Raw genomic sequence first — 114893 nt, forward strand, 5'->3', positions numbered from 1 at the left:
GGACCGGGACAGGGCCGGGGGTGTAGCTCGGCGGGACCGGGCGGAGCTGGGCGGGACCGGGCGGAGCTGGGCGGGACCGGGCGGAGCTGGGCGGGACCGGGAGTCGATCTGGGCGGCCGGGGACGAGGGCAAGCCGGGCCTGGGACGAGTTGTGGGCTGGGCTGGGCTGGGTTTGCCGGGCAGGCCGTGCCCAATCTCTCTTGTATCGGGGAGACTGGGGTGGCCGTAGGCTGGCGCAGGTGACGAGCACCGATGTCGACCCGCTGGTGGCCCGGATGCGGCCGTTCGGCACGACGATCTTCGCTGAGATGTCCGCTCTCGCCGTGCGTACCGGGGCAGTCAATCTGGGCCAGGGCTTCCCGGACACCGACGGCCCACCGGAGATGCTGGCCGCCGCTGCTGAGGCGCTCCGCACCGGGCAGAACCAGTACCCGCCCGGTCCGGGAATCCCCGCCCTCCGTGCGGCGGTCGCGGCCCACCAGCGGCGGTTCCACGATCTGGAGTACGACCCCGACGGCGAGATCGTGATCACGGCGGGCGCGACGGAGGCGGTGGCGGCGAGCATCCTCGCTCTCTGCGAGCCGGGCGACGAGGTGGTGTGCTTCGAGCCGTACTACGACTCGTACGCCGCATCGATCGCCCTGGCCGGCGCGGTCCGGCGGCCGGTCACGTTGCGTCCCGTCGACGGCGGCCGGTACGCCTTCGACCCGGCGGCGCTGCGCGCGGCGTTCGGCCCGCGCACCCGCCTCGTGCTGCTCAACTCGCCGCACAACCCGACCGGCAAGGTGTTCACGCCGGCCGAGCTGGCGCTTGTCGCCGAGCTGTGCCAGGAGTTCGACGCGTACGCGGTCACCGACGAGGTGTACGAGCACCTGGTGTTCAGCGACGCGTCGAGCGCACACGTGCCGCTGGCCACCCTGCCGGGGATGCGCGAGCGGACGTTGCGGATCTCCTCGGCCGGCAAGACCTTCTCCTGCACGGGCTGGAAGGTCGGCTGGGCCAGTGGTCCGGCCGCCCTCGTGTCGGCCGTGCTGCGGGTGAAGCAGTTCCTCACCTTCGTGAACGCCTCCCCGCTGCAACCGGCCGTCGCCGTGGCCCTGGCGCTTCCGGACGACTACTTCACCGGCTTCCGCGACGGGCTCCAACAGCAACGTGACCAACTCGTGGGTGGCCTGACCGACGCCGGGTTCGAGGTGCTGGTGCCGGAGGGGACGTACTTCGTCACCGCCGACATCACGCCGCTCGGCGGCTCGGACGGGGTGGAGTTCTGCCGATCGCTGCCGGAGCGCTGTGGCGTGGTGGCGGTGCCGACGCAGGTCTTCTACGACGACGTCGAGGCAGGCCGGCGGCTGGTGCGGTTCGCCTTCTGCAAGCGTCCGGAGGTGCTGACCGAGGCGGTCAACCGGCTACGCGCGCTGACCCCGGCCCGCTGACCCGAACCAGCTCGGCCAGCCCTGAATCAGCCCAGCCAGGCCGAACCAGCCGGCCAGCCCAGGCCGAGCCAGCCCAGGCCGAGCCAGGCCAGGCCAGGCCGAGCCAGGCCGAGCCAGGCCAGGCCAGGCCGAGCCAGCCCAGGCCGAGCCAGCCCAGGCCGAGCCAGCCCAGGCCGAGCCAGCCCAGGCCGAGCCAGCCCAGGCCGAGCCAGCCCAGGCCGAGAACGGGCCGGCCGGGGCACGGCCGTGGGTGCGCTCCTAGCTAGCGGGGCTGGCGGTGCGGACGAGATCCGCGATGCGCTCGGCCACGGACCGCGCCGTCGCCTCGGTGGCCGCCTCGACCATGACGCGGACCAGCGGCTCGGTGCCCGAGGGGCGCAGCAGCACCCGACCGGTCTCGCCCAGCTGCGCCTCGGCCCGTTCGACCTCGGCGCGGACGGCCGGCGCGTTGGCGCCGACGGTCCGGTCGCCGACGGGCACGTTGATGAGCACCTGGGGCAGCTTGGTGATCACGGACGCCAGTTCGGCAAGGGACTGGCCGGTGGCTGCCATGCGGGCCATCAGGTGCAGACCGGTGAGGACGCCGTCGCCCGTGGTGGCGTGCGCGGGCATGACGATGTGCCCGCTCTGCTCGCCGCCGAGCGCCAGGCCGGAGGCGCGTAGCTCCTCCAGGACGTACCGGTCGCCGACCTTGGTCTCGATCAGCCGGATGCCCTGCGCGGACATCGCGAGTCGCAGGCCGAGGTTGCTCATCACGGTGGCCACCAGGGTGTCCTGGGTGAGCGTGCCGGCCTCCCGCATGGCAAGCGCGAGGATCGCCATCACCTGGTCGCCGTCGACCTCGTCACCGTCGGCGGTGACCGCCAGGCAGCGGTCGGCGTCGCCGTCGTGGGCGATGCCCAGGTGGGCGCCGTGCTCGACAACGGCTTCGCGCAGCGCCTCGATGTGGTTGGAGCCGCAGTCGTCGTTGATGTTGAGCCCGTCGGGCTCGGCGTGGATGGCGATGACCTCGGCGCCGGCCTCCCGGTAGGCGACGGGGGCGACCTCGGCGGCGGCGCCGTTTGCGCAGTCGACGACGACCTTGATCCCGTCGAGCCGGTGCGGCAGGGTGCCGACCAGGTGTTGGACGTAGTGGTCCGCTCCGTCGAGCAGGTCGTGCACGCGACCGACGCCGGCGCCTGTCGGCCGGTCCCAGGCGGTGGTGGCGTTCGTCTCGACGGCCGCCTCGATCCGCATCTCGATCTCGTCGGGCAACTTGTGGCCACCGGCGGCGAAGAGCTTGATGCCGTTGTCCGGCATCGGGTTGTGTGACGCGGACAGCATCACCCCGAGGTCGGCCTTGGCCTCGGCGGTGAGGAACGCCACGGCCGGGGTGGGCAGCACGCCCACCCGCACCACGTTCGCGCCGGCACTGGTGAGCCCTGCCACGACGGCGGCTTCCAGCATCTCGCCGCTGGCCCGGGTGTCGCGGCCGACGACGGCGAGCGGCGGATGGCTGCGATCCGTCTCGGCGAGCGTGTGCGCAGCGGCCACGGCGAGCGCGAGCGCCAACTCGGGTGTGAGATCCGCGTTCGCCCGCCCGCGTACGCCGTCCGTGCCGAACAACCGACCCATACCCGCCAACCTCCGATGAGCACTGCTGATGAGGAGAAAGCGGAACGGCCGGTCCACCTCCCCCGTTTCGAGGGGAGGCGGACCGGCCGTCCGTCAGAAGTACAACGCGCTGGGAAAGATCAGCGCTTCGAGTACTGGGGAGCCTTACGGGCCTTCTTGAGGCCGTACTTCTTGCTCTCCTTGACCCGGGCGTCCCGGGTGAGGAAGCCGGCCTTCTTGAGGGCCGGGCGGTCGTCGGGCTCGTTGATGATCAACGCGCGGGCGATGCCCAGCCGGAGCGCACCGGCCTGGCCGGTGGTGCCGCCGCCACGCAGGTTGGCGATGACGTCGAACTGCTCGAGCTTCTCGGCGGTGACCAGCGGGTCCTTGATGAGCTGCTGGTGCACCTTGCTCGGGAAGTACGCCTCGAGGTCCTGGCCGTTGCACGTGATCTTGCCGGTGCCCGGGACGATACGGACCCGGACGATGGCCTCCTTGCGGCGGCCCACGGTCTGGATCGGCCGGTCACCACGAGGCGCGCGGGCGACGGGCGCCGGCGCCTCGGTGGCCTCAGGGGCTTCCGGGGCGACCTCGGTCTCGGTGATGTCGGTCATGCTGCTTCCTTCGCCCGCGCTCACTGCGCGATCTGCTTGATCTCGAACGGCACCGGCTGCTGCGCGAGGTGCGGGTGCTCGGCACCGGCGTAGACCTTCAGCTTCTTGATCAGCTGACGGCCGAGCTTGTTGTGCGGGAGCATTCCCTTCACAGCGAGCTCGATGGCCCGCTCCGGGCGCTTGGTCAGCAGCTCGTCGTAGCCGATCTGCTTCAGGCCACCCGGGTAACCGGAGTGGCGGTAAGCGACCTTGGTCTGGCGCTTGTTGCCGGTCAGCGCAACCTTGCCCGCGTTCACGATGACGACGAAGTCGCCCGTGTCGACGTGCGGCGCGAAAGTCGGCTTGTGCTTACCACGCAGCAACGTGGCGGCGTGGGTGGCCAGGCGGCCCAGCACGACATCAGAGGCGTCGATGACGTGCCACTGACGCTCGATCTCACCCGGCTTCGGGCTGTACGTACGCACAGGTCTACCTTGTCTCGTCGTCGGTCTGGGGTCGCGCGCCGAGGTGACCAGATCTTGCAGGCCGGACCAGCGCGCACGAACGACCAAGCGTACCTGATAGGGCACGCCTCTGGATGTCGTACAACAGCAGGCAACGATACCCGGCGCCCCGTCCGCAGGTCAAAACGGGGGTGCGGTCCCGCGCGCCGACGCGCCGGCCGTGGTTCAGCTCACACTCCGGCGAGCTGCCCGGCACGTGGACGACGGTAGACGACCCAGGTGACTGCGAAACAGAGCGCGTACCAGCCGATGAAGACCAGGTAGGCGGCGTCGGCGTTGCCGGAGCCGAGGAACGACTGGCGGAACGAGATGTTGACGAGCACCCCACCGGAGGCGCCGACGGCACCGGCGATGCCGATCAGCGAGCCGGTCATCCGCCGCGCCCACCGTGCCGCGGCCTCCGGGTCGCGCCCGGCTACCACCGCGTCCGCAGCCCGGGCCCGGAAGATCGCCGGGATCATCTTGTAGGTGGAGCCGTTGCCGATGCCGGAGAACACGAAGAGGGCGATGAACCCGGTCAGGTAGAGCCCGAAGGAGCGTTCCCGGGCCGCGTACAGCACGGTGCTGGCGCCGGCTGCCATCGCCACGAAGTTCCAGAAGGTCACCCGAGCGCCGCCCAACCGGTCGGCGAGGTGCCCGCCCAGTGGCCGGATCAGCGAACCCACGAGCGGGCCGAGGAAGGTCAGCCAGGCCGCGTCGACGGGCGTGGGGAACCGCTCGGCGAACTGGAGTTGCAGCACCTGACCGAAGGCGAAGCCGAATCCGATGAACGAGCCGAACGTGCCGACGTACAGCAGGGACATGACCCAGGTGTGCGGATCGCGCGCGGCCTCGCGCAGCGCGCCGGGCTCGTTGCGCGCGCCGGGCACGGTGTCCAACCAGCGGGCCGCCGCCAGCGCGGCCAGCACGATCAGCGGCAGGTAGACCGCCGGGACCAGCCGGGGGTACGCGGCACCGGCGGTCGCGAGGACCGCGAGCCCGACCAACTGCACAGCGGGTACGCCCAGGTTGCCGCCGCCCGCGTTGAGCCCGAGGGCCCGCCCCTTGAGCCGGGACGGGTAGAACAGGTTGATGTTCGCCATCGAGGAGGCGAAGTTGCCGCCGCCGACCCCGGTGAGGCAGGCGAGCACCATGAGCGTGCCGTAGGACACCCCGGGTTCCAGCAGCACCGCCATCGGCACCGTCGGTACGAGCAGCAGCAGTGCGCTGATGATCGTCCAGCGCCGGCCGCCGAAGCGGGCAACCGCCAGCGTGTACGGAAGCCGGAGCACCGCGCCCAGCGCGGCGGGTACGGCGGTGAGCAGGAACTTGCCGGCCGGGTCGATGCCGTACGCGGGGCCGAGGAAGAGCACTGTCACCGACCAGAGGCTCCACACGGAGAAACCGACGTGCTCGGCGAAGATCGACACCCAGAGGTTCCGTCGGGCGATCGGCGCGCCAGTGGTCCGCCAGAATTCGGGGTCCTCGGGTCTCCAGTCGTCGAGCCGGTGCCGGGTCGCGGTGGCGGCCGGTGCGCCGGCGGTGACTGCGGTGCTGGTGAGCGTGCTCACGGCGGCTCCTCCTCGTCGATGTGACAGGGAGGAACGCTAGGAACACCGGATTACCCGGCAGTGCCCGTCGCGGGTCGGCCGGGATACGGGGACCGCACCACGGGGCGACGACGATGGTGAGCGCGGTCAGAGTTGCTGGAGGATGCGCAGCGCGCGGCCGACCCGCAGCATGGTGTCGGTGTCGGCGACGTCCACGCAACTGGTGAACCACTTCTTCATGGGTGACGAGATCCGGTCGGGCATCACCACGTACCGGCCCATGGAGACGGCGAGCGGGGAATCCCGCAGCAGCGACTCCTCGACAACCTCGACGACGATCACGATGGGCACGTCGGTGGAGTTGTAGACGTCTGAGCTGATCACCAGGCCGAGGCGTTCCCGGGCGCCCTCGATGCGCCAGACCTCACCCCTACGCAGCACGCGGCCGTCCGTCGGCGAGGAGGTCGTTGACCATGCCTGCCTCGCGGGCGTCGGCGAGGGCTGCGGACTCCAGGTCGAGGCTGGCGCGGCCCACTGCGGCGGCGTGCGCGGTGAAGACCTCGCGCAGCGCCTTTTCCCGGGCGGCCTGGTCCATCCACGCCGAGAGCGACAGCCCTTCACGCTTGGCGAAGCGTCGAGCGTCCTCGATTGTCTCGTCCGTGAACGACAACGTCACCTTGGCAGTCATGCCGATGAGACTACCCAGCGGTATGACCATCAGTCATCCGCACAACCGGCGGCTTGCCACTGGCGGCCGAAAGGCGCAATTCACCGGGCCCGGCCGCCGAACACAGCGAAGCGCCACTCCTTGAAGAAACAGTCGACGTCGACCAGACCCGCCTCTTCGAGCCACCGGCACTGGTCGGCGGCGGTGGCGGGCCGGTCGTGCCGCATCCGCTCCCGGGAGCCGGCGATCTCGTCGGGAGACGAGCCCAGCTCGGTGATCCGCGCCGTCCACACCTCGTCGTAGCGCCGGTCCAGGGCGGGGGTCGGCCCGGCCACCTGCTCGGCGTTGACGAAGACCCCGCCGGGTGCCAGCGCGGCGGCAGCCCGCCGGTAGAGCCCGCGCTTGCCGTCGTCGTCCAGGTGGTGGATCGCCAGCGCGCTGACCACGGCGTCGTACCGTCCGGCCGGCAGTTCGTCGGCCAGGTCGGCCCGGACGGTCCGGTGCGGCACTGCGCGGGCGCGCAACTGGTCGGCGGCGCGGGACAGCATTGCCGGCGCGGCGTCCACCAGGGTCAGCCGCACTCCCGGCACCGCGGCGGCGAGCAGGAGCGAGAGCAGGCCGGTGCCGGCGCCCAGGTCCAACACCTCTGGGGTACGGCCGGCGGCCAGCGCGGCGCGCAATGGTGGCGCGGCCACCTGGACGGCGGTGCCGTAGAAGGCATCGAAGCAGGGCACCAGCCTGCGGCGCGCCTCGTCGTAGGTGCCGGCCACCGCGTCGAACGCTTCTGCCACACTCATCGCGTCTCCCAGCTTTTGAGACAACTTTCCCAAATAATAGGCTTCCCGAGGTCGGTTCGCGTACCCATTACCGCAACGTGGGACACCCGCCGAACACCTTCCGTGGGGCGGCCGGCAGGTCGGCGGTCAGGACCCAGCCGTCACGTCCGATGCCCCCGTGCGGTGTGAGCCGTACTTGACAGGACCGAAACAGAAGGGACGCCGACGCGAAACCGCCCGGCGGCACGCTTTCCCGACATGACAGACGGTGCATGGTCGGCAACTCGACCGGGGCGGACGCCCCGGGAGGCAGCCACACACTGCCCGTACTGCGCACTCCAGTGTGGGATGACACTGCAGGAGGACGACGACGGAGTGACGGTGCTCCCCCGCCAGTTCCCCACCAACCGGGGCGGCCTCTGCCAGAAGGGCTGGACCGCCGCCGAGCTGCTCGACCATCCGGAGCGGCTGACCAGTCCGCTGCTACGCGACCCGGCCACCGGCGACCTGCGCCCCGCGAGCTGGGACGACGCGCTGGGCCGGATCGTCACCGGCATCCGCGCCATCCAGGCCAGCGCCGGCCGGGACGCCGTCGCCGTCTTCGGCGGCGGTGGGCTCACCAACGAGAAGGCGTACGCGCTGGGAAAGTTCGCCCGCGTCGCGCTGCGCACGCGGCACATCGACTACAACGGACGGTTCTGCATGTCCTCGGCGGCGGCGGCCGGGATGCGCGCCTTCGGCGTGGACAGAGGGCTGCCCTTTCCGCTGGCCGACCTCGGCCGCGCCGACACCCTGCTGCTGGTCGGCGCGAACCCGGCGGAGACCATGCCGCCGCTGATGCGCTGGCTGACCGAGCAGCGACGCGGCGGCGGCCGGCTGATCGTCGTCGACCCCCGGCTCACCGCCACCGCCCGTCAGGCCGACCTGCACCTGCAACCACTGCCCGGCACCGATCTCGCGGTTGCCAACTCGCTGCTGCACATCGTGCTCACCGAGGGCTGGGTCGACAAGGCGTACGTCGCCGACCGCACGGCCGGCTTCGACGCGGTTCGCCGCAGCGTCGCCGCCTGGTGGCCGGCCCGCGCCGAACAACTCTCCGGTGTTCCGGTGGCCGACCTGGAGGCCACCGCCCGCGCGTTGGGCACCGGCGGACGGGTGATCATCCTGACCGCTCGCGGTGCCGAACAGCATGCCAAGGGCGTCGACACTGTCACCGCGTACGTCAATCTGGCCCTCGCCCTCGGTCTGCCCGGCCGGGAGGGCTCCGGGTACGGCTGCCTCACCGGCCAGGGCAACGGCCAGGGCGGGCGTGAGCACGGGCAGAAGGCCGACCAGCTCCCCGGCTACCGGCGGATCGACGACCCGGCGGCCCGGGAGCACGTGGCGGGGGTCTGGGGCGTACCGGCCGACGACCTGCCCGGTCCCGGCGTGCCGGCCCTGCAACTGCTCGACTCCCTCGGTACTCCCGGCGGCCCCCGGGCGCTGCTGGTGTTCGGCTCGAACCCGGTGGTCTCCGCTCCCCGCGCGAGCAGGATCGAGGGCCGACTGCGCGACCTCGACCTGCTTGTCGTCGCCGACCTGCTGCTCTCCGAGACGGCCGCGCTGGCCGACGTGGTGCTGCCCACCGCGCAGTGGGCCGAGGAGGACGGCACCATGACCAACCTGGAGGGTCGGGTCCTGCGCCGGCGCGCGCTGCGTCCACCCCCGCCGGACGTCCGCACCGACCTGGCCATCATCGCCGACCTCGCGGCCCGGCTGTCAGCTGCGGAGGAAACGGGCACCGGCCCGACCGCCGCGGCGACGCGGTTTCCGAGCGACCCGGCCGCCGTGTTCGCCGAGTTACGCCGCGCCTCGGCGGGCGGAACCGCCGACTACGCCGGTATCAGTTGGGAACGGATCGACGCCGCCGACGGCGTCTTCTGGCCCTGCCCCACCGAGGACGGGCCGGACACGCCGCGACTCTTCGCCGACCGGTTCGGCACCCCGGACGGCCGTGCCCGCTTCCATCCCGTGGACCACCGGCCGGCCGCCGAGGAGGTCTGCGACGCGTACCCGCTGCACTTCACCACCGGTCGGGTGCTGGCGCAGTATCAGTCCGGCACCCAGACCCGCAGGGTCGACGCGCTGCGCCGGGCCGCCGGTGAGGCTTTCGTCGAGCTGCACCCCGACCTGGCCGCCCGGTTGGGCATCGACGACGGCGACAGAGTGCGGGTGACCTCGCGCCGAGGTGAGCTGCACGCCCCGGCCCGGCTCAGCCCGGGGATCCGGCCGGACACTGTCTTCGCGCCGTTCCACTGGCCCGGTGCGGCCCGGGCCAACTCGGTGACAAACGACGCGGTGGACCCGATCTCCGGGATGCCCGAGTTCAAGATCTGCGCGGTCCGGGTGGAGAAGGCATGAGCGGCCGCGTCGTGATCGTCGGCAACGGGATGGCCGGTGCCCGTCTCGCGAGCGAACTGCACACCCGTGCGGGCGACCGGAAGGTCACGGTGCTCGGGGCGGAACCGCATCGTGCGTACAACCGGATCATGCTCTCCACCCTGCTGGCGGGTCGGATCGGCGAGCCGGACGTGGAGTTGACCGAGGCCGCCGGGCACGGCATCGACAGGCGTACCGGCGTGCGGGTGACCGCTGTGGACCGGTCGGGCCGCGAGGTCCAGACCGCCGACGGCGAACGCATCTCCTACGACCATCTGGTGCTTGCCACCGGCAGCCGGCCGGTGCTGCCGGCGCTGCCCGGCCTCGACCCGGCCCACCTGCCGGACCGTGTGGTCCCGTTCCGGACCCTTGACGACTGCCGCCGGATCCTCGCCGTGGCCGACGGCGCCGGCACCGCAATCGTGCTCGGCGGTGGGCTGCTCGGCCTGGAGGCCGCCCGAGGGCTCGCCACCCGAGGGTTGGTCACCACAGTGGTGCACCCGAGAGAGCACCTGATGGAACGGCAACTCGACACGGCGGCCAGCGCGGTGCTCGCCGGCACGCTCGCAGGGCTCGGCGTCACAGTCGAGCTCGCGGTGCCGGCGACCGGGGTCGAAGCGGACGCCGACCATGTCCGCCTCGACCTGGCCGACGGCCGGACGCTCACCGCCGACCTGCTGGTGCTCTGCTGCGGTGTACGCCCCGACACCGCCCTCGCGACGGCCGCCGGGCTGACAGTGCGACGCGGCGTGGTGGTGGACGACAGGCTGCGCACCAACGACCGGCGCGTCTCGGCGATCGGCGACTGCGCCGAGCACGACGGTGTACTCACCGGGCTCGTCGCACCCGCCTGGTCGCAGGCCCGGGTGCTCGCCGACGTGCTGACCGGAACCGACCCGCTGGCCCGCTACCGGCCCCGGCCGGTGGTGACCCGACTCAAGGCGGCCGGGATCGACCTGGCGGCCATGGGTGACCCGGTGGGCGTCGGGCCGGGCGAGGTGCTGACCTTCGCCGATCCGGCCCGGGGCACGTACGCGCGGCTGCGGATCCACGACGAGCGGCTTACCGGCGCGATCCTGCTGGGCGACAACCCGGCAGTCGGCACGGTGATCCAGCTCTTCGACCGTGGCCACCCGGTGCCGGCCGACCGGCGGGCGCTGCTGCTGGGCCGAGCGCTCGGCGGCGGCGCCACGGCTCCGGCCGCAACACCTGCGCTCATGCCGGACGCCGCAGTCGTCTGCCAGTGCAACGCCGTCACCAAGGGAACGCTTGTGCGGTGCTGGCGGGCCGGTGCGCGAACTGTCGACGCGGTGGTGGCGTCCACCCGCGCCGGCACCGGATGCGGGGGGTGCCGGGACGCCGTCGCCGGCATCGTCGACTGGCTGTCCCAAGCGGAATCGGTGGAGGTGACGCGATGAGCGGCGGTGACCTGGTCGTCATCGGCAACGGCATGGTGGGGCAACGGTTCGTCGACGCGCTTCGCGCCCGCGATCCCCGGGGGCGCTGGCGGGTGACAGTGCTGGCCGAGGAGCGGCGTCCGGCGTACGACAGGGTGCGGCTCTCGGCGTTCTTCGACGGGGTGGGCGAGGACGAACTCAACGTGCACACCCCGCACGACGGGGTACGGCTGCGTCTCGGCGAGCCGGCCACCGCCATCGACCGTGACCGGCGGGTGGTGACCACCGTCGACGGCGAGTACCCCTATGACGCGCTGGTGCTGGCCACCGGTTCGTACCCGTTCGTGCCTCCGGTGCCCGGCGCCGACCTGCCCGGGGTCTTCGTCTACCGCACCCTTGACGACCTGGCGGCGATCCGGGCGTACGCGCAGGGCCGGCGGGTCGGCGCGGTGATCGGCGGTGGGCTGCTCGGGCTGGAGGCGGCGAACGCCCTGCGACTGCTGGGCCTGAGCACCGACGTTGTCGAGTTCGCGCCCCGCCTCATGCCGGTGCAGGTCGACCAGGCCGGCGCGGCGATGCTCCGCCGGTACGTCGAGGAGTTGGGTGTGCGTACCCACCTCGGGGTGGGCACCACGGCGATCCGGGCCGGGGCGGACGGCGCTGTCGCCGCCCTGGAGCTCTCCGACGGCCGTACTGTCGACGCCGACCTGGTGGTGGTGGCCGCCGGCATCCGACCGCGTGACGAGCTGGCGCGGGCCGCCGACCTGCCACGCGGCCCGCGCGGCGGGGTGCTCGTCGACGCGACCTGCCGCAGCGCCGACGAGCGGATCTGGGCTGTCGGTGAGTGCGCGGCGGTCGACGGCACCTGTCACGGTCTTGTCGCCCCCGGGTACGCGACGGCCGAGGTGGTGGCCGACCGGCTGGTCGGTGGCGCGGCGACATTCCCGGGCGCGGACACCGCCACGAAGCTGAAGCTGCTCGGCGTGGACGTGGCCTCGTTCGGCGACGCGCACGGCACCACCGAGGGCTGCCTGGACGTCACGTTCACCGATCCGGCCACCCGGGTCTACGCGAAGCTGGTCCTGTCCGACGACGCGCACACCCTGCTGGGCGGGGTGCTTGTGGGTGACGCCAGCGCGTACCCGACGTTGCGGGCCAGTGTGGGCGGCCCGCTGCCGGCCGCGCCGCTTGCGTTGCTCGCACCGGACGGCGGCGGCGCGGACGCCGGAGCGCTGCCCGCCACCGCGCAGGTCTGCTCCTGCAACGCGGTGACCCGTGGCGACGTGGACGCCGCAATCGCCGACGGCTGCGCGGACGTGCCAGCGTTGAAGGCGTGCACCAGAGCCGGCACGAGCTGCGGGTCCTGCGTGCCGATGCTCAAGCAACTGCTGGACGCGGCCGGGGTGGCGCAGTCCGCCGCGTTGTGCGAGCACTTCGACGTCGGCCGGCGGGACCTGTTCGAGATCGTTCGGGTACGCGGCATCCGCACGTTCTCCCGGCTGGTCGCCGAGCACGGCCGGGGGCGCGGCTGCGACATCTGCAAGCCGGTGGTGGCGTCGATCCTCGCCTCGCTGGGCAACGGGCACGTGCTCGACGGTGAGCAGGCGTCGTTGCAGGACACGAACGACCACTTCCTTGCCAACCTGCAACGCGACGGCAGCTACTCGGTGGTGCCCCGGATCCCCGGCGGCGAGATCACCCCGGAGAAGCTGATCGTGATCGGTGAGGTCGCCCGGGACTTCCAGCTCTACACGAAGATCACCGGCGGGCAGCGGATCGACCTGTTCGGCGCACGGGTGGAGCAGTTGCCGCTGATCTGGCGGCGACTTGTGGACGCCGGCTTCGAGTCCGGCCACGCGTACGGCAAGGCGCTGCGCACAGTGAAGTCCTGCGTCGGTGAAACCTGGTGCCGGTACGGGGTGCAGGACTCGGTGGGCCTGGCCGTGGCACTGGAGTTGCGTTACCGCGGGCTGCGCGCCCCGCACAAACTCAAGTCGGCGGTGTCCGGCTGCGCCCGCGAGTGCGCCGAGGCGCGCAGCAAGGACTTCGGCATCATCGCCACCGAGACCGGCTGGAACCTCTACGTCGGTGGCAACGGCGGTTTCCGGCCCCGGCACGCCGACCTGTTCGCCACCGACCTGTCGACCGATGAGCTGATCACCCTCATCGACAGGTTCCTCATCTACTACATCCGTACCGCCGACCGGCTGCAACGCACCGCCGGCTGGATCGAGTCGATGGACGGCGGCCTCGACCACCTGCGCTCGGTGATCGTCGACGACTCCCTGGGCCTGTGCGCCGACCTCGACGCGGCGATGGCCCGGCACGTGACCACGTACTCCGACGAGTGGCGCGACGTGCTGAACGACCCGGACCGGCTGCGCCGCTACACCTCCTTCGTCAACGCGCCCGACGTGCCCGACCCGTCGATCACCTTCACGCAGGAACGCGGCCAACCGGTGCCGGCGCACGGTCAGCGCCGGCAGCCGGTGACGCTCGGCCTTCCGGAGGTACGGCGATGAGCCAGCACAGCACACTGGAGTGGACAGTGGTCTGCCCCCTCGACCGGCTGGACCCCGACCGGGGCGTGGCCGCCCTTGTCGACGGCGTTCAGGTCGCCCTCTTCCGCACCGCCGACGGGCTGTTCGCGATCGACAACCGCGATCCGGTGTCCGGCGCGTACGTGCTGTCCCGGGGCATCGTGGGCAGCCGCGCCGGGGTGCCGACTGTCGCCTCGCCGCTGCACAAGCAGGTGTACGACCTGCGCAGCGGCGCCTGCCTCGATCTGCCCGGGGTGGCCGTGACCCGGCACGACGCTCGCTGCCGTGACGGGCTGGTCGAGGTGCGGCTGCGACGGGAGGACTGATGCGGGAGGAACTGGCCGGCTTCACGATCGGAGTGACCGCCGACCGGCGGCGCGACGAGTTGGCCGCGCTGCTCGAACGTCGGGGCGCCCGGGTGGTGCTCGCCCCGGCGCTGCGGATCGTTCCGCTGTCCGACGACACCGAGTTGCGCGAGGCGACGCGCGCCTGCCTGGACCAGCCGCCGGACATCCTGATGGCCAACACCGGGATCGGCATGCGCGGGTGGTTGGAGGCGGCCGAAGGTTGGGGGCTGGCGGAGCCGCTGCGCTCGGTGCTGGGCCGCTCGTACGTGGTGGCGCGGGGCCCGAAGGCACGTGGCGCGATCCGGGCGGCAGGGCTGCACGACCAGTGGTCACCGGATTCGGAGAGCTGCGACGAGGTGGTCGACCACCTGCGTCGGCGCGGTGTGGCCGGGCAGGTGATCGCCATGCAGTTGCACGGGGAGCGCCAGCCGGAGTGCACACTCGCGCTGGAGGCGGCCGGCGCCACTGTGATCGAGGTTCCGGTCTACCGCTGGGCGCCGCCCACCGACCTGGCGCCGCTGCACCGGCTCATCGACCTGATCGCCGGCCGGCTTGTGGACGCGGTGACGTTCACTTCGGCGCCTGCGGCCGAGGCGCTGCTGCGGGCGGCCGGCGACCGTACCGACGCGGTGGTGTCCGCGTTCCGCAGCGACGTGCTCGCCAGCTGCGTCGGCGCGGTGACCGCCGAACCCCTGCTGCGGCACGGGGTGCCGGTGAGCGCGCCGGGACGGGCCCGGCTGGGCGCGCTGGTGCGGACAATCGTCGACGAGCTGCCCCGCCGGACCGTCACGTTCAAGGCCGGCGGTCACCTGCTCACCCTGCGCGGGCACGCAGCGGTGATCGACGGCGAGCTGCGTCCCCTGGCGCCCGCGCCGATGGCGGTGCTGCGGGCGCTGGCCCAGTCCCCCGGACGGGTGCTGTCGCGTACGGCGCTGCTGCGGACCCTGCCCCGGGGCGCGGACGAGCACGCCGTGGAGATGGCGGTGGCCCGGCTGCGGGCCGGCCTGCGCGCGCCACGTGTGGTGCAGACAGTGGTCAAACGCGGCTACCGGCTCCGGGTCGACTGAGCTGTCCGGCCGGCCGGTGTACGCCGGCCGGCCGGGACTTCTCAGCCGACCGGCGTGGGGAACCCGCGGCCGTGCTCGGCCTGCAACCGGAGCATGGCGTGCTCGACAACGGTCACCAGCACCTGCTTGACCGAGTCCCGGTGCCGGGCGTCGGTCATCACCAGCGGCACCTGCGGCGAGATGGCCAACGCCTCGCGGACCTCGTCCAGCTCGTACTGGGGAGCGCCGTCGAAGTGGTTGAGCGCCACCACGTACGGCAGGTTGCGGTTCTCGAAGTAGTCGAGCGGGGCGAACGCGTCGGTGATCCGCCGGGTGTCCACGAGCACCGCGGCACCCACCGCACCCCGGATGATCTCGTCCCACATGAACCAGAAGCGGGTCTGACCCGGTGTACCGAAGAGGTACAGGATCAGGTCCTGGGCCATCGTGATACGGCCGAAGTCCATGGCGACCGTTGTGGTCTCCTTGCCCGGCACCTTGGACGGATCGTCGATGCCGACACCGGCCGCGGTCATCACCGCCTCGGTCGTCAGCGGTTGGATCTCGGAGATCGAACCGACAAGGGTCGTCTTACCGACGCCGAACCCGCCCGCGACAACGATCTTCGCGGAGACGATTCCCCGGCCCGGCCGCCCCCCAGCGGGGTCATAGCCTGCGAAGTCCACTTAGCACCCTTCCAAGCAGTTCCATCCGCTCCTCGAACCCCTCGGCGGGAGCAGCAGTGTGTAACGTCAGCAGGCTCTCGGCCACCATGTCGGCGACCAGCACCCGGGCGACGCCGAGCGGCATCCGGGTGTACGCGGCGATCTCCGCCAGCGACTGCGCCCGGCCCTCGCAGACCGTGGCGATGCGGTGCTTGTCGTGCCCCGCGAAGCGGGACTCGGCAACCTGGGTGGGAGAGGCCGTGAGGACCGCCTCGAGGGCGATGTCCTGCCGGGGCTCGGTACGACCACGGGTGACCGCGTACGGACGTACCAGAGCGCCGCGCGGGTCAGCGCGTCGTTGGTCCATCCCCGATCACCTCCTCGTCGTCGCGGAGTCGGCGCACACCGCCTCCCATCCCTGTTCCGGCACGCGGTCCGCGTCCGGTATCGGCGCTACGAGCGCACCGCGTCTCGCGGCAGCGGCACCAGCGCGGCACCCACCCGCTCCACCAGCAGCGCCATCTCGTAGCCCACCTGGCCCACGTCGCAACTGCGCGCCGCGAGCACGGCCATCGACGAGCCGTCGCTGATCGACATGAGGAACAGGTAGCCGCTGTCCATCTCGATGACGGTCTGCAACACCCCGCCCGCGCTGAACATCCGCGCCGCGCCCTCGGTCAGGCTCACCACGCCGGAGGTGATGGCGGCGAGCTGGTCCGCCCGGTCTCCCGGCAGGTCCCGGGAGGAGGCGAGCAGCAGCCCGTCGGCGGACACCGCCACCACGTGGGCGATCCCCGCCACGCTGTCGGCGAAGTTGGTGAGCAGCCAACCCATGTCCTGCATGGCAGCTGGCCTGTTCATCGGCTCTCCTTGGTCGAGGTGCTGTTCAGGTCCGTGCCGGCCGACCGGCCGCGCTGCACGCCGCGGTGGTAGGCCGACAGCAGGCCGCGTACTTCATCGGGGGTCCGCCGGCTGCGGTCCCGGCCGCCCTTGGGTTCGATGCCGCCCGGCACGAGCTGCGCCTGCGGCACCCGCTTGGGCAGACCCGAGCGGGTGGTGCCCGCCGGCGCCGGCTCGGCGGCCCGGCTGGCGCGGGACCAACCCTCGTCCGCCGCGGTCCGCCAGGCGTCCGGGTCGGGGGCGGGGGGCGGGGGCGGAGGGGTGGCCGCTGCCGGCACCGGCCGGGCGGCCGGCGGCGGCGTGTACGACGGTGGTGGCGTCGACGGCGCGGCGTCGCGGCCGCTGTTGCTTCCGCTGCCGAACCCGTCCATGCTCCCCCCGCCTACCGTTCCGGTGCCGTCGCCGGAGCTACCCGGGGTACGCGTCGGCAGCGGCGGCCGGGCCGGTGTCACCGTCGGCGCGGACGCGGCGGCCGACTGGCCTGCGGTGCTCGCACGCATCCCGGCGTTGGCCAGGCTGGCGTCGGCGGGTGCCGGCGGCGTGTCGAACTGCGGCCGGGTGAAGATCGCGGTGGCGTCGTCCCCGTGTGACCGGAACCAGACCGCCTCCATCTCCCGGAAGATCGGTGCCTCGGCCGGGAAGTCGGGCCGGTTGGTCACCGGGGCGGGTGGCGTCGGCGGCGCGACCGGCGGAGCTGGTGGGGCGGCGGGCGGCGCGACGGCACCGGGGCCGGCAACCGGTCCGACCGGCAGCACCGGCGCGTTCCGACCGTCGGCGGGGTCGGCCGTCGCGCTGCGCCGGGGCAGCGGGGCGATGGTCGGGTACGCCACTGTCGGGCTGCCCATCGAGGCGCCCGCGCCATTGCTGTACGCGGGCCGGGCCGGCGGAAGCGGGGCGGCGGGCGGTGCTGCGGGCGGTGCCGTCGGGCGTGCTCCGGCGTAGCCACCGGCCTGCACGGCAGGAGTGGTGTCCCGCGTGTCGAGCGGAGACTGCCACTGTGCCGGTGCCGGCGCGCTGGTCCGCCACTGGTCGGGCAACGTCGGGGCCGAGGTGGTGGCTCCGGCGTACGACTCGGCGTGGCCCACAGGGGTGAGCGGCGTCTGCTCGACTGCCATCGGCTGGCGCGGCCGGGTGAGCACCTGATCGCGGCCCCGGTTGGTGGGCAGCACCACTGTTGCGGCGGGCAGGGTCACCTGGGCGACGGTGCCGCCCTCGACGTTGCGGCGCAGCTCCACCCGGATGCTGTAGCGGGCGGCGAGCCGGCTCACCACGGCGAGACCCATCAGGCGGAACGCGGCGACGTCCACGCTCGGTGGCGCGGCCAACCGCCGGTTGAGCGATTCGAGCTGCTCGTCACTGAGGCCGAGACCACGGTCCTCGATCTGGATCAGCACATAGTCGCGGATGCGGCGACCGTCGGCGACGACAGTGGTGTTCGGCGGCGAGAACCGGGTGGCGTTGTCGAGCAGTTCGGCGACGAGCCGTACCACGTCGTTGACGGCGTGCGCGGCCACCGAGATGTCGGTGTCGACGGTGCCGAACTCGATGCGGTTGTACAGCTCCACCTCGGACTGGGCGGCGCGCAGGACGTCCACGACAAGCGCGTCGTCGCGGCGCGGTACGGCGGAGTCCGCGCCGGCCAGGACCAGCAGGTTCTCGTCGTTGCGGCGCATTCGGGTGGCCAGGTGGTCCAGCTCGAAGAGCTGCGCCAGCCGCTTCGGGTCCTCCTCGCCGCGCTCGATCGCGTCCAGCTCGCCGATCATCCGGTCGACGAGGGTCTGACTGCGGCGGGCCAGGTTGAGGAACATCGCCGAGACGCTGGTACGCAGCGCTGCCTGCTCGGCCGCGACCCGTACCGCCTCACGGTGGACGACGTTGAAGGCCAACGCCACCTGGCCGACCTCGTCACGGGTGTTGAGCTGGATGGGGTCCCGGACCTGCCGGACGATCTCCTCCACCCCGCCGTCACCGACGCTGCCCATGTTCTGCAGGCGCTGCACGGCGTCGGGCAGGTCGTGGTTGGCCACCGAGAGCGCACCTTCGCGGAGGCGGCGCAGCGAGTGGTTGAGCGAGCGGGCCAGCACCACGGCCAGCGAGACGGCGATGATGAGGGTGAGCAGCACCAGGATCGACTCGACCACTGCCTGCCGGATGACTGCCGCACGCGCCTCGTCGGCCTGCGCGAGCAGTCGGTCCTGAAGTTGGATCTCGGCCCAGCGCATCAGGTCGTTCACGGCGCCGATGGCGGCGGTGGCGTCCTGGGCGCTCACCAGTGGGCGCTGCCCGACCGAGCGGGTGATGTCGCTCGCCACCCGATCGGCCAGGCCGACCGCGTCACCGGAGACGGTGTTGTTGACAAGGGCCCGCTGCGTGGGGTCGGCGGCGAGCGAGAAGGCGACAAGGGCCTCCTGCTGGCTGGTCAACGTTGCCACGAAGGACGAGAACTGCTCCGGGTCGAGCTGGCCGGCGGTAAGCGCCGAGAAGGCGACCGCCTCCTCCTCGGCGACGGCCGCCTTGGCGCGGGCAAACGCGGCGACCGCCCGGCGGCTGTCCGAGAGGCCTTCGTCGCCGGGCAGCTGAGCCAGCCCGTCACCGTAGGCGACCAGGTCGGTGAGGATGACGCCGTAGCGCAGCACCGCCTCGGCGACCGCCATCTGCCGGCGGTCCAACACCTCCTGGCGGGTGCCGTCCAATGTGGACAGGTGGTCGTCGATGGCCTTGAGCCGGCCCTGCAGCGCCGCCGGCACCTCGCCGATCCGGGCGCGCTCGGCGCGGTACTCGTCCGCCCGCTGCTGCGTCTGCCGCACCCGCAGGTTGTAGGCGTCGGCCGGCTGCTGCGGAGCGGCCAGGTAGGCGGCTGCGGCCATCCGCTCGGCGTGGAGGTCCTGGGTCAGCGCGCTGACGTCGATGGAGAGCGCGGTGAGCGACCGCGCCCGGGTGGCGTCGAAGGCGCCCTCGCCCACCGAGATGAGCCGGACGGTGGCCAGCGCGATCACCGCGGCCACCGGAACGACCAGGATCAGCGCCAGTTTGGACCGGATCCGGGCGTCCCGCAGTCTCGGCAGCCTCCGGCGCGTACGCCCAGCGGCGTCGCCGGGCGCGGGCAGGGTCGTCGGTCCGGTGCTCACGACATCGCCTCCGTCGTTTCTTCCCCGCTTGACCCGCCGAACCATGCCGTAAGCGGAGGGGACCACGCGCGGCACGGCCGCGATTTCATCAGAGAAGATCCTGTTTGGGAAGCCGCAGGGCGGTAGGAAAGGGTCGGACGGCGCGGAACCCGTGATCCGGTCAACTGATACCTTCATTTCCGCAAGCCCCTGAACAGGGCATGTAACTCCAGAGTGGTCACGCGTGTATGCAAAGTGAGCTTTTGCAAACATTGCGCTACCCCAGCATGTGGGATGGCCGTCCCGAAAATGCGACCGGGGTCCGCGCTTGACCACAGCGCCAGCCATTGGCAAGGTTTTGCACGCTTCGCGCACACACCGTACGGCAGAGGAGATCCCGTCCTCCACTGAGGACGGATTAGCGGCGGTGACCGGGCAGCGCCCGCGCCCGCACCTGGAGGACTGAGTTGAGCCCCATCCGCTCCGCGACCATCGCGGCGCTCGCATCGGCCGTAGTGGCCACCACGCTCACCGGCTGCCAGTTCGGCGGAGCGGAGCGGGACACGAGTCCGATCGTGATCGCCGCCGACCTCGAACTGTCCGGCGCCGCCGCACCCGTCGGCCGGGCATACCAGCGCGCACTGGAACTCAAGAGAGACCAGTTGAACTCCTCCGGAGCACTGAATGACCGGAAGATCGAGCTGAAGGTGAAGGACAACCGTTCCGACGCCGCCGAGTCACTGCGCAACATCGCCGACTTCAGCAGCGATTCCCGGGTCAGCGCCATCATCATGGGTGGCTGCAACGAATGCGCTGTCGGCGCGGTCGGCGTCATCAACGAGAAGCGGATTCCCACCATTGCGCTAGCCGCTTCCGGGGCGATCGCCAGCCCGGTCGCCCAGCGACGTTACGTGTTCAAGCTCGGCCCGAACGCCGCCGACAGCGCCGCCGCGCTCACCTCCGAACTGCGCCGCAAGAACATCCGCAAGGTCGGCCTGCTCTACAGCGACGACGATTACGGCCGGGAGGGCGTGGTCGCGCTGCGCCGCGAACTGACAAAGGCCAACATCAAGGCCGCCGGTGAGGAGTCGGTGAAGACCACCGACACGGAGGTCGGCCAGCAGGTCGGCAAGCTCAACCGGCTCAAGCCCGACGCCCTGATCGTCTGGACGCCGCCGGAGCAGGCAGCCCTCACCGCCACCAGCGCCCAGCAGGTCGGCTTCCGGGGGGCGCTCTTCTTCGACGCCGCAGCGGCCGGCGACCTCTTCCTCGGCGCGGCGGCCCGGGCCACCGAACGAGCCACGTTGATCTTCACCCAGACCATGGTGATCGACGACGTGATCGCCACCACACCGGCGAAGGCGGCCCGACGCCAGTGGTTCCAGGACTACACGGCGCGCTTCGGCGGATACAACGGATCCTCGTCCTTCGCCGCCGACGCGATCCAGCTCATCGCTGACGCCGAACAGCGTGCCGGCGGCCCGATCGGCCAGGTCGACCGCGACGGCATCCGTGACGTGCTGGAGACGTCCCAGATGGACGGCCTGTCCGGCCCCATCAGGATGACGCCCGACAACCACTCCGGCCTGATGCCGCAGGCGCTCACCACGCTTGTCGCCCGCAACGGCCGCTGGCGGTTGGCGGGGTAGGCGCTTCGGGCCTCCTTGGTTCTTGTCGTCCGGCTTTGCTCTCGTCGTGTGCCGGGTGGGGTGTGGCCTACCGTGCCCGGCTCCGGGCGGTCAGGCTTGATCCCTGCGCCGGGCACGGTAGGCCACACCTGCTTGCGCGGCAGCGGTCGAACGGAAGGGCCGGCCCCCTGGTTGGGGCCGGCCCTTCGCGTTATCAGATATTGATCTTGCGTCCGCGTCAGTGGCTGCTTGTTGTTTCGCGGACCCAGGGCAGGGCGATCCGCTCGACGAGCAGCAGCGCCGAGTAGAGCAGGATGCTCACCAGCGCCACCAGCATGATCGCCGCCCAGGCCGTGGCGGTGTCGCCGACACCCGCGTACTGGAGGATCACGTAGCCCAGGCCGTCCTCGCCGGCCTGGAACTCACCGATCACCGCGCCGATCGCGGCCAGCGGCATTGCCACCTTGAGCCCGACGAAGATCTGCGGCAGCGCGGCCGGGAACCGTACCTTGCGGAACGCCTGCCAGCGGGAGGCGTTCCAGGAGCGGACCAGCTCGGCCAGGTCGGCAGGCGTGGTGGTCAGCCCGGTCGCCGTGGAGAGCACGATCGGAAAGAAGCAGAGCAGGAACACCATGGTCAGGATCGGCTTCTGACCCCACCCGAGCGCCACCACAAGCAGCGGACCCAACGTGATCTTGGGTACGGCGTTCACCGCGACAAGCAGCGGCGTGAACATCTGCTCCACGGTGCGGGAGCTGGCCAGGGAGAGTCCGATCAGGACACCGGCCACCGCCGAGAGGGCGAAGCCGATCAGGATCTCCAGCAACGTGGCCCAGGTGTGCTCCAGCATCTGGGCGGGCTTGTCGACGAACGCGGTGAGCACGTCCCCCGGCGGCGGCAGCGCGGCCGGGTGCACCAGCTCCAGCCGGGCGATCAGCCACCACACCGCCAGGGCGATCAGGAGGCCGGCCACGGGCAGCAACGCCGCTCCGGTCCCGGCACGTAGGCCGGAGCCCCGACCCGTCGACCCAGCCACCGGCCCGGTGCCCGGGGATGGGGCCGCCGTCACCGCCGGCTCCGCTGACCGGACGTCGGCCATCTTTCCTCCTCGATATTCGAAGGCCCGTGGGGCCGACGAGCGACGGGGGTACGTCGCACCGAAGCCGGCGCGACGTACCCCCTGGTGACGACCGAACGATCAGGCCTTCGGCGCGAGGCTGAAGTCGATGATCTGCTCGGGGGTGATGTTCTGCTTGAGCGCGCCGGCGCCCTGCAGGATCGCGATGCTCTTCGCGACGCGGCCGCTGTCCAGCGTGCCGATCGCGGTGCCGGAGTTGCCCGAGCGGACGTAGGCGGCCATCAGGTCCAGCTCCGCGGCGGCGGCGGCCGGGTTGGCGGCGTCGACGTTCTTCTTCAGGATCTCGCCGGCCTCCTTGGAGTTCGCCAGGCTGTACTCCAGGCCCTTGAGCAGCGCCGCGGTGAAGCGCTTCACCATGTCGGGCTTCTCCTTGGCGATCTTCGAGGAGGTGATCAGCACGTTGCCGTAGAGGTCCTGCATCACGTTGCTGTACGGCAGCATGACGGCCTTCTTCTTGGACACCGCCTCGATGGTCGGCTGGCCGACGACGAACTGGCCGATGCCGTCCACCGAACCGTTGGCAAGCGTGCCGATCAGCGCCTGCGCCTCACCGTTGACCCAGGTCACCTTGTTGACGTCCACACCGGCGAGCCGGGCGTACGTCGGGAACAGGTTGCGGACCACCGAGCCGGGCGTGTCGGCAAGCTTCTTGCCCTCGAGGTCCTTCGGAGAGTTGATGTTCTTGCCCTCGACGGTGGCGATGGCGGCCATCGTGCGCTGCTGGATCGCGGCCACCGCCACGAAGTCCTTCGCCTGCCCGTTGCCGAGCTGGAGCAGACCGCCGGTGAGGTCGATCGGCCCGAAGTCGGCCTGGCCGCCGACGACGGTCTGGATCACGCCGCCGGTGCCCTGACCAGCCTTGATCTCGACGTCGAACCCGGCGTCCTTGAAGAAGCCCTTCTCCTTCGCCACCCAGGCGTAGGAGTCGCGGCCGAAGTTGCCGAAGGAGGTGAGGTAGGTCACCTTCTCCAGCGTCCCGCCGTTGCCGCCCTTGGCGTCGTCCGACGAGTCCGACCCGCTACTGCAGGCGGAGACGAGGGCGAGGGCAGTGGCCAACGCGGCCGTAGCGACCGTACGGGTCAGCCTTCTCATCAGTAGCACCATGTCCTTTCCGACCGGGGCCGCAGGCCACGGAGGGGTTGTCGCGACGGAACCGGCAGGAGGGGTAGAAGCCGGGCACCGCCATCGTGAGGGGACTCTTCGCGGGCACAGCGTACGAGAAACCCACAGTTGCGACGCCAGGCATATCGGGTTGCGGAACGGAAACAACATGACGACCACCCCGGACGGTGCGATACCAAGACGCGACCGCTAGCCTTTGTCGGATTCCTGACCGTCCACTCAGCGGAGGTCCGCCGGAGATGATCCGACTGTCCGGGGTGTCGCGTACCTTCGAGGGCCGGTCCGGCCGTGTGGAGGCGCTGCGCGGCATCGACCTCGACGTCGCCGAGGGTGAGTTCGTCGCCATCCTCGGGCGCTCCGGCTGCGGCAAGTCCACGCTGCTGCGGCTGATCGCCGGGCTGCTCCCGCTGACCGCCGGCGAGATCACAGTGGCCGGTACGCCGATCACCAGGCCCCGCCGCGACATCGCCATGCTGTTCCAGAAGCCAGCCCTGCTGCCCTGGCGCTCAGTGCTCGACAACGTCCTGCTGCCGGTGGAGATCTTCGGCTGGAGCCGCGCCAAGCACCGCGAGCGGGCCCAGCAACTGCTCGACGTGGCCGGGCTGGCCGGGTTCGAGAAGCGGCTGCCGCACGAGCTTTCCGGCGGCATGCAGCAGCGGGTGTCGCTGTGCCGGTCGCTGATCGGCGACCCCCGGGTGATGCTGATGGACGAGCCGTTCTCGGCGCTTGACGCGCTCACCCGCGAGGAACTCTCCGGAGAGCTCCAGCGCGTGCACATGGAGAACAAGCCCACGATCGTCTTCGTCACCCACTCGATCGACGAAGCGGTCCTGCTCGCCGACCGGGTGGTCGTGCTGAGCCCTCGCCCCGGACGGATCCGCAAGATCGTCGAGGTGAACATCCCCCGACCCCGCACCCTGGGCCGCAACGCCCACCTCGCCGACGTGGCCCAGGTCAGCGCAGACCTGCACGAACTGTTGATGGAACGCGACCAGCCGGCCGCAGCCGGCGCGGAAGGACGATGACAATGCGGGTGTCGGTGTTCACCGAGCCGCACCGGGGCGCCAGCTACGACGACCAACTGCGGTTCGCCCGCCTCGTCGAGGCCGCCGGCTACGAGGGTTTCCTCCGCGCCGACCACTACCAGGCGATGGGCGACGACCCGGGTCTGCCCGGCCCCACGGACGCCTGGCTGACCCTCGCCGCGCTGGCCCGCGAGACCGAGCGGATCCGCCTCGGCACCCTTGTGACGTCGGCGACGTTCCGCCTGCCCGGCCCGCTGGCGGTGATGGTCGCGCAGGTCGACCAGATGAGCGGTGGCCGGATCGAGCTGGGCATCGGCGCCGGCTGGTACGCCCGCGAACACACCTCGTACGGCATCCCGTTCCCGGCCGTCGGCGAGCGCTTCGACCGGCTTGCCGAGCAGCTTGAGGTGCTCACCGGCCTGTGGTCCACCCCGCTGGGCGAGACGTACAGCTTCACCGGCGACCACTACCAGCTGGTCGACGCGCCCGCCCTGCCCAAGCCCGTGCAGGTGCCCGGCCCGCCGATCATCGTGGGCGGACGCGGCCCCAAGCGCACCCCCGACCTGGCCGCCCGCTACGCGACCGAGTTCAACATGCCCTTCAAGTCCGTGGCGGAGACCTCCGGCGCGTACGACCGCGTACGCGAGGCGTGCGCTCGTACCGCCCGTGCCGAGTCGGGGCGTCCGCCGCTGGTGCTGTCGGCAGGGATCGTGGTGGCCATCGGGCGTACCGACGCGGAGGCACAGCGGCGGGCCGCGCCACTGCACGAGAAGAGCGCGCTGCCGCCGGAGGACCCGGTGGTCGGCTCGCCCGCACAGCTCGTGCAGCGGATCGGTGAGTTCGCCGAGATCGGCACCACCCGGGTGCACCTGCGCATGACCGACCTCTCTGACCTCGACCACCTCGAGCTGATCGCCGCCGAGGTGCTCCCGCAACTGGACGGTGCACGATGAGCGAAACGATCGACGCAACCGAGCTCGGGCCGGTGGGCCAGGAGATCGTGTACGAGAACGACAGGGTCCGGGTGTGGCACATCCGGCTCGAACCGGGCGAGCGGCAGCCCCTGCACCGGCACGACCACCCCTACCTGGTGATCGCCGTCCAGGGCGCCAAGAACATCGTGCAGACCATCGACGGCACCCGGATCGACGCGGACGAACCCACCGGCGGAGTCGTCTACCGCGACCCCGGAGCGGTGCATATGCTCACCAATGTCGGGGACACGACATACCTGGCTCGGCTGGTCGAACTCAAGTAGACCCGCCGTGGCGCGCCTCGGCGCGCCGCGCGGCGCGCCGGTGGCGATCGGGTGTACCGGGTGCGTAACGTGCCCGACATGGCCTATCGGACCTGGGGCAAGCTCCTGCTCACGGCGCTCGGGGTGAGCGTGCTGGCCGGAGCGGGCCAGCTCGGCGTCGCGTACGGCTTCGGCATCGTCCGACTCACCGGCGCGTTCACCGGCACGACCGTCAACCAGTGGCCGGCCCAGCTCGTGTGGGTCGGCTGGTTCGCCGCGAACGCGGCAGTTGCCGGCGCCGTCCTGACCGGTCGCCTGGCCCGCCGGGACGCCCCGGCAGCCAGCACCGGCCGGCAACTGGCCACCGGTGGTGCCGCCGCCCTCGGCGCCACGGTGGTCGCCCCGCTCTGCATGCAGCCCGCACGGGCCGCCGAGCTGATCTCCGTCGACCCGGTCTGGGCGGTCGGCATCTGCGCCGTGCTCGGCGCGGTGATCGGAGCCGGTGCGGCGATCGCCGTCCTGCTCCGGCCCGAACTGGGCTGGAACATGGCGGCCGTGGCCGGTGCGGTCTGGCTCCTGGCGCTGATCTCCGTCCTGCCGTCACTCGGCACTGTCGGCCCGCTGCCAACGGTCCGACTCGGCGTACTCGAACCGAGCTGGCTGGACGACGCCGCAGCGCAACGGCTGGCGCTCCTCCTGCTGCCCATCGTGGCGCTGCTCGCGGGAGCGGCGACAGCCGCTCTCGCTCGCTCTCGCGGCCAGGTCCCGCTGGTCAGCGGCGCGACAGGGGTGGCCGGTCCGGTCCTCGTGGCGTTCGCCTACCTGACCGCCGGCCCCGGCGACGCCGTGGACCGCTACCAGGCAACCCCCTACTACGGCGCGTTGATCGCGGTCCTAGCCGGCGCGCTCGGAGCCGCTGCCGCCGCCCTGTTGCGCTGGCCCAGCGCTGCCGGCAGCGCCACCGGTCGACAGGCGATCGAGCCCACCGACATCCTGCGCCCGCTCGCCGTCGGCCCGGCGCTGCCGGGCACCACGCCGGCGACATCGGCAGATCCGGCAGGCGACGGCGACACCACAGCACCCACCGGCCCGACCACCGTCGGCGCCGAGCTGGCCGGAGCCCCTCCGGGCCCGCGCGTCACCGACGACATCGCCGCCGTACGCACCGTCCCCGCCCACTGGGACTGGCCGACGACCACGGCCAGCGGTCAGTACGGGCCAGCCACCACCAACCCGGAGCGGACGGGCGTGTCGACCGAGGTTTCCCCACCAACCGGTACGGCAGGCGACGACCTCCCCGAGCCGGCCGGAACGGCCACCACCGAGATCATCGGCTCGACCGGCACCACCTCGACGTCCAGCGTCCCGGCCGGCCGTATCAGCGCCACAGGCCGCATCGAAGACACGATCCGCACTGGAGACGCGGGCCCAGTGGACGGCATGGCCGATGGCGGCGGCCTCACCGCCAGCCCGGCGACGGCCACGAGGGACGCGGCCCAGTCGACCGGCGACCGGGCGCTGACAGGCGGCCGGACCACTGGCAGCGCAGGTGCCGAAACAGGCACTGGCACAGGTACGGCGGGCGTGGGCGCGGTCTCGACGAGCGCGGGCACAGCCGGCACGGATGCGACGGGTGCGAGCGCGACCACCGGGAGTGCGGGCGACGGGCCGGCCCCCAAGCCGCGTCGGACCCGCAAGCCGAAGGTCGCCGCGACAAGCACCACCGAGGCCGCCGCTTCCGGCACCGAGGTCGCGACGTCCGGCACCCCGAAGGCCGCAGCGCCCGACGCCACCGACGGCAGTGCCGCCGCTGGCCCGGCCGGCGGCAGCGCGTCGGACTCGACCGTGCGGGCGTCCCGCTCCCGAGCCTCGGACGATGTCCCATCTGCTTCCGATGAGCCGGGGGCGGGCGTCACCGAGAGCGCCACGCAGGACGGACCGGCTGTCGCGGCGGCACCGGCTGCCAGCCGCGCCCGCAGGTCCGCCCGGTCCGCCAAGGTGACCGAGAGCATCAGCGCCGACGCCCTGGCCGAGGAAGGCAACGCTCGCCCCGGCGAAGAGGCCGACGCTCGCCCGGCCGGCGAGAGCCAGGCCACGCCGACCCACGACAAGGCGGGCCGGGCCAGCACGACCGGCCGGAAGGGTCAGCGGGCCATGACCGTTTCCACCACCAGTGCTACCGCAGGCACCTCCGCCACAGGGACGGCAGCGCAGCCGGACGCCGCAGCCGGGCCGACGAGCGAGCCCGCGATCGCCGACGCGTCCAACGTGGGCCGCGCCGACCAGCCCGCGACCGAAGCTGCTGCCGGCGGCTCGCTGTTCGGCACGCCGGCCGCCGCAGATCCGGAGGCCGACCGCTGGACGCCGGCTCCGCCGGCCTGGCCGGTGACCTCCGCGTGGACAACGTCACATCAGGTCGGTGACACCGCAACGCCTGCTCCAAGCACGTCGGGAACCCCCGAGGAGTCGACCGGGTGGACGCCCCGGCCCCGGCACCGGGCACCGCTGCCGGACCTGAGCCGGGTCAGCAGCTGGGACGCCTTCAAAACGGCCCGCCGCACCGGCCCGACGGATTCACAGTCCGGCCCGGCGGATTCGCAGCCTGGTTCGACGGCAGTCCCCCGGACTCCCGGCCAGGCCGCAAGGGTCACTGACGACTCCGACCGGGACACCGCCTTCGAGACGACAGCCTCGGCCGGACCAGGCGCGGCCGCTGCGGTGCCGGAGCAGCCCGGCACCACGGACGGGCCGACAATCGGCGACGCCCGGACGTCCAACGGCGACGCGGAGCAGCCCAGCCGGCGCGAACGGCTCGGCAGCCTGTTCCGGCGCGGCCGGTCCCGGGCCGAGGCGGAGAAGCGGCCCGGGACGGCTGCGGCGGACCCGCTGCCCACGCAGGACGAGGAGTTTGTCGACTGGGTCGCCGGTCTCGGCAAGCCCGTCGCGGACAACGACCCGGAGCAGGAGGACGGCCGGCGCTCCCTGCGCTCCACCGGCCGCCACCACCGCGACTGAGCCGATCAGGCCAATGGGAGGTACACCCGCCCACCGCCGGAGACGAACTCCTCCGACTTGTCCTTCATGCCGCGTGCCGCGTACTCCTTGAGTTCCTGGGTGATCTTCATGGAGCAGAACTTCGGGCCGCACATTGAGCAGAAGTGCGCCGTCTTCGCCGGCTCGGCGGGCAGCGTCGCGTCGTGGTACGAGCGCGCCGTCTCCGGGTCCAGTGAGAGGTTGAACTGGTCCTCCCAGCGGAACTCGAACCGCGCCTTCGACAGCGCGTCGTCCCACGCCTGCGCGCCCGGGTGGCCCTTGGCCAGGTCCGCCGCGTGGGCCGCGATCTTGTACGCGATCACGCCGGCCTTGACGTCGTCCCGGTCGGGCAGACCGAGGTGCTCCTTCGGGGTGACGTAGCAGAGCATCGCGGTGCCGAACATGCCGATCATGGCGGCGCCGATGGCCGAGGTGATGTGGTCGTACGCGGGCGCGATGTCAGTGGTCAGCGGGCCGAGCGTGTAGAACGGCGCCTCGTGGCACCACTCCTGCTGGAGATCCACGTTCTCCTTGATCTTGTGCATGGGTACGTGCCCCGGACCCTCGATCATCACCTGTACGTCGCGTTCCCAGGCGACGGTCGTCAGCTCGCCGAGGGTACGCAGCTCGGCGAACTGCGCCTCGTCGTTGGCGTCGGCGATCGAGCCCGGGCGCAACCCGTCACCGAGGGAGAACGTCACGTCGTAGCGCGCCAGGATCTGGCACAGCTCGGCGAAGTTCGTGTAGAGGAAGTTCTCCTCGTGGTGGGCCAGGCACCACGCCGCCATGATCGAGCCGCCCCGGGAGACGATCCCGGTGACCCGGTCCACGGCCAACGGCACGTACGGCAGCAGCACGCCCGCGTGCACTGTCATGTAGTCCACGCCCTGCTCGGCCTGCTCGATGACGGTCTCACGGAAGACCTCCCAGCTCAGCTTCACCGGGTCGCCGCCGACCTTCTCCAGCGCCTGGTAGATCGGAACAGTGCCGATCGGCACCGGCGAGTTCCGCACGATCGCCTCGCGGGTCTCGTGGATCCGCTTGCCGGTGGACAGGTCCATCACTGTGTCCGCGCCCCAGCGGGTGGCCCAGGTGAGCTTCTCCACCTCCTCGGCCACCGACGAGCTGACCGCCGAGGTGCCGATGTTGGCGTTCACCTTCACCAGGAACGCCTTGCCGATGATCGCCGGCTCGCACTCCGGGTGGTTGACGTTCAGCGGCAGCACCGCCCGGCCTGCGGCGATCTCGGCGCGGACCAGTTCCGCGTCGACGTTCTCCCGGATCGCCACGAACTCCATCTCCGGCGTCACCACCCCGGCCCGCGCGTACGCGAGCTGGGTGGGCCGGCGACCGTCCGCCCCGGCGAGCGGCGTGCCCGCGCCCCGCACCGGCGCCACGTCACCGCGCTCGGCGATCCACGGCCCGCGCAGCGGCGGAAGCCCCACCTCCGGGTCGGAACCGGGGCCGGACGTGTCGTAGAGGCGCACCGGCGGGTGATCACCGGTAAGCGTCACCTCGGCGAACGGCACCCGGACATCGGGGCGTGCCCCTTCGACGTACACCTTGCCTCGTGCCTGCATGACAGCCTCCCGTGTGATCAAGCGGACCAGCCGAAGTGATCAAGCGGCCCGCGGCCAGCACCCAGCTCCCAACCCCGCCCGCCGGTCAGCGCGCGGAGCACGTACTCCTTTGCGGTCCCGACCGCCGCCGGCACCGGATCGCCGAATGCGAGCCGCACGGCGATCGCCGCCGAGAACGAGCACCCGGTGCCGTGGGTGTGCCGGGTGTCCACCCGCGGCCCGCGCAGCACTGTGGTGACGCCACCGCCGCACAGCACGTCGACCGCCTCGTCGCCGTCCAGGTCGCCGCCGGTGACGACGACGTGTTCCGGGCCGCCGGCCGCGAGGGCCTCGGCCGCCACGACCATCGCGGCCACGTCGTCCACAGGGCGTCCGGTGATCGCCGCGGCCTCCGCGCAGTTAGGCGTCGCCACCCTGGCGTACGGCAGCAGCCGCTCCACCGCCTCCACCACGCCGAGCCGGTGGCCACTCGTGGCGACGAGCACCGGATCGACGACGAGCTGTGGCAACCGGCCGTCGCGGGCAGCCTGCGCCACCGCGTCGGCGACGGCGGGTGTGCCGAGCATTCCCGTCTTGACAGCGCTCACCGTGAAGTCGGCGAGCACGCTGTCCATCTGCTCGGTGATCGTGCGCGGTGGCAGCGGCAGTACGGCGTCGACACCCTGGGTGTTCTGCGCGGTGACCGCCGTGAGGACGCTTGTGCCGTACGCGCCGAGCGCCGCGAAGACCTTGAGGTCGGCCTGGATGCCGGCGCCGCCGCCCGAGTCGGAGCCGGCGATGGTGAGGACTGTGCGCGGGGTCATCTCGCCTCTTCGGTCGCTGTTGAGAGCCGCGTGGGGACCGGGCCTGGCGTGACCGCCTCGTTGAAGGCCCTGGTCAGGGTCGCGGCTGTTCCGGTGGGGTCATCTGCTCGCATGAGCGCGCCCAGCACCGCCACTCCGGCGGCTCCCGCCCGAACGCACGCGGCCACCTGGTCCGGGGTCTCCACTCCCCCCAGCGCCAACACGGGCACGGGACTGGCCTGGATCAGATCCCGCAGCCCTGCGATACCGAGCGGCGGGCCGTAGCCCGGCTTCGTCCTGGTCGGATGGACGGGCGAGACGGTGGCGTAGTGCTCGGTGGTCAGCCGGGCCAGTTCGGCACAGTCGTGGCAGGAGCGGCCGACGAGGGTGTGGGTCGGTGGCGGGTACGGGCCGGCGGCGGGCAGGTGGACGGCGTCACCGTCGAGCGGGTCGGGACCGGCCACGATGAGGGTTCCGCCGACGTCGGCGAGGATCGCGCGCAGGTCGCCGGCGAGGGCGACGCGCTCGACGCGAGGCAGGTCCTTCTCCCGCAGGACGACCCACCGCACTCCCCCGGCCACCGCCCGAGCGACAACAAGGTCGAGTGGTCCCGACGCGACAAGCCGATCGGTGAGCAGCACGACACCCGACGGCAGGCTCCCCGCCGAGATCTTGGAAGGATTCGGCCCCTTGAGGGGCAGTTCGCTTCCAAGATCTACACGTGGGTGATCAGCGGCGAGCGGGTGGGGGGTCACAGGTCGGGTCTTCCCTCGTCCGAGGTGGAGGGCAGGGCGTGCAGGCGGCGGGCTATCCGGCCCGCTCCGGCGGCAAGGCGGCCCGCCTCGACCGCGTACCGCATCGCCGTCGCCATCGCCACCGGGTCGGCGGCCCGGGTGACAGCGCTGGCCAGCAGGACACCGTCGCAGCCCAGCTCCATGGCCAGGGCCGCGTCGGACGCGGTGCCGATGCCGGCGTCGAGGATGACGGGCACGTCCACGCTCTGCCGGATCAGCCGGATGTGGTGCGGGTTTCCGATGCCGAGCCCGGACCCGATCGGCGAGCCGGCGGGCATCACTGCGGCGCAGCCCACGTCGGCGAGCCGGCGGGCGAGCACCGGGTCGTCGCTCGTGTACGGCAGCACTGTGAAGCCGTCGGCGACGAGTTCCTCGGCGGCGCGGAGCAACTCCACCCCGTCGGGCAACAGGGTCCGCTCGTCGCCGATCACCTCAAGCTTGATCCAGTCGGTGTCGAAAGCGTCCCGGGCCAGCCGGGCCACCTTCACCGCCTCGGTAGCGGTGTAGCAGCCGGCGGTGTTCGGCAGCAGGCGTACGTCGCACCGCTCCAACAGGTCCAGCAGCCCACCGGCGGTGCCCGGTGCGGTGTCCACGCGGCGCAACGCCACTGTGACCAGCTCGGTGCCGGAGGCCCGGATCGCCTGCTCCAGCACGTGCAGGTTCGCGGCGCCGCCGGTGCCGAGGATCAACCGCGAGGTGAACGTGACCCCGCCCAGTTCGAACGGCACGCCGCTCACCCGCCCTGCGCGGCGGTGAGCACCTCGACGCGGTCGCCGTCGCGCAGCTCCGTCGCCGGCCAGCCGGTCCGGGGCACCACCTCGCCGTTGACAGCCACCGCCACCCCGCGGTGCTGCCCGGCGATGTCGCCGACGAGGTCGGCCACCGACGTACCGCCGGCCACGCTGCGGCCGGCCCCGTTCACCGTCAACTCCACCGGTCCTCCTCCATCGTCGGTTCGAATCCGCCCACCGCGCCCACACCGACCGCTCCGGCGGGAACGCGCACCCCGCCGGCAACGCGTCCTCGGCGGTCCGGGGTGTCGAACCGGTCCGCTCCGAAGGGCGCGAGCAGCGGGTCGGGCACACCGGTGACCACCAGGTCGGCGATCAGGTCGGCGGTGATCGGGGTGAGCACGATGCCGTGCCGGTGGTGACCGGTGGCGGCGAGCACGTCGGGCCGTCCGGGCAGCGGCCCGAGGATCGGCGCGTTGTCAGGGGTGCCGGGGCGCAGGCCGGCGACGGCCTCGACGAGGTCGTACTCGGCCAGCTCGGGCAGCAGGTCGACCCCGGCGCGCAGCAGCCGCTGCACGGCACCGGCGGTGACGCCCGTGTCGGAGCGCTCCTCGACTGTCGCGCCGAGCACCACCTCACCGTCGGTGCGGGGCACCAGGTAGACGGGCTCCCCGTCGGCGTACCCCCGGATCACGTGCCGGAAGCCCGGCGCGACGCCGCCGGGCGCGCGTAGCCGGAGGATCTGGCCCTTCACCGGCCGCACGGGCAGGCCGGTGAGTGCGGCGGAGCCGCAGCCGGCGGCGACCACGACGAGGTCGGCGTCCACGTCGGACAGACTGTCGACGGCGCGCGGCACGAGGGCCACGCCGGCCCGCTGCGCGGCCGTCCGCAGCGCCGGCACCAGCATCCGTGGGTCGACCTGGTGGTCGGTGGGCGCGAGCGCGCCGCCGCGCACCCGTGGCGCGAGCGCCGGCTCGTGGTGACGCAGCTCGGTGGGGCGCAGCGCTGTCACCGGCAACCCCAACCCCTGTTGGTACGCCCACAGCCGGCGTGCCTCGGCCAGGTCGTCGCCGGTCAACCCGACAAGCAGTGTGCCGTCGGTCCGATAGCCGAGGTCGGCGCCTGTCGCCTCGGTCAGCTCGGCGGCGAACGCGGGCCAGCGGGCGGCGGAGGCCACCAGCAGGTCGGTGAGCTGCCGCTCGCCGAAGTACGCCTCGGAGACCGGGGCGAGCATCCCGGCGGCCACCGCGGATGCGCCCGACCCGGGTGCCGGGTCGTGCAGCGCCACCCGCAGGCCGCGCACGGCGCACCGCCAGGCGATCGCCAACCCGATCGGCCCGGCGCCGATCACCGCCACGTCCGGCCGGGCCCGCTCGACGGATTCCGTTGACGGGGACCGGCCGGTCAGCACGTCAGCGCCCGCAGCAGCTCGGCGGTGGCCTGAGCGGGATCGGCGGCTGCGGAGACCGCGCCGACGACAGCCACCCCGTACGCCCCGGCGTCCCGCAGTGCCGGCACCCGGGCGGCGGTCACCCCGCCGATCGCGATGACGGGTACGTCGACGGCGTCGACGACGGCGCGTACCCCTGCGGGGCCGATCGGGTCCGGCAGCCCGGTCTTGGTGGTGGTGGCGTGGCACGGGCCGACGCCCAGGTAGTCGGCGCCCGCCGCGATGGCCGCGGTCGCTGTTTCCGGTGCCCGGGCGGTGGCGCCCAGCACGCCTGTGGGGCCGAGCACCCGGCGTCCGGCGGCGACCGGCAGGTCGTCGGCACCGACGTGACCACCGGCGGCTCCCACCGCGAGCGCCACGTGCAGGCGGTCGTTCACCAGGCACGTCGCCTGGTACGGCGCGCAGAGCGCGAGGACCCGGCGGGCCAGGTCGTACGCCTCACGGTCGGTGGCGGAGTCCTCCACGCGCACCTGGACGACCAGGTCGGCGCGGGCCGCGGTGAGGGCGGCGTGGACCACTGTGAGGGGGTCCTGCCCGGGGCGGGTGTCGGTGATCAGATGCAGTCGACCGAGGGACGGCACGGCAACTCTCCTCCCTGCGCCGGCATTACCCGGATCAGGTTCGACGGTCGGGGGCTTCAGCCCCCCTCTCAGCCCGGTACACCGGGCTCCCGTGGGTTACTTGCACATCACCGTACGACAGTTCTGTGGACGTGCCAAGGGCGGGATGCCCCGGCTCAGATGGCGGGATCCGTCGGGCGCTTCATCCCGGTCCTGCCAGGAATGTCGCCCGCCGTTGCAGAACCGTTACCCGCCGGCATCTTGCCCGACATAGATCCAACGGAATTAATTTGTTCAGCGATTCGACAAAAATGCCGGCGCGGGCACCCTGGCACGGTGCCCCACCCGGCTCCATCTGGGACGGTCTTCGGCGAGCCGCCCCCCGCAATTCCTGTCCACCGCGACATAGGAGGCGGCGTGTCACGATCTCGTCGTGCCCGCGTACCACTAACCGCAACCCTGCTCTCCCTGGCCCTCGTCTCGACGACTCTGTTCTCCCTGCCCGCACAGGCAGCCAAGGCCCCCGCGCAGGTCCCCCCGAACGACGCGCAGGCAGTCACACCCGTCAGCCAGGTGGTGCCGAAGGCACCGAAGGCCGCCGCCGCCGATCCCTTCTCGGTCCTGGTCTTCTCCAAGACCGCCGGATTCCGGCACGACTCCATCCCCACCGGCGTCGCCGCCATCCAGCAGCTCGGCGCGACGAACGGGTTCACGGTGGACACCACTGAGGACGGCGCGGCGTTCAACGACGCCAACCTCGCCAAGTACAAGGCGGTGATCTGGCTCTCCACCACCGGCGACGTCCTCAACGCCGAACAGCAGGCGGCGTTCGAGCGGTACGTGCAGGCCGGCGGCGGATACGTCGGCATCCACGCCGCCTCGGACACCGAGTACAGCTGGGCCTGGTACGGCGACCTGGTCGGCGCGTACTTCGCCAACCACCCGGCGAACCAGCAGGCCACCGTCAAGGTGGAGGACCACGCCCACCCGTCCACCGCGGAGCTGCCGGACCGCTGGTCCCGCTTCGACGAGTGGTACAACTTCCAGACCAACCCCCGGCCGGACGTGCACGTGCTGGCCAGCCTGGACGAGAAGAGCTACAACCCGGGCGCCGGCGCGATGGGCGCCGACCACCCGACGGCCTGGTGTCAGGACTTCGACGGCGGCCGTTCCTGGTACACCGGGGGCGGGCACACGCGTGAGTCGTTCGCCGAGCCGGAGTTCCTCAGCCACCTGCTCGGTGGCATCCAGACGGCTGCCGGCGTCGTCGACGCCGACTGCGGCGCCTCGAAGACCTCCAACTTCGAGAAGATCACGCTCGACAGCAACACCAGCAACCCGATGGAGCTGGACATCGCCCCGGACGGGCGGGTCTTCTACATCGAGCGCGACGGTCGGGTCCAGATCATCAAGCCGGACACCGGCAACACCGTCACCGCCATCGACCTCGACGTCTTCACCGGCAACGAGGACGGCCTGATCGGCATCCGGCTCGACCCGGACTTCGCCACAAACAACTGGGTGTATCTCTACTACGCCCCGAACGACAACGTCACCCGCAACCTGCTGTCCCGGTTCACTGTGACCGGCGACACCATCAACCCGGCCAGCGAGAAGCAGGTGCTGCGGGTCGACACGCAGCGCAACACCTGCTGCCACGCGGGCGGCAGCATGACCTTCGACGGTGACGGCAACCTGTACCTGGCCACCGGTGACAACACCAACCCGTTCGAGTCGAGCGCGTACACGCCTATCGACGAGCGGCCGGGCCGTCAGGACTACGACGCGCAGCGCACCTCCGGCAACACCAACGACCTGCGCGGCAAGGTGATCCGGATCCACCCGGAGGACGACGGGACGTACACCATCCCGGCCGGCAACCTCTTCGCACCGGGCACCGAGAAGACCCGCCCGGAGATCTACGCGATGGGCTTCCGCAACCCGTTCCGGATCGGCACCGACCCCAAGACCAACACGCTGTACGTGGCGGACTACGGGCCGGACGCCAACGCGGACAACCCGAACCGTGGCCCCCGTGGTCTGGTCGAGTGGAACGTCGTCACCCCCGGCAACTACGGCTGGCCGTACTGCACGGGTACGAACGAGGCGTACAACGACTACACGTTCCCGTCCGGCCCGAGCGGAGCGAAGTTCGACTGCGCGGCGCCGGTGAACAACTCGCCGAACAACACAGGCCTGACCAACCTCCCGCCTGTCGTTCCGGCCACCGTCGACTACGGCTACGCCGGTGACTCGCGGTACCCGGAGATCGGCGGCGGCGGCGCCCCGATGGGCGGCCCGGTCTACCGGTACGACGCGGACCTCAACTCGACGCGGAAGTGGCCGGCGTACTACGACGGCAAGGCGCTGCTCGGCGAGTGGAACCAGAACAAGATGTACACGATGCAGATGAGCGCCGACGGCAAGTCGTTGGTGGACATCAACCAGTTGCTCACCGGCATGAGCATGATCCGGCCGATGGACTTCGAGTTCGGTCCGGACGGCGCGCTGTACCTGATCGAGTGGGGCAGCGGTTTCGGTGGCAACAACGACAACTCCGGCGTCTACCGGATCGACTACACCGCCGGGGACCGCGCACCCATCGCGGCGGCGTCGGCCACCCCGACCTCGGGTCCGGCACCGCTGACCGTCACCTTCTCCAGCGCCGGGTCCCGCGACCCGGACGGCGGCACGCTCACCTACGCCTGGGCCTTCGGCGACGGGCAGACCTCCACCGAGGCGAACCCGACGCACACGTACGCGACGGCTGGCGACTACACCGCCCAGCTCACAGTGACCAACCCGAAGGGCCGTACCGCGGTGGCCAACGTGCCGGTCACCGTGGGCAACACCGCTCCGACGGTGACCATCGAGTTCCCGCCGGACGGCGGCTTCTTCGACTGGGGTGACCAGGTCCGCTACACGATCAAGGTCACGGACCCGGAGGACGGGCAGATCGACTGCGACGAGGTGCAGTTGCAGGTGCTGCTCGGTCACGACGAGCACGCCCACCCGTTGGAGCAGCACACCGGCTGCACCGGCACCGTCCAGACGTCGCTCGCCTCCGGGCACGGCGCCGAGGCGAACGTCTTCGCGGTCTTCGAGGCCACCTACACCGACAAGGGCGGCAACGGCGGCTCCGGCGCGCTCACCGGCCGGGCGATCGAGATCCTCCAGCCGAAGCGCAAGCAGGCCGAGTACTTCACCGCGACCGGCCGCGCGCCGGTGAGCACGGGCGGCGGAGACGCCGGCGTGCAGCGGGAGACCGGCTCCGACACCGCCGGTGGCGGTCAGAACATCGGGTTCATCGAGGACGGCGACTGGTGGTCGGTGGCCCCGGCGGACCTGACGAACATCAGCGAAATCCGGTTCCGGGCCGCGTCGGCCGCCGCTGGCGGTCGGATCGAGGTCCGTGCGGGCGCTGTCGACGGACCGGTGGTCGCCACTGCCACAGTGCCGGCGACCGGCGCGTGGCAGACGTACACGGACGTGAGCGCGCCGGTCACCGGTGCCGCGAGCGGCTCGCTGTTCTTCCTTGCCCGCGACCCGAACGGCGGGACGGGCTCGCTGTTCAACGTCAACTGGATGGACTTCGTCGGGCGCGGCGTCACCGAGAACGCGCCGCCGGTGGTCACCGCCACCGCCACCCCGGCGACCGGCACCGCGCCGGTCACCGTCGCCTTCGACGGCACGGCGACCGATGCCGAGGGCGACACCCCGCTGACGTACGCCTGGGACTTCGGTGACGGCGGATCGGCGTCCACCCTGGACGCCAGCCACACCTACACCAGCCCTGGCACGTTCACGGCCACCCTCACGGTGACCGACAGCAAGGGTGCCAAGTCCTACGCCACGGTGCCGGTGCGGGTGGACGCTCCGGACACGTCCTGCTTCGGGGCGCGTTCGGACGACTTCAACGGCACCAGCCTCGACAAGGACCGCTGGACCGTGGTCCGGGAGAACCAGCTCTACTCGGTCAGCGGCGGCGCGCTGCGGCTGCCGACCGGCGTGGGCGACCTCTACGGCGCCCGCAACGACGCCACGAACCTGGTGCTCCAGGCGGCGCCGACCGGTGCCTGGGAGATGACCACCAAGGTCACCTTGCCGGTGACTGCCAACTACCAGCAGGCCGGCCTGCTGGTCTACGGCGACGACGACAACTACGCCAAGGTGGACCTGCTCTACAACGGCAGCCGTCGGGTGGAGTTCATCCGGGAGACGGCCGGCACGCCTCGCAACGAGTCTGCCGACAGCGCCGCAGCGCCGGCGGGTGACACCGTGTACCTGCGGATCACCAGTGACGGGACGAACCTGACCGCCGCCGCCTCGGCTGACGGGCAGACGTTCACCCCGGTCGGCCGGTCGGCCGACCTGGCCGGGATCACCAACCCGCGGATCGGGGTCTTCGCGCTCAACGGTGGCACCGAGGCACCTGTGGTCGACGCGGCCTTCGATTCGTTCCAGGTCACGCCGGACGCCCCGGCTGGGCCGGTCGACCCGTCGGACGAGTTCACCGGCAGCACGCTGGACAAGTGCCGCTGGGACGCGATCCTGCGGGAAGACCCGGCGGGTTACCGGGTGACCGGTGGCGCGCTGCGGATCGACGTGCCGAACGGTGACATCTACGGCACCGACAACACCGGGCCGAAGAACTTCATCCTCCAGACCGCGCCCTCGGGCGACTGGACCCTGGAGACGAAGGTCGACGGCAGCCTGCTGAACGAGCAGTACCAGCAGGCCGGTCTGATCGTGCAGGCGGACGACGACAACTACCTGAAGTTCGACTTCATCGCGGACAACCAGGCCGGCCAGGCGGTGACGCGGCGGATCGAGTTCCGCAGCGAGATCGGTGGGACGGTCCAGAACCCGCAGCCGGAGGCGGGCAACCTGACCGATGCCGTGTGGCACCTGCGGCTGGCCCGCAGCGGCGACACGTTCACGGCGTCGTACTCGGCCGACGGGACGACCTGGACGGCGTTGGAGTCGTTGACGAACAGCGCGGTCGGGGCCACCCCGAAGGTCGGTCTGTTCACCCTCGGCGCCAACCAGACGGCGTCGAAGACGGCCTCGTTCGACTACTTCCGGCTCAGCACCAGGGCGGTCGACGAGACCGCCCCGGTGACGACGGCGGCGGTGTCGGGCACTCCCACCGAGGGGTGGTACACCGGCCCGGTGACGGTCACGCTGACCGCCGCCGACGAGGCCGGTGGCAGCGGCCTGGCCGGTACGTCGTACCAGCTGGACGGTGCCACCGCGTGGACGCCCTACACCGAGCCGGTGACGGTAAGCGGTGACGGCGAGCACGAGCTGCGGTTCCGCTCGACGGACCAGGCGGGCAACGTGGAGTCGGCCAAGACCGTTGCGGTCAAGATCGACGCCACGGCACCGGTGACCTCGGCGACGTTCGCTCCGGCGAACGACGAAGGCTGGCACAACGGGACCATCCCGGTCGTGCTGACCTCGACCGACGCCGGTTCCGGGGTCAAGTCGGTGGAGTGGTCGCTCGACGGTGGCGCGTGGACGCCGTACTCGGAGCCGATCGAGGTGACCGGTGACGGGCAGCACGAGCTGCTGTTCCGCTCGACCGACAAGGCTGGCAACGCCGAGACGCTGAAGTCGGCGGTGCTGCGCATCGACGGCACCAAGCCGACGCTGCTGGTGTCCGGCATCGCCGACGGTCAGCTCTACGGGGACAGCCAGGACGTACGGGTGTCCTGGCAGGCCGTCGACCCGACCTCGGGCATCGCGTCCGTGGTCGGCACGCTGGACGGCAAGGCGTACGCCAGCGGCACCTTGCAGGCCATGTACGAGCTGCCGCTCGGCCTGCACGAGCTGACCGTCACCGCGACCGACAAGGCGGGCAACAAGACCACCTCAGCGGTCCGGTTCTTCGTCACCACCTCGTTCCGGGACATGCAGAACCTGCTGGACCGGTTCAAGGCGACGGGGCGGCTCTCGGCCAAGGCCCACAAGGATCTGACGAAGAAGCTCGACGCCGTCCGCAAGGCTGAGGCGGCCGGCAACGACAACAAGGCGCTCAAGGAGCTTGACGCCTTCCGGAAGCTCGCCGCGGACACCAAGTTGGTGACCGAGGCGGAGATCCGGGACGTGCTGGTCCGCGACGCCGATGCCATGACGGTGCGGCTGGGCGGAACGCCGGCCAGCAACGCCGGGGTCAAGGCGAACAAGGGCAAGCCCGTAAAGGGTGCCGGGCGACTGGGTGACGACGTCACGCGGCTCGCTCCGGGTCGCCAGCTCTGATCCATCCGAGGCCCCTTCCCGACACCTCGGTGTCGGGGAGGGGCCTCCTCAGCTCAGTGAGGAGACGTCCGTGACTCGTATCCGTGCGGTGTTCACCGCCGTGGTCGTCGGGTTGGTCCTGGCGCTGCTCTCCACCGCCCCTGCGGCGGCGCACACCGGCAAGCTGAAGCTTGAGGTCGCCGGTGACGGCGCCGAAGGGGTGACCATCCAGGCCACCTACAGCGACGGGCACCGGCTGGACAAGCCGGTGCGGTTGGTCCTCACCGGCACTGGTCCGGACGGGCAGCGGATCGGCCCGGTGCAACTGGAGCCGGCACCCGAGGGGCAGGGCTTCTACAGCAGCGGCCCTCTGCTCTCCCCCGGTAAGTGGCGGGTGACGGTGACCGCTCCGGCACCGAATCCCGGCAAGGCGACCGCCGACATCCAGGCGAAGGTGGCACAGACCGCGCCGGCTCCCGCGCCGGTGGCCGTGACGGCGGACACGAACCGTGCCGCCGGCAGTGGGGCGGGTGGCGGTTGGTGGCCGATCGCGGCTGCCGGCCTGGTGCTCACCGCCGCCGCGATGGGTGTGGCGATGCTGTTCGGTCGCCGCCGCACCGGCACCCAGAACGACTGATCGGCCAAGTCGGGGTGTTCCGGCCCCGGACCACCCCGACTTCAGGGAACGCGAGTCATGCCGCGTTCGGACGTTCGGGATCAGCCGATGGCGCGCAGCGCCGCCAGGTCCTCGTCGCTGGGCTCCCACGTGCCGGCCGCGGCGTTGGCGTGCACCTGCTCGGGCGTGGTGGCACCGGCGATCACAGAGGTCACCGCCGGCTGGGCGGCCAGCCCGCCGATCGCCACCTGGAGCATCGTCAGACCCCGCTCGGCGGCGTACGCCTCAAGCGCCTCGATGGTGTCCCAGTTGGCCGCGGCGAGGCGCTCGGCGTACCGGCCACCGCCGGAGAGCCGACTGCCCGCAGGAGGCTGCTCACTGCGCTTGTACTTGCCGGTGAGCAGGCCGTTGGCGAGCGGGAAGAACGGCAGCATGCCGAGGCCGAACCGCTCGCAGGCGGGGATCACCTCGGCCTCGACCGAGCGCTCCAGCAGGTTGTAGTGGTTCTGCGCGCTGATGAAGCGGGACCGACCGTTGGACGAGGCCACCCAGTCGGCGTCGGCGATCTGCCACCCGGAGAAGTTGGAGTTGCCCAGGTAGCGCACCTTGCCGTCGCGGACCAGGTCGTCGAGAGCGGCGAGGGTCTCGTCGATCGGGGTGCCCGGGTCGGGCTCGTGCATCTGGTAGAGGTCGATGTGGTCGGTGCCGAGCCGGCGCAGCGACGCCTCCACTGCGCGGGCGATGTAGCGCCGCGCGCCCCGGGCACCGAAGTCCGGCCCGTTGAGGCCGTTCATGTCCATGCCGAACTTGGTGGCCACCACGACGTCGTCGCGACGACCCTTGAGGGCCTGCCCGAGCAGTTCCTCGGAGCTGCCCTGCGGCTCGCCGTAGATGTCGGCGGTGTCGAAAAGGGTGATCCCGGCGTCCAGGGCGGCGTCCACCACCGCGCGGGTGCCGTCGAGGTCGAGCTTGCGGCCGAAGTTGTTGCAGCCGATGCCGACGACGGACACCACGAGCCCGGAGTCGCCCAGCCGGCGATAGGTCATCTCAGTCACGAGATCCACCCTATGCCCAGCGAAGGAAGGGCCCCTTACTAACGCCTGGCGTTAGTAAGGGGCCCTTCCTTCGCTCTCAGCCCACGTCCCAGACCGGCTCCGGGGTCTCCACCACCTCGCTGTCGCCCCGGAACAGCACGAACCGGTCGAACGAGCGGGTGAACCAGCGGTCGTGGGTGACGGCCACCACCGTCCCCTCAAAGGCGTTCAGGCCCGCCTCCAGTGCCTCCGCGCTGGCCAGGTCGAGGTTGTCGGTGGGTTCGTCGAGCAGCAGCAGGGTCGCCCCGGACAGCTCCAGCAGCAGCACCAGGAATCGGGCCTGCTGCCCGCCGGAGAGAGTGCCGAAGCGCTGATCGCCCTGCGCGGCCAGTTCGTAGCGGCTGAGCACCCCCATCGCCGCGTGCCGGTCCATCCCGGTGCGGTGCTCGTCGCCCCGCCACAGGATCTCGACAAGCGTCCTGTCCGTCAGCTCCGGCCGGTCGTGTGTCTGGGAGAAGTGCCCGGGGCGGACCCGGGCACCCAGCCGGGCAGTGCCCTCGTGCGCCACCGGGGCGAGCGCGCCCGCACCGTCGACCGGCCCGTTGGCCGGGTCGGGATCGGTGCCGCCCCGGGCCAGCAGCCGCAGGAAGTGCGACTTGCCGGTGCCGTTGGCACCGAGCACCGCCACCCGATCGCCGTACCAGATCTCCAGGTCGAAGGGGAACGTCAGGCCGTCGAGCTCCAGTTGGTCGCAGATGACCGCGCGCTTGCCGGTCCGTCCGCCGGTCAGCCGCATCCGGATGTCCTGGTCCTTCGGGGGTACGGGCGGCGGCCCGGCCTCCTCGAACTTGCGCAACCGGGTCTGCGCGGCCTGGTAGCGCGAGGCCAACCCGTCGTTGTACGCCGCCTTCTGCTTGTACATCAGCATCAGCTCGCGCAGCTTCTGGTGTTCCTCGTCCCAGCGTCGACGCAGCTCGTCGAGGCGTGCGTGCCGGTTCGTCCGGGCCTCGTGCCAGCTGGCGAAGCCGCCCGGGTGCACCCAGGCGCTGCCACCCTCCACGGCGACCACCCGGTCGGCGGTCTGTGCCAGCAGTTCCCGGTCGTGCGAGACGTAGAGCACCGATTTGACCGACTCGCGCAGCCGCGCCTCCAGCCAGCGTTTGCCGGGTACGTCGAGGAAGTTGTCCGGTTCGTCGAGCAGCAGCACCTCGTCCGGGCCGCGCAGCAGCAACTCCAACGCGAAGCGCTTCTGCTGCCCGCCGGAGAGGGTGCGCACCGGCCGGTCCCGGACTGCGTCCCAGGGCTTGTCGAGCACGATGGTGGCGACGGTGTCGAAGAGCACCTCGGCGTCGTAGCCGCCGGCTTCGCCCCAGGCGCCCAGCGCGTCGGCGTACGCCAACTGTGCCTTGCCTGCGGCGCTGCTGAACTTGCCGCGGACCTCGGCCGCCCGCATGGCCTCCTCGGTCTCGGCGAGCCGGCGGCCGGCGTCGCGCAGCAGTGGCGGGGCGAGCGACAGCGCCAGGTCGGCGAGTGTCGTCTCGTCGCCGATCATGCCGATGAACTGGCGCATCACGCCCAGCCCGCCGGCGCGCGCGACGGCGCCGGTACGCACCGGCAGGTCACCGGCGACCATCCTCAGCAGCGTCGTCTTTCCCGCGCCGTTCGGCCCGACAAGGGCGACCTTGCTGCCCTCACCGACCCGGAACGACACGTCGGCGAAGAGTTCCCGACCGTCGGGCAGGATGTGCCCGACCGCTGCCACGTCCACGTATCCCACGCCGGGATACTGCCCCAGCGCGGGCCGGGGGGACATCCAATTACCGGGCGACCCGCAGCACCCGGAACCCCTTCTGGCTGGCGTACCGCTCGACCTGCCAGCCCTCGTCGGTGAGCCAGCGGTGCAGCGAGTCGCCGCCGAGGTGGCGGGCGACGACAAGCCAGCCGACGCCGTCCGGAGCGAGCCGGGGAAGCCAGCGCCGCAACAACTCGTGCAGGTCGTCCTTGCCGATCCGGATGGGTGGGTTGGACCAGAGCTGGGCGAATCGAACCTCCGCCGGCACGTCGTCCGGCGCGCGGACCAGGACCCGGTCGGCGGCGTTAACCCGGGCCGCGTTGGCTTCGGTGAGTTCGCGGGCGCGGGCGTTGACGTCGACCGCCCAGACGGTGCTCGCCGGTGCCAGGTCGGCGAGCACGCAGGCGATCGGGCCGAACCCGCAGCCGAGGTCGAGCAGGTCACCTGTGGTGTCGGCGGCGGGAAGGTCTGCCTTGCGCAGGAGTACGGCGGTGCCGGGGTCGAGGCGGCTGGCGGAGAAGACCCCGCCGGCCGAGCCGAGCCGGTAGTCGCGGTCGGCGACGGTGAACTCGACCTCGCGCGCCGGGGCTTCGCTTGCGGGTTGAGCGCTGAAGTAGTGGTCACCGGTCACGTCGGCAATTCTCGCACCGGCTCGGCATGCTCACGACACGGCCCACATGCACATTCCCCATTATTGCCCCTAAAGGGACAATGGCTCCTACTCTGGGCAACATGGTGTATCGGTACGAGTCCGATGAGGACGCATTCGAGGAGTACCCGGAGCCCGGGTCCGACCTGCCCGCGCTCGGTGCCGGGCCACCGCCGGCGGCCGGGCCTTCCCCGTCGCGCTTTCCGGCCCCGTCGCTGCCCCGGCCGAACCAGTTGATGCTGCCCTCGACGCAACCACCACCGGCCGCCCGCGCCGCCACCCCGGCCAGCCCGCCGCTCGGTCAGGTCTACACCTCCGCCCAGCCGGTGGATCCGTCCACCCGACGCAGCGGCGGACGACTCTGGCAGGCGGTCGTCGGCGGTGCCGCCGTCCTGGTCCTGCTCGCCCTCTGCGGCCTGGGCGCCGCCGCTCTGCTGGCGGACCGCAACCAGGAGCCCCAGACCACCCCGACGCTCCAGCCGAACGCCGCCGCGCCCACCCCCGCCCAGCGACAGGACCTCGACTCCCGGGACACCGACCAGGCCCCGCTCACCGCCAAGGAACTCTTTCCCGGCAAGGAGCTGAAGCTCGCCGACGGCCAGACCGCCTACCAGGTGCTCAAGACGCAGTCCAGCGGCAGTTGCGCCGTCGCCGCCACCGGCGAGGTGGCCGACCTGCTGGTCCGCCTCGGCTGCAACCAGGTCGTACGGGCCACCTTGCGATCCCCGAGCGGCGACCACCTGGTCACCACGGGCCTGTTCAACCTCACCGACAAGGTCAGCGCGGAACGGACCCGCGACCGGCTCCGGCAACTGCTCGACGAACGGCAGGGCCGCTTCCGGGGTCTGACCACCGGCGACGACGACGGCACCGACGCGCTGACAAGCGCACCGGCGCGGGTCGGTTGGCAGGTCCGCGGGCACTACCTGGCGTACGCCCTGGTGGTCCGCGCCGACGGGGCCGCCGTGAAGTCCGGCGACGCCAAGATCCGGGAGGTGCTGTTCGACATGATCGAGGTGCACCTCAGCCGGGGCGTGCTGCAACGCCGGGCCGACACCGCGATGGCCGTACAGCCGACGCCGGCGCCCACCGAGGGCAGCGGCAGCCAGAGCGGCGACGACGACGAGTTGCCGGGCGACTGACGCGAGCCCGTTTGACGGGTGTGCCGCCGACCGGTGGCACACCCGTCGTCGTTTGGTCAGCCTTCGACCGGCGCCGAGGCTTCGGCGGCGACACGCAGGCGGCGGGTGAGGTCGGCGCGGCGGGCGTACTCGGTCGGGTCGGCCGGGTAACCGACCGCCACCAGTGTCAACCCGTGCGCGGGCGCCACAGTCACCTCGCTGGAGCGTTCCTGGCGGGTCAGCAGACTGCCCGGCCACTCGACCGGGCGGCGGCCGTCCCCGGCCACCAGCATCGCCCCCACCAGGCTGCGCACCATCGCCTGGCAGAACGCGTCCGCCTGCACGGTGGCGACCAGGATGCCGTCCGGCTCCCGGCGCCAGTCCAGCCGGGTCACCTCGCGCAGCGTCGTCGCGTTCTCCTTGCGCCGGCAGTACGCGGCGAAGTCGTGCTCTCCCACCAGGCCGGCCGCCGCCGCGTTGAGCGCGGCCAGATCCAGCGGCCTCGGCCAGGCCAACACCTCGTGCCGGCGCAGCGGCTCGGCACCGAAGGCCGCGTCGGTGACCCGGTACTCGTAGCGCCGGAAGGTGGCCGAGAAGCGGGCGTCGAAGTCGGCGGGCACCTCGGTCATCGCCGTCACCCGCACGTCGGTGGGAAGCAGCCGTGCCAACCGACGCAGCAGCCGTCCCTCGTGCTGCCGCCACACGTCGACGGGAAGGTCGAGGTGGCAGACCTGACCTGTGGCGTGCACCCCCGCGTCGGTCCGCCCGGCCACCGTCAATCCGGTTGCCGTGCCGGCGCCGAGGACCAGGTCCAGGGTCTCGACGAGCACCCCGGCGACGGTGCGCCGGGTCGGCTGGGCAGCCCAGCCGGAGAAGTCCGCACCGTCGTACGAGACGTCCAGCCGCAGCCGGATCCGCTCGTCCACCTCGTACCTCCTGTCATGGGTCGGGCCCGGCACCCCGATGGGGGTGCCGGGCCCGACGTTGCCCTTGATCAGGCCTTGTTCTCGGTGGCCTCGTCGCTGTCCTCGCGGGCGGCGTCGGTGTCACCGGACGCCGACACCGGCGCCTCGGAGTCCTGGTCGGCCGGAGCCGACTTCGGGGCCTCGTCGGCCGGAGCGAGCGCCTCGACCTTGTCCTGCTGCGCAGCCTTGCGGGCCGCGGTCTTCTTGTTCACCTTGGGCTCGGCGACCTGAAGCTCCTCGACCAGCTCGATGATCGCCATCGGCGCGTTGTCGCCCTTGCGGGGACCGGTCTTCACGATCCGGGTGTAACCGCCGGGGCGGTTGGAGTACCGGGGCGCGATCTGGTCGAACAGGGCGTAGACAACGTCCTTGTCCTTGACGACACCCAGCACCCGCCGCCGCGAGGCGAGGTCACCGCGCTTGGCCTTGGTGATGAGCTGCTCGGCCAGCGGGCGCAGCCGCCGGGCCTTCGTCTCGGTGGTCTGGATCTTGCCGTGCTGGAACAGCGCGGTGGCCAGGTTCGCCAGCATCAGCCGCTCGTGCGAGGGGCTGCCGCCGAGGCGGGGGCCCTTGGTGGGCGTGGGCATTTTTGGTGCTCCTCAGTTGTGGCGGCAGCGCGGACTAGAGCTGCTCGGTCTCGCGGTAGTCGTCGGTGTCGTAGTCGGCCTCGCCGAAGGTGTCCACGACGTTCGCCGGGTCGAAGTTCGGGGCCGAGTCCTTCAGCCCAAGACCCATCCCGGCGAGCTTCATCTTGACCTCGTCGATCGACTTCTGACCGAAGTTGCGGATGTCGAGGAGGTCGGCCTCGGTACGCCCGATGAGCTCACCAACGGAGTTGATGCCCTCGCGCTTGAGGCAGTTGTAGGAGCGGACGGTGAGGTCCAGCTCCTCGATCGGCAGGGCGAGGTCCGCCGCCAGCTGAGCGTCCTGCGGGGACGGCCCGATGTCGATGCCCTCGGCGGTCTCGTCAAGCTCCCGAGCCAGACCGAACAGCTCCACAAGCGTCGAACCGGCCGACGCCAGGGCCGTACGCGGACCCATCGACGGCTTGGTCTCGACGTCGATGATCAGCCGGTCGAAGTCGGTGCGCTGCTCGACACGGGTCGCCTCGACGCGGTACGTCACCTTCAGCACCGGCGAGTAGATCGAGTCGACAGGGATCCGGCCGATCTCGGCGCCGGACTGCTTGTTCTGCGCAGCCGTCACGTAGCCCCGGCCCCGCTCGACGGTCAGCTCCATGTCGAGCCGGCCCTTGCCGTTGAGGGTGGCGAGCTTCAGGTCCGGGTTGTGCACCGAGACGCCGGCCGGGGGCTGGATGTCGCCCGCGGTGACGTCGCCCGGACCCTGCTTGCGCAGGTACATGCTGACCGGCTCGTCGTGCTCGGAGCTGACGCACAGCTCCTTGATGTTCATGACGAGCTCGACCACGTCCTCCTTGACACCGGGGATCGTGGTGAACTCGTGCAGCACGCCGTCGATCTTGATCGAGGTGACCGCCGCACCCGGGATCGACGACAGCAGCGTGCGCCGCAGCGAGTTGCCCAGGGTGTAGCCGAAGCCCGGCTCCAGCGGCTCGATGGCGAACCGCGACCGGGTCTCGTTGATCGACTCCTCGGAGAGGGAGGGTCGCTGGCTGATGAGCATCTTTTCTCTTCTCTTCCGGGACGCCCGCTATTTGACGTCCACGACACAAACCGTTCCGGTGGCCCGCCCCGAAGGGCGGGCCACCGCACGAGCTCGGACTACTTGGAGTAGAGCTCGACGATCAGCTGCTCCTGGACCTGCGTGTCGATGACCTGCCGGGCCGGGAGGGAGTGCACGAGCACCTTCATCTGGCTCGGGATGGCCTCAAGCCACGCCGGAACCGTCTTCGAGCCGGCCTGAGCCTGCGCGACGACGAACGGGGTGAGCTCCTTGCTCTTGCCCCGAACCTCGATGATGTCGTGCTCCTTGACGCGGTACGACGGGATGTCGACCTTCTTGCCGTTCACCGTGAAGTGACCGTGCTTGACCAGCTGGCGGGCCATGTCCCGCGAGTGGGCGTAGCCGGCCCGGTAAACGACGTTGTCCAGCCGCGACTCGAGGATCTGCAGGAGGACCTCACCGGTCTTGGCCTGCTTGCCAACGGCTTCCTCGTAGTAACCGCGGAACTGCTTCTCCAGCACGCCGTAGACACGACGGGCCTTCTGCTTCTCACGGAGCTGGAGCAGGTACTCCGTCTCCTTGGTGCGGCCGCGGCCGTGCTGCCCGGGCGGGAACGGCCGGGACTCGAACGGGCACTTCGGACCATCGCACTTGCTGCCCTTGAGGAACAGCTTCATCTTCTCCCGCCGGCAACGGCGGCAGTCTGCACCGGTGTAACGAGCCATCTCTCTCTACCTCTCAGACCCGACGACGCTTAGGCGGACGGCACCCGTTGTGCGGCTGCGGGGTGACGTCGGCGATCTGGCCGACCTCGAGGCCCACGGCCTGCAGCGAACGGATGGCGGTCTCCCGGCCGGAGCCGGGGCCCTTGACAAACACGTCGACCTTGCGCATGCCGTGCTCCATGGCGCGACGCGCGGCGGCCTCGGCGGCCAGCTGCGCGGCGAACGGAGTCGACTTGCGGGAGCCCTTGAAGCCCACCTGGCCAGCGGAGGCCCAGGAGATGACCGCACCGGTCGGGTCCGTGATGGACACGATGGTGTTGTTGAACGTGCTCTTGATGTGCGCCTGCCCGTGGGCGACGTTCTTGCGTTCCTTGCGCCGGACCTTCTTTACAGCGGCTCCGGCACGAGCCTTCGGTGGCATAAGTCTGTGCGCTCCTATTACTTCTTGCCGGGCTTCTTCTTGCCGGCGACGGTCCGCTTCGGGCCCTTGCGGGTCCGTGCATTGGTCTTGGTCCGCTGGCCACGCACGGGCAGGCCCCGGCGGTGCCGGATGCCGGCGTAGCAGCCGATCTCGACCTTGCGGCGGATGTCAGCGGCGACCTCGCGGCGCAGGTCGCCTTCAACCTTGTAGTTGCCCTCGATGTGGTCGCGGAGCTGCACGAGCTCCTCGTCCGTGAGGTCCCGAGCGCGCTTGTCCGGCGAGATGCCGGTGGCGGCGAGTGTCTCCAGGGCGCGGGTGCGACCGACCCCGAAGATGTAGGTGAGCGCGATTTCCATCCGCTTCTCGCGGGGGAGATCCACGCCGACTAGACGTGCCATGTGCGGGCGTACTCCTCGTGATGTGTGGCGGAGGTGTGGACCCGTCCCACCCCGCTACCGGCCGTCCCGTCTTTCCGACGCTGTAAGCGCCGGCGACCGGGATCGGTCGCTGCCCGAGCGGGCCCCGGCCTCCGACCGGGGGTCAGCCACGAAAGGAGTACGTCTTCACGTACCGCTCGCGGCTGGGACGAGCATGTGTCTTGTGTGTCGCTGAGGATCTGCCTGGGCCAACGCCACCCGGCCGTGTCCGGCCGGACGGGCTGAGATCAGCCCTGGCGCTGCTTGTGGCGCGGGTCGGTGCAGATGACCATGACCCGGCCGTGCCGGCGGATTACCCGGCACTTGTTGCAGATCCTCTTGACGCTCGGCTTGACCTTCACGGTTGCCTTACTTCCCATCTGGCCCGGGGACGCGCGAGGCGCGAGACCGGACGTCGAAGACGGACACGGGACTTCCCGGCCGTCGTCAGGACTACTTGTAGCGGTAGACGATGCGCCCGCGGGTCAGGTCGTACGGCGAGAGTTCGACGACGACCCGGTCCTCCGGCAGGATGCGGATGTAGTGCTGCCGCATCTTGCCGCTGATGTGAGCCAGCACCTTATGGCCGTTCGCGAGCTCCACCCGGAACATTGCGTTCGGCAGGGGCTCGATGACTCGACCCTCGATCTCGATGGCTCCGTCTTTTTTCGGCATGTCCTCCGCTGTCCTGACGTCGATTGCTCCGGGCGGCCCACAACGTCTTACACGGGAACTGACCAAGATCAGATGCCCGCGCCAGCCGCGGCTCCAGCTCCCACCGAAGCGCAGGGTGGGCATGCCGGAGTGGACGCTGTGCGCCGAACAGAAAGTGTACGCCGGCCTGCACGCCGTCGCCAAACCGGCCGGCACCCGAGCACCGTGTCGGGTACGACCCCGCCTCCCGGAGACCCGATGATCTCCCAAAGCGGCCGCTGGTGGTCAGCTCGCAGGCGAGGGATCGTCTCGTTCGTCCGATTCACCGGCGCGCAACTCGCGCCGCCGCTCACGCTTCAGGCGCTTGCGCTCCCGTCGGCGCTCCCGCTCGATCGCCCGGCGTCGCGGCTCTCCCCCGGCCAACCCGGTGACAGTGCGAACCGCCAGCACCGCACCCCACGGCCCGGCCACCCAGGCCGGCCAGAAGTAGAGCAGCTCGCCGCTGAGCATCGACGTGACGCCCCACACGGCCACCACGATGCCGATCACCTGGAGGTAGGGCAGCCACACCTCGGCCAGCCAGCGGGCGGTGACGCCACCTGCCACCGGCTGGTCGCCCACCACCACGCTCGGCGGCTCGGCGGGCAGGCTGGCCGGCACCACAGCGGAGCGCTCGGCGGGCGCCACCGGGGGCAGGTCGACCAGCAGGGCATCCAAGTCGGCGTACGTGCGCGCCGCGTACGCGTTCTGCACCCGCTCGTCGTACTCGTGCAGGTCGAGTCGACCCTCGCCGAGGGCGGCCCGCAAACGCTCGGCCACCGCCTCGCGATCCGCGTCCGCCGCTCGCATCCCGTCGCGCCCGTCCATGCCGGCAAGCATGCCACCCGGAAACAAAAACCGTCTCACCCGTCCGACCCCCTGACGCCCGGCGCGCCAGAGCGGTGCGGGGTCTAGGAGGCTGCCGAGACTGCCGGTTGGCGGGCCGTCACCAGGTCGCCCAGACGGGTCCGGCCGCCGTCGAAGGCCGTGAGCACCCAGACGCCGTCCGGCAACAGCGCCATCGAATGCTCGACGTGCGCCGCGACCGACCCGTCCCGGGTGACGACCGTCCAACCGTCGGCCAATTCGACGGTACGCGGCGACGCCATGGTGATCATGGGCTCGATGGCAAGCGCCATACCGGGGACCAGGCGTGGACCCTTGCCCGGTCGGCCGTGGTTGAGCACGTGCGGGTCCTGGTGCATCTCGGTGCCGATGCCGTGCCCGCCGTACCCGTCGACGATGCCGTACCTGCCGCCCTTGCGGACCGCGCTCTCCACAGCGTGCGAGATGTCGGTGAGGCGGCCCTTCCCGCTGGCCGCACCCCGTGCGGCGGCAGCGATACCGGCCCACATCGCGTCCTCGGCCACCTCGGCCATCCGCAGCAGCGCCGGGTCGACGTCGCCGACGCCCACTGTGATGGCGGCGTCGCCGTGCCAACCATCAAGCACGGCACCGCAGTCGATCGAGATCAGGTCACCGTCGGCGAGCACCTGCTCTCCAGAGGGGATGGCGTGCACGACCTGCTCGTTCACCGAGGAGCAGATCGACGCCGGGAAGCCGTGGTAGCCCTTGAACGACGGGACGCCGCCCGCCTCGCGGATCGTCGACTCGGCGATGGCGTCCAGATCGGCGGTGGTCACCCCGGGGGCAACCGCCTCGCGCATGCGGCGCAGGGCCTCGGCGACCACCAGCCCGGCGGCCCGCATCTTCTCGATCTGGTCAGGGGTCTTCAGCTGGATATCCAGCTGGGGACGACGCATGGAGCGTTTACCTTTCGTGGCCGTTCAGCGGGGCACGTCATGCGTACCCCGCTGTTCGCACTCTATCCGCCGTGATGCGGCCGGACCTCAGCCGCCGTACGACCGCAGGGCGTCGATGGCCCGGGTGGTGACGTCCTCCACCGGCCCGGTGGCGTCGATCCCGACCAGCTTGCCCTGGGCGCCGTAGTAGTCGACAAGCGGCGCGGTCTTCTCGCCGTACTCCCGCAGGCGGGTGGCGATCGTCTCCGGCTTGTCGTCGTCCCGCTGGAACAGCTCGGCGCCACAACGGTCACAGACGTCCGGCCGGGTGGTGGCGTCGAACTCGACGTGCCAGATCTTGCCGCAGCCCCGGCAGGTGCGCCGGCCGGACAGCCGCCGGATCACCTCGTCGTCGTCGACCACAAGCTCCAGGACCAGGTCCAGCGCGGTGCCCAGGTCGGCGAGGAGCTTGTCCAGAGCGGCGGCCTGCGGAGTGGTCCGCGGAAAGCCGTCGAGCAGGAAGCCCTCGCTGGCGTCGGGCTCGGCCAGCCGGTCCCGGACCATGTTGATGGTCACCTCGTCCGGGACCAGCTCACCGGCATCCATGTAACGCTTCGCCTCGACCCCGAGCGGCGTGCCCTGGGTGACGTTCGATCGGAAGATGTCACCGGTCGAGATCTTCGGCACCGAGAGGTGGGCGGCGATGAACTCGGCCTGCGTGCCTTTGCCCGCTCCCGGCGGGCCAACCAGAACGAGTCTCATCTACCGCAGGAACCCTTCGTAGTTCCGCTGCATGAGTTGGCTCTCGATCTGCTTCACGGTCTCCAGACCGACGCCGACCATGATGAGCACAGCGGTGCCGCCGAACGGGAAGTTCTGGTACTGCTGGTTGTCCAGCCAGATGAAGAAGAAGTTCGGCAGGATGGAGATGACACCCAGGTACAGAGCGCCCGGCAGAGTGATCCGACTGAGGATGAAGTCCAGGTAGTCGGCGGTCGGCTTACCGGGGCGGATGCCCGGCACGAAGCCGCCGTACTTCTTCATGTTGTCCGCGACCTCGGTCGGGTTGAACGTGATCGAGACGTAGAAGTACGTGAAGAAGATGATCATCAGGAAGTAGACCGCGATGTAGATCGGGCTACTCGGGTTGACCAGGTTGTTCTGGATCCACGCCTGGGTTTTGCCCGGGTCGGTCTGATCGAAGAACTGCAGCGCCAACTGCGGCAGGTAGAGCAGCGACGAGCCGAAGATGACCGGGATGACACCGGCCTGGTTGACCTTCAGCGGGATGTAGGTCGAGGTGCCGCCGTACATCCGCCGGCCGATCATCCGCTTGGCGTACTGCACCGGGATCCGGCGCTGCGCCTGCTCGATGAAGGTGACCGCGGTGATGACCACCAGGACCAGCGCGATGACCAGGGCGAACATGTCCCAGCCCTTGCTGGTCTTGATCTGCCAGCCCTCGCTGGGCAGCCGCGCCGCGATCGAGGTGAAGATCAGGACGGACATGCCGTTGCCGACGCCCCGGTCGGTGATCAGCTCGCCGAGCCACATGACCATGCCGGTACCGGCGGTCATCGTCATCACCAGGATGGTCAGGGTCAGCCAGTCCGGGATGCCAGTGCCGGTGGGGATGATCGGGAACTGGTCGCAGCGGTTCTGGAAGAGCTGGCCGGAACGGGCCAGCGCCACGAACGCCGAAGCCTGAAGCACACCCAGACCGAGAGTCAGGTAGCGGGTGTACTGGGTGATCTTCGCCTGGCCGGCCTGGCCCTCCTTGCGGAGCTGCTCCAGGCGCGGAATCACGACGGTCAGCAGCTGCAGGATGATCGACGCTGTGATGTAGGGCATGATGCCCAGCGCGAAGACCGAGAGCTGTAGCAGCGCTCCGCCGGAGAAGAGGTTGAGCAGGTTCAGCACACCCGTCGACTCACCCTGGAGGGTGTCGAGGCACTTCTGCACGTTGCCGTACGAGACGCCCGGGCTGGGCAGCGTGGCGCCCAGTCGGTAGACCGCGATGATGCCTACTGTGAACAGCAGCTTCTTGCGCAGGTCAGGCGTACGGAACGCACTGAGAAAGGCGGACAGCAACTTCTTCCTCCTGCGCGAGGCGGGCCGCCGGTGATCCCTGGCGGGTCGGGGTGGATCCGGGCGAGTGCCCGGATTCCATGGCTGGGATGGGACTCTAACAGCCCTATCCCCCTCCGGGCAGATGCGCCCGGCTACATAAACCGATTCCGATATTACCGGGCGCACACGCGCCCAGGCAGACCATGGCGCCCGTCCAGTTGCTCACAACCGGACGGGCGCCATGTCTCTTACGTCCCTACAGCTCGGTGGCGGAGCCACCGGCAGCGGCGATCTTCTCCTTGGCCGACGCGCTGAACGCGTGCGCCGACACCTGGAGCGCCACCCCGCCGAGATCCCCGGTGCCGAGGACCTTGACCGGGTGGCCCTTGCGGACCGCCCCAGCCTCGACCAGCTCCAGCGGGCCAACCTGGCCGCCGTTCGGGAACAGCTCGGCGAGCCGGTCCAGGTTGACCACCTGGAAGACCACCTTGAACTTGTTCTTGAAGCCCTTCATCTTCGGCAGGCGCATGTGGATGGGCATCTGCCCACCCTCGAACGCCGCCGAGATGTTCTTGCGGGCCTTGGAACCCTTGGTACCGCGACCAGCGGTCTTGCCCTTGGAACCCTCACCGCGACCCACACGGGTCTTCGCGGTCTTGGAACCAGGCGCCGGGCGCAGGTGGTGCACCTTGATCGTCATTACTCGACCTCCTCGACCTTCACGAGGTGGTTGACCGTGAAGATCATGCCACGGATCTCGGGCCGGTCTTCCTTGACCACCACGTCGTTGATCCGCTTGAGACCGAGCGAACGCAGCGAATCACGCTGGTTCTGCTTGGTCCCGATGCCGGACCGGAGCTGGGTGACCTTCAGACGTGCCATCAGCGAGCCACCCCCGCACGCGACGCCAGCATGGCGGCCGGCGCGACGTCCTCGACCGGCAGACCACGACGCGCAGCGACCTGCTCCGGGGACTCGAGCCCCCGCAGAGCCGCCACGGTGGCGTGCACGATGTTGATCGGGTTCGACGAGCCGAGGCTCTTGGAGAGCACGTCGTGGATCCCGGCGCACTCCAGCACGGCACGCACCGGACCACCGGCGATGACACCCGTACCGGCCGAGGCCGGCTTGAGCAGCACCACACCAGCGGCGTCCTCACCCGTCACCGGGTGCGGAATCGACTGGCCGATACGCGGCACCTTGAAGAAGTGCTTCTTGGCCTCCTCGACGCCCTTGGCGATGGCCGCGGGCACCTCCTTGGCCTTTCCGTAGCCCACGCCGACCGTGCCGTCGCCGTCGCCCACGATCACCAGGGCGGTGAAGCTGAAGCGACGACCACCCTTCACGACCTTGGCGACGCGGTTGATCGCGACGACCCGCTCAAGGTGCGGGGTCTTCTCGACGGGCGCGTTTCCGCGGCCGCCCTCACGGCGGTTGTCGCGGCGACCACCCTCGTTGCCACCGGACCCGCCGCCACGGCGCTGTTGACCTGGCATCAGCAGCCTTCCTTATCTCTCGTGACGGGGTTGTTAGAACTCGAGCCCGGCTTCGCGGGCGGCGTCGGCAAGCGCGGCGACTCGCCCCGCGTACCGGTTGCCACCGCGGTCGAAGACGACCTTGGAGACGCCGGCGGCCTTGGCCCGCTCGGCGAGCAGGGCGCCCACCTTGCCGGCGAGGGCGCTCTTGTCGCCCTCCGCACCGCGCAGCGAGGCGTCCAGGGTCGACGCCGACGCCAGGGTGTGACCCTTGGTGTCGTCGACGATCTGGGCGACCATGTGGCGCAGCGAACGGGTGACGACCAGGCGCGGACGCTCGGCCGTACCGCTGACGTTCTTGCGGACGCGGAAGTGCCGACGCGCACGCCCAACGGCGCGCTTGGCGGCGACGCCGCGGCGGCGCTTGAGCAGCGTGGCGCTCACTTCTTACCTGCCTTTCCGGCCTTGCGGCGGATGACCTCGCCCTGGTACTTGACGCCCTTGCCCTTGTAGGGCTCCGGCGGGCGGATCTTCCGGATGTTGGCGGCGACCTCACCGACCTGCTGCTTGTCGATGCCGGCCACGTGGAACAGGGTCGGCCGCTCCACAGTGAAGGTGATACCCGCCGGCGCCGGAACGAGCACCGGGTGCGAGAACCCGAGCGCGAACTCGAGGTCCGAACCCTTGGCGGTGACCCGGTAACCGGTGCCTGCGATCTCCAGGCTCTTGCGGTAGCCCTCGGTCACGCCGACGATCATGTTGGCCACCAGCGTACGGCTCAGGCCGTGCAGTTCCTTGGCCTTGCGCTCGTCGTTCGGGCGGTTGACGCTCAGCTGCCCGTCCTCGCCACGCTCGACCGTGATCGGCTCGGCGATGGTGTGCTGGAGCTCGCCCTTCGGGCCCTTGACCTTGACGGTCTGCCCGTCGATCGTGATATCGACGCCGGACGGTACCGGGATCGACTTACGTCCAATTCGCGACATTTCTACCTGTCTCCCGTTACCAGACGAAGGCGAGGACTTCCCCGCCAACGCTCCGCTTGCGGGCCTGCCGGTCGGTGAGCAGCCCCTGGGACGTCGAAATGATCGCCACGCCCAGCCCGCCGAGCACCCGCGGGAGCCCGTCCGACTTGGCGTAAACCCGGAGACCGGGCTTGGACACGCGCTTGATGCCGGCCAGGCTCCGCTCCCGGTTCTGGCCGTACTTCAGCTCGACGACCAGTCGCTTGCCGACGGCACCCTCTTCGGGCTCCTCGACCGACCAGGTGGCGATGTAACCCTCTGCCTTCAAGACCTCGGCGATGTTCGCCTTGATCTTGGAGTAGGGCATCTTCACCTGATCGTGGTACGCCTGGTTGGCGTTACGCAGACGCGTGAGCATGTCTGCGATCGGGTCGGTCATCGTCATGGATTTCGTCAGCCTTTCTCGCCGGGGTTCCCGGGGCACCAGCCCCGGGCCTACGGCGAAGAGCAATACCTAAACGGTGCAGGAGTTCCCGGCCGGCAGCCGGGACGCGGTCACCCTTACCAGGAAGCCTTGGACACACCCGGCAGCTCACCGCGGTGGGCCATCTCCCGGATGCAGACCCGGCACAGCCCGAACTTGCGGTAGACCGCCTTCGGACGCCCGCACCGCTGGCAGCGGGTGTACGCGCGAACCGAGAACTTCGGCTTCGCGGCCGCCTTGATGATCAGCGCCTTCTTGGCCATCTCAGTTCTCCTTGAACGGGAAGCCCAGGAGCTTGAGCAGCGCCCGGCCCTCGTCGTCGGTCGTGGCGGTGGTGACCACCGTGATGTCCATGCCCCGCTGGCGATCGATCTTGTCCTGATCGATCTCGTGGAACACCGACTGCTCGGTCAGACCGAACGTGTAGTTGCCGTGCCCGTCGAGCTTGCGCCCGTCCAGACCGCGGAAGTCGCGGATACGCGGCAGCGCGATGGACAGCAGCCGGTCCAGGAACTCCCACATCCGGTCACCGCGAAGGGTGACCTTCGCGCCGATCGGCATGCCCTCGCGGAGCTTGAACTGCGCGATGGACTTGGTCGCCCGCCGCACCTGCGGCTTCTGGCCGGTGATCGTGGCGAGGTCGCGGACCGCGCCGTCGATCAGCTTGGCGTCGCGAGCAGCCTCGCCGACACCCATGTTGACGACGATCTTGACCAGCCGCGGCACCTGCATGGGGTTGCCGTAGCTGTTCTGCTCACGCAGCTGGGCCACGATCTCGTTGCGGTACCGCTCCTTGAGGCGCGGCATGGTCTTTTCGGTAGCCGTGGTCATCACAGGTCCTTACCGGTGCTACGCGCGATGCGGACCTTCTGGCCGTTGTCGTCGATCCGGTAACCGACGCGCGTCGGCTTGCCGTCGGAGTCCAGGACCTGCACGTTCGAGACGTGGATCGGGGCCTCCTGGGTGACGATGCCGCCGGTCTTGGCGCCACGCTGGGTGGTGCTGATGCGGGTGTGCTTCTTGACCCGGTTCACGCCCTCGACCAGGACCTTGTCCTGCCGCGGGTAGGCCGCGATGACCTTGCCCTTGGCACCCTTGTCCTTGCCGGCGATGACGACGACCGTGTCGCCCTTCTTGACCTTCACGGTCACAACACCTCCGGCGCGAGGGAAATAATCTTCATGAACCGCTTGTCCCGCAGCTCCCGACCCACCGGGCCGAAGATGCGGGTACCGCGCGGGTCCCCACCGTCCTTGATGATGACGGCGGCGTTCTCGTCGAAGCGGATGTACGAGCCGTCCGGACGCCGCTTCTCCTTGGCGGTGCGGACGATGACCGCCTTGACGACGTCGCCCTTCTTGACACCGGCACCCGGGATCGCGTCCTTGACGGTGGCCACGATGACGTCGCCGATACTCGCGTAGCGCCGACCGGAGCCACCGAGAACCCGGATGCACAGGATCTCCCGAGCACCCGTGTTGTCGGCGACGCGCAGTCGCGACTCCTGCTGAATCACGTCTATCTCCTATGTCTGCCGGTTCTCCGGCCGCCATGGCGGCCGGAGCCTGGCGGAACCAACGCCCGACGCAACGCCGGGCGAGCTCGAGCCTTCGCTACTTGGCCTTTTCCAGGATCTCCACGATCCGCCAACGCTTGGTGGCGCTCAGCGGCCGGGTCTCCATGATCAGGACCCGGTCGCCGGTGCCAGCGGCGTTCTGCTCGTCGTGCACCTTCAGCTTGCTCGTACGGCGCATGATCTTGCCGTACAGCGCGTGCCGAACCCGGTCCTCGACCTCGACAACGACGGTCTTGTCCATCTTGTCGCTGACCACCAGGCCCTCGCGAACCTTGCGGCGCGCGCGGGTGGCGTCAGTGGTGGTGTTCTCGGTCATGATGCAGTCACCTCAGTCGGCGCGGCCGAGAGCCCCAGCTCGCGCTCGCGCATGATCGTGTAGATCCGGGCGATCTCCCGACGGATGACCTGCAACCGCCGGTTGTTGTCCAGCTGCCCGGTTGCGGCCTGCACGCGGAGGTTGAACAGCTCCGCCTTGGCCTCCCGCAGCTTCGTGACCAGCTCCTCCTCGGAGAGCTCACGCAGCTCGGTCGCCTTAACGCCCGCTGCCATCAGGATTCACCCACTTCGCGCGTAACAATGCGGCACTTCATCGGGAGCTTGTGGATCGCGCGACGCATGGCCTCTCGCGCGGTCTGCTCGTTGGGGAAGGACATCTCGAAGAGAACCCGCCCCGGCTTGACGTTGGCAACCCACCACTCCGGCGAGCCCTTACCGGAACCCATCCGGGTCTCGGCGGGCTTCTTGGTGAGGGCCTGGTCCGGGAAGATCGTGATCCAGACCTTGCCACCACGCTTGATGTGGCGAGTCATCGCGATACGTGCCGACTCGATCTGTCGGTTCGTCACGTACGCCGGCTCGAGAGCCTGGATCCCGAACTCGCCGAACACCACCCGGTTACCACCCTTGGACGCGCCACTGCGGTCCGGGTGGTGCGGCTTGCGGAAGCCCTTCGGGGGCTTGCGCGGCATCAGCATCTGTCAGCCCTCCTGCTGCGTTTCTGCCGGAGCAGCAGCGGCGGCGACAGCAGCGCTGTCGACCGGCTCGCCGCTCGGCGTCTCGGCCTGCTGCGCGATGGTGGTCGCAGCAGCCCGACCGGCCTCGGTGCCACCAGCCGTGGTGCCGGACGAACCCGACCGGCCACGGCGCGGACGCTCGGGACGGTCGCCGCGCTCACCACGACGCGGACGGGACGGACCGGCCTCGGCCGGAGCCTCCCGGCCCGGGACGGCGTCACCCTTGTAGATCCAGACCTTCACACCGATCCGACCGAACGTGGTACGGGCCTCGAAGAAGCCGTACTCGATGTTGGCCCGCAGCGTGTGCAGCGGAACCCGGCCCTCACGGTAGAACTCGGTCCGGCTCATCTCGGCGCCGCCGAGGCGACCCGAGACCTGAACCCGGATGCCCTTGCAGACCGGGTTCTTCATGGCCGACTGCATGGCCTTGCGCATCGCCCGACGGAAGCTGACCCGGCTGGACAGCTGCTCGGCCACGCCCTGCGCGACGAGCTGTGCGTCCGACTCGGGGTTCTTCACCTCGATGATGTTCAGCTGCACCTGCTTGCCGGTGAGCTTCTCCAGCTCGCCGCGGATCCGGTCGGCCTCCGCACCCTTACGGCCGATGACAATGCCCGGCCGGGCGGTGTGGATGTCGACCCGGACGCGGTCGCGGGTGCGCTCGATGTCGACCTTGGAAATGCCGGCACGCTCGAGGCCCTTGGACATCATCCGGCGGATCTTGACATCCTCGCCGATGTAGTCCTTGTAGAGCTTGTCCGCGAACCAGCGGGACTTCCAGTCGGTCGAGATGCCGAGCCGGAACCCAGTGGGGTGAACCTTCTGACCCATTACTCGGCGTCCTCCGTCTTGCTCTGCGCTTCGGCCGGTGCGGCCTCCGTGGCCGGGGCGGCCTTCTTCGCCGCGGCCTTCCTCGGCGCTGCCGGCGCAACCGCTTCGACCACCACGGTGATGTGGCAGGTGCGCTTGCGGATCCGGTACGCCCGGCCCTGCGCCCGCGGCTGGAACCGCTTCATCGTCGGGCCCTCGTCCACGAACGCCTCGCTGACGAGCAGCGCGCCGGGGTCCAGCCGCTCGTTGTTCTCCGCGTTGGCGATCGCGCTAGCGAGCACCTTGTACACCTGCTCGCTCGCAGCCTGCGGCGCGAACTGCAGCACCGTGAGAGCCTCCTTCGCGGGCAGGCCGCGGACGAGGTTGACCACCCGGCGCGCCTTCATCGGCGAGATGCGCACGTGCCGCGCAACCGCCCGCGCGCCCGGAAGCACCGGAGCGTCGCCCTTTCCTGGCATCGCTGTAACCCCTTGTTCCCTCTATCCGTATGCCCGCGGCGTCAGCGCCGACGGCTCTTCCGGTCGTCCTTCTCGTGACCCTTGAACGTGCGGGTCAGCGCGAACTCGCCGAGCTTGTGCCCGACCATCGCCTCGGTCACGAACACCGGGACGTGCTTGCGTCCGTCGTGCACGGCGATCGTGTGCCCCAGCATCTCGGGGATGATCGTCGAGCGCCGCGACCAGGTCTTGATCACGTTCTTCGAGCCCTTGTCGTTCTGAACTTCCACCTTCTTGAGCAGGTGGTCGTCTACGAACGGGCCCTTCTTCAGGCTGCGAGGCATGTCTTATCTCCCTCAGCCGCGCTTACGCGTGGCGTAGCGACGGCGGACGATCAGCCGGTCACTCGGCTGGCCCTTACGGCGGGTGCGGCCCTCGGGCTTACCCTGCGGGTTGACCGGGTGGCGACCACCAGAGGTCTTACCCTCACCACCACCGTGCGGGTGGTCGACCGGGTTCATGGCGACACCACGGACGGTCGGGCGCTTGCCCTTCCACCGCATACGGCCGGCCTTACCCCAGTTGATGTTCGACTGGTCGGCGTTGCCGATCTCGCCGACGCTTGCGCGGCAGCGCACGTCCACACGCCGGATCTCGCCGGACGGCATACGCAGGGTCGCGTACGCGCCCTCACGGCCGAGCAGCTGGATGCCGACGCCGGCGGAGCGGGCGAGCTTGGCCCCGCCACCCGGACGCAGCTCCACGTTGTGGATCGTGGTACCGACCGGGATGTTGCGCAGCGGCAGGTTGTTACCCGGCTTGATGTCGGCGCCCGGACCGGACTCGACGCGGTCGCCCTGCTTCATGTCCTTCGGCGCGAGGATGTACCGCTTCTCGCCGTCGGCGTAGTGCAGCAGCGCGATACGCGCCGTGCGGTTCGGGTCGTACTCGATGTGAGCGACCTTCGCCGGCACGCCGTCCTTGTCGACCCGCTTGAAGTCGATCAGACGGTACTGGCGCTTGTGACCGCCACCGTGGTGCCGCGTGGTGATCCGGCCGTGGGCGTTACGCCCGCCCTTCTTCGGCAACGGAGCCAGCAGCGACTTCTCCGGCGTGGACCGGGTGATCTCGGCGAAGTCGGCAACGCTGGAGCCACGTCGGCCCGGCGTCGTCGGCTTGTACTTACGGATAGCCATTGTCTACACCCCTCAGCTGACCGGGCCGCCGAAGGCCTCGATACGGTCACCGTCAGCCAGCTTCACGATCGCCCGCTTGGTCGCCTTGCGCTGACCGAAGCCGGTCTTGGTGCGCTTGCGCTTCCCTTGGCGGTTGAGCGTGTTGACCGTCAGGACGCGGACGTTGAAGATCTGCTGGATAGCGATCTTGATCTCGGTCTTGTTCGCGTCCGGGTGCACCAGGAAGGTGTACCAGTTCCGGTTCAGCTCGCTGTAGCTCTTCTCCGAGACGACCGGCGCCACGATGATGTCGCGCGGGTCGGCGATCGTGCTCACTTGCCACCCTCCTCGGTGGTCTCGGCGGGCACGCCCAGGAACTCGTCCAGGGCGTCCTTGGTGAAGACCACGTCGTCGGCCACCAGCACGTCGTACGTGTTCAGCTGGCCGGACTCGATCAGGTGCACCCGCGGCTCGTTGCGCAGCGACACCCAGTTCAGCTCGTCGGTGCTGCTCAGCACGACGAGAACCCGACGGGCCTCGGTGAGCTTGGTCAGCGTGGCAAGGGCCGCCTTCGTCGACGGCTTCTCGCCCGAGACGAACGCCTCGACAACGTGTACCTGCCCGGCGCGGGCCCGGTCGGAGAGGGCACCGCGCAGCGCGGCGGCCTTCATCTTCTTCGGGGTCCGCTGGCTGTAGTCACGCGGAACGGGACCGTGTACCACGCCACCGCCGGCGAACTGCGGTGCGCGGATCGAGCCCTGCCGGGCGCGACCGGTGCCCTTCTGCTTGTACGGCTTCTTGCCGCCGCCGGCGACCTCGCCGCGGGTCTTGGTCTTGTGCGTGCCCTGTCGGGCCGCCGCGAGCTGGGCCACCACGACCTGGTGCATCAGCGCGACGTTGGCCTGCACGTCGAAGATGTCAGCCGGCAGCTCGACGGAGCCGCTGGTGCTGCCTTCGACGGTGCGCACGTCAACGGTGGTCACTTGGCCGCACCGCCCTTCTTGACCTTGCTCTTCGCCGCGGTACGGACCAGAACCAGCGCGCCCTTGGGGCCAGGAATGGCACCGCGGACGAGCAGCAGGTTGTTCTCGGTGTCGACCGCCTGGACGGTGAGGTTCTGCACGGTGTAGCGCACGCCACCCATGCGGCCGGCCATCCGGGTGCCCTTGAAGACACGACCCGGGGTGGCGCAGGCGCCGATGGAACCGGGCGAGCGGTGCTTGCGCTCGACACCGTGGCTGGCGCGCAGACCGTGGAAGCCGTGCCGCTTCATCGGGCCGGCGTAGCCCTTGCCCTTGGTCTTTCCGGTGACGTCGATCGTGACGCCGGCCGGGAACTCCTCGACCGTGACCTCCTGGCCGAGCGAGTATTCCCCAGCGTCAGTGGTGCGCAGCTCGACGATGTGCCGGCGCGGCGCCACGTCCGCCTTGGCGTAGTGGCCGCTGATCGGCTTCTTGACCTTGCGCGGGTCGATCGTGCCGTACGCCAGCTGGACCGCTGAGTAACCGTCCTTCTCGGCGCTACGAACCTGGCTGATGACGCACGGGCCGGCCTCGACCACGGTCACGGGAACAACCTTGTTGTTGTCCCAGACCTGGGTCATGCCGAGCTTGGCGCCCAGGATCCCCTTGACTTGCCTGTCCATTTGTCCGGTCCCTACAGCTTGATCTCGATGTCGACGCCAGCCGGCAGGTCGAGGCGCATGAGCGAGTCGACCGTCTTCGGGGTCGGGTCGATGATGTCGATCAGCCGCTTGTGCGTGCGCATCTCGAAGTGCTCGCGCGAGTCCTTGTACTTGTGCGGCGAGCGGATAACGCAGAAACGGTTGATCTCCGTGGGCAGCGGCACCGGGCCCGCGACCTGCGCCCCGGTGCGCGTCACCGTCTCGACGATCTTCCGAGCCGAGGAGTCGACGACCTCGTGGTCATAGGCCTTGAGCCGGATGCGGATCTTCTGTCCCGCCATGGTGGCTTCTGTTCCTTCTCTCGATGCCGCTGTGTTGCGGGCGCCTGTACCGGCTGGCACAGGCCCACTTCGCCGACCCCCGCGGTCGGGCGTGTCGCGCCCTCGGGCCGGGCTCCGCCCCGTGGTTCCGGAGTGGTGCTGACCGCGCGGTGGGTCAAGGCGCCGATCGCATTACCGCGACCTGAACGCCGTGCGAGGGTGGTTGGCGACTGGGCCGCCAACCACCCCACGCTCGACTGTCTCGCCACCCGGAGGTTCAGCGAAGGCCGAACACAGGCGACGAACTGTCGTTACGCAACCTGACTAGTATGCCGCACGACCGGCGGCGGGTCTAATCGGGGTTACCTAGTTCACTTCATGATCTTGGTGACGAACCCGGCGCCGACGGTGCGGCCACCCTCGCGGATCGCGAACTTGAGGTTCTCCTCCATGGCGATGGGCTGGATCAGCTTCACCGACATGGTGGTGTTGTCACCCGGCATGACCATCTCGGTGCCCTCGGGGAGGGTGACGACACCGGTGACGTCCGTGGTCCGGAAGTAGAACTGCGGACGGTAGTTCTGGAAGAACGGGGTGTGCCGGCCGCCCTCCTCCTTGGAGAGGATGTAGACCGTCGCCTCGAACTCCGTGTGCGGGGTCGTGGTGCCCGGCTTGATGACCACCATGCCGCGCTCGACGTCCTCGCGCTTGGTGCCACGCAGCAGGAGACCGACGTTCTCGCCTGCGCGCGCGTCGTCCAGGGTCTTCCGGAACATCTCGATCGCGGTGACCTTGGTCTTGAAGCCCTTCTCGCGGATGCCGACAACCTCGACGTCCTCGTTCGGGAGCAGCACGCCGCGCTCGACACGACCGGTGACGACCGTGCCACGACCGGTGATCGTGAACACGTCCTCGACGGGCATGAGGAACGGCTTCTCAGTCTCGCGCTCCGGCTGCGGAATCGCGGTGTCGACTGCGGTCATCAGCTCGAGCAGCTTCTCGGTCCAGACCGGGTCGCCCTCGAGCGCCTTCAGCGCGGAGACCTGGACGACCGGAAGGTCGTCACCCGGGTACTCCTGCGAGGAGAGCAGCTCGCGCACCTCGAGCTCGACGAGCTCCAGGAGCTCCTCGTCATCGACCATGTCGCTCTTGTTGAGCGCCACGACGATGTACGGCACGCCAACCTGACGGGCCAGCAGCACGTGCTCGCGGGTCTGCGGCATCGGGCCGTCGGTCGCCGCGACCACCAGGATCGCGCCGTCCATCTGCGCGGCACCGGTGATCATGTTCTTGATGTAGTCCGCGTGGCCGGGGCAGTCGACGTGCGCGTAGTGCCGCGCCTCGGTCTGGTACTCGACGTGCGCGATCGAGATCGTGATACCGCGGGCCTTCTCCTCCGGCGCCTTGTCGATCTCGTCGAACGGCGTGTAGGGGTTCAGGTCGGGGTACTGGTCGTGCAGGACCTTCGTGATGGCCGCCGTCAGCGTCGTCTTACCGTGGTCGATGTGACCAATGGTGCCGATGTTGACGTGCGGCTTAGTCCGCTCGAACTTCGCCTTCGCCACTGGTGTCCTCCTGTGGACTTCTTGGTTCGTACGCCCGGCGCGCCGGTCGGCGCTTAGGACTCTGTCGACAGCCTTTCCGGCCTGGCGGCCGGAGAGCTTTTGTGGGTTCTGCGGCGATGAAGCCTACAGGCCCGGTCTCACGCGATCCGATCGTGGTGGCCGCGGGCGGGTGAACCACCCGCGACCGACCACGAATCACCTGCTCGGGGAAGTTACTCGCCCGTTGCCTTGGCGATGATCTCCTTCGCGACGCTCTGCGGAACCTCGGCGTAGGAGTCGAACTGCATGCTGTAGCTAGCCCGGCCCTGGGTCTTCGACCGCAGGTCGCCGACGTAGCCGAACATCTCCGACAACGGCACCAGAGCCTTCACGATGCGGGCGCCGCTGCGCTCCTCCATCGCCTGGATGATGCCCCGGCGGGAGTTGAGGTCGCCGATGACGTCACCCATGTTCTCCTCAGGAGTGGTGACCTCAACGGCCATCATCGGCTCAAGGAGTGCGGGGTCGGCCTTGCGGGCCGCCTCCTTCATCACCATCGAGCCGGCGATCTTGAATGCCATTTCCGAGGAGTCGACCTCGTGGTACTGGCCGTCCAGCAGCGTCAGCTTCACACCGACGAGCGGGAAGCCCGCCAGGATGCCGTACTGCATGGCGTCCTGAGCACCGGCATCGACCGACGGGATGAACTCCCGCGGGATGCGACCACCGGTGACGGCGTTTGCGAACTCGTAGGTCGGCGAGTCGTTGTCAAGCGGCAGCGGCTCGACGCTCACGATCACGCGGGCGTACTGGCCGGAACCACCGGTCTGCTTCTTGTGGGTGTACTCGATCTTGTCCACCTTGCGGCGGATCGTCTCGCGGTACGCCACCTGCGGCTTACCGATGTTCGCCTCGACGTTGAACTCGCGGCGCATCCGGTCGACCAGGATGTCCAGGTGCAGCTCGCCCATGCCGGCGATGACCGTCTGACCGGTCTCCTCGTCCAGCTTGACGCGGAAGGTCGGGTCCTCCTCAGCGAGCCGCTGGATGGCGGTGCTGAGCTTCTCCTGGTCGGCCTTGGTCTTCGGCTCGATGGCGACCTCGATGACCGGCTCCGGGAACGTCATCGACTCCAGGATGACCGGGTTCGCCGGGTCGCACAGCGTGTCACCGGTGGTGGTCTGCTTGAGACCCTGCACCGCGATGATGTCGCCAGCGTGGGCCGAGCCGCGCTCTTCCCGCTTGTTGGCGTGCATCTGGTAGATCTTGCCGATGCGCTCCTTGCGGTCCTTGGTGGAGTTGACCACCTGGGTGCCGGTCTCGACCACGCCCGAGTAGATCCGGACGTAGGTGAGCTTGCCAAGGTGCTTGTCGGTCTGGATCTTGAAGGCCAGGCCGGAGAACGGCTCCTTGGTGGAGGGCTGGCGCTGCAACGGCGTCTCGCCGTCGGTCGCCGTGCCCTCGATCGCCGGGATGTCCAGCGGCGACGGCAGGTACGCCACGACGGCGTCCAGCATCGGCTGGATGCCCTTGTTCTTGAAGGCGGTGCCCGTGAGGACCGGGTTGGCCTTGCCACCGATGGTCGCGCGGCGGATGGCGGCCCGGATCTCGTCGGTGGAGATCTCCTCGCCTTCGAGGTACTTCTCCATCACCGCGTCGTCGACGTCGGCGAGGGTCTCCATCAGCTTCTCGCGCCACTCAGCGGCCGAGTCGGCGAGGTCGGCCGGGATGTCCTCGACCGCGTAGTCCTCACCCTTCTGGGTCTCGCCGCGCCAGGTCAGGGCGCGCATCTCGACCAGGTCGACGACACCGATGAAGTCGGCCTCGGCACCGATCGGGATCTGCAGCACCAGCGGGGTGGCGTTCAGCCGGTCGATCATCATCTGCACGCAGCGGAAGAAGTCGGCACCGGTCCGGTCGAGCTTGTTGACGAAGCACATCCGGGGGACGTCGTACTTGTCCGCCTGCCGCCAGACGTTCTCCGTCTGCGGCTCGACACCGGCCACGCCGTCGTACACCGCGACCGCACCGTCCAGCACCCGCAGCGACCGCTCCACCTCGACCGTGAAGTCGACGTGGCCGGGCGTGTCGATGATCTGGATCGTGTGGCCCTTCCACTCGCACTTCGTGGCGGCGGAAGTGATCGTGATACCGCGCTCCTGCTCCTGCTCCATCCAGTCCATGACGGCAGCGCCCTCGTGGACTTCACCGATCTTGTAGGTGATGCCGGTGTAGAACAGGATTCGCTCGGTGGTAGTGGTCTTACCGGCATCGATGTGCGCCATGATGCCGATATTGCGTACGTTGGCGAGCGCGTCTGCGGCGGCCACTTCAATCCCTACTTATCGTCGTCTCGACTCAACTGGTGGCGGTTCCGGCGTCCGTGGGACGCCGGAACCAGGGTGTTACCAGCGGTAGTGCGCGAAGGCCTTGTTCGACTCGGCCATCTTGTGCGTGTCCTCGCGCCGCTTGACGGCGGCACCGAGGCCGTTGCTCGCGTCCAGCAGCTCGTTCATCAGCCGCTCGACCATGGTCTTCTCGCGGCGGGCGCGGGAGTACGTCACCAGCCAGCGCAGACCCAGGGTGGTCGCCCGGGTCGGACGAACCTCGACCGGAACCTGGTAGGTGGCGCCACCGACACGACGGCTGCGCACCTCGAGGGTCGGCTTGACGTTGTCCATCGCCCGCTTGAGGGTGACGACCGGGTCGGTGCCGGACTTCTCGCGGCAGCCCTCGAGGGCCGCGTACACGATCGATTCGGCGAGCTGGCGCTTGCCGCGCAGCAGGATCTTGTTTACCAGCTGGGTGACCAGCGGCGAGTTGTACACCGGGTCAGCGACCAGCGGCCGCCGCGGAGCGGGTCCTTTACGCGGCATGTCAGCTCTTCTCCTTCTTCGCGCCGTAACGGCTGCGCGCCTGCTTGCGGTTGCGGACACCCTGGGTGTCCAGCGAGCCGCGGACGATCTTGTAACGCACGCCGGGGAGGTCCTTCACCCGGCCGCCGCGAACGAGCACGATCGAGTGCTCCTGCAGGTTGTGACCGACGCCCGGGATGTAGGCGGTCACCTCGATCTGGCTGCTGAGCTTCACACGAGCGACCTTGCGCAGCGCTGAGTTCGGCTTCTTGGGGGTGGTGGTGTACACGCGGGTGCACACGCCGCGCCGCTGAGGGGAACCCTTCAGCGCCGGGGTCTTGGTCTTGCTCGTCTTAGCCTGGCGGCCCTTTCGGACCAGCTGCTGGATCGTGGGCACCGGGTTTCTCCGCTCCCTTCGGCCGCGCTGTCGCGGCCGCGCCGTCTGCTCGTTAGCCGGCCTGATGACCGGCTCTCCTACATTCCGACCAGGGCCGCCTTGCGGAGGCCCCGGTACCCGCGGTCGGGCGTGTCGCCCCACTCACGGTCCCGGTGCGGACGCTTTCGCGGCGTACCGGGGTTTGTCACCGGCACGCGGGTCGCCCCGCCCCGGATCTCTGGCTTGTCGTGCCGCCGCCCGGACTATCAGATCCAGCGCACGCACGAGTTGCCCGGGCACGCCCGGGCACAAGGGGAAAGAGTACCTACCACAGCCGCCCAGGTCAAAACGGAATGGCCCGGCGAACGTCTCACGCTCGCCGGCCGGATCTCGTCCTGCCTCGTCGCCCGCGAAGGGCACCTACGAATACAAGTGTACCGGCTTGCCCGCCGCACCACCCGTCGCCCCCGGACCAGGCACCGCAGACCTGGTCCGAGAGCTGCGACGAAGCTCGCGTCGGTGACCGTCCTCACGTGGCCCGGTCGCCGCCCTCACGCGAAGGTGAGCAGCAGCGCCAGACCCAGTCCGAGGAGGCTGAGCAGCGCCCCCACAGCCCCGCAGCTGATCCCGGCCACCGCCAGCCCTCGGCCGGTGAACCGCACCGCAGGTGGCTCGGTCGGCCGCCGGATCTGGCGCTGGCCGAGCAGGCCGGCGACGATCGCCGCCACCCCCGCCAGCACCCCGACCACTGTGAACGCACCGGACGCCCAGGCCCCGCCGTCGTTGACGAACGCCACCCCGAAGCAGAGCACCAGCAGCGAGATCAGGATCGACGCGATCCCCGCGACGAGCGCGCCGATGGCCAGCCCGGAGGTGACCGGCGGCACGTCCAGGTGCACCACACCGAACGGCGTGCCGGACACCGCCTCCACCCGCTTCGGCGGCCGGCGCTGATCATCACTGGGCGGCGGCACCGGCCGAGCGGGCGCCATCCCCCACCCCGGCCCACCCGACTGCGGCTGCCCCCACCCCTGCGGCCCACCAGAGCCCGGAGCTTGCGCCCACCCCTGCGGCGCACCGGGCCCGGACGGCGGCGACCAACCCTGCGGCCCACCAGGCCCAGGCTGCGCCCAACCTTGCGGCTCACCGGATGCCGGCGCCTGCGCCCACCCCTGCGGCCCACCAGGCCCGGACTGCGGCTGCGCCCAACCTTGCGGCGCGCCGGATGCCGGCGGCTGCGCCCACCCTTGTGGCGCACCTGGCTCGGACGACGGCGGACCCCACCCCGGCCGTGTCGAGGCACCGGAACCCGGGTCGGGTTGGCCGGAGCCGGGGGCCGTAGCCCAGCCGGCGGGAGGGGCACCCCAACCTGGCGCGGGCGCACCCCAACCGGACACCGGCGCCGAACGGGGCGCGTCGCCCCAAACCGAAGGCGGCGACGAGAGAGGCGGCTCGCCCCACCCGGACGGTGGTGACGAACGTGGCGCATCGCCCCAGGCGGGCGGGGACGACTCGTTCCCGGCCGACGCGCGGTCGGGTGAGGGCGCCGGCGACGTACCCGAATCGGGAGAGGCCGCGGAGGCGCCTGGCTGGTCGGCCGGGTCGGGTCGTGCCCAGCCACTCGGCTCGGACGGGGCCGGGCCGGAGGCCGGCGCGCCAGGATGCCCGGCCGGCTCGTCCGCCGGGGGCCGCGCCGGTTCCGTCACGAGGTCCTCCTGTCGACAGGGCCACCACCGCCGCACGGCGGACACCGGCCAGGCTACCGGCCGGGCGCGACGCCGCCCGCGCCGACGCGATCGCGGCCGAATCAGTCCATGTTCGCCGGGTAGTCATGGCCGAACGGCATGTCCGCCAACCGGACCACGCCGATCACCACGGCGGCGACCACGCTGACCGCGACCAGCACCAGGCCGATCCACGCCATCCGCTCTCCGCGCCGCAACCAGGCGCCACCGGTGAGGAAACCCCCCGAGGAGTACGCCTCCCGGCGAGCCTGCCGCGCCAACTGGAGTGCCACCGTCGCCGGCACCACCCCGCCGATGAACAGGCCGGTGAGCATGCCGAGCAGCCCCAACGCGAATACCGCCCGTGCCTTCGTGGCGCGGGCCGGATCGGGATCCAGCGGGTGGCGCACGCCCTGAAACGCGACGGGCACCTGCCCGGGTGCTGTCGTCATGCCTCCATCATGCCGAACCCCGCCCGTGGCCGGGGCGGTCCGGACACGACGAGGCCCCCGGCAGGTGCCGGGGGCCTCGTCGGTACGGGTGCTTAGCGGTACGACCCGAAGTCGAAGTCGTCCAGCGGCACAGCCTGCCCGCTGGCCGGCCCGAACCCGTAGTCAGTCTCCGGGTAACCGGTCATCGAGTAGACCTTCGCCTTGGCCTCCTCGGTCGGCTCCACCCGGACGTTGCGGTACTTGCTGATGCCCGTACCGGCCGGGATGAGCTTACCGATGATCACGTTCTCCTTGAGGCCGACCAGCGAGTCGCTGCGCGAGTTGATCGCAGCGTCGGTCAGCACCCGGGTGGTCTCCTGGAAGGAGGCCGCGGAGAGCCAGGAGTCGGTGGCCAGCGATGCCTTGGTGATACCCATCAGCACCGGACGGCCGGCGGCGGGCTCGCCACCCTCCGACACGAGCCGGCGGTTCTCCGACTCGAACAGCGCCCGGTCGACAAGCACACCCGGCAGGAACTCCGTCGAGCCGGAGTCGATGACCGTCACCCGCTTGAGCATCTGGCGAATGATGATCTCGATGTGCTTGTCGTGGATGAGCACGCCCTGCGAGCGGTAGACCTCCTGGACCTCACTGGTCAGGTGGACCTGGACCGCCCGCGGACCCATGATCCGCAGAAGCTCGTGCGGGTCGATGGTGCCTTCGGTGAGCTTCTCGCCGACCGCGACGTGACCACCGTCGTGGGTACGCAGACGCACCCGCTTGGAGATCTTGTCGTAGACGATCTCCTCGCTGCCGTCGTCCGGCACCACGATGATCTTCCGCGAGCGCTCGCCGTCCTCGATGCGGATCCGGCCGGGGGTGTCGGCGATGGGCGCCTTACCCTTCGGGACCCGGGCCTCGAAGATTTCCTGGACACGCGGCAGACCCTGGGTGATGTCCTCACCCGCGACGCCACCGGTGTGGAAGGTACGCATCGTCAGCTGCGTACCGGGCTCACCGATCGACTGGGCGGCGATGATGCCGACCGCCTCGCCGACGTCCACGCTCTTGCCCGTCGGCAGCGACCGCCCGTAGCAGGCACCGCAGACACCCAGCTTCGACTCGCAGGTGAGAACGCTGCGCACCCGGACCGTCTCCACGCCAGCGGCGACGATCTTGTCGACGCCGATGGAGTTGATGTCCTGACCCCGCTCGGCGACGACGGTGCCGTCCGGCCCCTTGATGTCGTCGGCCAGGGTACGGGCGTGCACGCTGGTCTCGGCGTGCTCGTGCACGACAAGCCGGCCGTCCTCCAGGCGCTCGCCGATCTGCATCGGGATCGCCCGGTCGGTGCCGCAGTCCTCCTCGCGGATGATCACGTCCTGGGAGACGTCCACCAGACGACGGGTCAGGTAACCCGAGTCGGCGGTCCGCAGCGCGGTGTCGGCGAGACCCTTACGGGCACCGTGCGTGGAGATGAAGTACTCCAGCACGGACAGACCCTCCCGGTAGCTGGCCTTGATCGGCCGCGGGATGATCTCGCCCTTGGGGTTGGCCACCAGACCACGGATCGCCGCGATCTGCCGGAGCTGGAGCAGGTTACCGCGGGCACCCGAGTTGATCATCTTCCACAGTGGGTTCTCCTGCGGCAGCGCGGTGTCCATCTCCTTGGCGACCTCGTTGGTCGCCTTGGTCCAGATCTCGATGAGCTCGCCGCGACGTTCCTCGGCGGTCATCAGACCACGCTGGTACTGCTTGTCGATCCGGTCGGCTTCCTTCTCGTACTTCGCCAGGATCTCCGCCTTGCGCGGCGGAGCGATGACGTCCTCCATGCCGATCGTCACGCCGGACCAGGTGGCCCAGTGGAAACCGGCCTCCTTGAGCCCGTCCAGAGTGGCCGCGAGGGCCACCTTGGGGAAGCGCTCGGCGAGGTCGTTGACGATCGCGGAGAGCTGACCCTTGCGGATCTCGTAGTTCACGAAGCGGTAGCCCTGCGGCAGCGTCTCGTTGAACAGCACCCGGCCCAGCGTGGTCTCCACGGTCAGCGGGTCACCCTCGACCCAGCCCTCCGGGGCGGTCCACGGCTCGGCACCGGCGCCGTTGTCGACCTCGGTCACGCCACGCAGGCGGATCTTCACGAGCGCCTGCAGGTGCAACTCGCGGTTGTCGAATGCCATCCGCGCCTCGGCGTCCGAACTGAACGACCGGCCCTCACCCACCTTCTCACCGGCGGTGCGGTGGGTGAGGTGGTAGAGACCGATGACCATGTCCTGGGTGGGCATGGTGACCGGCTTGCCGTCGGCCGGCTTGAGGATGTTGTTCGACGACAGCATCAGGATCCGTGCCTCGGCCTGGGCCTCGGCGGACAGCGGCACGTGCACCGCCATCTGGTCACCGTCGAAGTCCGCGTTGAACGCGGTGCAGACCAGCGGGTGGATCTGGATGGCCTTGCCCTCGACCAGCTGCGGCTCGAAGGCCTGGATGCCCAGACGGTGCAGGGTCGGCGCCCGGTTGAGCAGCACGGGGTGCTCGCCGATGACCTCTTCCAGCACGTCCCACACGACCGGGCGCTGACGCTCGACCATCCGCTTGGCGGACTTGATGTTCTGCGCGTGGTTGAGGTCGACCAGCCGCTTCATGACGAACGGCTTGAACAGCTCCAGCGCCATCTGCTTGGGCAGACCGCACTGGTGCAGCTTGAGCTTCGGGCCGACGACGATGACCGAACGGCCGGAGTAGTCGACGCGCTTGCCCAGCAGGTTCTGGCGGAACCGGCCCTGCTTGCCCTTGAGCATGTCGGACAGCGACTTGAGGGGACGGTTACCCGGACCGGTGACCGGCCGACCGCGACGGCCGTTGTCGAACAGCGCGTCGACGGCCTCCTGGAGCATCCGCTTCTCGTTGTTGACGATGATCTCGGGCGCGCCGAGGTCGATCAGTCGCTTGAGGCGGTTGTTCCGGTTGATCACGCGGCGGTACAGGTCGTTCAGGTCCGAGGTCGCGAAGCGGCCACCGTCGAGCTGCACCATCGGGCGCAGGTCCGGCGGGATGACCGGGACGCAGTCCAGCACCATGCCGAGCGGCGAGTTGCGGGTGTTCAGGAACGCCGCCACGACCTTGAGCCGCTTGAGCGCCCGGATCTTCCGCTGGCCCTTGCCGGAGCGGATGGTCTCGCGCAGGCTCTCGGCCTCGGCGTCGAGGTCCATGTTCTGGACCAGCGCCTTGATCGCCTCGGCGCCCATCGAGCCGGTGAAGTACTCACCGAAACGGTCGCGCAGCTCGCGGTAGAGCAGCTCGTCGGTGACCAGCTGCTTCGGCTCCAGCTTGCGGAAGGTGTCCAGGACCTCGTCCAGGCGGTCGATCTCGCGCTGGGCCCGGTCGCGGATCTGGCGCATCTCGCGCTCTCCGCCCTCCTTGACCTTGCGCCGGACGTCCGCCTTGGCACCCTCGGCCTCCAGCTCGGCCAGGTCGGCCTCGAGCTTGGCGGCCCGCTTCTCGATCTCCGAGTCGCGGCTGTTCTCGGACTGCCGCTTCTCGGCGAGGATCTCGTTCTCGATGGTCGAGAGGTCACGGTGACGCGACTCGGCGTCAACGCTCGTCACGACGTACGAGGCGAAGTAGATGATCTTTTCGAGATCCTTGGGGGCGAGGTCCAGCAGGTAACCCAGCCGGCTCGGCACGCCCTTGAAGTACCAGATGTGGGTCACCGGAGCGGCGAGCTCGATGTGCCCCATCCGCTCACGACGGACCTTGGAGCGGGTCACCTCGACGCCGCAGCGCTCACAGATGATGCCCTTGAACCGGACGCGCTTGTACTTACCGCAGTAGCACTCCCAGTCCCGCTGCGGACCGAAGATCTTCTCGCAGAAGAGCCCGTCCTTTTCCGGCTTCAGGGTGCGGTAGTTGATGGTCTCAGGCTTCTTGACCTCGCCGTGCGACCACTGACGGATGTCGTCGGCGGTGGCGAGACCAATGCGCAGCTCGTCGAAGAAGTTGACGTCGAGCACTATGTCCCCTATGTCGTCGTCTTTACAGCTAGATCATGGGCGAGGTTGGGGGCCGTCCGACCTGCGTCGGGATCAAGCTTGACCGCCCAGAGCGGGTCGGTCGGCCCCCAACCCTCACCACTTACACCTCTTCGACCGAGCTCGGCTCGCGCCGGGACAGGTCGATGCCCAGCTCCTCGGCGGCCCGGAACACCTCGTCGTCGGTCTCGCGCATCTCCAGGGCCACACCGTCGCTGGACAGCACCTCAACGTTGAGGCACAGCGACTGCAGCTCCTTGAGCAGCACCTTGAACGACTCCGGGATGCCCGGCTCCGGGATGTTCTCGCCCTTGACGATGGCCTCGTAGACCTTCACCCGGCCGAGAACGTCGTCGGACTTGATCGTGAGCAACTCCTGCAGGGCATAGGCAGCGCCGTACGCCTGCATCGCCCAGCACTCCATCTCACCGAAACGCTGACCACCGAACTGCGCCTTACCACCCAGCGGCTGCTGCGTGATCATCGAGTACGGGCCGGTCGACCGAGCGTGGATCTTGTCGTCGACCAGGTGGTTGAGCTTCAGGATGTAGATGTAGCCAACCGCGATCGGGTCCGGCAGCGGCTCACCGGAGCGGCCGTCGTACAGCTGCGCCTTGCCACTGGAACCGATCAGCTGGTTGCCGTCACGGTTGGGCAGCGTCGACGCCAGCAGGCCCGAGATCTCGGCCTCGCGGGCACCGTCGAAGACCGGGGTGGCCACATTCGTGTCACCCTCGGACTCGTGCGCGTCGATCGAGCGCAGCTGCCGCTTCCACTCCGTGTCGTCGCCCTCGACCTTCCAACCGGTCTTGGCCACCCAGCCGAGGTGCGTCTCCAGCACCTGGCCGATGTTCATCCGGCTCGGCACACCCAGCGGGTTGAGCACGATGTCGACGGGGGTGCCGTCCTCCAGGAACGGCATGTCCTCGATCGGCAGGATCTTCGAGATGACGCCCTTGTTGCCGTGGCGGCCGGCGAGCTTGTCGCCGTCCTGGATCTTGCGCTTCTGGGCGACGTAGACCCGGACCAGCTCGTTGACACCCGGCGGCAACTCGTCGCCGTCCTCGCGGGAGAACGTGCGCACACCGATGACCGTGCCGGTCTCGCCGTGCGGCACCTTCAGCGAGGTGTCCCGAACCTCACGCGCCTTCTCACCGAAGATCGCGCGGAGCAGCCGCTCCTCCGGGGTCAGCTCGGTCTCGCCCTTGGGCGTGACCTTGCCGACCAGGATGTCGCCGGGGACTACCTCGGCGCCGATCCGGATGATGCCGCGCTCGTCGAGGTCGGCGAGCATTTCCTCGCTGACGTTCGGGATGTCGCGGGTGATCTCCTCCGGGCCGAGCTTGGTGTCCCGGGCGTCGACCTCGTGCTCCTCGATGTGGATCGAGGTGAGCACGTCCTGCTGCACGAGGCGCTGCGACAGGATGATCGCGTCCTCGTAGTTGTGGCCCTCCCAGCACATGAACGCCACGAGCAGGTTGCGCCCGAGCGCCATCTCGCCTTCGTCGGTGCACGGCCCGTCGGCGATGACCTGACCGGCCTCGACGCGGTCGCCCTCGAAGACCACCGGCTTCTGGTTGACGCAGGAGCCGGCGTTGGAGCGGCGGAACTTGTGCAGCAGGTACGTCCGGCGGTGGCCGTCGTCCTGGTGGATGGTGACGTAGTCGGCGCAGAGATCCTCGATCACACCGCCGACCTCGGCGACCACCACGTCGCCAGCGTCGACCGCGGCCCGGTACTCCATGCCCGTACCCACGAGCGGCGCCTCGGCCTTGACCAGCGGCACAGCCTGGCGCTGCATGTTCGCGCCCATCAGTGCCCGGTTGGCGTCGTCGTGCTCGAGGAACGGGATCATGGCGGTCGCCACGGAGGTCATCTGCCGGGGCGAGACGTCCATGTAGTCGACGGCGCTGGGGACGACGTCCTCGGTCTCGCCGCCCTTACGGCGACACAGGACCCGGTCCTCGGCGAACGTGCCGTCGGCCTTCAGCGGCGCGTTGGCCTGGGCCTTGACGAACCGGTCCTCCTCGTCCGCGGTCAGGTAGTCGATCTGGTCGGTGACCCGACCGTCGACGACCTTCCGGTACGGCGTCTCGATGAAGCCGAACGGGTTGACCCGGGCGAAGGTGGACAGCGCGCCGATCAGGCCGATGTTCGGGCCTTCCGGCGTCTCGATCGGGCACATCCGGCCATAGTGGGACGGGTGCACGTCGCGGACCTCGAAGCCGGCCCGCTCCCGGGACAGACCACCCGGGCCGAGCGCGCTCAGCCGGCGCCGGTGGGTCAGGCCCGCCAGCGGGTTGGTCTGGTCCATGAACTGGGACAGCTGCGACGTCCCGAAGAACTCCTTGATCGCCGCCACCACCGGGCGGATGTTGATCAGGGTCTGCGGGGTGATCGCCTCGACGTCCTGCGTGGTCATCCGCTCACGGACGACCCGCTCCATCCGGGACAGGCCGACCCGAACCTGGTTCTGGATCAGCTCGCCCACGGTCCGCAGACGACGGTTGCCGAAGTGGTCGATGTCGTCGGCCTCGTAGCCGTCCTCGCCGGCGTGCAGCCGGCACAGGTACTCCACGGTGGCGACGATGTCGTCCTCGGTCAGCGTGCCGGTGGTGATCGGCACGTCGACTTCGAGCTTCTTGTTGAACTTGTAGCGCCCGACCTTGGCGACGTCGTACCTCTTCGGGTTGAAGAAGAGGTTGTCGAGCAGGGTCTGGGCGTTCTCGCGCGTCGGCGGCTCGCCAGGGCGCAGCTTGCGGTAGATGTCTAGCAGGGCCTCATCCTGGCCGGCGATGTGGTCCTTCTCGAGCGTGGTCATCATCAGCTCGGACCAGCCGAACCGCTCACGGATCCGCTCGGCCGACCATCCGATGGCCTTGAGCAGGACGGTGACGGCCTGCCGGCGCTTACGGTCGATACGTACGCCGACCGTGTCGCGCTTGTCGATGTCGAACTCCAGCCAGGCACCCCGACTCGGGATGACCTTGACGCTGGAGAGGTCACGGTCGGAGGTCTTGTCCGGCTGCTTGTCGAAGTACACGCCCGGGGACCGGACGAGCTGGCTGACGACGACGCGCTCGGTGCCGTTGATGACGAAGGTGCCCTTGGGCGTCATCATCGGGAAGTCACCCATGAACACCGTCTGGCTCTTGATCTCGCCGGTGGTGTTGTTGGTGAACTCCGCGGTCACGAACAGCGGAGCGCAGTAGGTCAGGTCCTTCTCCTTGCACTCCTCGATCGAGGCCTTGACCTCGTCGAAGCGCGGCGCTGAGAAGGACAGCGACATGGTGCCGGAGAAGTCCTCAATGGGACTGATCTCTTCAAGGATCTCCGCGAGACCCGAGCGTGCGTGCGGGTCGTCCGCCGACCGGCCCTGCCAACCCTCGTTGCCGACGAGCCAGTCGAAGGACTCGTTCTGAATGGCGAGGAGGTTGGGGACCTCGAGGTGTTCGGTGATCCTGCCGAATGAAACTCGGCGGGGAGCGAATGCGCTCGACGTACGACTGGTCTTCGCAGGGCGGGAAGCTGCCAAGATGCGTCCTTCCGAGGACCGGTGCTGCAGAACGGCTGGTACGCGTGCACTCCAATGACCCCACCAGAAATATCCATAACCGGACATTTCCGAGCAGGGGTCTAGTCGGAAGGCAGCGCAAACTAGCAGTGTAGCCGAGAGGCTAACCGCTGTCCAGCCCAACCCGCAGGTCGTTGCGGAACGCGCCCTGGCCCCCGGAAAACCGGGGCTGCCGGGCCGCTCGGAACGCAACGTTCCCGTCGGGCCGCTCGGGATGTTGCTGCGGCGATGGTGCCGCCGCTGACATACCCACATCGTGGCCGTCGCAAGCGCGGTGTCTTGCTGGTGTCAGCGTGCCTGGCAGGCCGGGGCCGCGTCAAGGCCCGGTATCCGGGTCGTCCTCTCTTTCCCACCTGAGGGCGACCGTCGACGCTCGTCCGGATGGTCGGCGACCCCGATCGGCGCCCAGCTCAAGGCAGCTGTCACACCGGTACACCAACACGGCGGGCGGCGATCCCTGTCGGATCACCGCCCGCCGTGACGCGATGGCGCCCCGGCTCACGAACCGGAACGCACGCTAGTGGAGCTCAGGTCACTTGAGGGTGACCTTGGCGCCTTCGCCCTCGAGCTTGGCCTTGGCCTTCTCGGCGGTCTCCTTGTTGACCTTCTCCAGGATGGCCTTCGGCGCGGACTCGACCGCGTCCTTGGCCTCCTTGAGGCCCAGGCCGGTCAGCTCGCGCACGACCTTGATGACCTGGATCTTCTTGCCACCGTCAGCCTCGAGGACGACGTCGAACTCGTCCTTCTCCGGCTCGGCCTCGGCGGCGGCCGGAGCCCCACCGGCGGCGGCCACGGCGACCGGAGCCGCAGCGGTGACCTCGAAGGTGTCCTCGAACTGCTTCACGAACTCAGAGAGCTCGATCAGCGTCATCTCCTTGAACGCGTCGAGCAGCTCGTCGGTGCTGAGCTTCGCCATATCTGGCGTCCTTTCTAAAGGTTGTCTAAGAACGTGGGTGCGCCGCGGGGCCTCAGGCCGCCTCGGCGCCCTCCTGCTCGCGCTTCTTGTCCGCCAGGGCGGCCGCCGCGCGGGCGGCCTTGGAGAGCGGAGCCTGGAACAGGGCCGCGGCCTTGCTCAGGTTGCCCTTCATCGCGCCGGCCAGCTTGGCCAGCAGCACCTCACGGGACTCCAGGTCGGCAAGCTTCGTGACCTCGGCCGCGGAAATGGCCTTGCCCTCGAAGACACCGCCCTTGATGACGAGCTTCGGGTTGGCCTTCGCGAAGTCACGAAGCCCCTTCGCCGCCTCGACGACGTCGCCCGAAACGAAAGTCAGCGCGGTAGGACCGGAGAACAGCTCGTCGAGGCCGGTGATGCCTGCGTCCGTCGCAGCACGCTTCGCCAGCGTGTTCTTCGCGACCGTGTAGCTGGTCTCGGCACCGAGCGAGCGCCGCAGCTGGGTGAGCTGGGAGACCGTCAGACCCCGGTACTCGGTCAGCACGGTAGCGCCCGCGCTGCGGAAGCTCTCGGTCAGCTCAGCGACGGCCGTGGCCTTGTCGGCCCGGATCGGCTTGTCCGCCATGTCCCTCCTCTCTCGTTACTCGAGGCTGATCCCCGTACCGTCCGAAGCCGGACGTCAGGCGGAGGCGGCGACAACGAAAAAACCCCGGCGCAGGGCGCACGGGGCGAGGGCCGGCGGATCGACACGGTCGGCGGACCATGCTCACTGCCGAGTTACGCTTGCCGCCCTACGCGGGTCGCCCGTGTCGCGGGACCTTCGACCGTGCCGGAGCACGGTGACCAGCGGTCTCTGGGTGGTTCCTCATCCGTGACAACACGGATGACGTTTGAAGAGTACGCGCCCTGTCCCACCAGCGCCAAATCGCCCCCGGTGAGCCGGGTCACCTGCACTCTGGCGCGGTCAGCCCTGCGCCCGCCGCCGCCACAGGTAACCGCCGACGGCCGCGGCACTCCAGGCCAACGCCCACACGGTAAGTCCGACAAGTGTGAGCGCGGCGGCGTCGCCAGCGGTCGTCCGGGCCGCGGCCATGATCGGCGGCGCCAGCCAGGGGAACACCGAATCGCTCAGCCCGAGCACCACCGCGCCGACGCCACCGACGGCAAGCACCGCGACGCCGTACGCGGCGCCGCCCACCGACGCCCGGCTGGCCAGCGCGCCAAGGGCAACCGCCGACGGTACGACCAGCAGGTGCGCCCACAGCCCCAGCGTGAGCCCGGCCAGCAGTGACCGGTCCCCCGGATCGGCCGGACCGGTGACCCCGCCCACCAGCCACGGAAAGACAAGCGCCACGGACACCGCCACAAGCGCCGTGACACCTGCAGCGAGCAGCCCAGCCGTCCGCTCCCGGGCCACCCCTACCGTCACCTGGGCGAGGCGGCGCTGCACGTCCGGCTCGATGTCCAGCAGGATCTTGGTCTGCCAGGCGAGCACCGGAAAGAGCACCACGGCCGAGACGCCGTACGCCTCCGCCGGCTGGGCCCGGCCGCCGCCGTACAGGATGCCGAGCGCGACGAGGCCGGCGAGCAGCGGTGCCAACGCCCGCCCGGTACGCAGGAAGCCGGCAAGCCGCAGCCGGACCAGGGCGTTCACTGCGCCTCCCCCGCCGCCGGCTCGACCACTGCAGTGGCGCCGCCGGGCTGCTCGGATGCCGACCCAGCAGCCGGTCGGATCGCTGGCACAGCGGGTTGGAGCTGGGCTGTGGCGATGGAGGTGTCGGCGCGTACCCGAAGAATCTGGTGGCCGTCGGCGCGCAACCGGGCGACGGTGCCGGCGACCCGCGCGGCCGGCACCGCGACCTCGACCACAGCGAACGTCTCGTCTGCAGGCGGCGTCTCCTCGGTCAGCGAGCCGTCGGCCACCAACCATCGTCGCGCGCCCGGCAGCCGGACCGTCTCCCCCCGGTGGTCACTGACCAGGACGCTGCCGCCGCCGGCCAGCACCTCGTCGATCAGCTCGGGAACCAGCTCGCGTGTCGCGGCGTCCAGGCCCTCCCACGGTTCGTCGAGGACCAGCAGGCCCGGCCGTCGCAGCATCGCCTGGGCGAGGCCCACCTTCTGCGCGGTGCCCTTGGACAGCTCCGGAAGTCGCACCGTCTGCATCGCGCCCAGCCCGAGCCGTTGCGCCCAGGCCGTCACCGCCTCGTCGGCGGCCGCCCGGCCCAGGCCGGCCATCCGTGCCATGCCGGTCAGGTAGCGGGCCACTGTGAAGGGCTGGTCGGCAGGGAAGCGTTCCGGCACCCAGCCCACCCGGGCGGGTCGGTCGGCGACGCGGCCCCGGCCCGGCCGGAGCACGCCGGCGGCCACCTGGAGAAGCGTCGATTTGCCCACCCCGTTGCGGCCCAGCACGACTGCTACCTCACCCGGGCCGATCCGCGCGTCCACGCCCCGCAGCACCCACGGGCCACGCCGGTGGTACCGCAACCAGACGTTCTCCAACCGCATGGGCCGAGACTGCCACAACACAGACGCGCCGGGGCGCCGCCACAGTGGTGGCGGCGCCCCGGCGGAGCGAACTGTCGGCTCAGGCCTCGGCCGAGTCCTCAGTAAGGTTCTTCACCAGGTTCGGGTCGACCGGAACGCCCGGGCCCATCGTGGTGGTGAGGATGACCTTGCGGAGGTACTTGCCCTTGGCCGCGGACGGCTTGGCCCGCAGCACCTCGTCGAGCACCGCCGCGTAGTTGTCCACCAGCTGGGTCTCCGTGAAGGAGGCCTTGCCGATGATCAGGTGCAGGTTGGAGTGCTTGTCCACCCGGAAGGTGATCTTGCCGCCCTTGATGTCCTGCACCGCCTTGGTGACGTCCATGGTCACCGTGCCGGTCTTCGGGTTCGGCATGAGACCGCGCGGGCCCAGGATCCGCGCGATCCGGCCGATCTTGGCCATCTGGTCCGGCGTGGCGATCGCCGCGTCGAAGTCGAGCCAACCACCCTGGATGCGGGCGACCAACTCGTCGGTGCCCACCTCGTCAGCACCCGCCGCGACAGCCTCTTCGGCCTTCGCGCCGCCGGCGAAGACGATCACGCGGGCGGTCTTACCGGTGCCGTGCGGCAGGTTGACCGTGCCGCGGACCATCTGGTCCGCCTTGCGGGGGTCGACGCCGAGGCGCATGGCGACCTCGACCGTGGCGTCGAACTTGACGTTGGTGGTCTCCTTGGCCAGCTTCACGGCCTCGGCGGGGGTGTACAGCTTCGACCGGTCGATGACGTCGGCGGCCTTGCGGTAGCTCTTGCTGCGCTGCATTGCTGAATACTCCTGTGGTCTCTGGCGGGCCGCTCGGAGCGGCCCTCCCACGGTCGGGTCTTCGAAAGGGCCGACGTCAGTCGTTGACGGTGATGCCCATCGACCGGGCGGTGCCGGCGATGATCTTCTCGGCCTGGTCCAGGTCGTTGGCGTTGAGGTCGGCCATCTTCTTCTCGGCGATCTCACGCAGCTGGGCGCGGCTGACCGAGCCGACCTTCTCGCTCTGCGGAACGCCCGAGCCCTTCTGCACACCGGCAGCCTTGATCAGCAGCCGGGCGGCGGGCGGGGTCTTCAGCACGAAGGTGAAGGACCGGTCCTCGTACACGCTGATCTCGGCGGGGACGATGTCGCCCCGCTGGGACTCGGTCTGCGCGTTGTAGGACTTGCAGAACTCCATGATGTTCACGCCGTGCTGGCCGAGCGCGGGGCCGACCGGCGGCGCCGGCGTGGCCTGGCCCGCCGGCAGCTGAAGCGTGAACGTCTTGACGAGCTTCTTCTTCGGAGGCATGTCACTTCCTGGGGCTTGGAGCTGGGAAAATGCGGCTGACGCCACAGCGAGCGGGCGCGCACGGTCAGCGCGACGCGACAGCGGCGACGTTCAAGGGTAGCGCAGGCCGCTGCCCGCTCGTCCGCCGAGGTCGAGCGGGAGGGCGTACGCCGTCGTCGGCGGCGGGTCGACCCGCCGCCGACGACCGGGTCAGATCTTGGCGACCTGGTTGAAGTTGAGCTCCACCGGGGTTTCCCGACCGAAGATCGACACCAGCACCTTGAGCTTCTGCTGGTCGGCGTTGATCTCGCTGATCGTGGCCGGCAGCGAGGCGAACGCGCCGTCGGTGACGGTGACGGAGTCGCCGACCTCGAAGTCGAGGACCTTGACCTCCGGCTTCGCCTTCTTCTGCTCGGTCTCGACCGCCGGCGCCAGCCACTTCAGCACCTCGTCGAGGGAGAGCGGCGCGGGCCGGTCAGCCCGGTCCGTCGCGCCGACGAAGCCGGTCACGCCCGGGGTGTTGCGGACACAGGAGTAGGACTCGGCGGTCAACTCCATCCGGACCAGGATGTAGCCCGGGAAGACCTTGGCCTGGATCTGGGAACGCTTACCGTTCTTGACCTCGACCTCTTCCCGGGTCGGCACCTCGACCTGGTAGATGAAGTCCTCCATGTCGAGGCTCGTGATCCGGGTCTCGAGGTTGGTCTTCACCTTGTTCTCGTAGCCGGCGTACGAGTGCACCACGTACCAGTCGCCCGGGGCGTAGCGCAGCTTCTGCCTCAACTCGGCGACCGGGTCGTACTCCTCGTCCGGCGCTGGCTCGGTGGTGGGGAACTCCGGCTCGCTGGCGGCCTCAACCGACTCGTCACCAGCCGCCGTCGCGACGGTGGACTGCTCGTCCACCGGTCCGGCGGTCTCGTCGTACTCAGGCACGCTCGCTCACTTCCGTCACTATCGGCTCTGGAGGCAGCCGGTCAGTCCGAGTTGCCGAAGACAAACAACACGACCTTGGCGAACCCGTAGTCCAGCAGGGCCACGATCGTCAGCATCACCGCGACGAACGTCACCACCACTCCGGTGTAGGTCAGCAGCTCCTTGCGCGTCGGCCAGATGACCTTACGCAGTTCGGCAACGACCTCGCGGAAAAACCGGGCGATGCGGCCGAACACGCCTACCCGAGACGTTTCCGACCGGGTGGTCGGCCGGCTGTCCGCCGACTCGGCCCGGGCGCGGGACCGCGTTGCGGTGCCACCCCGGGAGACCGGCTCGTCCTCCGCGCTGGTGGCGTCGTCGTCGGCTGCCTCGTCGACGATCTCGTCGTCCAGACGATCGTCGCCGTCGTCGTCGCCGCGCCGCTTGTTGTCGGCCACTTCGCCCTCCGTCGCGGAATCTCGGGTCGCACGCCGGGTGGCGTACGCGGCGCTGGTCACGCCGGCCGGGCCCAACCGTCCCGCGACGGGCCGCGGCCGGTGGATCAACCGGGGTGCCCGAATGCCTCGGACCCACCCCGCCGATGCCACCACCACGGGCCGGACGCCGCCATCTCGGCGGCGCGACCCACGGGAACGGTCAGGCCTGAGGCGCAGGGGTGACAGGACTTGAACCTGCAGCCTGCGGTTTTGGAGACCGCTGCTCTGCCAATTGAGCTACACCCCTGTGCGGCAACACTCGCCCCACGCGGTCACAGACGACCGAGCAGGGGTCACTTGCCCCACGGCGGACCAGTGTACGGGTAGCCGCCCGACTTTCCCAACCGGTCTACCCGCCACGCGTGGCGGGTCTGTTTCAGCGTGCCGTCCGGATGGTCGCCCGCGCCTGCGCGAGCACCTTCTCCCCCAGACAGGTGGCGGTCACATCGAGCCGGGTGAGGCCGTCCTCGGTCACCTCGCGGACCACCGCGGACACCTCGATCTCGGTCCCCTCGTCGTCGTCAGGGACCACAACGGGCCGGGTGAACCGCACGCCGTACTCGACCACCGCGTCGGGCGCGCCGGCCCACTCGGTGACCGCCCGACCGACAAGCGCCATGGTGAACATGCCGTGCGCGATCACACCGGGCAGCCCCACCTTCGTGGCGAACCTGTCGCTCCAGTGGATCGGGTTGAAGTCCCCCGAGGCGCCCGCGTAGCGGACCAGGTCGGCACGGGTCACCCGGAAAGTCTTGGCTGGCAAATCCATCTCAGGCCTCCCCGCGTACGACGATCTTGGTCCAGACGGCGACCACCGGCTCGCCGGCGACGGTGCTCACGTCGGTGCGGGTGGTCAGGAAGCCGTGCCCGCCCCGGGTGGTGACGTCCTCGATGGTGCTCGTGCAGACCAGCTCGTCGCCCGCCACGACCGGCCTGGTGTACGCGAAACGCTGGTCACCGTGCACCACGCGGCTGTAGTCGACGCCCAACGCCGGATCCTCGAAGATCTGCTGGTTCGCCGCTCCCGCGACGATCACCGGGAAGGTCGGCGGGGCGACCACGTCCGGATGGCCCAGGGCCTGGGCAGCCGCTGGGTCGTGGTAGGCCCGATCGGTGGCGCCGATGGCGGTGGCGAACTCACGGATCTTTTCTCGGCCCACCTGATAGGGGGCCGTCGGCGGATACGTCCGGCCGACGAAGGAAGGGTCCAGAGACATGCCGCGAACCTACACGTACAACACGATCGCCGACCTGGACGGTCGACGGCGGTCAAGCCGCGTCGGGCCGGTCAGATCGGCGATCGGAAAGCTTGCGACGGTGGCCGGCGCGAAGCCGGCCACGAGTCAGCGGGTCTCGCGGTGAACGGTGTGCCGACCGTCACGCGGGCAGAACTTCTTCAGCTCGATGCGGTCGGGGTCGTTCCGGCGGTTCTTGCGCGTGATGTAGTTGCGCTCCTTGCACTCCACACACGCCAAAGTGATCTTCGGCCGGACATCGGTAGCCTTCGCCACGGCGGAGTGCCTTCCTCGCTAACGGAAACAACTACGACGCGTCAGCCTAGACGCTGACTGCGCGGACATGCAAAGTGGGCGCCATTGGCGCCCGGGTTCACGACCACCGGGAACGAGCCCGGAAGACGAGAGTAGCGGTGGCCGGACTTGAACCGGCGACACAGCGATTATGAGCCGCTTGCTCTGCCATCTGAGCTACACCGCCGCGGTGGGTCCAGCTGAACCCTCGAGCCCCCTTACGGAATCGAACCGTAGACCTTCTCCTTACCATGGAGACGCTCTGCCGACTGAGCTAAGGGGGCCTGCGCGATCTCCCCGTGGGGCGCGCAGAAGTAAGAGTACACGGCACCTGCCGGCAGGTGAAATCGGATCCCCGGTGACCCTCTACGCCCAGCTCAGGGCACGACACGAAGGCGCGGAAGCTCCGTGCCGGAGGTCGCTTCCGGGTCGGCCTGGGCGCCGAACCAGGCCGCCAGCCGCTCGTACGGCAGCGGCCGGCTGAACAGGAAGCCCTGACCTATCTCACAGCCGATGTCCTGGAGAAGCTCCAAGGTCAGCTCGCTCTCCACGCCCTCCGCGACCACGGCCAGGCCGAACTGCTGGGAGAGCGTCACCACCGCGTTGACGATCGCCAGGTCGCCCGGGTCGGTCGCCATGCCCTGCACGAAGGAGCGGTCCACCTTCACCTCGTGCACGGGCAGCCGGCGTAGGTGGGCGAGCGACGAGTCGCCGGTGCCGAAGTCGTCCACCGACAGCCGGACGCCGAGATCGCGCAGCCGGTGCAGTGTCGGAATGGGCCTGTCGGTGCCGTCCAGCACCCCTGCCTCGGTGATCTCCAGGGTGAGGCGCTGCGCCGGCACGCCGTACTCGGTCAACAGCTCCTGCACCCGATCCGGGAAGTGCCGGTCGGTGAGCGTTCGGGCGGCAAGGTTGACAGCGATGGGCAGCGCCTGGTCGGCCTGGGCCCAGTCCCGGCTCCGCCGCAACCCCTCGCGGAGCACCACCTCGGTGAGCCGGCTCAGCTGGCCGGTGTGCTCCGCCACCGCCACGAAGTCCTCGGGGGCGACAGTGCCGTGGGTGGGATGCTCCCACCGGGCCAGGCACTCCACGCCGACCAGCCGCCGGTCACGCAATGTCACCTTGGGCTGGAAGTAGACCTCCAGCTCGTTCTGGTCCAGTGCCCGGCGCAGGTCGCCGGCGAGGCCCAACCGGCGCAACGACCGGGACTCCAGGGCCGGGTTGAACAGCTGCACGCTGCCCGGCACCGACTTGGCGGCCGTCGCCGCCAAATCGACCCGCAGCAGCAGGGTCGCGGCATCGCTGCCATGATCCGGGTGTACGGCGACACCGACCGCCGTGTTCACGTCGAGGGTGAGCGCGTCGAAGACCATTTCGTCGCGGATCTGGTCGCGCAGTTGACCGGCCAACTCCAACGCCGCCTCGGCGCTCTCCAGACGCAGCGTCACCAGGAACTCGTCACCGCCGACCCGACCGACCAGGGCCGACGACGGCGCACTGGCCCGCAACCGGTTGGCGACCTCGACGAGAACCTTGTCGCCGGCCGCGTGGCCGAGGGATTCGTTTACCTGACGCAGCCCGTCGACGTCGAACAGCAGCAGCGCCACCACCTCGTCGGGCGCCCCGATCTTGGCTGACTCGTCAAGCGCCGCGATGATCCGGCGGCGGTTGGGCAGCCGCGTCAACGTGTCGTGGTAGGCGTCGTGCCGCAGCCGGTCGACAAGCCGCGAATTTTCCAGCGCGACCGCCGCGTGCGCCGCCACCGTCTCGAAGATGGGGATGTCGCCGGGGGCGAAGTGGCCGATGTCGCTGAGCCGGTTCGCCACCTCCAGGGTGCCGATCACGGCCTGCCCGGAGCGCAGCGGCACCACGATCACGTCTTTGATCTCGCGGGCGCTGATCTCGCGGCGCAGGGCGCTCTCGTCGCCGAGCAGACGCCCCATCGACAACGTCTTCGCAAGATCCCGCGCCCGTACCCGCAGGATCGCCGGCGTCGGAGCGACGTCCAGCAACCCCGGTGTGTCGACCCGGGCCGTCAACAGCACCTCCGGATGCCGGCCCTGAGCGGGCAGCCAGAGGGTGGCGGACTCCGCCTGCATGAGGGCACGAACCCGGTCGAGCAGGACATCGGCGAGTGCCGCGTCGGCACCGCTTGTGGTGATCAGCCGGGCCAGGTCGTACATGCCGGTGAGGGTGCGGTGCTGCCGGAAGAACTGGGCGTAGGACCGGTAGACCAGGGCCAGAGCGGCGAAGAGGGCAGCCAGCAGCAACGCTGACCACCACGTCGCTTCCAGCGCGATCAGGACGAGCAGACCGACGGACGCGTTGATCGAGGTGGTGAGGAACACCGACGGTGTGGTCCGCAGTGCCTCCCGGCCCGCCTGCCAGCCCTGCAGGAGCACATGGACGCCGACAACCGAGATAAGGCTGACCAGGGTGATGGTGTTCACCGCGAGGAAGAGGCTGCCCCAGGTGCCGGGGCCCACGTCGTCAAGTGACGGCAGCCGCAGGAGCAGCAGGCTGGCAATCGACGTGGCCGCTGCGGCCTTTGCGACGTTGAACCAGAACTTCGCCGGTGGGAAGCGCTGCGTGGCGCTCCAGATCAACGAGGCGAGCGTGTAGATCAGGACAACGGTCAGCGGCGGCAGGAAGAACAACGCCACGACGAGGGGGATCTCGGTGAGCGTCACGCCCACCGACTGCCGGCGGACGACGAAGTTCAGCACCGGAATGCTGATGCCCGCCATCGCCAGGAAAATCAGGAACGCCAGGCCCCAGTTGCCGAACGGCTCATCGGAGATGACGCTGATGGCAGTGCAACAGAGGACGGCGAGCAGAGCCAGCGGGCCGGTGATGAGCCAAGCGTGGTCCGTGGACTTGCGTCGCTGGTCACGCCTGGCCATACCGCTCCCTCGAAGAGACGCCGCCCGCTGGTGCTGCCCTCACGGGCGGCGACCTCGCCAGTTACCGGAGGGCGTCGACGCCCCAGACGACGTCACCCTGGCTCGAACCCCAGACAACGTCACCGTCCTGGCCTGCGCCCCAGACAACGTCACCGTCCTGGCCTGCGCCCCAGACAACGTCACCGTCCTGACTCGCGCCCCAGACAACATCGGCCAGTTGAGCCTTACCGCCGGCCAGGGAACCGGCGCCCTGCAGTCCACCGAGGACAGCAGCGAGCAAGAGGAGCGAGCCGAGCAGCCGGCCCAGCCTTCGACCAGACATGTTTGCTCCTGTCGGGGAAGTGTCACAGGGATGGTGGAGATTCCACGATCGTGCCACACGGTCGGTACGCAGAAAAGCGGTGAGGGCTGGACCCGTCCGAGCGTTCGCGAGGTTGCACCCTTCGGCCCACTCCGCCTCGACAAGCTGGGCCAGATCAGGGCCCCTTCCTGCAACATCAGCGCTTCATAGAGCGCTTGATGCGACCTTCAGCACAATTCACCCAGGGCACTGGAGCACTCGCCGGCCTCATCACAACCGGTTACGTTCCGTGATTTCCGGAACGGCATGGAGGCGCATCGACGCGGGTCCACGCATCGACCACCATACCTTTTAACGGGCTCGACACAAGCAAGCGAGCGAACCCGTTCAGCGCGATATGTGGATCTTGGCTGCGACCAGGAACGACGCGGCCCACCTCCTTCCCGCCCTTCGATAAAAAGGCCGTGCTCGTGGCGGCCGGTGCGGGGATCATCGACGCCCCGAGACCAGCCGCCGTCTCGTCGGCGGGCGCGCGTGTCCTCCGCGCAAGTGGACAGGCGCGGCAGCACCGCGAGTTCAACCTCTGCGAGTTGCTGTCCGCTACGTGACGGCAACCCGCCGGAACGGCAGGACGCGCCTACGCTGAGCGCACTTCGCCCGGCGATGCTCTGAAAGGAGCCGTCCCCGTGCCATCGATCCTCGCCAGCGCCCTCCTCGCGGCCGCCTTGACGGCCGCACCCACCCAGGTACCCACCGTCGCCGCGCCCGGCTATCGCATGGTGGTCCTCGGAACCCTCGGCGGCGACAACAGCTTCGCCAGCGCCATGAACGACCGCGGCGACGTGGTCGGCCGCTCCCAGGTCGCCGACGGCACCTACCGGGGGTTTTTCTGGCACCGCGGCCAAATGGTCGACCTCGGCACCTTCACACCCACCGACGTCAACAACCAAGGCCAGGTCATCGGCACCCGTGACGGAGGCTTAGGCGCCCACGTCTGGCACCAGGGTGTCCTGCGGCCACTGGCCGGCCTGCCCGCCGCGCCCGTGGCGATCAACGACCGCGGCCAGATCGTCGGCAGCGGCGATGCAGGCCCCGTCCTGTGGACGAACGGTCACGCCCGGCCCTTGCCCCTGGCCACAGTGTCCGACATCAACGAGAGCGGCCAGGTCTCCTGGCGGGATACACGTGCCGGACGGCTTCCACGCCGCCCTGTGGCACCTTGGCCGCGGCACAGACCTCGGCGCGGGCCCCTTCAACCGCAGCAACACGTACGCCCTCAACGACCACGGCTGGACGATCGGCTGGCAGTTCTCAGCCCAGCAGTACCCGCGCGGAATCCTCTGGCGGCACGGCCGCGCCCTGGACATCGGCACCCTCGGCGGCAACACCACCGAGCCACGGGCAATCAACAACAACGGCGAGATCCTGGCCATGTCCACGGCAACCGACAATCTTGCCCGGCCAGCGCTGTGGCGGCGCGGCGTCCTGCACGACCTCAGCCTCGCCGGGGTCAGCATGCAAGGCGAGGTCGTCGACCTCGACGACCTCGGTCGCATCGCCGGGTGGATCCGCCAGGATTCGGGGGTCGTCCGCGCGGTCGTCTACGAACCGCGGTGACGGGCCGGCCGCGTGCGGCTATCGGTCGCGACCGGCGGGCCATGGCCTGGCCGGCACCTCGCTCCGGCTCTGGCCGGCAGACCGCTCCGACTCCGGCCGCCAGGCATCGACGCGCACGACGCCCAGTCCAGTTGACCTGGCGACGCAGCTACGCCATAGCCAGCGAGAATCGAGCAGGCTAGGGGATTTGGGCGAGGCTAATGGAAGAGGCCCCTGACCGGCGTTCACGCTGGTCAGGGGCCTCTTTGCACCTGGTGGCGGGTAGAGGATTCGAACCTCTGAAGCTTTCGCGACGGATTTACAGGGCGTCCGTAATCTTGCTGGCGTCAGCATGCTGAGCTGCTGTTCCTCTCCATCAAGCCCACGCTAACCGATCCCTGCCCACCATCCGCCCACGTACACGCTCATGCCTTCGCTTCCGGCAGTGATAGACCACGCGGAGGAGAACCACCCGGCCAATCATCGAACTCTGGCGGCACATGGAACGACGCCTCGTGGAGGCGCACACGACCTCCCCTAAACATCGCCCTGCCGAAGGACACCCCGCCCCTGCTGAACGTCGCCCCGTCGAAGGACACCTCGCCACCACTGAACACCGCCGAAACGAACGGCACCTCCCCCCCGCTGAACATCGCCCCGTCGAAGGACACCTCGCCACCACTGAACATCGCCGTAACGAACGGCACCTCGCCTCCGTCGAAGACCGCTCCGTCGAAGGACACCCGGCCGCCACTGAACCCAGTTACGCCGAAGTGCACCACCCCACCACTGAACTTCGCGTTGTCGAACAAAGTACGACCGCCGCTGAACTTCGCTAGAGCGAAGGAAACCCGACCGCCGCTGAATCGCGCTCGATCGAAGGACACCCGGCCACCACTGAACCTCGTCTCGCCGAAGAACACCTCGCCGCCACTGAACATCGCCCCGTCGAAGGACACCTCGCCACCACTGAACACCGCCGCAATGAAAGACACCTCCCCCCCGCTGAACGCCGCCCCGACGAAAGACACCCGACCGCCGCTAAAGACTGCATCCGAGAAGTCGCCACCGTCGAAAACTGCGCCGGTGAAGTCGAAGTCGAGGCCGCGCCATGATGCCGGATGCTCTTCGGCTAGACGTAGATGCCTCCCGATGAGCCGGATCACGGTATGACGCACCTCCCGCTCCTCGCGAGCGGCCCGGACGAATTCCATATCTACAATGGACAACTGGTCGTCACCCTGCTGCGCCGGCGCTTCATTCGGAGTCTCCGGCGGTGGCGTGTAGGGCATGCGGAGGTAGGCGCAGAGGACGTCGATGCAGGTCTGACGCACTTCTCGCCAGTCGTCCGCAAGACCAGCCATGGCATAGACCCCGGCCAGCCGTACTGCCGCTTTCTCCGATCCGAGCTGCTCAGACGCCTTGGCGAAGCGTTCGTTGAACAGGCGGACGCCATTGCGATCGGTCTCTACCTTGGCCCGTTCGTCTGCTGCCTCAGCGAGAGCCTTGGTGACTTCAGCGCGGAGGTCAGCGGCGTGGGCCAGTTGGTGTGCGAACTCCGCCAGCGCGTTCGTGTGCTCCGAGACTCGTTGCCGCCGGTATGCAACTACCAAGGCCGCGACGCCACCCACGCCCGCCACGACGGCAAAGACAAGTTTCAAGAGGTTGAAAAGGGTAGCTGCCGTGACGGTTGCATCCCGTTGGATGTCGGGCCAACCCGCGTACCACAAGGCGGCGACGATCAAGGCGCCGACCAACGCCAACGCGGCCGTGACGGCCAGAGCTATCGACCGGCGGATTCCCCATAGCCGCAGCGCTGGCACTGGGCTCTCACTGGTCGTGGTCGAACCGACCGTGACGTGGACTCCAGGCCGAGATGAGGCTTGTTGTGATGCGGGCAATTCCATCCCTTAACGTCTAGCGCATCTCGTCCACTCAAGCCTCATCCGAGGGCGTCGCCGATCTTGTCGTTCATGGTGTCGTCTCCCCCGTCGATGCAGTTGGCGTAGACGCGGAGCAGGACGGCGACGCCGTGGCCCAGGCGCCGGGCGACCTCGGTCGGCGGGACGCCGGCATTCAGCCAGAGCGAGGCCGCCGCGTGCCGTAGGTCGTAGGGCCGGCGGACGAGCGGCGATGCGACCTGCGATTCGGTCAGGGCCTTCTCGCGGGCGAGCTTCCACCACCGGTCGTAGACCGACTCGGAGAGTGGCCCACCGTGCAGGCCGCGGAAGAACCGACCGTCCGGGCCGACGCCGTGGTTCTCGACGTGCGCGCACAGCAGCTCGACGAGCCGGGGCGGGATGGGGACGGTTCGGGTTTCCTGCCGGCCCCGGTGCTTGAGCCCGCGCCGCTCGTGGGAGCCGCCGTCATCGGTCCAGTGCGACCCGGCGCGCGGGGCGGTTCCGGCGAGCACCAAACGACCCCAGCGGTATTCGATCTTCTCGTGATCGCATGACGCCGAGGGCTTCACCGCCGCCAGGTCGTCGAAGTCGGTCCCGCAGCCGAGGCAGTGCCCGGGAAGGTCGCAGTCCTCCCGCCGGAGGTCGGCCGCTTCCGAGGGCCGCATGCCCGCGTAGTAGAGGCAGCCGAAGAACGCCGTCACCTTGTCGGCCCGTTTGCCGAGAGATTTCACCGCCTCCAGCAGCGTGGCGACCTGGGCCGGGTTCGCCACCACCCGCCGGTCGATGGACTGTGCGACCTCGGGGGCGGTCCACTGGACCCGGTCGACCGGGTTGGAGGCGATCAACTCCAGCTCGACGGCGTACCCGAGCGCGTTGTAGAAGGTGGCCCGCTTGCGCTGGACGGTGGAGGCAGCCGCGGGCTTGCCGTCGAGGCGTACACACAGGCTGTCCAGGACGCGGCGGACCATCGCGGGCGAGTCCAGTTCGACGACCGGCAGCGACGCGGTTTCCAGCCAGGCCAGCGCCGCCGCGTGGTCGGCCGGGATCTCGTCGGACCAGCGACGCGGGTTCAGCCCGTAGAGGTACAGCGCCTCGCGGAGCAGCGCGTCATCCGGTCGGCCCCGCTTCGTCGGCCGGGTCAGGGTCACCGTGATAGAGGTCAGCGCTTCTACGATCGACCGCCGGGTCTTGGCCGCCGCCCGGGGCCACTTCATCTCGACGTATGCGCGGCTGTGCGCGTACCACGTCGTGGGGTTCTTGGTTCTTGCCTCCGAGACCGGGCGGCCGGTGGCCGGGTCGAAGGGCTCCCCCGCGTTGGCCGCCTGGACCAGCTCGGCGCGGAACGAGTGCGCCAGTGCCTTGGTACGGAACATCTCCTCGAAGCGCTGGTTGCTCACTGCCCAGCGGACCCGCCAGGGTCGAGCCTTCCGGTCAGCGCGCTTGCCGATCTCCCAGATCTGGACCTCGTAGCTCTTCACGCCGCGTCCTGCTCCAGGTCACCGAGCCACCGACCGAGCGCGGACCGGCGGACCCGCAGCTGCCCGTTCGGGAGCTTGATCACCCGTGGTCCCTTGCCGGTCTGCCGCCAGTAGAACCAGGTCGAGCGCGGTACGCGCAGCTCGGCGAGCACTTCCGGCACGGTCAACAACTCCTCGTTCACTGCGTTTCCTCCCCGTGGTGCTGTGCGCTGTGCTGAGTTGCCGAAAGATCTGAGGACCCCTGCGCGGCCCGGTCCTTGGCGGCGAGCAGTTCAGACCGCCAGCGGGCGCGTTCGCTGATCGAGCGCATGAGCCGGTGGGACATCGGGCCGACGTCGGGGTCATCGGGTCGGGCGAGTTCCCAGGCGTGCCGGACCCGTTCGACGGTGGCGCCCTGGTCGTCGACGAGCTGCCCAGTTTCGCCGGCCGCGCCGCTGTCGGTGGTCGCGCCGAGCAGGGCACGCACCCAGGCCCGCGCGTCGTGCTTGTGGTCGGCGAGGGTCTTGCCGGACCAGTCGCGGGAGATGAGGATGCGCCGGCCGCCGATGCCGAGGGTGTCGCGTTGGTGAACCTTGCCCTTGCAGCGGCCCGGCTTGAGCCTCGCGTGCGCCTTTTTCGGCTGGACGCCGTACAGGAGCCAGTTCGCGCAGCGGTCGGTGCAGGGGGTGAGTTGGAGTTGCTGCCAGAGCCGGTCGAGGTGCTTGCGCTGCCGGTCAGTGGTCGCCTTGTGGCAGTCGCCGGTGTGCTTGGTGATGTACTTCGTGACGTACCGGATGGTCCGTTCGGCGTCGGCGGTGCCGGGCATGACGCCGCGGGCGTCGACCTGGGTGCCGAAGCGGACGACGTGGACCGGGTCGGCGTCCGGGTCGTCGTCGATGGCGTCGAGGGCTTCCGTCCAGGTGGTCAGCGGCGTCATGGTGTCCGGGTCGACCCACGCCGCCGCAGGCTCGTCCCAGACCGGGAGCCGGTCGAAGGTGTACCGCTGGACATCCACGCTCGGCCACCACACCTGGTGGTACGTCGCTGCTGCCACGGTGCGCAGCACGTCGCGGGGGATGGTGCCGCGGATGGCGAAGTGCGCGTGTGGGGCGAGGCGACGTTGGGGCTCGACGCAGCCGGCGTACTGGACGTTCCAGCCCTCGCATCGGCGCAGGTTCTGCCAGAACCGGTCGAGCAGCCGGGGGAAGTGCACGGCGTCCCAGGCGGCGCGGCGGTAGTCGTACCGGTCGGGGTTGACCGGGGTGCCGTCGGGGCGAACGGGGCCGTACGAGTCGAGGGTGAGCGTGAGCCACATCGACGGCCGGAAGGTTGAGCCGTCGAGGGCGGTGTAGGTCTTGCCGACGGTGCGCCGCTCGACCTTGCGCCGGGGCAGGTCGGGGGCATCCTGGCGGCGCCTGGTGGAGCGCTTGCGCCGGCGGCCGGGCTCGTCGTCCTGGTCCTCGTCGACGCTGCCGTGGGGTGGTCCGACGCGCCCGCGCAGACCTTCGGCGGCGATGGCTTCCTCTACCTCGCGGATGGCCTCCTCGATGTCGGTGACCTGGCCCCACTGGGCGGCGCGTACCGCCTCGTCCCGGGAGAACTCCAGGTGTGCGCGGAACAGGATCAGCGACTTCTGCGCCTCGGTCGCGGGTTCCGGGCCGGGTAGCGGCTCGTCGTCGCGGTGCCAGCCCTCGCGGATCTGGGCCTGCCGCAGCCGGCGGTTCTTCTTCGCGCACGGCCCGCACTTGTCCTCACGGGTGGCCCCGCAGGGCAGGTCGATGACCTCGGTCAGGCCGGTGTCCAGGTCGGTCCGGCGCATCGCCAGGGGACGGACGCAGACGCCGTACTCAGCGGCAATTTCCTTGAGCACGTCGACCGAGCGAGGTAGCGCCATCCGGGCCGCCCGCGACCCCGGCCGAGGAACAACCGGGGTCGGGGCGGCGGGGGCGAGGCCGGGCAGGGTCGCAGCGGTCATCGGATGATCCCGACGACGTGCGGCCGGTTCGGCTGGACGACACGGGGAGGCAGCACCGCCGCCGGGGCGGAGATGACAGCCGGAGCCGGGACAGCCGGCGGCACGGGGTCGGCCGGACGTTCCGGTTCAGGGTCGGCCTGCTCGGGCGCCTCGTACCAGTCGACCGGGGGTTGGTCCGGTTCGGGAGCGGGCGGGGTGGCTGGGGCGTTGGACAGGACGACCTTGACCAGGGCGAGGAACGCCAGGGACGGCACGGCCGCGACGATCCAGCCCCACACCGAGGGTTCCGCTTCGGCGACCTGGACAGCGAGAGACAGCAGCGCGAATGCGACGAGCAGCGCCGCGACCAGGCCGACCGGGCGACGGGCGCGCCGACGGGCGCGGAGTTCGAGCCCGAGGTAGATCGCCATCAGTTCGACCGCCACGGCGTTGGCCCAGCCGATCCAGTGCGGTTGGCCGTGGGCCACGGACAGGTCGTGGACGTGGGTGAAGGCGGCGGCGCCGGCCATGGTGCCGATGGCGAGCAGGATCACCAGGCGTACGGCCGATTCGGTGCGCTCGGTCATCGCCACTCCTCCAACGGCTTCTCGCGGATGGTCACGTCGATGCGGATGCGCCGGTCGTTCATGTCGCGGCGGCGGTTGACCATCTGCGCCAGGCCGTGCAGGGCGGCGGCGGTCTGGTCGGCGGGGCCGACGAGTTGGATGCGCAGCGGACGCCGGAGCCGGTTGATGAGGCGGGTGAGGGTGTTCATGGCGGTTACCTCCGGGCCGGTCGGATGTCGGTGCGGATGTAGTCGGGAGGGGTGCCGAGCGTGGCGACGGCTTCGGAGAGGCAGCGCCACAGCGCCCACGCCTCGTCGGGGGTCAGGGACATCCGTCGCCGGCCCGCACCGACCGCCAGATAGACCGGGTACGGGTCGGACCGTTCGGGGTCGACCCGGACGGAGACGGCGGTGGTCGGTTCGGGGGTGCGGAGCCGGTAGAACCGGCGGCCGTTCGGCGCGTCGGTCACTGGGGATCACCCCCGCTGTCCCGGTCGAGCAGGTTGCGCAGCGCATCGGGCAGCAGTGGCCCGGACGGCTTGCGGGGCAGCCGAGGGCGCACCGGTTCCGGGGCCGACTCGCGGCCGACCTGGGCGAGGATGTCCGACGCGTCGACGGGTGCCGGGTACTGCCGCGCCATGTCGCGGATGTCGTCGTCGCTGATATACGAGAACCGGACTCGCAGGGGTTCGGGGGTGCCGTCGAGGATCACGTACCCGACGCCCTTGGCCCAGCGGGGCATCTGGTCGGCCAGGGCACCCCGGTTGCGGGCACCATCGCCCAACACGAGGTCGACCTGGGACGCCTCAGTGAGCCCGAGCGCGATGCGGGTCGGGAACAGGTCCCGGAACGGCAGCACTTCCTTGCGGGGGTCCTGCAACGCGGCCACCACCAAGACGCCGACCCCGGCACCCTGCGACAGCAGCAACCCGAGCGAGCCGGCAATGCGCTTCCGCAGGTCGACATCCTGGAGGTACGCCGTCAGCGCGGCCATCTCGTCGACGACGACCACGACCAGGGGGTCAGCTTCGGTCGGCGTGTGCACCCGGACCGTGCCGGCGAGCCGGGTCTGACGTTCCCGCATGACCGTCACGGCCTCGTCGAGCAGGTCCGCCATGGCCTCGAAGGATTTGCAGGCGAACCGGGCGAACAGCGGCCGGCCCATGGCGAACTCCATCCCGCCCTTGGGGTCGATCACCCAGAGCCGCACCAGGCCGGAGGCGATCCCGCCGGCCAGCGAGCGAACCAGCGACCACAACACCGAGCCCTTGCCGGACCGGGTGGCCCCGCCGACCAGGACGTGCGTTGCGAGCAGGTGCAGCGACCAGACACCCAGGTCTTCCCGCCGGGCCAGCGGCAGCGCGGTGAAGTCCGGGACGGCCGGAGCCTCGAACGGTGCCACCACCGGTCGCAGGGCATCGGTGCGGACGAGCACCAGGTAGACCACGGTCGGCCGGTCCCGGAACCGCACCCGATCCACCATCCCCAGCAGCAACGCCCAATAGCCGGTCCGGGTCGGCGGACCGTCGGGCCGCTCGGAGTAGACGCGGGCGTGCCGCCGGCCGAAGGCGTACGCGAGGTTCGCCGTCACCCGCTGGAAGTCGGCGGGGGTCTGCCCGCGGACCATGCGGATAGTCAGCACGTCGAGGGCCTGATCCGAGCGCACGCGCAGCAGCTCGGGAAAGACGGCCCGGTGGTCGTACGTCTCGGCGAGACCGCACAGGGTCATGACCTCATGCCACGCCCGCCGGTACACGAAGACCTGACGGAACCGGCCGAGCAGCGGCCCCGCGCACCACCGCCACCAGGACGCCTCGTCGCGCCACCGCCACACTGCGGACAGCGCTGACGCCAGGACCAGCGGTACGACCAGACCCGCCCAGCCGTAGTCGGCGTAGAGGACGACGGCGAGCACGGCCAGGCCCACGGTGACCGGGTGACGGAGGCACCACCAGCAGGCCAGGGCGAGCCAGCGCAGCACCAGGCCGAGCATGACCGCCCACATCGGCAGCTTGAACTGCTTCGGCCGGATCACCATCAGATCCCCGGCGGTCACCATCACTACCCCGCCACGGGGCCGGCGCATCATCGCGCACCCCGCAGCGACACAAACCGGCCCGACGCATCGCGGACCGCAGGAAGGGGAAGAACGAGCTGCCCGACGCAGAGCGGGCAGCGGTCAGCCGCGCCGCCGGCCGGGTCGAACCGGGACTGACACACGCCGCACCGAGACTGAGCCGGGGCAGGCGAACGCCTACGCTTGGACACGTCACTACCTCTCTCGACAGAGCAGGGGGAAGAGACAGAGGGCGGGGCTGCCGTCCGCCAAGACCTGACAGCCCCGCCCCCACCTGATGCGGCTACGCCGCCGCCTTCGTGGCCAAGCCCGCCGGGGCCCGCATCCCGGTCGCCCGCAGCGAGTACGCCATCCGGCCGTTGTTCGACACGTACGGCGTGACCGTCATGCCCTCGAACTCCACCGCCTCGAACGGGGCACCCGTCGGCGGCACCGGCTGGTAGTCCGCCGAGATCTTCACCGTCGTCTCCCGCGACCGCTTGCCAAGCTCCGGGTCCAGGTCCATCACCCGGACCTGCCACACCCGCTGACCGGTCAGCTTGTCCTTGGCCGGGCTACGCCGGCCGGTCTTCTCGTCGTAGTCCTCGACCTCACCGAGGGACTCGGGGACCAGGGCGCATCCCGCCGGGAACACGTCCTCACAACGCACGGCGAACCTCGTACCGCCACGCAGAGCCATCGCTCAACCTCCAGGTTGTTGGCATGTCTGCCAAGTTGAGACTCCAAGGTAGACGGCACTTGGCAGACAAGTCAACAAGTTCTTACTAGAGCGATGCTGACACGTTCCTGACAAAGGGGTCGACTCGCTCAGAAAAAGTGTTCATGCTGGCCGACCTGCAACTCCCAGCAACCGAGAGAACGCGGAGCGTCCGTGACGACCCCTCCTGGCCCTCAAGAGGAAGCTCCTCTTGGCCCGCAAGAAGAAGCCCTTCCCGGCCCGCAAGAGAGATACCGAGAGATCGGCAAAAACTACGAGCTGGCGGCGGGTCGCCTTCGTTCAGCAAGGTCGGCCCAGTTAATCTACTGGGTAATTCTCATTTCCAGCATTGCACTCATTGGATTGCTTGCGTACTCCGTCATAGTTGGTTTGTGGCAGGAAAAGCCTGTCGCTACTCGCTACGTCGGCCTGGTCGCCCTTCTCGCATTATGTATAGGCATTGGCATTCTTGCCCTGAAGAATCGCCGTCAGATAATCGAGTTTGACCTAGAGGTTCGCAATCTAAATCATGATAAGCAGACGGCAGCAACGCGCGTACCTTCGAATTCGATCGAATCTTTGCGCATCTATCGTGAGGCTTCTCAGGATATTGTGACGCATTTCCGGACCCGCGCCTCTAGAAATCTTCGGGCGCATAACTCCATCCAGGCGATCATCATTATCGGTTCGATCACTGCCTCTACGACGACGGCAGTCATGGCTGATGCGCACCCACTAAGCTGGGTTTCTACTGGATTGACGGCCTTTATCAGCATTACGGCAGGTCTAGCTGCGTACTTCAAGTTCAGGGAGCGTGGATACAACCTCCAGTCAACCGCCGACGAAATCGAGAAGCACTACAATGCCACTCAATTCCGTCTGCACGAATACGCGGTGTCGAAGGATGGCGCCGATGATGCTGCCGCTGAAGCTGAAAGACTTCGCCTCTTCGCTGCAAATGTAGAAAGGTTGCGCGAGGAGCAGCGCAAGCGCGAACTTCAACTAGAGCAGTCACCTGGCCAGAAGGAAGAGCGCTAGGGAGCCCCGTCCACTCCTAGGCTACGAAAGCCAATCTTGGATTTCTTGCCCTACTTCGAGATTCCAAAGTGCAAAGTTGGGTACAGGGGCACTATGAGAAGGATGCAAGAGGCCAGAGGTGTAGACGAACAACACTCGCGGCCGGCGGGAGTGGACGACACAGCGGTTGAGGCCTTGGGTGAATTGAGTAAGGCGTTGGAGACCATCCACCGGGTCCGAGGGCATCTGTACTCGGCGCACCAACTCGTCGGCGGTGCGGATCTCACCCTCGACCGGGTGGTGAAGCTCCTTCGCGAGGCTGGGCACGACGAGGTGGCCGACCGGGTTGAGCGCGAGTTGTTGGGGCGCAACGTGCTACCGGGCCGGTGGACGTTCCAGATCGTGGAGGAGTTCGACGACGGCTACTACGCCGCGTTCCAGGAGATCGAACGGGAGGCACGGGAGCAGTTGGCCGGCGGGCGGCGGCACATCTACGAGGCGGAGATGAAGCAGCGGCGCCGCACCCCTGGCATGCCGGGGCACGAGGCTACGCCGGAGGCGTGAGCGGCAATCCGTTAGGCAGCATCGAGGCCAGGGCGTTGGCTCTGGCCTCGATGATCTTCATCCGTCCCTGATACTCCGCAGGTTCCCGGTGCGCGGCCTGGCTTGTGACCTGACCGGGCCACTTGCGGTAGAGCAGGCCGTATTCGCGGGTGAAGTAGCCCTGGCTGACCGCGTTCGCAGCGAGTAGAAGGCCGGTGTCCTCGGAGGCCGGCAGAGCCATCCAGCCGCCCAGGGCGAAGACGAGATCCCGCCGTAGGCACAGCGTCGCCGGATGCACTGACGCGCGATAGCCGTTTGCTTGCCAGAACGACAGGACCGATCCGCGGTCGACGACCCCACCGGCCGGGTCCTGGTCCCATCCGGCCGTCGACCCGTCGGGCAGCAGGTCGAGTACCCGCGAGGTAGCCCAACCGATCTGCGGGTGCGCGTCGAACGCGGCGATATCCCGGGCGAGCGCGCCAGGGGTCAACTGGTCGTCAGCGTCCAAAACCTTGATGAGTTGCCCGGAAACCCGGGACAGCGCGAGGGTACGAGCCACACCAGGCCCACCGGGACGGCCAGTGCCGGGACTGATCCGAGGATCGTCGGGCAGCACGTCGACCAGGGCGCCGGTCTGGCCGTCCTCCTGGACGAGCCATTGCCAGTCCCAGCCGTCAGGCATCTCCTGCTTGGCCAACGACTCGTAGGCGCCAGCCAGGTACTCGATGCTGGGCGCGTGGACCGGGGTGATGACCGAGACGAGCTGCGTCAAGCTTTCCACCGTTGGAGTTTGTGGGAGTAGACAAGCTCGGTGCGGTCACCCGGCATCACCACGTCGGCGACCTCGACGACCCGGCCCGTGGTGTCGACGGAGGTCTTCCGCACGGTGAGCACGGAGACGCCCGGGTCGATGTCCAGCAACTCGGCCTCATCCGGCGACGGCGGACGCGCGCGAACCTCGTCGTCGATCCGGTCCAGCTCGATGCCGAGCGTGTAGAGCTGATGCTGTGTACCGCCCGGCCACGGTTCCTTGCCCTCGTCGAGCAGGTCCGGATTCGCGGCCACCAGGTCGTACGGCAGGTACGAGTACGACACCGTCAGTGGCGCGTTCTCATGCCGGGACGACGTCCAGTAGACCCGGCGCAGCAACGGCGTACCCGGTTCGACGCGCAGGGCCGCCGCCATCTCCTCGTCGGCGTTCACCCGCGAGTATTCGGCGTGGAACTTGAGATCATCGACTGTCAGGCCGGTGTCGTGCTCGGTGGCGCCGGTCTTCAGCCGTTCCGCCTCGTCGAGCAGGACCCGATCCTTCTCCCACTGGTACCGCTCGGTGTTGCGACGGCGTACCCGCTGGCGGGGAGCCCGCACGTAGGTACCGCGCCCCTGCTCCGCCCGAACCAGGCCCCATTCCCGGAGCTGCCGGATGGCGTTGCGCACGCTGGTGCGGGACAGGCCGGACGACTCGGCCAACTCGGTCTCGCTCGGCATCAGAATGCCCGGTGGCAGCTCCCCGCTCATGATCTTCGCCCGCAACTCCTCAGCGAGTTGCAGGTAACGAGGGCGCCAGTCCCGGCTATGCACACCGGCCACCGTACCCCCTAGACGTTCCAACGTCTGCCATGTGGTCCCACCCGCCGGTCGCTCGGGAACCAAAGGGACTGCTACCGCGGCGCGCGTCGACTGCCCGCGACGAGGGCCGGGAGTACGAGGGACGGCTACGCCCCGCCGGCTGTTGGAGTTCACTGAGTTTCTCCCGCACGTTCGTGTCGGCTAATCGGTGCCAGCATCTCCAGGCGGGCGCGGGTCAGCTCGTCGATGAGCCGGTCCACCTGTGCCGGCGATAGGAGCACGGTCTGCGTGGCGCCGTAGCGGGTCGCGTCGAGCTTCACGGCCAGGTCCCGACGCGCGAACCGGTCGACGAGCAGTTGAACGGTGACCCAGCCGGTCCGCTCCCGCCCGATGGTGGACGGCAAGCCCCGGTGCATCGGGTCGTTCGGTCCGCAGCCCCGGCACCAGACCGGGCACACGGCCGGCTCGATCGAGGACGAGGGCTGACGCTCCGTGATGGGCTCGTCCTCACTCATTGTCGGCCCCCTGCTGGCCGCCAGCTTGCTTCAGCAGTCCGCGGAGCTGCTCGATCAGTTGGGCAACCTGCGGCAACGGCAACTCCGCCCAGCCCATCCCGGCCCGGCACGTCGCGTGAACCGCGATCAAGGGCGCCGTGGCGTCTGCACCGATGAGGTACGTGACGATGTGGCCGCTCGCTCGGGTATCACCGACCCGGTACATCGGACCACGATGGCGCCGGGCCATGTGCGCCATCAGCGGCGGCACCAGGTGACCGCAACGATCCGGGGCGCACCAGTCCGGGTGGCTCGTGACGTCGGCCGGTTTGCTCGTGCGGCTCATCGCGGCCACCGCCCACCGTTGCCCCGGTACAGCTGCGCCCGCGTCATCGGTGGCGCGTACCGCAGGGCGGGTAGCTCCCGCGTCGGCCCCGAGGGCCACCGATGCGAGGGCGGGACAGAAGCCGGGCGTGAACTCGACATAGCGTTGAAGCTGGTGGCCCGGGTCGACGGGCGCCACCAGGACCACCAGGACGAGAACCGGCGGCGCTGACGATGAGAGCCGGACATCGCACCTCCACAGGTAGGCGGGGACCGGTGGCCAGCCACGGGGGAATGCAGCCGACCACCGGCCCGGATGAAGGCACGGCGCACCGTCCGACGCCAGACGGGTCGGGTATCGCCGAACCAACTTGCACGCGCGGCTACCGCAACCGGTCCGACAGGACGCCGCGCATCAGGTGCGACCAGGGCCGGCGCGTGACCACCCCTGACACGAACCGTCACCCTGGCCGCACACTCGGAAACGTACCTACAAGTGGACGAGTTGTCTATACATAAAATCAAGTAGTTGGTTGGCACTTGGTAAGACAAGTGCCAGGTACGGTGAGCAGGTGCCCATCCCGCACCACGGCCAGCCCCGCTATCGCGTCATTGCCGACGAGCTGAGGAAGCGCATCGAGAGCGGCGTCATCCCACCCGGAGCCCTCTTGCCAACCGAAAGCGTGCTCACCGCCGAATTTCAGGCAAGTCGGGGCACAATTCGGCAAGCCATAGCTGTCCTGCGAGAGGGCGGCTTGGCTACCACCGAACACGGTAGGGGCACTTACGCAAACGTCCACCTCTGCAACCGCAACTCGGATCAGCGTAGCGACCTGGAAACGAGGCAATGCGAGGTTTCTGCCGATACAGACCTAGCAGCCCTGTTCGGCGTCGAGGTCGGAGCGGCATTAATCGAGTGCGAGACTGTTGCGCGAAGAGGAAAGAAGGTTGAGACGGTCACTAGGACCTATCGACTACGCCCAATCAATCATTAGAAATACCGGCTCCCAGGACGCCCGCAACACGGGCCGGCAGCCGGCGGAGCCGCATGGCCAGGACCCCCAGTGCGGGGGAGCGCACGCCGGCCCATCGACCAACCCGGCGCCACCATACGGGTTGCGGCTCCTGCGCCTCCCACAGGCGCTTCAACTCCCGGATGGGCTGGTGATTGTCGGCCGGCTTGCCGGTCCGCAATGGAACTGCAGGCCAACCTGCCCACCGGGCGAGCCGAGCAGACCGCCGCCTGGCGCACCATCGTCCAAACTTGGGTCAAGGCTCGCTTGACGGCGGCGCATCGGGCGGCAGTTAGCTCCCACGGTGGGCGGGTTGACGGCAAACGGACGGCGGGGGTGTAGTCATGCTGCACAAACGACTACGCGGTCAAATTGGCCCCTTTGTGACAAGACGCAGGTAACGTTGAGGTGACGAACCTCATCAAGATCCGCGCGTCTGGCTTTGTAAGCCCATACTTGGGCTCCAGTCGTTAGCACGCATGTTCGCGATGGTGGGAGGACGCTGTGGGCAGTCTGTTGGACATCGTTGCAGCAAGCGAGCGCAACGTGAACGAGCTATCTGACAGGGACCACCTCCGACAGGCCGCTACCCGGGTTGCGTCAGTAGCGAACAGTTATGGCATGACCCGTCTCATTGCCGCGAGCCCTGCGGCAGAGCGTCTTGTCGGCGCGGCGCTCCTGATGACCCCAGGTCTCCGCGCCTTGATGTATTCGCAAGGGGGGCTCGACCTTAGGGGAGAGCCGGTGCTGGTCGTAGACGTCAACTTGGCTAGTGGAACGGGGATGGCTAACGCCGCTCGTCGCGCTCGGCAAGCAGGGGCTGGCCGGGTGGCGGGAGCCGCTTTGCACGCGCTTCCGCATGCTGTTGGCCCAGCAGAGTGCGGCGTGGACTCCTTGGAGATCCTGCAGGTCTGATCTCGCCTCTGCAGGTCAGGCTGCTGACAGAGCACTGAGAGCCGCACTTGCAGCGCTTGCGCGAGTTTTGTCAAGCGCTCGGCCAGCAGACTCAGCCTTTGGCTTCGACATACCGAGCACCAGGCCGATTTCTTTACCCGTTCGTACCCATACGTCTGAGAGCCGGCTTTTGCACACAAAGCCTAACGCACCCTCGATCAAAAGCCTGTGACGAGGTGCGGCCGAACGACTCGCGACTGGGGCGAAGTCGGCAATGCGGATCACCGCTGCGTCAACGCCAAGCGCCGCGAGCTTGCTGCTTAGCTGCTTGGCCAGGTCCTCCCCTTGATCCATAACATAGTCGCTGGCAGTTTTCAAGTCGAAGGAGCCAACTGTCGTTGGGTCGCTGCGGGTGCCATCCAGGAGAACGCAGGAAACGACGGGACGCTTCGGCGTCATCGACACCGCGATACCGATGGTAGTCACTCGGATAACTTACGCTCATCGTCATGTCTGCGCCCGCACAGCCATACCCCGCCGAAGGGGAACGGATCAATGATCGCTACACGGCCACCAGGGATCTAGGCAAGGGTAGTGACGGACACGTCTACCTGGTCTTCGACGAGTACCTACACAAGGACGTGGCCCTCAAGATTCTCGCTCCACGTCCCGGTCAGACAGCAACATGGGACGAGGCCCAGCTGCTAGAGCAGTTGAAGTCGGAATTTCTCCTGCCTGTGTACAACGCGGATATATTGCACCCATCGGACTTAAGGTACCTAGCCATGGCCTACATGCCTGGCGGTGACCTCCACAAAAAGGCAACACCATGCGGGGTCGGCACGGACCAGGCGATCCGGTGGGCGATCGAGATTGCCCACGGACTTGAGAGGATTCACGCTGATCGTCTTGTGCACCGCGACATTAAGCCAGCGAATGTGTTCCTCGGGGAGAACGGGAAGGCGCTACTGGGGGACCTTGGCAAGGCTCATCGGCTCGACTCGTCGGGCAGCGCTCCGCCTGATGGAACTCCTGCAACGGTTGCTCCCGAGGTTTTATCCCGAGGTGCGTGTAGTGTCGCTTCGGACATCTACTCACTCGGGGCCACTATCTGCTACCTCCTGACCGGCAAGTTTCCTGTCGATACCCGTGGCGATACGGCGCGTGTCTTAGCGCGGGTCAAGGCTGGAGAGAAGAGACCTGTTCGAGACCTGGGCCCTCACATCTCGAAGAGTCTTGGGCAGGTCCTCGAGAAATGCCTCGCCGTGGACCCGGCTGCTCGGCCCAGTAACGCGCTGGAGGTAGCCAATCGGCTGGCAACCGCTGGCGTCCACGACCGGGTGTGGCGGCTTATCCCGACGCACGATGGCCACCTCCTATGCATGACCGGTGGCCCGAAGCGTACGGCGAAGGCTGTGACGGTGTGCGCAGTGCTAGTTAGCCCATCGCGCTGCGATATCCAGGTCACCTTGGCAACCGGGGCCCATGTTCGGCGGCACGAGCGGTCCGATGTGTCCCGCCAGCATGTCCTACAGGAGCTACGAACGCTCGCTCGCGCAATTTAATGCGGCCCTGCTGCTCGTCCTATCGCCCGAGCAGCGTGCCGACCGGCGCCTGGGCAGGTTAACCGGCCACCACGGTTCCTTCGGAACGAAGGTGGCGGCCCGCCCGGTTGTGCTGACTCAACCTGCCATCAAGTGAACCTACAACTCGGCGTCCTCGCCATGCAGTGCGCGGACTACCTTCTCCGCGAGCAGGGGCGGTACGGAGTTTCCTACTTGCGCTTGGACAGAGCTGCGGGTGCCGACGAACTCGAACTCGTCAGGGAAGGTGAACAGGCGCTTAAGCTCGGCGACGCGTAGGCGCCGGTTCTCCCAGTGGAATGGACCAATGTAAGGACCTGGCTGCGCCTGGATTGTCGGTGCGGGCTTATCGGGCGAGAGCTTGAGCAGGAACGACCAGTACTTGCCTCGCCACTTGAACTGAGGGTCCGGGTGGCCGCGGTTCTCTGTGTAGAAGAGGTAGTTGTCCCCTGGGGGGATATCGGGCAGAAGGTGACCGTACTTGCCTGCGACGACCTCCGCTGCCTCCGGCTCAGTCACGAGACCATCGAGTGCTTGCCCGGCGGTAACGTGTGGCTGGGCGGCGTGGCCGGTGGGGCTCCCCTCCCACAGGCCGCCATGGCTCGGCTGCGGGTGGGTTGGCAACGGCTCGGTCTTCGGTACGCCGAGAACGAACAGCCGCGGGCGAGCCTGCGGCACGCCGTAGTCTGCAGCGACCAGCACCTTCCACACGCAGTGGTAGCCCGCTGCGTCGATCTCCCGCATGAGCCGCTCGAACGCCGGCCTACTGGCCTTGTTGTTGTAGGTCAAGGCGTAAACGTTCTCCAAGACAAACTTCCGCGGCTTGGCCTCCCGAAGGACACGTGTGTACTCCTGCAGCAGCGACGCCGTCGGGTCGAGTCCGTCACGCTTCCACTCCAACCAGAAGCCGGACTTGGAGAAGGGCGTGCAGGGCGGCCCCCCGATGAGCAGGTCCGGCCGCTCCGTGTCACCGAGGCCCGCAGCAGCGAGGATCTCCTCCGTCGAGACCTTCAGGATGTCACGGGGGATCACTGAGGCTCGGTGGAAGTTCTTCTCCATGGTGGCGACGGCGTCGCGGTCACACTCCACAGCGGCGCGTACCTCGTAGCCGGCTCGTTCCGCGCCGAGGTCGAGTCCACCGGCGCCGGAGAAGAGGGAGATCGCTACACCTTGGTGGTCCACGGCTGGATCATGCCAGACAGAACCGACAAAGTCCTCCGTTGGCCTGACGTGCCGCCGGTTACTGCCCTTCTGCCCCATCTGCGGCTTCCTCAGCGGCCTTGTATCGCGCCAACTCCAGTCTCGTGGCCTCAAGCGCCTTCTGGTACTGGTTCTGAACCTCTTCAGAGATCGCGAAGTGGTACTTGCGCCAGTAGGCGTAGAACTCCTGGGGGGTCTTGAACTTGCCCCTGCCCGCACGAAGGTCGTCGATCTTTCCTACCGCCCCGATGTACTGCCTAGTGTTCGAGGATCGACTCTTGCTTGCTATCCGCCACGGCTGCTGGACAATGATCTCCAGGTCGTCAACCCTGTGGGGCAGGTCTGGACGGAGGGTATAGATCGCAATTACGTCAAGGTGCGACGAGTAGTCATTAAACGGCCGTGGAACGCCAGGCCAGTGCAGGTCCGGGTGCCTGAAGTATGTGTTTCCCGTATACAGGGTAATGTTGCTTTGCGTACTCTTGCCGCTGGGCGCCCGACGGGCGCATTTAATGTCAACCGCGTGGAATCCGCCGCCGAAAGCAGGACCGGTGATCTCCAAGTCGGGGTAGCCGCGGTCTGAGCCACGTGAGGCCTGTCCGCCCGCGATCCTGTGAAGACGGGCGATGATGAAATCAACGATGGAGACCTCAAGAACGTTCGCCAACGCCGCTGACTCCTGGGGCAGCGGGAGTATGTGGCCGCCCAGAGCAAGCCGCTGTTCGAGGTCGCCTGGATCGCCGGCCTGCAGAGGCCACGTTGCGATCTCGCTGTCCACCCGCAGCACACCGCGAAGGTCAAACTGGTACTCCTCGCACTGCTGGCGCAGCCACTCTTCGAGATCAAGAACGTCCATGGGTCAGGAGCTTGCCAGACTGATCGTCTCCAGTCCACGTGCGACCGCGAGCCCGCCACGTGGCGCCTTCGTCCTCCCAGCCGCCGCTCGCAGTGTGAACTTGGAGAGGAGTCTCCGATTCGTCGCGCTGGCGGCCTGAGCCGCATTCGACGAGCTGCCTTCCGGGGTGCCTCAGGTCAGGCCGCAAGGACGTCACGTAAGCGAGTGGTCGAAGACGCAGCAACCTTCGCGCAGTGGCGCAGCCTTTGCTGTCGCCCGAGGTCTTCACGCCCTAGGGTGGCGGAAGGTTCTCCGCCACCCTAGACGCTGGACTAGCTTTCGTTGCGCCACGGCCTGAAGTCGTCAGGGCCGATGTACGCGATCAGGGCATCCTCACCACGGGGCTGCCACAACAGCACCCAGGTATCAGCGCCATACCGGCAGGGAATCGGTACGAGCCACACAGGGTGACCCTTCGGGGTCCGAAGCGCCCGCCTCCTGGCCTCAGCCGAGTTCGGACGGTCGGAGACGAGATCGACGATATCCCAGATCGCGTCGACGAGACGATCTCTAGCGGGATCTGCGTTTAACTCGTCCAGGGCGCGAGCAGCGCCCGGTGAGAAAAGTGCTACCACTTCTACTCACTTTCGTGCGAACCGCCGCAATTCCCCTGTGGAATCGCGGTCAGGTTTGACGCTTCGGCCTGGCTGGCCTTTGGCGTCGAAGAGCAATCTCGGGGTTCTCAAGGAATTCGTCGACCTCTCGTGCCGTATCAGCTGCTGCCTGCAGCCGAGCTTCCGCGAGCGGTAGAACTACTGCTGGCGTGAGAACGATGGTGCCGTCCTCCTCCACGTGCGCAAGGTAGCGATCGTGCTCTGCCAGCGCCCCAAGGCTGATCCTTCGTCTGCCATCTACCTCCAGAAGGCTGCCGGTGCCTCGCTCGGTCATCTGGTCCCCTCTCGGTTGGTGCACGCCCCGGACGCTCCAGCAACGAACGACGCGTAGGGGCAGTGTACCAATCGGGGCAATGGGGCAACATGGCAAGGGGGCAACGAGTGCAAGCAAGGCGCGATGGGTTGCCCTAGGGCGAGGCGGGAGCCGCCCGCGAAGAAACTTCCGCTCGAGTTTCGCTAGAGCGCTAGCTGCTGGCGGACGGCGGCGACCGCTGCGGCGACGGGGGCTCGCTGGGTCGAGATCTTGCCCCCATCAGAGATGATGTTGTGACGCCAGATCGGGGCGTCGCGCTTCCAGTCGATCTTCTTGGCCAAGTCGAGGTAGCGGTCGTGGCGAGCCGACTCCGAGGGGTCCTTGCCGATCTCATACCCCAACCGCCCGATGATGTTCAGGCCAGTCGCCGTCAGGTTGACGTACGCGGCTCGCAGGTCCGGGATCCTGTTTGCGACACCTCCGCTGTGGGGCAGCCCCACGATGGCGTTCCAGGGCTCCATGTGCTCCGTCAACGTGTCGATCAACTCCATGGCACGCCGGATGAACTCGTCCTGCTGTTCGGTCGTGCCAATCAACTGCTTGGCGTGCCTCGACAGGCTGTCCTCTGCCATCGCGTAGTCGCTGACCAGTAGCTCCTTAACCATCCCCCGGACCTGGTTGAGCAGGAAAATATGCTGCGACATCTTCGGTAGCGTCTTCGACGTCTCGTCGATACGGCCCTTCAGCAGAGCTGACCTGTCGACAATCTCCGCAAGGACCCGGTTCACCGGCTCCCGCGTGTTGTACACGGCGAGCAGGCTCGCCGGAATCGGCTTCGTCTGCGCCGCGTCCGCGAAGTCCTGGTGGGTACGGGAGATGTCCCGCTCGTACACAATCAGAACTGCCAGGCCGTTGTGGCTGAGGCTCTCCACCTCGTCAAGGGCACCAGAGGCAGTACCGCGGCCGGCCGGGTACCCAGTAAGCGCAGCGATGCGGTGCTGACCGTCGGTGACGTAGAAGACGGTCGAGTCGTGGACCACCATCCAGGCGGCGCGCGTGGGAGCGTTCGACGCCTGCACATGCACCGATGGAAGGACCCGAACGTTCAGAGTTACAGGCGGCAAGATGTAGTTCCGCGAGTTCGCCACAATGTAGTCCTTGATGGACCGGGCGTGCTCTGGGATCAAGGGACGGTTGGTGCTCTCGCGCGGACTGGTCCCCTTCGTCGCCGGGTTCGACCTCACGTGGCGCTCTACGTACGGCAGCGGAAAGCTCGTGGAGAGCATCAGCCTGTCGCCCTGGTAGAACGCGATGCAAGGGAAGACCCTGCCACCCGATGAAGCAGCCTCCTCCAGCGCGGCACGCTGGGCCGCATCACTCGTGTCGTGCTCAACGGGCTTCGTTACCGTCGAGAACATCTGTCCTTCGGTCACAGCGCCTCCAAGGAACTCGGGATCGTCCGCCCGAGACAGTATCAGTCCACGTAAGACGCGCACAAGTCCACGTAAGAGAGTCCCTTGCGCACGTAAGCGTTCTGGCGTCAAGGACCTTCACCACTGGCCACCTAGCGACCGCGAGCCCCGGTCCAGTCCGTTCCGTTCGGCTCGCAGGGCCCGCTTCGGGTCCCGACGACGCCACGCCGAAGAGCGCTGACGAGGCACCTCGTAGCCGTCAGAAACGCCAATCAGTGTGCGGCTGACGCACACGCCCTTCAGCGACTGCCTTGCCAGCATTCACAGCTTCAGGGCGCTGACACGCAGAGGCGTTACTGCCGATTTCCTCTGTTCTGGATCAAGGCGCCGCGCTGCGCGCGACGCGGGGCGGTAACCCGGCCGGCGGCAAGCCGCCCCGGCCGCCTCCGGCGCCGGGGCGGAGAGCCACCGACTGCCGCCGGACCGCCGCCCCCCGACCCACGAGACCGGCACGATCACGGCCAGGCGGTACGGAAGCCGAACGAGTCGACCTGGTCGAGGGTCGGGGCTTCCGACTGCCGCGCCAGTCCAACCCCGGGACTGGCTTGCCCCCGGCCTGCCTCCCGTGGCCAGCGACACGCCAGCGCGAGAGCCCTCAGCCAGTCCCTACGCGCACGGCCCGCGCCAGCCTGGCAACGGCCGTCAACACCAACAGGCGAAGCCCCAGCGAAGCGCTCAGAGGCAAGATCGACCTGCCCACCATCTGCCCACAACCAGTCGTCAACGGCTGGACGCAGCCGGACTCGGCCAGACAAACGACAACGGCCCCCGATCAGCATTCCTGCTGGTCAGGGGCCGTTGGTGCTCCTGGTGGCGGGTAGAGGATTCGAACCTCTGTAGCTTTCGCGACGGATTTACAGTCCGCTCCCATTGGCCGCTCGGGCAACCCGCCAGGGCACCCCACCGCGTCGCAACGCGGCGGCGGAAGCAAGGATAGCGGCTCACCCCGGGACCGGCGCAACCGGGTACGGTCAGGGGGTCGTGCCGCTGGTCGGCGGCCGATGGTAGGACCAGACCGCCGGACAGCAGGAGCAGACGCATGCCAGCGAACCCGTCTTTCGACATCGTGAGCAAGGTTGACCGCCAGGAGGTCGACAACGCCCTCCGTCAGGCGGAGAAGGAGCTCTCGACGCGGTTCGACTTCCGCGGTACGGGCGCGGAGATCTCCTGGTCGGGTGAGGAGGCGATCGGCTTGCAGGCGGAGACCGAGGAACGGGTCCGCGCCGCGCTGGACGTCTTCAAGGAGAAGCTGGTCAAGCGGAACATCTCGTTGAAGTCGCTGGATGCCGGCGAGGCTCGACCCTCGGGCAAGATTTTCAAGATCGACTGCAAGGTGATCCAGGGCATCGAGACCGACAAGGCCAAGGCGATCAGCAAGAAGATCCGTGACGAGGGCCCCAAGGGCGTCCAGGCCCAGATCCAGGGCGACCAGCTGCGCGTCACCGGCAAGAAGCGCGACGACCTCCAGGCGGTCATCTCGCTGCTCAAGGGTGAGGACTTCGGCGTCGCCCTCCAGTTCACCAACTACCGCTAGTCAGGTCCGGCCGCCGCCGGAGGCGAAGCACGCTGGACGGCGGGTCGGGCCGCTCTGTCAACGGACGACGCTGTACCAGTGCGCGGTTTCGCCGGGAATCGGTGCCAGTCGCACCTGCGCACCGCCCGGGTCGTCGAACATGCGCACGCCGTCTCCGAGCAGCACCGGCGCAAAGAAGATCAGCACCTCGTCGAGCAGTCCGGCGCGCAGGCACTGTCTGGCGACGTCCGCGCCGAGGACGTTCACGTACCTGTCGCCGGCAGCGTCCTTGGCCTGCGCGACGGCGCTGCGCAGGTCACCGACGAACGTGACGTCCTCGGCTGGTTCGGCCGGCGGCCGGTGGGTGAGCACGAACACCGGTCCGTGGTACTGGCCTCCGAACGCTCCCTCACTGTCGGTGCCGCGGTTGGGGTCGTCGCCGCCGAAGGTGCGGTTGCCGGCCAGGATGGCGCCGACGTTCGCCAGCAGACGTTCGGCTGTCGCGTTCTCGCCGGTGAGGTGCTCGGTCAGCCACGACATGTCTCCGCCCGGCCCGGCGATGTAGCCGTCGAGTGACGCGGTCGCTGAGTACAGCAGCTTGGCCATGGTGGCCAGTCTGCTGGACCGGCTCAAGGCGGCAGATCAGCGGCACGCCGGCAACCGGAACACCGACACCACGGCCGCCGTCGCCAGCATTCGCAACATGGGGTACGTCGACGGCGACGGGCTAAGGCTTGCATCCGGTACCCGGGTACGGGCTTACCGTCGGATGGTGACCGACGAACACCCAGCGGCCGGCGACACGTGGGTTCCCGAGTCCTGCCGCCTGCCCACAGTCGAGCAACCCGTCCGCCTCGCCGAGTTCGACAGGTTCTTCGCCGAGTCCGTCCGGCGGCTCGACCGGCCGTCGGCACGACACCTGCGACTACACCTGACCGGCACGGCGGAGGCCGAGCACGCCGCGCGGGACCTGAGCGCCCGAGAGTCGGCGTGCTGCTCGTTCTTCACCTTCGACGTCACGCGGCACGGCCCGGACGCGGTGACCTTCGACGTTCAGGTGCCAGAGTCGCGCGTCGGCATCCTCGACGCCCTCTCCAACCGGGTACGCGCAGCCGGCAGAGCCACACCCGACGGCACGCCCTCAGCCGAACCCAGCACGCACGCACCCGACGGCACGCCTCCACCCGAAAGCAGCGCACAGGCGCCCAACGCCGCAGCCGCCCCCGACAGCAGCGCGCCGACCCCCGCAGACCCGCCCGCGACCACGC

Annotated in this window: 116 protein-coding genes, 4 tRNA genes, 1 pseudogene and 1 riboswitch (1 of these 122 running past the window's edge); of the genes and pseudogenes, 22 read left to right on the plus strand and 99 right to left on the minus strand. The window is 69.3% G+C overall.

Features of this window, described 5'->3' with window-relative positions; genetic code table 11:
* Nucleotides 1–239: 239 nt before the first annotated feature.
* A complete protein-coding gene (locus tag ADK66_RS10280) occupies nt 240–1433 on the plus strand; it encodes a pyridoxal phosphate-dependent aminotransferase (protein ID WP_053653858.1) in 1194 nt (397 codons plus the stop codon).
* A 258-nt stretch (nt 1434–1691) separates the two neighbouring features.
* Here the strand turns inward: ADK66_RS10280 and glmM are convergent, their stop codons facing one another.
* The 7 genes from glmM to ADK66_RS10315 form a co-directional block, all read right to left on the minus strand.
* On the minus strand, nt 1692–3047 hold the full coding sequence (gene glmM, locus ADK66_RS10285) for a phosphoglucosamine mutase (RefSeq protein ID WP_053653860.1): 1356 nt from the start codon (nt 3045–3047) through the stop codon (nt 1692–1694).
* 119 nt (nt 3048–3166) lie between these two features.
* The gene (gene rpsI / locus ADK66_RS10290) at nt 3167–3640 is read right to left on the minus strand and encodes a 30S ribosomal protein S9 (RefSeq protein WP_053653862.1); all 474 of its coding nucleotides are present in this window, start codon (nt 3638–3640) and stop codon (nt 3167–3169) included.
* Nucleotides 3641–3660: 20 nt separating this feature from the next.
* Nucleotides 3661–4104 carry a 50S ribosomal protein L13 gene (rplM, locus tag ADK66_RS10295; RefSeq protein WP_053653864.1) on the minus strand — a complete coding sequence of 148 codons (444 nt, stop codon included), beginning with the start codon at nt 4102–4104 and terminating at the stop codon, nt 3661–3663.
* 209 nt (nt 4105–4313) lie between these two features.
* The gene (locus ADK66_RS10300; RefSeq protein ID WP_053653866.1) at nt 4314–5693 is read right to left on the minus strand and encodes a nitrate/nitrite transporter; all 1380 of its coding nucleotides are present in this window, start codon (nt 5691–5693) and stop codon (nt 4314–4316) included.
* Between the two features lie 126 nt (nt 5694–5819).
* Nucleotides 5820–6113, minus strand: coding sequence for a hypothetical protein (locus ADK66_RS10305; RefSeq protein WP_053653868.1), 294 nt, complete (start codon nt 6111–6113; stop codon nt 5820–5822).
* The gene (locus ADK66_RS10310; RefSeq protein ID WP_053653870.1) at nt 6103–6390 is read right to left on the minus strand and encodes a DUF6364 family protein; all 288 of its coding nucleotides are present in this window, start codon (nt 6388–6390) and stop codon (nt 6103–6105) included. Before ADK66_RS10310 ends, ADK66_RS10305 begins: the two co-directional genes overlap by 11 nt.
* Nucleotides 6391–6440: 50 nt before the next feature.
* Nucleotides 6441–7136 (minus strand): class I SAM-dependent methyltransferase, encoded by a 696-nt coding sequence (locus ADK66_RS10315; protein WP_053653872.1) that lies wholly within the window; start codon nt 7134–7136, stop codon nt 6441–6443.
* 237 nt (nt 7137–7373) lie between these two features.
* Between ADK66_RS10315 and ADK66_RS10320 the strand changes: the two genes are divergently transcribed.
* From ADK66_RS10320 to ADK66_RS10340, 5 genes are read left to right on the plus strand one after another with little or no spacing between them, the layout of a single operon-like run.
* Nucleotides 7374–9515, plus strand: coding sequence for a molybdopterin oxidoreductase family protein (locus tag ADK66_RS10320; RefSeq protein WP_053653874.1), 2142 nt, complete (start codon nt 7374–7376; stop codon nt 9513–9515).
* On the plus strand, nt 9512–10951 hold the full coding sequence (locus ADK66_RS10325) for an FAD-dependent oxidoreductase (RefSeq protein WP_053653876.1): 1440 nt from the start codon (nt 9512–9514) through the stop codon (nt 10949–10951). Before ADK66_RS10320 ends, ADK66_RS10325 begins: the two co-directional genes overlap by 4 nt.
* Nucleotides 10948–13452, plus strand: coding sequence for a nitrite reductase large subunit NirB (nirB, locus tag ADK66_RS10330; protein ID WP_053653878.1), 2505 nt, complete (start codon nt 10948–10950; stop codon nt 13450–13452). Before ADK66_RS10325 ends, nirB begins: the two co-directional genes overlap by 4 nt.
* Nucleotides 13449–13796, plus strand: coding sequence for a nitrite reductase small subunit NirD (nirD, locus tag ADK66_RS10335; protein ID WP_053653879.1), 348 nt, complete (start codon nt 13449–13451; stop codon nt 13794–13796). The genes nirB and nirD overlap by 4 nt, the downstream gene beginning before the upstream one ends.
* Nucleotides 13796–14884, plus strand: a complete 1089-nt coding sequence (locus ADK66_RS10340) for a uroporphyrinogen-III synthase (protein ID WP_053653881.1) — start codon at nt 13796–13798, stop codon at nt 14882–14884. The genes nirD and ADK66_RS10340 overlap by 1 nt, the downstream gene beginning before the upstream one ends.
* Before the next feature lie 41 nt (nt 14885–14925).
* Here ADK66_RS10340 and ADK66_RS10345 read toward each other — a convergent pair whose 3' ends face one another.
* The 4 genes from ADK66_RS10345 to ADK66_RS10360 form a co-directional block, all read right to left on the minus strand.
* Nucleotides 14926–15549 carry an ATP/GTP-binding protein gene (locus ADK66_RS10345; RefSeq protein ID WP_053653883.1) on the minus strand — a complete coding sequence of 208 codons (624 nt, stop codon included), beginning with the start codon at nt 15547–15549 and terminating at the stop codon, nt 14926–14928.
* Complete coding sequence (locus ADK66_RS10350; RefSeq protein ID WP_007465174.1) at nt 15530–15895, minus strand: DUF742 domain-containing protein; 366 nt, start codon at nt 15893–15895, stop codon at nt 15530–15532. The genes ADK66_RS10345 and ADK66_RS10350 overlap by 20 nt, the downstream gene beginning before the upstream one ends.
* A gap of 86 nt (nt 15896–15981) precedes the next feature.
* Nucleotides 15982–16389, minus strand: a complete 408-nt coding sequence (locus ADK66_RS10355) for a roadblock/LC7 domain-containing protein (RefSeq protein WP_007465177.1) — start codon at nt 16387–16389, stop codon at nt 15982–15984.
* Nucleotides 16386–19556 carry a nitrate- and nitrite sensing domain-containing protein gene (locus ADK66_RS10360; protein WP_053653885.1) on the minus strand — a complete coding sequence of 1057 codons (3171 nt, stop codon included), beginning with the start codon at nt 19554–19556 and terminating at the stop codon, nt 16386–16388. Before ADK66_RS10360 ends, ADK66_RS10355 begins: the two co-directional genes overlap by 4 nt.
* Nucleotides 19557–20002: 446 nt before the next feature.
* On the opposite strand from ADK66_RS10360, the gene ADK66_RS10365 reads away from it, so the two are divergent.
* Entirely contained in the window at nt 20003–21184 is a 1182-nt protein-coding gene (locus tag ADK66_RS10365; protein WP_053653887.1) for an ABC transporter substrate-binding protein, read from the plus strand.
* A 217-nt stretch (nt 21185–21401) separates the two neighbouring features.
* Here the strand turns inward: ADK66_RS10365 and ADK66_RS10370 are convergent, their stop codons facing one another.
* Nucleotides 21402–22199 carry an ABC transporter permease gene (locus ADK66_RS10370; protein WP_053654938.1) on the minus strand — a complete coding sequence of 266 codons (798 nt, stop codon included), beginning with the start codon at nt 22197–22199 and terminating at the stop codon, nt 21402–21404.
* Between the two features lie 162 nt (nt 22200–22361).
* Nucleotides 22362–23393 (minus strand): ABC transporter substrate-binding protein, encoded by a 1032-nt coding sequence (locus tag ADK66_RS10375; protein WP_053654940.1) that lies wholly within the window; start codon nt 23391–23393, stop codon nt 22362–22364.
* A gap of 269 nt (nt 23394–23662) precedes the next feature.
* Between ADK66_RS10375 and ADK66_RS10380 the strand changes: the two genes are divergently transcribed.
* The 4 genes from ADK66_RS10380 to ADK66_RS10395 all read left to right on the plus strand — a co-directional run bounded on the left by ADK66_RS10380 (nt 23663) and on the right by ADK66_RS10395 (nt 28700).
* Nucleotides 23663–24448 (plus strand): ABC transporter ATP-binding protein, encoded by a 786-nt coding sequence (locus ADK66_RS10380; protein ID WP_053653890.1) that lies wholly within the window; start codon nt 23663–23665, stop codon nt 24446–24448.
* Nucleotides 24449–24450: 2 nt separating this feature from the next.
* Complete coding sequence (locus ADK66_RS10385; protein ID WP_053653892.1) at nt 24451–25401, plus strand: LLM class F420-dependent oxidoreductase; 951 nt, start codon at nt 24451–24453, stop codon at nt 25399–25401.
* Nucleotides 25398–25706 carry a cupin gene (locus ADK66_RS10390; protein ID WP_053653894.1) on the plus strand — a complete coding sequence of 103 codons (309 nt, stop codon included), beginning with the start codon at nt 25398–25400 and terminating at the stop codon, nt 25704–25706. Before ADK66_RS10385 ends, ADK66_RS10390 begins: the two co-directional genes overlap by 4 nt.
* Nucleotides 25707–25784: 78 nt before the next feature.
* Nucleotides 25785–28700 (plus strand): hypothetical protein, encoded by a 2916-nt coding sequence (locus ADK66_RS10395; protein ID WP_157552391.1) that lies wholly within the window; start codon nt 25785–25787, stop codon nt 28698–28700.
* A 5-nt stretch (nt 28701–28705) separates the two neighbouring features.
* Here the strand turns inward: ADK66_RS10395 and thiC are convergent, their stop codons facing one another.
* The 7 genes from thiC to thiE form a co-directional block, all read right to left on the minus strand.
* Complete coding sequence (gene thiC / locus ADK66_RS10400; RefSeq protein WP_053654942.1) at nt 28706–30298, minus strand: phosphomethylpyrimidine synthase ThiC; 1593 nt, start codon at nt 30296–30298, stop codon at nt 28706–28708.
* A 17-nt stretch (nt 30299–30315) separates the two neighbouring features.
* Entirely contained in the window at nt 30316–31101 is a 786-nt protein-coding gene (gene thiD, locus ADK66_RS10405; RefSeq protein ID WP_053653898.1) for a bifunctional hydroxymethylpyrimidine kinase/phosphomethylpyrimidine kinase, read from the minus strand.
* Entirely contained in the window at nt 31098–31736 is a 639-nt protein-coding gene (locus ADK66_RS10410; RefSeq protein WP_369814782.1) for a thiamine phosphate synthase, read from the minus strand. Before ADK66_RS10410 ends, thiD begins: the two co-directional genes overlap by 4 nt.
* A 95-nt stretch (nt 31737–31831) precedes the next feature.
* Nucleotides 31832–32611: a thiazole synthase gene (locus ADK66_RS10415; protein ID WP_053653900.1), complete on the minus strand. Its 780-nt coding sequence runs from the start codon at nt 32609–32611 to the stop codon at nt 31832–31834.
* Nucleotides 32608–32808, minus strand: coding sequence for a sulfur carrier protein ThiS (gene thiS, locus ADK66_RS10420; protein WP_053653902.1), 201 nt, complete (start codon nt 32806–32808; stop codon nt 32608–32610). Before thiS ends, ADK66_RS10415 begins: the two co-directional genes overlap by 4 nt.
* Entirely contained in the window at nt 32799–34016 is a 1218-nt protein-coding gene (thiO, locus tag ADK66_RS10425; RefSeq protein WP_053653904.1) for a glycine oxidase ThiO, read from the minus strand. The genes thiS and thiO overlap by 10 nt, the downstream gene beginning before the upstream one ends.
* On the minus strand, nt 34010–34636 hold the full coding sequence (gene thiE, locus ADK66_RS10430; protein ID WP_053653906.1) for a thiamine phosphate synthase: 627 nt from the start codon (nt 34634–34636) through the stop codon (nt 34010–34012). The genes thiO and thiE overlap by 7 nt, the downstream gene beginning before the upstream one ends.
* Nucleotides 34631–34739: riboswitch (TPP riboswitch) on the minus strand. Its footprint overlaps the gene before it by 6 nt.
* Nucleotides 34740–35032: 293 nt before the next feature.
* On the opposite strand from thiE, the gene ADK66_RS10435 reads away from it, so the two are divergent.
* Nucleotides 35033–40876 (plus strand): ThuA domain-containing protein, encoded by a 5844-nt coding sequence (locus tag ADK66_RS10435; protein ID WP_053653908.1) that lies wholly within the window; start codon nt 35033–35035, stop codon nt 40874–40876.
* A 70-nt stretch (nt 40877–40946) separates the two neighbouring features.
* The gene (locus ADK66_RS10440; RefSeq protein ID WP_053653910.1) at nt 40947–41492 is read left to right on the plus strand and encodes a hypothetical protein; all 546 of its coding nucleotides are present in this window, start codon (nt 40947–40949) and stop codon (nt 41490–41492) included.
* Nucleotides 41493–41572: 80 nt separating this feature from the next.
* On the opposite strand, the gene ADK66_RS10445 is transcribed toward ADK66_RS10440, so the two are convergent.
* The 3 genes from ADK66_RS10445 to ADK66_RS10455 form a co-directional block, all read right to left on the minus strand.
* Nucleotides 41573–42535, minus strand: coding sequence for an aldo/keto reductase (locus tag ADK66_RS10445; RefSeq protein WP_197281482.1), 963 nt, complete (start codon nt 42533–42535; stop codon nt 41573–41575).
* A gap of 67 nt (nt 42536–42602) precedes the next feature.
* The gene (locus ADK66_RS10450; protein WP_053653912.1) at nt 42603–44282 is read right to left on the minus strand and encodes an ABC-F family ATP-binding cassette domain-containing protein; all 1680 of its coding nucleotides are present in this window, start codon (nt 44280–44282) and stop codon (nt 42603–42605) included.
* A 40-nt stretch (nt 44283–44322) separates the two neighbouring features.
* Nucleotides 44323–44928, minus strand: coding sequence for a class I SAM-dependent methyltransferase (locus ADK66_RS10455; protein ID WP_053653914.1), 606 nt, complete (start codon nt 44926–44928; stop codon nt 44323–44325).
* 101 nt (nt 44929–45029) lie between these two features.
* Between ADK66_RS10455 and ADK66_RS10460 the strand changes: the two genes are divergently transcribed.
* Entirely contained in the window at nt 45030–46088 is a 1059-nt protein-coding gene (locus tag ADK66_RS10460; RefSeq protein WP_053653916.1) for a hypothetical protein, read from the plus strand.
* Between the two features lie 56 nt (nt 46089–46144).
* On the opposite strand, the gene truA is transcribed toward ADK66_RS10460, so the two are convergent.
* The 57 genes from truA to ADK66_RS10745 all read right to left on the minus strand — a co-directional run bounded on the left by truA (nt 46145) and on the right by ADK66_RS10745 (nt 90015).
* Complete coding sequence (gene truA, locus ADK66_RS10465) at nt 46145–46993, minus strand: tRNA pseudouridine(38-40) synthase TruA (protein ID WP_053653918.1); 849 nt, start codon at nt 46991–46993, stop codon at nt 46145–46147.
* A gap of 68 nt (nt 46994–47061) precedes the next feature.
* A complete protein-coding gene (gene rplQ / locus ADK66_RS10470) occupies nt 47062–47619 on the minus strand; it encodes a 50S ribosomal protein L17 (protein WP_053653920.1) in 558 nt (185 codons plus the stop codon).
* A gap of 34 nt (nt 47620–47653) precedes the next feature.
* Complete coding sequence (locus ADK66_RS10475) at nt 47654–48676, minus strand: DNA-directed RNA polymerase subunit alpha (protein WP_053653923.1); 1023 nt, start codon at nt 48674–48676, stop codon at nt 47654–47656.
* Between the two features lie 98 nt (nt 48677–48774).
* Nucleotides 48775–49401, minus strand: coding sequence for a 30S ribosomal protein S4 (gene rpsD, locus ADK66_RS10480; RefSeq protein ID WP_007465229.1), 627 nt, complete (start codon nt 49399–49401; stop codon nt 48775–48777).
* A 13-nt stretch (nt 49402–49414) separates the two neighbouring features.
* Nucleotides 49415–49822 (minus strand): 30S ribosomal protein S11, encoded by a 408-nt coding sequence (rpsK, locus tag ADK66_RS10485; protein WP_030329919.1) that lies wholly within the window; start codon nt 49820–49822, stop codon nt 49415–49417.
* 17 nt (nt 49823–49839) lie between these two features.
* Nucleotides 49840–50220: a 30S ribosomal protein S13 gene (gene rpsM / locus ADK66_RS10490; RefSeq protein ID WP_007465236.1), complete on the minus strand. Its 381-nt coding sequence runs from the start codon at nt 50218–50220 to the stop codon at nt 49840–49842.
* A 266-nt stretch (nt 50221–50486) separates the two neighbouring features.
* Nucleotides 50487–50600 carry a 50S ribosomal protein L36 gene (gene rpmJ, locus ADK66_RS10495; protein ID WP_012184307.1) on the minus strand — a complete coding sequence of 38 codons (114 nt, stop codon included), beginning with the start codon at nt 50598–50600 and terminating at the stop codon, nt 50487–50489.
* A 91-nt stretch (nt 50601–50691) separates the two neighbouring features.
* Complete coding sequence (infA, locus tag ADK66_RS10500) at nt 50692–50913, minus strand: translation initiation factor IF-1 (RefSeq protein ID WP_007073013.1); 222 nt, start codon at nt 50911–50913, stop codon at nt 50692–50694.
* A 264-nt stretch (nt 50914–51177) separates the two neighbouring features.
* A complete protein-coding gene (locus ADK66_RS10505) occupies nt 51178–51759 on the minus strand; it encodes a DUF1707 domain-containing protein (RefSeq protein ID WP_053654949.1) in 582 nt (193 codons plus the stop codon).
* Between the two features lie 83 nt (nt 51760–51842).
* Nucleotides 51843–52694 (minus strand): type I methionyl aminopeptidase, encoded by an 852-nt coding sequence (gene map, locus ADK66_RS10510; protein WP_053653925.1) that lies wholly within the window; start codon nt 52692–52694, stop codon nt 51843–51845.
* Between the two features lie 87 nt (nt 52695–52781).
* Nucleotides 52782–53435 carry an adenylate kinase gene (locus ADK66_RS10515; RefSeq protein ID WP_053653926.1) on the minus strand — a complete coding sequence of 218 codons (654 nt, stop codon included), beginning with the start codon at nt 53433–53435 and terminating at the stop codon, nt 52782–52784.
* On the minus strand, nt 53436–54764 hold the full coding sequence (gene secY, locus ADK66_RS10520) for a preprotein translocase subunit SecY (RefSeq protein WP_053653928.1): 1329 nt from the start codon (nt 54762–54764) through the stop codon (nt 53436–53438).
* Nucleotides 54765–54999: 235 nt separating this feature from the next.
* Nucleotides 55000–55443, minus strand: a complete 444-nt coding sequence (gene rplO / locus ADK66_RS10525) for a 50S ribosomal protein L15 (protein ID WP_053653930.1) — start codon at nt 55441–55443, stop codon at nt 55000–55002.
* A complete protein-coding gene (gene rpmD / locus ADK66_RS10530) occupies nt 55443–55625 on the minus strand; it encodes a 50S ribosomal protein L30 (RefSeq protein WP_030329904.1) in 183 nt (60 codons plus the stop codon). The genes rplO and rpmD overlap by 1 nt, the downstream gene beginning before the upstream one ends.
* Nucleotides 55625–56239 carry a 30S ribosomal protein S5 gene (gene rpsE / locus ADK66_RS10535; protein WP_053653932.1) on the minus strand — a complete coding sequence of 205 codons (615 nt, stop codon included), beginning with the start codon at nt 56237–56239 and terminating at the stop codon, nt 55625–55627. Before rpsE ends, rpmD begins: the two co-directional genes overlap by 1 nt.
* Nucleotides 56240–56272: 33 nt before the next feature.
* Nucleotides 56273–56662 carry a 50S ribosomal protein L18 gene (gene rplR / locus ADK66_RS10540; RefSeq protein ID WP_030329901.1) on the minus strand — a complete coding sequence of 130 codons (390 nt, stop codon included), beginning with the start codon at nt 56660–56662 and terminating at the stop codon, nt 56273–56275.
* On the minus strand, nt 56659–57201 hold the full coding sequence (gene rplF, locus ADK66_RS10545) for a 50S ribosomal protein L6 (protein ID WP_053653934.1): 543 nt from the start codon (nt 57199–57201) through the stop codon (nt 56659–56661). Before rplF ends, rplR begins: the two co-directional genes overlap by 4 nt.
* 16 nt (nt 57202–57217) lie before the next feature.
* Entirely contained in the window at nt 57218–57625 is a 408-nt protein-coding gene (rpsH, locus tag ADK66_RS10550) for a 30S ribosomal protein S8 (RefSeq protein WP_007465270.1), read from the minus strand.
* A 116-nt stretch (nt 57626–57741) separates the two neighbouring features.
* Entirely contained in the window at nt 57742–57927 is a 186-nt protein-coding gene (locus ADK66_RS10555) for a type Z 30S ribosomal protein S14 (RefSeq protein ID WP_007465272.1), read from the minus strand.
* Between the two features lies 1 nt (nt 57928).
* Nucleotides 57929–58495: a 50S ribosomal protein L5 gene (rplE, locus tag ADK66_RS10560; RefSeq protein ID WP_053653936.1), complete on the minus strand. Its 567-nt coding sequence runs from the start codon at nt 58493–58495 to the stop codon at nt 57929–57931.
* Nucleotides 58495–58815, minus strand: a complete 321-nt coding sequence (gene rplX / locus ADK66_RS10565; protein WP_007465276.1) for a 50S ribosomal protein L24 — start codon at nt 58813–58815, stop codon at nt 58495–58497. Before rplX ends, rplE begins: the two co-directional genes overlap by 1 nt.
* Nucleotides 58812–59180 carry a 50S ribosomal protein L14 gene (gene rplN / locus ADK66_RS10570; protein WP_015619002.1) on the minus strand — a complete coding sequence of 123 codons (369 nt, stop codon included), beginning with the start codon at nt 59178–59180 and terminating at the stop codon, nt 58812–58814. The genes rplX and rplN overlap by 4 nt, the downstream gene beginning before the upstream one ends.
* Before the next feature lie 97 nt (nt 59181–59277).
* A complete protein-coding gene (rpsQ, locus tag ADK66_RS10575) occupies nt 59278–59556 on the minus strand; it encodes a 30S ribosomal protein S17 (protein WP_053653938.1) in 279 nt (92 codons plus the stop codon).
* Complete coding sequence (rpmC, locus tag ADK66_RS10580; protein ID WP_007465283.1) at nt 59553–59789, minus strand: 50S ribosomal protein L29; 237 nt, start codon at nt 59787–59789, stop codon at nt 59553–59555. Before rpmC ends, rpsQ begins: the two co-directional genes overlap by 4 nt.
* Nucleotides 59789–60214, minus strand: a complete 426-nt coding sequence (gene rplP, locus ADK66_RS10585; protein WP_053653940.1) for a 50S ribosomal protein L16 — start codon at nt 60212–60214, stop codon at nt 59789–59791. Before rplP ends, rpmC begins: the two co-directional genes overlap by 1 nt.
* A 3-nt stretch (nt 60215–60217) precedes the next feature.
* Nucleotides 60218–61087 (minus strand): 30S ribosomal protein S3, encoded by an 870-nt coding sequence (rpsC, locus tag ADK66_RS10590; protein WP_007465294.1) that lies wholly within the window; start codon nt 61085–61087, stop codon nt 60218–60220.
* Nucleotides 61087–61545 (minus strand): 50S ribosomal protein L22, encoded by a 459-nt coding sequence (gene rplV / locus ADK66_RS10595; RefSeq protein ID WP_053653942.1) that lies wholly within the window; start codon nt 61543–61545, stop codon nt 61087–61089. The genes rpsC and rplV overlap by 1 nt, the downstream gene beginning before the upstream one ends.
* A gap of 41 nt (nt 61546–61586) precedes the next feature.
* Complete coding sequence (rpsS, locus tag ADK66_RS10600) at nt 61587–61868, minus strand: 30S ribosomal protein S19 (RefSeq protein ID WP_007465299.1); 282 nt, start codon at nt 61866–61868, stop codon at nt 61587–61589.
* A 12-nt stretch (nt 61869–61880) separates the two neighbouring features.
* Nucleotides 61881–62720, minus strand: a complete 840-nt coding sequence (rplB, locus tag ADK66_RS10605) for a 50S ribosomal protein L2 (RefSeq protein WP_053653944.1) — start codon at nt 62718–62720, stop codon at nt 61881–61883.
* Between the two features lie 12 nt (nt 62721–62732).
* A complete protein-coding gene (gene rplW / locus ADK66_RS10610; protein ID WP_007465304.1) occupies nt 62733–63035 on the minus strand; it encodes a 50S ribosomal protein L23 in 303 nt (100 codons plus the stop codon).
* Nucleotides 63032–63682, minus strand: a complete 651-nt coding sequence (gene rplD / locus ADK66_RS10615; protein ID WP_053653946.1) for a 50S ribosomal protein L4 — start codon at nt 63680–63682, stop codon at nt 63032–63034. The genes rplW and rplD overlap by 4 nt, the downstream gene beginning before the upstream one ends.
* Nucleotides 63679–64344 (minus strand): 50S ribosomal protein L3, encoded by a 666-nt coding sequence (gene rplC, locus ADK66_RS10620; RefSeq protein ID WP_053653948.1) that lies wholly within the window; start codon nt 64342–64344, stop codon nt 63679–63681. The genes rplD and rplC overlap by 4 nt, the downstream gene beginning before the upstream one ends.
* 11 nt (nt 64345–64355) lie before the next feature.
* Nucleotides 64356–64664 (minus strand): 30S ribosomal protein S10, encoded by a 309-nt coding sequence (rpsJ, locus tag ADK66_RS10625; protein ID WP_007073037.1) that lies wholly within the window; start codon nt 64662–64664, stop codon nt 64356–64358.
* A gap of 350 nt (nt 64665–65014) precedes the next feature.
* On the minus strand, nt 65015–66208 hold the full coding sequence (gene tuf / locus ADK66_RS10630) for an elongation factor Tu (RefSeq protein ID WP_053653950.1): 1194 nt from the start codon (nt 66206–66208) through the stop codon (nt 65015–65017).
* A gap of 212 nt (nt 66209–66420) precedes the next feature.
* Complete coding sequence (gene fusA, locus ADK66_RS10635; RefSeq protein WP_053653953.1) at nt 66421–68517, minus strand: elongation factor G; 2097 nt, start codon at nt 68515–68517, stop codon at nt 66421–66423.
* Nucleotides 68518–68592: 75 nt separating this feature from the next.
* The gene (rpsG, locus tag ADK66_RS10640; RefSeq protein ID WP_007465317.1) at nt 68593–69063 is read right to left on the minus strand and encodes a 30S ribosomal protein S7; all 471 of its coding nucleotides are present in this window, start codon (nt 69061–69063) and stop codon (nt 68593–68595) included.
* A gap of 1 nt (nt 69064) precedes the next feature.
* Nucleotides 69065–69439 (minus strand): 30S ribosomal protein S12, encoded by a 375-nt coding sequence (gene rpsL, locus ADK66_RS10645; RefSeq protein WP_014440718.1) that lies wholly within the window; start codon nt 69437–69439, stop codon nt 69065–69067.
* Between the two features lie 530 nt (nt 69440–69969).
* Entirely contained in the window at nt 69970–70350 is a 381-nt protein-coding gene (locus ADK66_RS10650; protein WP_053653955.1) for a phage holin family protein, read from the minus strand.
* 875 nt (nt 70351–71225) lie between these two features.
* The gene (locus ADK66_RS10655; protein ID WP_053653957.1) at nt 71226–71594 is read right to left on the minus strand and encodes a hypothetical protein; all 369 of its coding nucleotides are present in this window, start codon (nt 71592–71594) and stop codon (nt 71226–71228) included.
* A gap of 92 nt (nt 71595–71686) precedes the next feature.
* On the minus strand, nt 71687–75580 hold the full coding sequence (locus ADK66_RS10660) for a DNA-directed RNA polymerase subunit beta' (RefSeq protein WP_053653958.1): 3894 nt from the start codon (nt 75578–75580) through the stop codon (nt 71687–71689).
* Between the two features lie 121 nt (nt 75581–75701).
* Nucleotides 75702–79133: a DNA-directed RNA polymerase subunit beta gene (locus ADK66_RS10665; RefSeq protein WP_053653960.1), complete on the minus strand. Its 3432-nt coding sequence runs from the start codon at nt 79131–79133 to the stop codon at nt 75702–75704.
* Nucleotides 79134–79704: 571 nt separating this feature from the next.
* Entirely contained in the window at nt 79705–80088 is a 384-nt protein-coding gene (gene rplL, locus ADK66_RS10670) for a 50S ribosomal protein L7/L12 (RefSeq protein ID WP_007465324.1), read from the minus strand.
* A gap of 52 nt (nt 80089–80140) precedes the next feature.
* A complete protein-coding gene (gene rplJ / locus ADK66_RS10675) occupies nt 80141–80689 on the minus strand; it encodes a 50S ribosomal protein L10 (protein ID WP_053653962.1) in 549 nt (182 codons plus the stop codon).
* 339 nt (nt 80690–81028) lie between these two features.
* Nucleotides 81029–81718 (minus strand): hypothetical protein, encoded by a 690-nt coding sequence (locus ADK66_RS31380; RefSeq protein ID WP_053653964.1) that lies wholly within the window; start codon nt 81716–81718, stop codon nt 81029–81031.
* Complete coding sequence (locus ADK66_RS31385; protein ID WP_053653966.1) at nt 81715–82569, minus strand: ABC transporter ATP-binding protein; 855 nt, start codon at nt 82567–82569, stop codon at nt 81715–81717. The genes ADK66_RS31380 and ADK66_RS31385 overlap by 4 nt, the downstream gene beginning before the upstream one ends.
* Nucleotides 82570–82648: 79 nt before the next feature.
* Entirely contained in the window at nt 82649–83365 is a 717-nt protein-coding gene (gene rplA / locus ADK66_RS10690) for a 50S ribosomal protein L1 (protein WP_053653968.1), read from the minus strand.
* 76 nt (nt 83366–83441) lie between these two features.
* On the minus strand, nt 83442–83873 hold the full coding sequence (gene rplK, locus ADK66_RS10695) for a 50S ribosomal protein L11 (RefSeq protein WP_053653970.1): 432 nt from the start codon (nt 83871–83873) through the stop codon (nt 83442–83444).
* Nucleotides 83874–84062: 189 nt separating this feature from the next.
* Nucleotides 84063–84785 carry a transcription termination/antitermination protein NusG gene (gene nusG / locus ADK66_RS10700; RefSeq protein WP_053653972.1) on the minus strand — a complete coding sequence of 241 codons (723 nt, stop codon included), beginning with the start codon at nt 84783–84785 and terminating at the stop codon, nt 84063–84065.
* Between the two features lie 41 nt (nt 84786–84826).
* Entirely contained in the window at nt 84827–85222 is a 396-nt protein-coding gene (gene secE / locus ADK66_RS10705) for a preprotein translocase subunit SecE (protein WP_053654950.1), read from the minus strand.
* A gap of 213 nt (nt 85223–85435) precedes the next feature.
* A tRNA-Trp gene (locus ADK66_RS10710) sits at nt 85436–85508 on the minus strand.
* A gap of 129 nt (nt 85509–85637) precedes the next feature.
* Nucleotides 85638–86030 carry a MaoC family dehydratase gene (locus tag ADK66_RS10715; RefSeq protein ID WP_053653975.1) on the minus strand — a complete coding sequence of 131 codons (393 nt, stop codon included), beginning with the start codon at nt 86028–86030 and terminating at the stop codon, nt 85638–85640.
* 1 nt (nt 86031) lies between these two features.
* Nucleotides 86032–86478 carry a MaoC family dehydratase N-terminal domain-containing protein gene (locus ADK66_RS10720; protein ID WP_053653976.1) on the minus strand — a complete coding sequence of 149 codons (447 nt, stop codon included), beginning with the start codon at nt 86476–86478 and terminating at the stop codon, nt 86032–86034.
* Nucleotides 86479–86604: 126 nt separating this feature from the next.
* Nucleotides 86605–86772 carry a 50S ribosomal protein L33 gene (gene rpmG / locus ADK66_RS10725; protein WP_007073056.1) on the minus strand — a complete coding sequence of 56 codons (168 nt, stop codon included), beginning with the start codon at nt 86770–86772 and terminating at the stop codon, nt 86605–86607.
* Between the two features lie 132 nt (nt 86773–86904).
* A tRNA-Met gene (locus ADK66_RS10730) sits at nt 86905–86977 on the minus strand.
* 24 nt (nt 86978–87001) lie between these two features.
* A tRNA-Thr gene (locus ADK66_RS10735) sits at nt 87002–87074 on the minus strand.
* A 93-nt stretch (nt 87075–87167) separates the two neighbouring features.
* Nucleotides 87168–89693 (minus strand): bifunctional diguanylate cyclase/phosphodiesterase, encoded by a 2526-nt coding sequence (locus ADK66_RS10740; protein WP_053653978.1) that lies wholly within the window; start codon nt 89691–89693, stop codon nt 87168–87170.
* 61 nt (nt 89694–89754) lie between these two features.
* The gene (locus ADK66_RS10745; RefSeq protein WP_053653980.1) at nt 89755–90015 is read right to left on the minus strand and encodes a hypothetical protein; all 261 of its coding nucleotides are present in this window, start codon (nt 90013–90015) and stop codon (nt 89755–89757) included.
* A gap of 803 nt (nt 90016–90818) precedes the next feature.
* On the opposite strand from ADK66_RS10745, the pseudogene ADK66_RS32680 reads away from it, so the two are divergent.
* Together ADK66_RS32680 and ADK66_RS32260 are read left to right on the plus strand one after the other, a co-directional pair.
* Nucleotides 90819–90908 (plus strand): annotated as a pseudogene (locus ADK66_RS32680) (hypothetical protein); the annotation flags it as partial.
* Nucleotides 90909–91179: 271 nt separating this feature from the next.
* Complete coding sequence (locus tag ADK66_RS32260) at nt 91180–91611, plus strand: hypothetical protein (protein ID WP_053653982.1); 432 nt, start codon at nt 91180–91182, stop codon at nt 91609–91611.
* A gap of 404 nt (nt 91612–92015) precedes the next feature.
* Here the strand turns inward: ADK66_RS32260 and ADK66_RS10755 are convergent, their stop codons facing one another.
* From ADK66_RS10755 to ADK66_RS10795, 9 genes are all read right to left on the minus strand, one after another.
* Nucleotides 92016–93413, minus strand: a complete 1398-nt coding sequence (locus tag ADK66_RS10755) for a pentapeptide repeat-containing protein (protein ID WP_053653984.1) — start codon at nt 93411–93413, stop codon at nt 92016–92018.
* A gap of 119 nt (nt 93414–93532) precedes the next feature.
* Entirely contained in the window at nt 93533–94969 is a 1437-nt protein-coding gene (locus tag ADK66_RS10760; RefSeq protein WP_082377386.1) for a tyrosine-type recombinase/integrase, read from the minus strand.
* On the minus strand, nt 94966–95151 hold the full coding sequence (locus ADK66_RS10765; protein WP_030329852.1) for an AlpA family transcriptional regulator: 186 nt from the start codon (nt 95149–95151) through the stop codon (nt 94966–94968). The genes ADK66_RS10760 and ADK66_RS10765 overlap by 4 nt, the downstream gene beginning before the upstream one ends.
* A complete protein-coding gene (locus ADK66_RS10770; RefSeq protein ID WP_053653986.1) occupies nt 95148–96923 on the minus strand; it encodes a replication initiator in 1776 nt (591 codons plus the stop codon). Before ADK66_RS10770 ends, ADK66_RS10765 begins: the two co-directional genes overlap by 4 nt.
* Nucleotides 96920–97489 (minus strand): DUF2637 domain-containing protein, encoded by a 570-nt coding sequence (locus ADK66_RS10775; RefSeq protein ID WP_053654954.1) that lies wholly within the window; start codon nt 97487–97489, stop codon nt 96920–96922. Before ADK66_RS10775 ends, ADK66_RS10770 begins: the two co-directional genes overlap by 4 nt.
* Entirely contained in the window at nt 97486–97677 is a 192-nt protein-coding gene (locus ADK66_RS10780) for a hypothetical protein (protein ID WP_053653988.1), read from the minus strand. The genes ADK66_RS10775 and ADK66_RS10780 overlap by 4 nt, the downstream gene beginning before the upstream one ends.
* A 5-nt stretch (nt 97678–97682) precedes the next feature.
* Nucleotides 97683–97937 carry a hypothetical protein gene (locus ADK66_RS10785; protein WP_053653990.1) on the minus strand — a complete coding sequence of 85 codons (255 nt, stop codon included), beginning with the start codon at nt 97935–97937 and terminating at the stop codon, nt 97683–97685.
* A complete protein-coding gene (locus tag ADK66_RS10790; protein ID WP_369814775.1) occupies nt 97934–99553 on the minus strand; it encodes an FtsK/SpoIIIE domain-containing protein in 1620 nt (539 codons plus the stop codon). Before ADK66_RS10790 ends, ADK66_RS10785 begins: the two co-directional genes overlap by 4 nt.
* A gap of 274 nt (nt 99554–99827) precedes the next feature.
* Complete coding sequence (locus tag ADK66_RS10795) at nt 99828–100223, minus strand: hypothetical protein (protein WP_053653994.1); 396 nt, start codon at nt 100221–100223, stop codon at nt 99828–99830.
* Nucleotides 100224–100415: 192 nt separating this feature from the next.
* Between ADK66_RS10795 and ADK66_RS32265 the strand changes: the two genes are divergently transcribed.
* Together ADK66_RS32265 and ADK66_RS10800 are read left to right on the plus strand one after the other, a co-directional pair.
* Nucleotides 100416–101279, plus strand: coding sequence for a DUF4231 domain-containing protein (locus ADK66_RS32265; RefSeq protein WP_157552393.1), 864 nt, complete (start codon nt 100416–100418; stop codon nt 101277–101279).
* A 93-nt stretch (nt 101280–101372) separates the two neighbouring features.
* Nucleotides 101373–101822, plus strand: a complete 450-nt coding sequence (locus ADK66_RS10800) for a hypothetical protein (RefSeq protein ID WP_053653996.1) — start codon at nt 101373–101375, stop codon at nt 101820–101822.
* Here the strand turns inward: ADK66_RS10800 and ADK66_RS10805 are convergent.
* The 4 genes from ADK66_RS10805 to ADK66_RS32270 all read right to left on the minus strand — a co-directional run bounded on the left by ADK66_RS10805 (nt 101806) and on the right by ADK66_RS32270 (nt 104387).
* Nucleotides 101806–102582, minus strand: a complete 777-nt coding sequence (locus ADK66_RS10805; RefSeq protein WP_231639996.1) for a glycosyltransferase — start codon at nt 102580–102582, stop codon at nt 101806–101808. The two genes, ADK66_RS10800 and ADK66_RS10805, sit on opposite strands and share 17 nt — an antisense overlap.
* The gene (locus ADK66_RS10810) at nt 102570–103391 is read right to left on the minus strand and encodes a GntR family transcriptional regulator (protein ID WP_053654000.1); all 822 of its coding nucleotides are present in this window, start codon (nt 103389–103391) and stop codon (nt 102570–102572) included. Before ADK66_RS10810 ends, ADK66_RS10805 begins: the two co-directional genes overlap by 13 nt.
* Before the next feature lie 149 nt (nt 103392–103540).
* The gene (locus ADK66_RS10815; RefSeq protein ID WP_231639997.1) at nt 103541–103885 is read right to left on the minus strand and encodes a precorrin-4 C11-methyltransferase; all 345 of its coding nucleotides are present in this window, start codon (nt 103883–103885) and stop codon (nt 103541–103543) included.
* Entirely contained in the window at nt 103878–104387 is a 510-nt protein-coding gene (locus ADK66_RS32270) for a hypothetical protein (protein ID WP_231639998.1), read from the minus strand. Before ADK66_RS32270 ends, ADK66_RS10815 begins: the two co-directional genes overlap by 8 nt.
* 373 nt (nt 104388–104760) lie before the next feature.
* Here ADK66_RS32270 and ADK66_RS32685 point away from each other — a divergent pair, with 373 nt between their 5' ends.
* A complete protein-coding gene (locus ADK66_RS32685; protein ID WP_157552396.1) occupies nt 104761–105183 on the plus strand; it encodes a GntR family transcriptional regulator in 423 nt (140 codons plus the stop codon).
* 948 nt (nt 105184–106131) lie between these two features.
* Here the strand turns inward: ADK66_RS32685 and ADK66_RS31395 are convergent.
* Nucleotides 106132–106581 carry a hypothetical protein gene (locus ADK66_RS31395; protein ID WP_157552398.1) on the minus strand — a complete coding sequence of 150 codons (450 nt, stop codon included), beginning with the start codon at nt 106579–106581 and terminating at the stop codon, nt 106132–106134.
* A gap of 23 nt (nt 106582–106604) precedes the next feature.
* Here ADK66_RS31395 and ADK66_RS30700 point away from each other — a divergent pair, with 23 nt between their 5' ends.
* Nucleotides 106605–107660, plus strand: a complete 1056-nt coding sequence (locus ADK66_RS30700; RefSeq protein WP_082377390.1) for a serine/threonine-protein kinase — start codon at nt 106605–106607, stop codon at nt 107658–107660.
* Nucleotides 107661–107798: 138 nt separating this feature from the next.
* Here the strand turns inward: ADK66_RS30700 and ADK66_RS10830 are convergent, their stop codons facing one another.
* From ADK66_RS10830 to ADK66_RS10845, 4 genes are all read right to left on the minus strand, one after another.
* The gene (locus ADK66_RS10830) at nt 107799–108860 is read right to left on the minus strand and encodes a DNA cytosine methyltransferase (RefSeq protein WP_053654004.1); all 1062 of its coding nucleotides are present in this window, start codon (nt 108858–108860) and stop codon (nt 107799–107801) included.
* 58 nt (nt 108861–108918) lie between these two features.
* The gene (locus ADK66_RS10835) at nt 108919–109734 is read right to left on the minus strand and encodes a type II restriction endonuclease (RefSeq protein ID WP_053654006.1); all 816 of its coding nucleotides are present in this window, start codon (nt 109732–109734) and stop codon (nt 108919–108921) included.
* A gap of 1109 nt (nt 109735–110843) precedes the next feature.
* A complete protein-coding gene (locus ADK66_RS10840; RefSeq protein WP_157552400.1) occupies nt 110844–112073 on the minus strand; it encodes a DNA sulfur modification protein DndB in 1230 nt (409 codons plus the stop codon).
* An 847-nt stretch (nt 112074–112920) separates the two neighbouring features.
* A tRNA-Tyr gene (locus tag ADK66_RS10845) sits at nt 112921–113004 on the minus strand.
* Nucleotides 113005–113151: 147 nt separating this feature from the next.
* Here ADK66_RS10845 and ADK66_RS10850 point away from each other — a divergent pair.
* Complete coding sequence (locus tag ADK66_RS10850; protein WP_053654008.1) at nt 113152–113646, plus strand: YajQ family cyclic di-GMP-binding protein; 495 nt, start codon at nt 113152–113154, stop codon at nt 113644–113646.
* A gap of 57 nt (nt 113647–113703) precedes the next feature.
* Here ADK66_RS10850 and ADK66_RS10855 read toward each other — a convergent pair whose 3' ends face one another.
* Nucleotides 113704–114231: a dihydrofolate reductase family protein gene (locus tag ADK66_RS10855; protein WP_053654010.1), complete on the minus strand. Its 528-nt coding sequence runs from the start codon at nt 114229–114231 to the stop codon at nt 113704–113706.
* On the opposite strand from ADK66_RS10855, the gene ADK66_RS32275 reads away from it, so the two are divergent.
* On the plus strand, nt 114230–114893 hold the 5' portion of the coding sequence (locus ADK66_RS32275; RefSeq protein WP_231639999.1) for a MerR family transcriptional regulator. 428 nt of this gene lie beyond the right edge of the window; 664 of the gene's 1092 nt are visible here — the first part of the coding sequence; its start codon is at nt 114230–114232; its stop codon lies beyond the right edge, outside the window. The two genes, ADK66_RS10855 and ADK66_RS32275, sit on opposite strands and share 2 nt — an antisense overlap.

This window comes from Micromonospora sp. NRRL B-16802, assembly GCF_001279555.1.
Lineage (GTDB): Bacteria > Actinomycetota > Actinomycetes > Mycobacteriales > Micromonosporaceae > Micromonospora > Micromonospora profundi.

Coding starts and splice junctions, on each gene's coding strand:
- glmM (WP_053653860.1), bottom strand. CDS start 3,047: ATGGGTCGGTTGTTCGGCACGGACGGCGTACGCGGGCGGGCGAACGCG.
- rpsI (WP_053653862.1), bottom strand. CDS start 3,640: ATGACCGACATCACCGAGACCGAGGTCGCCCCGGAAGCCCCTGAGGCC.
- ADK66_RS10310 (WP_053653870.1), bottom strand. CDS start 6,390: ATGGTCATACCGCTGGGTAGTCTCATCGGCATGACTGCCAAGGTGACG.
- ADK66_RS10315 (WP_053653872.1), bottom strand. CDS start 7,136: ATGAGTGTGGCAGAAGCGTTCGACGCGGTGGCCGGCACCTACGACGAG.
- ADK66_RS10320 (WP_053653874.1), top strand. CDS start 7,374: ATGACAGACGGTGCATGGTCGGCAACTCGACCGGGGCGGACGCCCCGG.
- ADK66_RS10325 (WP_053653876.1), top strand. CDS start 9,512: ATGAGCGGCCGCGTCGTGATCGTCGGCAACGGGATGGCCGGTGCCCGT.
- nirB (WP_053653878.1), top strand. CDS start 10,948: ATGAGCGGCGGTGACCTGGTCGTCATCGGCAACGGCATGGTGGGGCAA.
- nirD (WP_053653879.1), top strand. CDS start 13,449: ATGAGCCAGCACAGCACACTGGAGTGGACAGTGGTCTGCCCCCTCGAC.
- ADK66_RS10340 (WP_053653881.1), top strand. CDS start 13,796: ATGCGGGAGGAACTGGCCGGCTTCACGATCGGAGTGACCGCCGACCGG.
- ADK66_RS10350 (WP_007465174.1), bottom strand. CDS start 15,895: ATGGACCAACGACGCGCTGACCCGCGCGGCGCTCTGGTACGTCCGTAC.
- ADK66_RS10355 (WP_007465177.1), bottom strand. CDS start 16,389: ATGAACAGGCCAGCTGCCATGCAGGACATGGGTTGGCTGCTCACCAAC.
- ADK66_RS10375 (WP_053654940.1), bottom strand. CDS start 23,393: ATGAGAAGGCTGACCCGTACGGTCGCTACGGCCGCGTTGGCCACTGCC.
- ADK66_RS10380 (WP_053653890.1), top strand. CDS start 23,663: ATGATCCGACTGTCCGGGGTGTCGCGTACCTTCGAGGGCCGGTCCGGC.
- ADK66_RS10385 (WP_053653892.1), top strand. CDS start 24,451: ATGCGGGTGTCGGTGTTCACCGAGCCGCACCGGGGCGCCAGCTACGAC.
- ADK66_RS10390 (WP_053653894.1), top strand. CDS start 25,398: ATGAGCGAAACGATCGACGCAACCGAGCTCGGGCCGGTGGGCCAGGAG.
- ADK66_RS10395 (WP_157552391.1), top strand. CDS start 25,785: ATGGCCTATCGGACCTGGGGCAAGCTCCTGCTCACGGCGCTCGGGGTG.
- thiC (WP_053654942.1), bottom strand. CDS start 30,298: ATGCAGGCACGAGGCAAGGTGTACGTCGAAGGGGCACGCCCCGATGTC.
- thiD (WP_053653898.1), bottom strand. CDS start 31,101: ATGACCCCGCGCACAGTCCTCACCATCGCCGGCTCCGACTCGGGCGGC.
- ADK66_RS10460 (WP_053653916.1), top strand. CDS start 45,030: ATGGTGTATCGGTACGAGTCCGATGAGGACGCATTCGAGGAGTACCCG.
- rplQ (WP_053653920.1), bottom strand. CDS start 47,619: ATGCCCACGCCCACCAAGGGCCCCCGCCTCGGCGGCAGCCCCTCGCAC.
- ADK66_RS10475 (WP_053653923.1), bottom strand. CDS start 48,676: ATGCTCATCAGCCAGCGACCCTCCCTCTCCGAGGAGTCGATCAACGAG.
- rpsD (WP_007465229.1), bottom strand. CDS start 49,401: ATGGCTCGTTACACCGGTGCAGACTGCCGCCGTTGCCGGCGGGAGAAG.
- rpsK (WP_030329919.1), bottom strand. CDS start 49,822: ATGCCACCGAAGGCTCGTGCCGGAGCCGCTGTAAAGAAGGTCCGGCGC.
- rpsM (WP_007465236.1), bottom strand. CDS start 50,220: ATGGCACGTCTAGTCGGCGTGGATCTCCCCCGCGAGAAGCGGATGGAA.
- infA (WP_007073013.1), bottom strand. CDS start 50,913: ATGCCGAAAAAAGACGGAGCCATCGAGATCGAGGGTCGAGTCATCGAG.
- ADK66_RS10505 (WP_053654949.1), bottom strand. CDS start 51,759: ATGGACGGGCGCGACGGGATGCGAGCGGCGGACGCGGATCGCGAGGCG.
- map (WP_053653925.1), bottom strand. CDS start 52,694: ATGCGTCGTCCCCAGCTGGATATCCAGCTGAAGACCCCTGACCAGATC.
- ADK66_RS10515 (WP_053653926.1), bottom strand. CDS start 53,435: ATGAGACTCGTTCTGGTTGGCCCGCCGGGAGCGGGCAAAGGCACGCAG.
- rplO (WP_053653930.1), bottom strand. CDS start 55,443: ATGACGATCAAGGTGCACCACCTGCGCCCGGCGCCTGGTTCCAAGACC.
- rpmD (WP_030329904.1), bottom strand. CDS start 55,625: ATGGCACGTCTGAAGGTCACCCAGCTCCGGTCCGGCATCGGGACCAAG.
- rpsE (WP_053653932.1), bottom strand. CDS start 56,239: ATGCCAGGTCAACAGCGCCGTGGCGGCGGGTCCGGTGGCAACGAGGGT.
- rplF (WP_053653934.1), bottom strand. CDS start 57,201: ATGTCGCGAATTGGACGTAAGTCGATCCCGGTACCGTCCGGCGTCGAT.
- rpsH (WP_007465270.1), bottom strand. CDS start 57,625: ATGACGATGACCGACCCGATCGCAGACATGCTCACGCGTCTGCGTAAC.
- ADK66_RS10555 (WP_007465272.1), bottom strand. CDS start 57,927: ATGGCCAAGAAGGCGCTGATCATCAAGGCGGCCGCGAAGCCGAAGTTC.
- rplE (WP_053653936.1), bottom strand. CDS start 58,495: ATGACCACGGCTACCGAAAAGACCATGCCGCGCCTCAAGGAGCGGTAC.
- rpsQ (WP_053653938.1), bottom strand. CDS start 59,556: ATGACCGAGAACACCACCACTGACGCCACCCGCGCGCGCCGCAAGGTT.
- rpmC (WP_007465283.1), bottom strand. CDS start 59,789: ATGGCAGCGGGCGTTAAGGCGACCGAGCTGCGTGAGCTCTCCGAGGAG.
- rplP (WP_053653940.1), bottom strand. CDS start 60,214: ATGCTGATGCCGCGCAAGCCCCCGAAGGGCTTCCGCAAGCCGCACCAC.
- rpsC (WP_007465294.1), bottom strand. CDS start 61,087: ATGGGTCAGAAGGTTCACCCCACTGGGTTCCGGCTCGGCATCTCGACC.
- rplV (WP_053653942.1), bottom strand. CDS start 61,545: ATGCCAGGAAAGGGCGACGCTCCGGTGCTTCCGGGCGCGCGGGCGGTT.
- rpsS (WP_007465299.1), bottom strand. CDS start 61,868: ATGCCTCGCAGCCTGAAGAAGGGCCCGTTCGTAGACGACCACCTGCTC.
- rplB (WP_053653944.1), bottom strand. CDS start 62,720: ATGGCTATCCGTAAGTACAAGCCGACGACGCCGGGCCGACGTGGCTCC.
- rplC (WP_053653948.1), bottom strand. CDS start 64,344: ATGGACAGGCAAGTCAAGGGGATCCTGGGCGCCAAGCTCGGCATGACC.
- rpsJ (WP_007073037.1), bottom strand. CDS start 64,664: ATGGCGGGACAGAAGATCCGCATCCGGCTCAAGGCCTATGACCACGAG.
- rpsG (WP_007465317.1), bottom strand. CDS start 69,063: ATGCCGCGTAAAGGACCCGCTCCGCGGCGGCCGCTGGTCGCTGACCCG.
- ADK66_RS10655 (WP_053653957.1), bottom strand. CDS start 71,594: ATGACGACAGCACCCGGGCAGGTGCCCGTCGCGTTTCAGGGCGTGCGC.
- rplL (WP_007465324.1), bottom strand. CDS start 80,088: ATGGCGAAGCTCAGCACCGACGAGCTGCTCGACGCGTTCAAGGAGATG.
- rplJ (WP_053653962.1), bottom strand. CDS start 80,689: ATGGCGGACAAGCCGATCCGGGCCGACAAGGCCACGGCCGTCGCTGAG.
- ADK66_RS31385 (WP_053653966.1), bottom strand. CDS start 82,569: ATGCGGTTGGAGAACGTCTGGTTGCGGTACCACCGGCGTGGCCCGTGG.
- rplA (WP_053653968.1), bottom strand. CDS start 83,365: ATGCAGCGCAGCAAGAGCTACCGCAAGGCCGCCGACGTCATCGACCGG.
- rplK (WP_053653970.1), bottom strand. CDS start 83,873: ATGCCTCCGAAGAAGAAGCTCGTCAAGACGTTCACGCTTCAGCTGCCG.
- ADK66_RS10715 (WP_053653975.1), bottom strand. CDS start 86,030: ATGGATTTGCCAGCCAAGACTTTCCGGGTGACCCGTGCCGACCTGGTC.
- ADK66_RS10720 (WP_053653976.1), bottom strand. CDS start 86,478: ATGTCTCTGGACCCTTCCTTCGTCGGCCGGACGTATCCGCCGACGGCC.
- ADK66_RS10740 (WP_053653978.1), bottom strand. CDS start 89,693: ATGGCCAGGCGTGACCAGCGACGCAAGTCCACGGACCACGCTTGGCTC.
- ADK66_RS10745 (WP_053653980.1), bottom strand. CDS start 90,015: ATGTCTGGTCGAAGGCTGGGCCGGCTGCTCGGCTCGCTCCTCTTGCTC.
- ADK66_RS10770 (WP_053653986.1), bottom strand. CDS start 96,923: ATGACCGCTGCGACCCTGCCCGGCCTCGCCCCCGCCGCCCCGACCCCG.
- ADK66_RS10775 (WP_053654954.1), bottom strand. CDS start 97,489: ATGACCGAGCGCACCGAATCGGCCGTACGCCTGGTGATCCTGCTCGCC.
- ADK66_RS10780 (WP_053653988.1), bottom strand. CDS start 97,677: ATGAACACCCTCACCCGCCTCATCAACCGGCTCCGGCGTCCGCTGCGC.
- ADK66_RS10790 (WP_369814775.1), bottom strand. CDS start 99,553: ATGCGCCGGCCCCGTGGCGGGGTAGTGATGGTGACCGCCGGGGATCTG.
- ADK66_RS10795 (WP_053653994.1), bottom strand. CDS start 100,223: ATGGCTCTGCGTGGCGGTACGAGGTTCGCCGTGCGTTGTGAGGACGTG.
- ADK66_RS10800 (WP_053653996.1), top strand. CDS start 101,373: ATGAGAAGGATGCAAGAGGCCAGAGGTGTAGACGAACAACACTCGCGG.
- ADK66_RS10815 (WP_231639997.1), bottom strand. CDS start 103,885: ATGAGTGAGGACGAGCCCATCACGGAGCGTCAGCCCTCGTCCTCGATC.
- ADK66_RS30700 (WP_082377390.1), top strand. CDS start 106,605: ATGTCTGCGCCCGCACAGCCATACCCCGCCGAAGGGGAACGGATCAAT.
- ADK66_RS10835 (WP_053654006.1), bottom strand. CDS start 109,734: ATGGACGTTCTTGATCTCGAAGAGTGGCTGCGCCAGCAGTGCGAGGAG.
- ADK66_RS10850 (WP_053654008.1), top strand. CDS start 113,152: ATGCCAGCGAACCCGTCTTTCGACATCGTGAGCAAGGTTGACCGCCAG.
- ADK66_RS10855 (WP_053654010.1), bottom strand. CDS start 114,231: ATGGCCAAGCTGCTGTACTCAGCGACCGCGTCACTCGACGGCTACATC.